Source organism: Peribacillus sp. NJ11, from assembly GCF_030348405.1.
In the GTDB taxonomy this organism is placed as follows: Bacteria; Bacillota; Bacilli; order Bacillales; family DSM-1321; genus Peribacillus.
The window spans coordinates 692,058-807,400 of sequence record NZ_JAUCFO010000001.1; the positions used below are offsets into that span (position 1 = coordinate 692,058).

Genomic DNA, 115,343 nt, shown 5'->3' on the forward strand with positions numbered 1-115,343 from the left:
AAGCAGTATAAGAATCATCCCCAAAATAGAGTGTTTCCTCATAGCTACACCTCTTATTTTTTTAGTTCCTCAATCAGTCTCTCTTCATCCCATACCATGACGCCCAGGCTTTCCGCTTTTTCCAGTTTGGAACCGGCATCTTCGCCAGCTACGACCAAATCGGTTTTCTTGCTGACACTTCCAGCAACGTTAGCTCCCAGCGCCTCTAATTTTTCTTTTGCTTCATTACGTGTTAGCTGATGCAATTTACCCGTTAAAACGACTGTTTTACCGGCAAAAACGGAATCGATTTCTTCAATGGAAACAGCCCTTGGCCCTTTAAAAGTAAGATTCACACCGGCTGCCTCCAACTCATTCAGTAACGCATGAACTTCTTCCAATTCAAAATAAGCTACGATGGAATCCGCCATCTTTTCCCCTATTTCATTAATGGACGTTAGTTCTTCACGGCTCGCCTCGCTTAAGGCTTCCATTGTCCCGAACTCCCGCGCAAGTGTTTTGGCGGCTTTCGAACCGACATGGCGAATGCCTAGCCCGAATAGTAATTTTTCCAATGAATTGGTTTTCGAAGCTTCGATTGCTTGAAGGAGTTTATTGACTGATTTATCCCCCATCCTTTCCAATGCAATCAGTTGATCGTATGTAAGCTTATAAATATCAGCCACATCTTGTATGAGTTCTTCTTTAAACAACAAGCTAATCACTTTTTCACCGAGACTGTCTATGTTCATTGCTGTCCGGGATACAAAATGAATCAAGCCTTCCCGTATTTGTGCAGGACACTTCGGGTTGATGCACCGTAAGGCAACCTCCCCGTCCAGCCGAACGAGTTCGCTGCTGCATTCCGGGCACTCAGTCGGCATCTGAAACTCGACTTCTTCCCCTGTACGGCGCTCTGCCAGTACATTGACCACCTCTGGAATGATATCGCCCGCTTTTTTCACGACCACTTGATCTCCGATCCTTATGTCTTTTTCACGGATTAAGTCTTCGTTATGAAGTGAAGCTCGCTGCACAGTCGTACCAGCTACACGAACGGGATCCAAAACGGCAGTTGGGGTCAATACACCCGTACGGCCAACATTCAGCTCGATATCCCGTAGGGTTGTAATGACTTCTTCAGCCGGGAATTTATAAGCAATTGCCCAACGCGGACTTTTTGCGGTAAAACCTAATTCATCCTGCTGTTCAAGGGAATCCACCTTTACTACAATCCCATCAATATCATAGGCTAAGTTCGGACGTTGTTCCGTCCATTCTACTATATAGGCTAGTACTTCCTCTATATTCGAGCATGTTTTTCTTTCCCGGTTCGTCTTAAAGCCAAGTCTATCCAACAAATCCAGACCCTCACTGTGGGAGCGGACCCCGGTTTCTCCTACATCGGCAATCGCATAAAGGAAAATATCCAAGTTCCGTTTAGCAGCAAGTTTCGGGTCAAGCTGCCTTAACGAGCCAGCAGCTGCATTCCGTGGGTTTGCAAATGGTTCCTCCCCACGTTCTTCCTTAGCCTCATTCAAAGATTCAAATGATTTTTTTGGCATGAATGCCTCACCGCGTACTTCTATCGCAACCGGCTCCCGCACCTTCAATGGAATCGACTTGATCGTTTTCAGGTTAGCTGTAATATCTTCACCGATCGTTCCATCTCCACGGGTTGCCCCTCGTACGAAATATCCATTCTCATATTGAAGTGTGACGGCTAGTCCATCAATTTTCAATTCACATACATAGGAGAAATCGTCACCAACAGATTGTCTGACCTTTCTGTCGAAATCCCGTAAGTCACTTTCATTGAAAGCATTGCCTAAACTAAGCATCGGCGTGGTATGCTCCACTTTTTCAAACATATCCAAAATGGCCCCACCGACCCGTTGTGTCGGAGAGTCAGCCGTTTGCAGCTCCGGGAATTTTTCCTCATACTCAATAAGTTCACGGAGTAGCCGATCATATTCAGCATCAGGTACTGATGGCTGGTCCATCACATAATATTCATAGCTGTATTGGTTCAATAAAGTTTGCAGTTCTAGAACTTTCTTCTCTGCAGCTTGTAAGTCCATACGTTCAATCCTTTCTAAAGAAGACTCCACCGCACTTCTTATAGAAGAGCGGTGTCTAAAGTCAGATATCCCTATTCTTTACCAGTAGAAGCATATTAATAGCTTAAGCTTTTTCAACCGGTGCAAATTTCGCCAGTAGGCGCTTGATGCCGATTGGACTTGGAAAAGCAATATCCAATTCCTTCCCTTCGCCTTCCCCTTTTACGCTCACCACGGTTCCTATCCCCCATTTTTTATGGGATGCACGGTCACCGACAGCCCAGCCAATCTCTTCACCGCCCGTTGCGGATGGTGCAGAAACAGCTCTTCCAAAGGCAGGAACTTTTCTTGTGGAAGCTGTTGAAGGAGATCCAGTTCTCGAAGAACTGAAAGGTGTTTGCCTAGCTCTAGGAGCCGGTTTCGGTTTTAGATCTTCAAGAAGCTCCTCTGGTATTTCACTGATGAACCGTGAAACTGGGTTCATACTCGTCCGTCCATACAATGTCCGCATTTGGGCATTGCTTATGAATAGCTCATTTTCAGCCCTTGTAATTCCCACATAAGCCAGACGGCGTTCTTCTTCCATCTCCTCTTCATCCATGAGCGAGCGGCTGTGAGGGAAAACCCCTTCTTCAAGGCCCAATAAAAAGACCACCGGATATTCCAGTCCCTTCGCGGAATGCAGCGTCATCAACGTTACCGTATTTGTAGCTTCTTCGGAATTCTCATCAAGTTGGTCTATATCGGCAACCAACGCCAGGTCAGTTAAAAAACCAACCAATGACTTGTCCTCGCTGTTACTTTCGAATGCCTTCGTTACAGATAAAAACTCATCTATATTTTCAAGCCTGCTTTGTGATTCAATCGTTTTTTCTGCCTGCAGCATCTCACGGTAACCGGTTTTCTTAATGACTTCCTCCACCAGTTCCGTCACGGATAGGTACTCCTGCTGATTTGTATAGTTAGTGATCAGCGTATGGAATTCCCTTGCCGCTTTGGTAGCCTTACCGCTTATCCCTACCATTTCCACGGATTCAAGTGCTTTATAAATGGAAACATCATATTGATCTGCATAATCTGCCACTTTGTCCATTGAAGTTGCGCCAATTCCGCGTTTTGGTACATTGATTACACGGCGAAGGCTGATGTCATCATCAGGATTCGCAATAAGGCGCAGATAGGCAAGTAAATCCTTAATCTCTTTACGGTCATAGAACTTAGTGCCCCCGACTATTGCGTAGTTTATATTGGATTTAAGCAGAACTTCCTCCATGACACGTGATTGTGCATTTGTTCTATACAGAATTGCTATATCGGAATATTTCCTGCTGCCGGCCTGGGCTAACTCATTTATCTTTCCGGCTACAAATTGCGCTTCCCCTTGTTCATTGTCTGCACGGTAATAGAATATCTTATTACCATCTGCATTCTCGGTCCAAAGATTTTTCGGCTTTCGGTTTTGATTGTTATCGATGACCTTATTCGCCGCTTCTAGAATCTTTTTCGTCGAGCGGTAATTCTGTTCAAGGAAAATCATGTTGGCATTCGGGTAATCTTTTTCAAATGAAAGGATATTCGCAATATCCGCACCGCGCCAGCGATAGATCGATTGATCGGAATCCCCGACAACACAAAGATTACGGAAGCGTGAAGCCAGTAGTTTAACAAGCATATATTGAGCCCTGTTCGTATCTTGGTACTCATCGACATGAATGTATTGAAATTTGCGCTGGTAGTATTCAAGCACTTCCGGTACCAGTTGGAACAATTGAATCGTCATCATGATCAAATCATCGAAATCGAGCGCTGAATTTTTCCGTAACCGCTTTTGGTATTCCGTATAAACATCGGCAGTTACTTTAGTGAAGTAATCAGACGCCGTCTTCAGGTACTCTTCCGGCCCGACCAATTCATTTTTAGCTGAACTGATGCTACCCAAAATGGCACGGTAATCATATTTCTTCGTATCCATATTGCGATCTTTCATAATTTGTTTAATGACCGATTGCTGATCAGTCGTATCCAATATCGAGAAGTTCCTATTAAAACCGATACGATCGATATCCCTTCGTAAAATGCGGACACACATCGAGTGGAAAGTCGAAATCCAGATATCTTCGGACGCACCGCCAAGTATGGCACGGATCCTCTCCTTCATTTCACGTGCAGCTTTGTTGGTGAACGTGATTGCAAGGATATTCCAAGGTGCTATTTCCTTCTCGACCATCAAGTAAGCTATTCGGTGAGTCAGCACACGCGTCTTTCCACTTCCTGCCCCAGCCATGATTAAAAGTGGACCATCAGTTGATTTAACTGCTTTTTGTTGCTGTTCATTCAAACCTATTAGTAATTTTTCCGCTAAATATTGCATTATCACACCACCTATACGAACATTCGTTTCTGTTTTAGTATACTATATTTATTCCAAGTTTTCATTTAACTGCCGTAACTGTTGCTAGTGCCACTTTCAAATCTTCATAAATTACATTTCCGACAACGATAACATCCGCAATCTTAGACATCTCTTTGGCCTGTTCAACCGATTTAATCCCACCGCCATAGAATAATACTGTATTCTCCAGACTCTCTTTGGCCGCTTCCACCATCTGAACATCGCCATAATCACCGCTGTATTCCAGATAAAAAATCGGCAGGTTGAACATCTTTTCCGCCATCATCGCGTATGCTCCCACATCATCCATATCCAAATCGGTATTGGCTTTCGTCAATTGGGCCGCCTTGCACTCAGGATTCAGGATACAGTACCCTTCAACGAAAATTTCATCCCAATTCAAAAGGTATCCGTATTCTTTGACTGCTTGCTGATGCAGTTTCATCATCCAATCCGGGTTGGTGCTATTCAGGACACTCGGAATGAAATATAAATCAAACCCTGGCGTCACCGTTTCAACTGAAGAAATCTCCATTACACATGGGACGGTATATCGTCTGACCCGTGCCATTAAATGAAGCACATTCTCAAGCGTGATTCCATCCGTTCCCCCGACCATGATTGCATCAGTACCCGATTCACAGACTTTTTCAAGGGCTTCATCACTTATTTCTTTATTTGGATCGAGTTTGAAAACATGTTTCCACTCGCGAAAATCGTACATATTAATCCTCCATTCACACTTCCCATTAACCATTATAGCATTAAGATTTTTCATTAAAAATGAGAAGTATTGATAAAATGTTTACCAAATGGAACCCCCTGAATCTAAAATCCAATATAACATGGATATGGCTGAAAGACCGCCGACAAAGAAAGCGCTAAACTCAAAATAAAAAGCCGGGAAATGAATTCCTCGGCTTTTTCTAATTCACCATATAAAAAATCTAAAGCATTAAGATTCAGTTGTTTCCTCAACGTTATCCTTAATCCGGTTAAGAGCCATTGAATAAGCGTCATTTCCGTAATTCAAGCAGCGTTTCACCCTGGAAATCGTAGCCGTACTTGCACCCGTTTCCGTTTCGATTTTATGATAGGTCTTACCTTCTTCAAGCATCCGGGCTACTTCAAGACGCTGTGCTAATGATGAAATTTCATTAACTGTGCATAAATCATCAAAAAATCGATAGCATTCGTCCAAATCACGCAAGGAAAGGATCGACTTAAACAGCTGATCCGTTTCTTTTCCCCTTAACTTATCAATTTGCATGTTACTCCCCCTCAATTTCATGGGTATCAAAATGTGACGTCTCCTACTAAACCAGGTTCATTCGGAATAATATTGACCCAAGTTTTCCCTGGAATCAACCCTACTTCTTTATCGTTTTTCACTGGTGTAATCCGACCATCCTTATTAACCCATTCTACTTCATTCGCTTTTCCTTTTTGAAGTAAATAACCTTTTCCACCACTTTTCAAGTCGATTGTACGACGTCCTTTTTCGTCAATCACTTGATGAGTGGCCTCAATGATCAATATATTATCCAGTAAAATCGGTTTATTCGATTTATGTTCGACTGTTTGCTCACCATTCGAATAACGTTTATATTTCTCTTCCGTGGCTTCGTATTCATACTTTACATCATACTCGTCTGATCCGTAGGATATCTCGGTTTTCACTGCCGGTTCCCCTTGAAGGCCAGCCGCCTCTTCCTTTGTAAGGAAAGCATAAGGCTCCGGTGCACCATTCATCTCAAAGCCCTTATCCTTCGCGCCTTTTTGGATATCCTCAAAAGAGATGTAGGAATTATGCGGTGCTTTTCGATCTGCCGAACGTTGAAACAAAGTACCATCATAATATAATCCGTTCAAGTTATCAATATACCCTTTGTCCAGCATGGTCTTTGCCTCGGGGCTATACCCATGACACACATAGATGCAATCCATGCCTTTAGCCAATTCGATATAATAGTCCCTTGCACTCCGAATCGGACCAATTTGGCTTGGCATTTCACTTTGGAAGATAGCTAAAAATCTGGTTATGTCACCTTCTGCGAGCATTTCATAGACAATATCGGCTTCTGAGAGGCCCGATTGCGGGCGTGCTTTTGGATGATTATTAATCATCACTGCTGCGGCCCTTTGCTCACTGACTTCTTCGGTGGCTATACCTGTAAGTGGAAACTCATTGGAAGGTTCATTTTTCACATCTGTATTTTTGATGACAGCCTGATCTTTCGGTTTACTGTCATCCAATGCAGGATCCTCTTTCGTCGAACAGCCTGCCAGCAGTAAAATAGAAATAACGATGAAAAGAATTCTCTTAAAATTCATCTTTCCACTCCTCTGATTTATTAGCCATTTCTTCTCTTATATTTTAACGCATTATAGTGGGAAAGAGTATAGTTTTATTCATAACATCATACACTCCCCGCTGGGTCAGCCTTATATATGGCAGATGGGTTGTCGAAAAGAATGAAAGGGTATACACAGGATCGGCGAAGCGATAACCTCTGTCACGCAGCAAATTTTTCAATTCATTTTCCTCTTCTATCAGTTCAGGAACCTCCTTGGTGGACATGACCCCCTTTAATTTCAGAGGAAGTTCATGGATCACCTTTCCGTGTTCCGTTAAAATGATTCCACCGCCAATCTCCTTCAGCCGGTTAAATGCCAAATGCATATCCTGTTTCCTTTTACCAATCAGTATGATATCACCGGTATTGGTATAAGAGCCGGCAAAGCCACACAACTTATCCGCAAACCCTTTTAATATCGTATTGATGCGCCATTTACCTTCCCGATCGATAAGCATGAAAAAGCATTCATCATCCTCAAAGTTCAGCTCTTCATGCCCAACATCATTGGAAAGGGAGTAAGGTTTAGTAATTACATTATTGACCAATTCAATTCCAAACGGCATGGAAAATTCAAAATCTTCCTTTAAACTAAGATCCCAGTCAAGATCAAGTGGTTTAAAATCGAAATCACTCCATTCGATTTCCTGTGAATCGGGTATGATTTCACCATCCCTTTTCACCCATTTCCCTTTTGCCATTACCGACACCGGTGAGGGTTCCTTTACATCGGTCAGGAAGTTAATGTTCGCTACCCTTCCAGTGGCAATATTGCCATGAAGGTATTCAATATTATAATAGCGTGCGATGTTTATAGTTGCCATATTGTAAGCATCGATGACCGGAACGCCATGCTCTATCGCTATTTTGATCAAGCAGTCTATGAAACCACCTTCATAAAAGGACGGCGGCGAACCATCTGTCGTATAAAAGAATTTGTCATAATGATCGATGCCCAGTTCATGGATTTCCTGTATCATCTTTGGAAGATCCGGCCGGATCGAAGAATGTCTTAGCGAGACATAATAGCCCTGTAACAAGCGCGACATGACTTCATCACCTGTCATTGCCTCATGATCACAATCGGCTCCGAACAGTGTCATCTTTGCTAAAGTCTTCTCTGAAGCACCTGGAAAGTGTCCTTCAATTTTCTTCCTCATTCGCTTTGCTTCCTGAATCCAGTGCAGCATCATGTCATCCCCATCGAGAAGCTTCGGCCATCCAGTTAGTTCCCCACCCTGTAATACGGCATCATGCTCCAGCCAGGATTTTACGGCCCCATGCGAAAATACCATATCTTCATCAATCAACTCCGTTTGTCCGTCAAAACGGCTCCACCAATACATTGTTACAGGAATGTTACGTAATTCTTTCAAAAGAGAAAACGCTTTCTTTTTATCTAACTGCAATAGAAACGGCAAGTTATCATTGATCAATGTCGTTGTGCCAAAATGAGATGCATAACGTGAAAAAGAAAGGGGATTATATAATTGAGAAGGATGTGAATGCGGCTCAATATAACCCGGGACTAAGTACTGGTTTGTGCAGTCAACCATTTCACAGCGGTCTATATTATCAGGAAGCTTTTCGCCAACATATACGATGCGATCATCATATATCCATATATTCGCTTTCACCCATTTTCGTAAAGCCTGATTTAAATATGTCGTATTTTTAAGCAGAATGTGTGGTGCCCTATTGCCATCCAGCACATCTATATGTTCTCTTAGATGTTTATTTTTCCATCTATAGCGCTGTTCAAGCATAAACATTCCCCCATAATTTTATAGAAACAGATGTATGAAAAAAACCATTTTCAATCCAATTTTATTTCATAGTAACATACTTGCCTCATTAGAACAGTAATGTTATCCAGAATATTGTTAAATTTTTGTGAAGGGATGGACTTAATATGAATTTTAAACAAAATATCAGTATAATAAATGCCTTAATGCGAATTACCTGTGGTTTTACCTTTCTAACATGGGCAATGGCTAAAATGGTAAAAAAACCCTGGAAAAACCAATCTTATATAATAGTGGTCATGCTTTCTGCCATGAAAATTGGCGAAGGCATTCTCCGCTATTGTCCTGTCGTCGATGCAATGGAAAACGGGCAAAGCTTTATGAAAAACGAATCAAAACAGGAAAATGAATCCAGACAATCTGATTCATATTAAGTTTTTTCTAAAGAAGAAGCTGACTCCGCTTAGAGTCAGCTTCTTTATATTATGATGAAAAATTGTATTTTATTGCACGGTATCCAATATCCGTTCGCCAGAATAATCCATCTTTCTCAATATGCCCTAACTCTTTATATACTTCAGCTTGGGCAGAGGCCAAATCTTTCCCTTTTGCAGCAACCAGAAGTACACGTCCGCCATTCGAGATGAAATTCCCCTCACTATTGAGAGCCGTTCCAGCGTGATAAACATGGGCATCCGGATCAATCTTTTCCAAGCCTTTAATGATGGAACCCTTTTTATAATCCCCTGGATATCCATCAGCTGCGACGACCACTCCAAGAACGGCTTCTTCATGCCACTCAAGTTGTAAATCCTCTCCAGAAAGAACCGCTTCAAGCGTATCTACGAAATCTGTTTTCAGGCGTGGTAAAACAACTTGCGTTTCCGGATCGCCAAAACGTGCATTGAACTCAATTACTTTCGTACCTTTTTCAGTAGCGATCAACCCGGCATATAATATCCCTGTAAAACGCCGATTTTCCGAAATCATCGCATTTACTGTAGGCTGAAGAATTGTTTCGACTGCGGTCTGAATCATTTCATCGGAAATTTGCGGTACCGGTGAATATGCACCCATTCCACCTGTGTTCGGGCCCTGATCTCCATCAAAAACCCGCTTGTGATCTTGAGCTATGACCATCGGATACACTTTTTCCCCATTCACGAATGCCATCAATGAAAATTCCTCGCCATCGAGAAATTCCTCAATAACGACTTTGGCAGAAGCTTCGCCGAACTTTGCTCCGACTAGCATGTCATGGATGGCATCTAACGCCTCTTCCATCGTCATCGCAACTACGACACCTTTTCCTGCAGCCAATCCATCCGCTTTTATGACGATGGGGGCACCCATTTTTTCAATATATGCCTTTGCTGAATCATAATCAGAAAAAGTTTCGTATTCCGCTGTCGGAATGCTGTAGTTCTTCATTAAATCTTTAGCAAAGGATTTACTTCCCTCAATGACTGCAGCACGGCCATTAGGGCCAAACACCTGTAAGCCTGCCTCCGTAAAGTCATCAGCAAGTCCATTCAACAATGGGGTTTCGGGCCCAATCACCGTTAATGAAACTGCATTCTTCTTGGCAAAGGCAACCAATTCCTCATGATTGTTTTCATCAATTGGAACAAGAGTCGCAACATCGATCATTCCTGGATTTCCCGGTGCTGCAAAAACTGTCCCCACCCGTTTACTTTCAAATAGTTTGCGGGCAATGGCATGCTCCCTGCCGCCCCGGCCAATTACTAGTACATTCATTATCGCACCTCATTTTGATTAATGTTTAAAGTGACGAATTCCTGTAAATACCATCGCAATTCCATATTCATCAGCTTTCTTGATTGAATCCTGATCTTTTACAGATCCACCAGGCTGAATGATTGCCGTGACGCCCGCTTTCGCTGCCGCTTCTACGGTATCATCCATTGGGAAGAAGGCATCTGATGCCAACGCACTTCCTGTCGCTCTTTCCCCAGCTTGTTCCAGAGCAATTTTTGCAGCTCCCACACGGTTCATCTGCCCCGCGCCAACACCTAATGTCATTTGACCGTTACTTACCACTATTGCATTCGACTTAACATGCTTCACGATTTTCCAGCCAAGTTCCAAGGCTTTCCACTCTTCAGGAGTAGGCTCACGTTTCGTTGCCACTTTTACCTCTGCATCCTTTAAGCTATGTGCATCCCGATCTTGAATAAGTAATCCGCCTTCAATGGAAGTCAATTTACGTTCAGGTTTTTTAACCGCGTCGAAATCGATCGTTAATAAACGAAGGTTTTTCTTGCTTGTTAATACTTCCACTGCCTCATCCGTAAACCCAGGAGCAATGATGATTTCAAGGAAAATTTCATGAAGCCTTTCCGCAGTCGCCTTATCAACTTCACGGTTCAAAGCAATGATTCCGCCAAAAATGGAAGTGGCATCTGCCTCATAAGCTTTTTCATATGCTTCTAAAATGGTCGCCCCGACACCGACGCCGCAAGGATTCATATGTTTGACAGCTACAGCAGCCGGCTCATTGAATTCTTTAACGATTTGAAGTGCTGCATCAGCGTCATTAATGTTGTTGTATGAAAGTTCTTTTCCATGTAATTGCTTCGCTTCAGCAATTGAGAAGACGGAACCAAGCGGTTTTTTATAGAATGCTGCTTTTTGATGTGGATTTTCCCCATAACGAAGCGACTGTTTCAATTCATAGGTAACAGTCAATGATTCAGGGTTTTCTTCATCGGCAAGCTCTGTCATATACTCCGAAATAACAGCATCATATGCTGCTGTATGGCGGAAGACTTTTGCAGCCAGGCGGCGATTCGTGGTTTTAGATACTCCGCCGTTTTGTTTCAGCTCAGCCAATACGGTAGGATAATCTTCGGAATCAACGATAACAGTTACATATGCGTGGTTTTTAGCAGAAGAACGAAGCATAGTCGGTCCACCGATATCGATGTTTTCAATAGCATCTTCCACAGTGACTTCCGGTTTGGAAATAGTGGCTTGGAAAGGATATAGGTTTACACAGACAAGTTGAATGGGTTCAATATTATGCTCTGCAAGCTGTGCTGCGTGATCCTTGTCATCATGTTTTGCCAACACTGCTCCATGGACATTTGGGTGAAGCGTTTTAACACGTCCATCCAATATTTCCGGGAAACCGGTGACATCACTGATTCCAATTACATCAACGCCATTATCCTGCAGCGTTTTTTTGGTACCGCCTGTAGAAATAATTTCAAAACCTGCCTCAATTAAACCTTGAGCAAATTCTACGATCCCTGTTTTATCCGATACACTGATTAAAGCACGTTTCTTCATGTTATGTTGGTCCCTCCATTAAGTAAGTTTCTTGTGGCATAGCTCCTGCAAAACTGGCGGATACATGTCATGCTCCATTTCCTGAATCCTTTTTTGAAGGATGTCTTTCGTATCCCCCTCAAGAATTGGCACTGCCTTTTGGGCAATGATCGGTCCTGTGTCCATTCCATCATCAACAAAATGAATCGTTACCCCCGTTACCTTCACTCCTGCATCAAAAGCCTGGCCAATTGCATCCTTGCCTGGAAAACTAGGCAAAAGTGAAGGGTGGATGTTCACAATCCTCTGTGAAAACTTTTGTAATAATGTCGGACCAATCAAACGCATATAACCAGCCAGAATGATAAATTCTATCTCGTGCTGGCGAAGTTTCTCCAGGATTTCCGATTCATACTCAGTCTTGTTAGAGTAATTCTTAGCTGAAAAGGAGAAAGACTCAATATTCTCAAGATTAGCTCTCTCAAGCACATATGCGTCTTCACGATCGCAAACGACAAGACAGATTTCCGCCTCCAACTTTCCACTTTTTATTGCGTCAGCAATCGATTGGAAATTACTACCGTTACCTGATGCAAAGACAGCAAGGCGCTTCATTATTTAAACGACACTCCATTTCCATCCACAATCGTTCCAATAACCGATGCTTCTTCACCGCAAGACCGTAGATGGGATAGTACATCGGATGCCACTTCTTTTTTCACGACAGCAGTCATTCCAATACCCATATTGAAAATATTGAACATTTCCTCTTTTACAAGGTTCCCTTTTTCTTCAAGGAATGAGAATATAGATGGAATTTCCCAGCTTCCAAGCTCGATCTCAACACCGCATCCTTCAGGTAGAATACGCGGTATATTTTCGATGAACCCGCCACCCGTGATATGTGCAAGACCATTAACATCAAATTTTTCCAATGTCGATAAAACGGACTTCACATAGATTTTTGTCGGTTTTAATAATTCCTCGCCCAACTTGCAATCCAATTCCGGTACGAAGTCATGAAGCCCCATACCTGAGTCTTCAAGAAGGATTTTACGAACAAGTGAATATCCATTACTGTGGATGCCGCTCGAAGCAAGTCCAATAACGACATCACCCGCCGAGATTGCCTCACCCGTAATTAGACGGGATTTTTCAACTGCACCAACAGTAAAACCTGCCACATCGTATTCTTCCGTTTCGTACATGCCTGGCATTTCAGCCGTTTCTCCACCGATTAAAGCGCAGCCCGCTTGCTCACAGCCATCTGCAATTCCTTTGACGATCATTTCAATTCGTTCTGGATCTGCTTTACCGCAGGCAATATAATCTAAAAAGTATAAAGGTGCAGCACCTTGAACGACAACATCATTGACGCACATAGCTACACAATCCACTCCAATTGTATCGTGCTTATCCATCATGATTGCCAACAATAGTTTCGTACCCACTCCATCCGTACCTGAAATGAGCACAGGTTCTTTAAGGTTCAAGGAAGATAAATCAAACATGCCCCCGAAACCGCCCAGACCATTCATTACTTCTGGACGAAATGTGCGTTTTACATGTTTTTTCATTCGATTTACCGCTTCATAACCAGCCTCAATATCAACACCAGCCTGCTTATATGCATTAGCCATTTGAAATCCTCCTCCGAAAATCAATCATCATTGCCGACTTGATTAACATTTTGTTTTTTCTCGTTCGTGCTCAAAAATTTCAGTCGGATAATTTCCGGTGAAACAAGCTAGACATGAACCGCGCGTTTCTCCAGGAAACGGTCGTCCAATTGCTTCGACCATACCTTCGACGCTTAAAAAAGTTAAGGAATCAGCTTCAATGATTTCTCTTATTTCCTCCACCGATTTAGAGCTAGCAATCAGTTCTTCCTTTTTAGACGTGTCTATGCCATAAAAACATGGATTCTTGATCGGTGGTGAGCTGATTACAACATGCACTTCTTTGGCTCCAGCATCTTTTAACATGCGGACAATCCTTCTGCTTGTTGTCCCACGGACGATTGAATCATCAACCATTATGACCCGCTTACCTTCCACGACCCCTCTTACAGGTGAAAGTTTCATCTTCACGCCTTGTTCACGCAGACTCTGTGATGGCTGAATGAACGTCCGTCCAACATACCTATTTTTTATCAAGCCCATTTCATAGGGAATGCCGGCCGCTTCAGCATAGCCTATCGCTGCCGAAATGCTGGAATCGGGTACACCTGTAACTACATCCGCTTCAATTTTGGTTTCCAGTGCCATTTGCTTGCCAAGGTTTTTTCTTGCCGTATGAACATTGATTCCATCAATGTTGCTATCCGGACGGGAGAAATACACATATTCCATCGTGCACATTGCCTGTTGACTGGAAAGCGAGAAGTACTCGGATGTGATTCCCTCATCATTAATGACAACGAGTTCACCCGGCTCAATATCGCGGATGAATTCTGCACCTACAATATCAAGGGCACATGTTTCTGATGCGGCGAAATATGCATCGCCTATTTTCCCCAAGGAAAGTGGACGGAAGCCATGCGGATCCCTTGCCATGATCATTTGGTTTTCTGTCATGATGACAAAGGCGTAAGCTCCCTTCAGCATGCTTAAACTGTTCTTCACGGAATCTCTGACATCCGAGTAGCCGGACCGTTTAATAAGATGGGCCAGAACTTCCGTATCCGATGTCGTTTGAAAAATGCTTCCCTGTCCTTCAAGCTGTGCTTTTAACTGATGGGCGTTGACTATATTCCCATTATGAGCAAGCGCCAGCCCTCCTGTATGTGAATTGAACAAGAAAGGCTGAACATTTTGATACCCGCCGCCGCCTGCCGTTGTATAACGGACATGGCCGATTGCAGCTTTTCCAGAACCGGAAAGTGACTGCATTTTTTCGGCCGTGAATATCTCTGTGACTAGACCTTCACCCTTGGAGATGGACATCTGCTCACCGTCAGTAACGACGATGCCAGCTCCCTCTTGACCACGATGTTGTAAGCTATGCAAACCGTAGTAAGCCAGCTGTGCTGCATCGGGATGTCCCCAGACTCCAACAACACCACACTCTTCGTTTAGGCTTCTTATTTCAGCAAGCATGGTATGGCTCCCTTCCAAGCTGTTTGTAAATCTTCAACGTCCGCTTCCAATACTTTGCTATCACTGTCTGTTGCCACGAATAATTTATTATCTCCCGTTACTGAGCCAATGCATTTCGCATCTTCAACTAGCGCTTCGAATGCCGTTTTGTTTTCAGGCTTGATGGATAGTAGGAATCGAGATTGCGTTTCACTGAATAATTCCGATACCGGTTCGCCGGCTATATTCACTTTTGCCCCAAGCTTGCTAGCCCCGAATAAAGATTCAGCTAAAGCCACTGCCAAACCGCCTTCCGAAAGGTCATGGGCTGATGCAACAAGTCCTTTTTGGATTGCAGTGAGGATTTGCTGCTGACGTTTTTGTTCAACGGCCAAATCAAGTTCCGGTGCGCGTCCGAAGATTTTACCTTCGAGCATTTTTTGTAATTCACTGCCTCCAAATTCAACTTTCGCTTCGCCTACCACATAAATCAAATCGGCTTCATTTTTAAACGTTTGTGTAGTGATGTGCTGAAGGTCATTGATAAGACCCACCATCCCAACCACCGGTGTCGGATAAATCGCTTCACCGTTCGTTTCATTGTATAGCGAGACATTTCCACCAATTACAGGAGTGCTTAAGCTTCTGCATGCTTCACTCATACCGTCTGCCGCTTTTTCCAATTGCCAAAATATTTCAGGTTTTTCCGGATTCCCAAAATTCAAGCAATCCGTAATCGCTAAAGGTTCCGCACCCGAGCAAATAATGTTACGGGCTGCTTCAGCGACTGCGATTTTACCTCCCGTTTCCGGATCTAAATAAATAAAGCGGGAGTTGCAATCCGTCGTCATGGCAAGGGCCTTATTTGTGCCCCGGACACGTACCACCGCCGCATCAGATCCAGGTGAGACGACTGTATTCGTACGGACCATGTAATCATATTGGTCGTAGACCCATTCCTTACTCGAAATCGTCGGTTGCTTCAATAGTGATACCAGTGTTTCTTTATAATCTTCAATGACTGGCACTTCAGCCGTCATGCTTTGGAAATCGCGGAAATATTGCGGTTCTGCAGATGGCTTATGATAAATCGGAGCTTCTTCAGCCAATGCATCAACCGGAACCTCTGCAACGATTTCACCTTGATGCGATAATGTTAGGTTTTTGTCATCCGTTACTACACCAACGGAAACAGCCTCTAAATCATATTTCGTAAACAAGTCAACGATTTCTTGTTCACGTCCTTTAGTGACAACGATCAGCATCCGTTCTTGTGATTCAGAAAGCATCATTTCATAAGCAGTCATTCCAGTTTCACGCTGCGGTACCAAATCAAGGTTCATTTTAATGCCTGAGCCCGCTTTACTTGCCATCTCGGCAGATGAGCTTGTAAGACCCGCTGCTCCCATATCCTGAATGCCAACAAGGGCATCATTTTGAATCAATTCAAGGCATGCTTCCAAAAGCAGTTTCTCCATGAATGGATCTCCCACTTGGACGGCAGGTCGTTTTTCTTCTGAAGACTCTGACAGCTCTTCAGATGCAAATGTTGCTCCATGAATACCATCGCGTCCTGTTTTGGCTCCCACATACATGACTGTGTTACCTACTCCATGAGCCTGGCCTTTTTTAATGTCTTTATGATCGATCAAGCCGACACACATCGCATTTACCAGAGGGTTCCCTTCATAAGAAGGGTCGAATTGAATTTCGCCTCCGACAGTCGGTATTCCGATACAATTGCCGTATCCAGCAATCCCAGCAACCACTTCTTTAAATAAATATTTAACGCGATCATTGTCTAACTCACCAAAACGAAGCGAATTCAGCATCGCAATCGGACGAGCACCCATGGAAAAGACATCACGGATAATTCCTCCGACACCAGTAGCGGCACCTTGGTAAGGTTCGATAGCAGATGGGTGGTTATGACTTTCTATTTTAAAAACGACAGCCTGATCGTCACCGATATCAACGATACCAGCTCCTTCACCAGGACCTTGAAGAACTTTCTCCCCAGTTATCGGGAATTTTTTTAAGATGGGTTTTGAATTTTTGTAGGAACAATGCTCTGACCACATTACAGAAAACAATCCAGTTTCCGTATAATTAGGCAGTCTGCCTAAGATTTTCTCAACCATTGCAAATTCTTCATCGGACAGTCCCATACTTGCGTACAATCGCTCCGATTTAATTTTTTCCGGACTTGGTTCAAGCTGTAATAACATGTGATTCCCTCCAGTTTTTTACGATGGATTGAAAAATCTTTAAGCCGTCTTTACTGCCAAGCAGTGAATCAACAGCACGTTCGGGATGAGGCATCATACCGAGGACATTTCCTTGTTCATTTGTAATTCCCGCTATTTGTTCCAAGCTTCCGTTTGGATTTTCACCATCATAAGTGAATAAGATGCGGTTATTTCGTTTTAATTCAGCCAATGTTTCATTATCACAGTAATAATTCCCTTCACCATGGGCAACCGGGATCGTAATCGTTTCATTTACTTCATAACCTGTCGTGAACATCGATTGATTATTTTCAACCTTTAATCCTACATTGCGGCAAATGAATTTCAAGCCTTCATTACGGCGCATCGCTCCAGGTAAAAGTCCTGCTTCAAGTAAAATCTGAAAACCATTGCATACACCCAAAACAGGCTTTCCTGCTTGTGCAGCTTTTACAACTTCGGCCATTACATTCGAAAATCGGGCAATCGCTCCAGAGCGTAAATAGTCTCCATAAGAGAAACCTCCAGGAAGGAGAATTCCATCATACTGATCTAGATTGTCTGTGGAATGCCAAACATACTCCACTTCTTCCCCTAGTGCATCCTTGATCGCATGGTACATATCGACATCACAATTGGAACCAGGGAAAACTATGACAGCAAATTTCATTTGGTGATAACCTCCTCAACATCATAACGGTAAGCTTCAATTACCGTATTGGCCAATAGTTTTTCACACATTTCCTTCACAAGTTGATCTAAATCACGATCCGTATCCTTAATTGTAAGTTCAATGTATTTCCCCACTCGAACATCACTAACTTCGTTATAAGTCAAACTATGAAGTGATTGTTGCACTGCTGCTCCCTGTGGATCTAGTACACTTTCGCGTAGTGTGATATATACTTTAACCTTATACATGTTGAGTGCCCTCCAACTTTGCTAGTATTTTTTCGTAAGCATCTGTTAAACTGCCTAAATCACGGCGGAATACATCTTTGTCTAACTTTTCGTTCGTGTTAATATCCCATAATCGGCAGGTATCAGGTGAAATTTCATCTGCCAGCAGAATGTCTCCATTCGGGGTCTTACCGAACTCTAATTTGAAATCAATCAATTTAATGTCCAATTCTTTAAAGAAGGAAGTTAAGACGATACTGATTTCTTGTGCCTTTTCTTTTAAAATGGCTACATCTTCCTTGCTTGCAAGTTCCAATTCTTCAATATGGTCTTCCGTTAACAGAGGATCGCCGAGCTCGTCGTCTTTATAGTAAAACTCAATCAGCGTTTTCTTGAGCGGCTGGCCTTCTTCAATGCCAGTTCTTTTAGAAAAACTGCCGGCAGCCGTATTTCTGACAACGACTTCAAGTGGGATGATAGATACCTTCTTGACTAACTGCTCCCGGTCGGAAAGCATTTCAATAAAATGGGAAGGGATATTTTCTTGGGCAAGCTTTGAAAATAGTAAGCTAGTAATTTGATTATTCAACTTACCTTTTCCGGCAATCTCTGATTTCTTCTCACCATTAAACGCTGTTGCCGAATCCTTGTATTCCACCCATACTATTTCACTGTTGTCCGTTGCAAAAATCTGTTTCGCTTTTCCTTCATACAACAATTCTCGTTTTTCCATCTGTCCAGACCCCCACATTGTGAATATTACGAATCTTCCTGCCATTGATCAGGCTTGGCAAACATATCACCTTTTAGAGGTGCCATGTTTGCCGCCTTCATTTTTATAAACCTAAACGATCAAAGATTACATCAACATTTTTCAGGTGATGTGTAGGATCGAAACAATCATCAAGTTCTTCTTTCGTAAGCAAGCTTGTGATTTTATCATCCTTTTCGATCAGGCTTCTGAATGGAACCTGAAGCTCCCATGCTTCCATCGCCTTCGGCTGAACCGTGTCATAAGCTTCTTCACGGACAAGTCCTTTATCGATAAGGGAAAGCAGCACACGTTGGGAGAAAATCAATCCCAGCGTACGGTCCATATTGCGTTTCATGTTTTCTGGATAAACGGTCAAGTTCTTAACTATGTTGCTGAAACGGTTCAGCATGTAGTTTAAAGCGATCGTTGCATCCGGTAAGATGATGCGCTCAGCAGAAGAATGCGAAATGTCACGTTCATGCCATAACGGCACATTCTCAAAAGCTGTCATCATGTAACCGCGGATTACACGAGCCATTCCCGTCATATTTTCAGAACCGATTGGATTCCGTTTATGAGGCATTGCCGAAGAGCCCTTTTGTCCTTTTGCAAAGAATTCTTCCACTTCACGTGTTTCACTTTTTTGCAAGCCGCGAATTTCCACTGCGAACTTTTCAATTGATGTCGCAATTAAAGCCAAAGTGCTCATATAATGTGCGTGACGATCGCGCTGCAATGTTTGTGTTGAAATTGGTGCTGCTTCAAGGCCAAGCTTTTCACAAACGAATTTTTCAACGAACGGGTCGATGTTTGCGTACGTTCCGACAGCTCCAGAGATTTTCCCAACCTCTATGTTCTTTCTGGCTTCATCAAAACGTTCGACATTGCGTTTCATTTCTTGATACCAAAGTGCCAGTTTCAACCCAAAAGTAGTCGGTTCCGCGTGAACTCCATGTGTACGTCCCATTTGTACCGTATATTTATGTTCTTTCGCTTTATTTTTCAGAATCTCAACGAAGTTATTTAAATCCTTGGAAAGGATATCATTCGCTTGCTTAATCACATATGAAAGAGCTGTATCGACAACATCAGTTGAGGTCAATCCGTAATGAACCCATTTCCGTTCTTCACCCAACGTTTCAGATACCGCACGTGTAAAAGCAACAACATCGTGTCGTGTATCTTTTTCGATTTCATTGATACGCTCCACATCGAACGTAGCATTTTCACGAAGAAGCTTCACATCTTCTTTTGGAATGACACCTAGTTCAGACCATGCTTCACAAGCTAAGATTTCAACTTCCAACCACGCATTAAAGCGGTTCTTTTCTGTCCAAATGTTTCCCATCTCTGGGCGGGTATAACGTTCAATCATTTTACTTCCTCCGTTTCAACCTGTTGATTCCATATTTTGCTTCGATCACTTTCCAAAAGAGCTTCCTCAATCGTTGGACGTAAAATATTCACATGACCCATTTTCCGCTTAACCTTGGCTTCTTTCTTACCGTAAAGGTGAACCTTCCAATCTGAAAGCGTCGGAATTTCATCCATTAAGGGTCCGATATGCTCACCAAGGATGTTTATCATTACCACAGGCTTCAATAACGCCGTATTTCCGAGCGGCCAATTGCAGACAGCCCTTATATGCTGTTCGAACTGTGAAGTCTCACATGCTTCCATTGTATAATGCCCTGAGTTATGAGGTCTTGGCGCTAATTCATTAATGATGATCTCATCCTGAGCGGTTAAAAACATCTCTACAGCCAATGTCCCCACTAAATCAAGTTTCTCTGCAAGCTGCAATGCTTCATTAATAGCCATCCGTTCAGCTTGTTGACTAATACGGGCGGGAACAATGCTTTTATGAAGAATGTTTTCGATATGAATGTTTTCCGCTATCGGAAAATGACTTGCCTCGCCATTTGCCTTACGCGTCACGATGATGGAGATTTCTTTTACGAAAGGAATCCAGGCTTCCAGCACACATATACCTGTTTTGAGCAGGGATTCAGCCTTTTTGATATCGGCTTCTTCCTTAATGACCAACTGCCCTTTTCCATCATAACCGCCCCGCGTCGTTTTTAACACACTAGGGTACCCTAATTTCTCTATATGAAGGTAAATTTCTGAAATATCCTGTATTTCCCGATATGGAGCAACAGAAGCTCCTGCATCAGATATCGCTTTTTTTTCAGTTAGTCTATCCTGTGTCAGCTTTAATAATTCTGAGCCCTGTGGTAGAAAAGCATGTTGCTTTAACCAATCCAGGGCTTCTGAACTGATATTTTCAAACTCATAGGTTATTACGTCACTGACCTTAGCTAACCTTTTCAATGCTTCGATGTCATCATAAGCACCAATGATTTCAATATCCGCCACTTGCGCACATGGACCTTCTGCAGTCGGCTCAAGGACCGCTATCTTAAAGCCCGATGCCTTAGCCGATAAGGCCATCATCCTTCCCAATTGCCCACCGCCGATAATTCCAATGGTCTGTCCCGGTAAAATGATTGTATTATTTAAGTTGTTCACTGCTCTGTAACACCTTTTCTCTGGTTTCGTCTCGTAAAGCCACTAACCTATCAGCAATGTCAGAATCGAAAGCTGCTAATATTTGGGCCGCAAACAAACCGGCATTGACTGCGCCCGCTTTTCCGATCGCAACCGTTGCAACCGGTACGCCACCAGGCATTTGAACAATCGATAATAACGAATCCATCCCATTTAATGCCTTCGATTGTATTGGTACGCCTATCACAGGGACAATGGTCTTGGCTGCTGTCATACCTGGAAGATGTGCCGCCCCGCCCGCTCCGGCAATAATCACTTTAATGTCTCTCTCTTTTGCACTCTCTGCATATTCAAATAGTAAATCCGGCGTCCTGTGGGCGGAAACGACTCTTTTTTCATAGGGAATCTCAAGCTGTTCCAATGATTCACAAGCGTATTTCATCGTTTCCCAATCCGAGACACTTCCCATAATAACCCCAACTTGCGGTTTCATATCATCTTTCCCTCCAACACTCATATTAAGGCGTCCCGAGTATGCAGATGGACGCTTATCATTATCTATAACATGTAAAATATAAAAAACCGGACAGGTTGCTTCCTCATCGAGAAAGCAACCTGTCCGGAAAAGAAAGCCCTTTTGAAAAATACCAAAAGACTTGGCTAGTTTCCGAATTAGTCAGATGCTTTTCTCATAGTCCGATGATTTACGGTCATCAGGTAGAAACTTTTGGGCCATATCCCCATGATTATATGAGATGTATTAATGTAACTTCATCTTACCTTCCGGACATTTTAATGTCAAGTTAAAATCGAATATTTTTACATGATATGAATAAATCGTTCGTGTTTTACTCAATTAATTTTGCTTCGAATACAATTTTTCGATCAACTGGCACATATTGGACTTTGCCATTCTCGATTCTCTCGGCAAAGATGGGTTCTTCCGTTCGCCTTACAGGAAAGTATCCTGCTGCTTTAATCCGATCTAAACATGCATCGATTGTCTCGCCCTCGATAACTTCAAACTTTTCCTTACTCTTTTTACTCACAATACCGATCCCTTCCATAATTCTATTTGGCTTCATTTCGCTTAGTATCCAACTTACATTATTATCATTAATAAATTCTTCCTAGTATAATGAAAAGAACCAATAAAGACAAGAAATTCATTTTTCAAAAAATCCATTCCAGTATAAAAATCCGTTCTATTGTAAAGGCACCTATCCTCATGAATTTACATACCTTCAATATCCTAACCTTTCTCCCTTTCGAATTACTATAGCCTGAATCAAGAAATTAACCTCTGCTCCTTGATTGGTACATAATCGTATCTTGCTCTCATGAATTATTTCAATTCACTTGGGCCGTATAAATAAACGGCAGTTTGAATTTGAGGGAATTGACGATAGGACGGATTAATTAGGTTTTGGTCGAATTAGATAGGCTGCGGCTCGAATTATTTCCTTCTAGGTCAAATTAGATAGGAAACAGGTCGAATTGAAGGCGAATTCTTCTCCAATTCGACCTTAAATATGGGGATTTCTTAAAAAACGATTTCCATTCAAATCATTGAGACGCAAAAAAGACCAGCCGGATGGCTGGTCTTTGAAATGGCTTGGCGGCGTCCTACTCTCACAGGGGGAAACCCCCAACTACCATCGGCGCTGAAGAGCTTAACTGCCGTGTTCGGAATGGGAACGGGTGTGACCTCTTCGCTATCGCCACCAAACAATAAAGGAACGTTGTTCCTTCAAAACTAGATAATAAGAAGGTATTTCATTTTTTTAAAGCGTTGGTTAAGTCCTCGATCTATTAGTATCAGTCAGCTCCACATGTCGCCACGCTTCCACCTCTGACCTATCAACCTGATCATCTTTCAGGGATCTTACTAGCTTGCGCCATGGGAAATCTCATCTTGAGGGGGGCTTCATGCTTAGATGCTTTCAGCACTTATCCCGTCCGCACGTAGCTACCCAGCTATGCCTTTGGCAAGACAACTGGTACACCAGCGGTGCGTCCATCCCGGTCCTCTCGTACTAAGGACAGCTCCTCTCAAATTTCCTGCGCCCGCGACGGATAGGGACCGAACTGTCTCACGACGTTCTGAACCCAGCTCGCGTACCGCTTTAATGGGCGAACAGCCCAACCCTTGGGACCGACTACAGCCCCAGGATGCGATGAGCCGACATCGAGGTGCCAAACCTCCCCGTCGATGTGGACTCTTGGGGGAGATAAGCCTGTTATCCCCGGGGTAGCTTTTATCCGTTGAGCGATGGCCCTTCCATGCGGAACCACCGGATCACTAAGCCCGACTTTCGTCCCTGCTCGACTTGTAGGTCTCGCAGTCAAGCTCCCTTGTGCCTTTACACTCTACGAATGATTTCCAACCATTCTGAGGGAACCTTTGGGCGCCTCCGTTACTCTTTAGGAGGCGACCGCCCCAGTCAAACTGCCCACCTGACACTGTCTCCCACCCCGATAAGGGGCGCGGGTTAGAATTTCAATACAGCCAGGGTAGTATCCCACCAACGCCTCCACCGAAGCTAGCGCTCCGGCTTCTCAGGCTCCTACCTATCCTGTACAAGCTGTACCAAAATTCAATATCAGGCTGCAGTAAAGCTCCACGGGGTCTTTCCGTCCTGTCGCGGGTAACCTGCATCTTCACAGGTACTATAATTTCACCGAGTCTCTCGTTGAGACAGTGCCCAGATCGTTACACCTTTCGTGCGGGTCGGAACTTACCCGACAAGGAATTTCGCTACCTTAGGACCGTTATAGTTACGGCCGCCGTTTACTGGGGCTTCGGTTCAAAGCTTCGCTTGCGCTAACCTCTCCCCTTAACCTTCCAGCACCGGGCAGGTGTCAGCCCCTATACTTCGCCTTGCGGCTTCGCAGAGACCTGTGTTTTTGCTAAACAGTCGCCTGGGCCTATTCACTGCGGCTTTTCCGGGCTATTCACCCTAAAAAGCACCCCTTCTCCCGAAGTTACGGGGTCATTTTGCCGAGTTCCTTAACGAGAGTTCTCTCGCACACCTTAGGATTCTCTCCTCGCCTACCTGTGTCGGTTTGCGGTACGGGCACCTTACATCTCACTAGAGGCTTTTCTTGGCAGCGTGGAATCAGGAACTTCGGTACTATATTTCCCTCGCCATCACAGCTCCGCCTTAATGGAAACGGGATTTGCCTCGTTTCCGGCCTAACTGCTTGGACGCGCATATCCAACAGCGCGCTTACCCTATCCTTCTGCGTCCCCCCATCGTTCAAACGATGTATAGGTGGTACAGGAATATCAACCTGTTGTCCATCGCCTACGCCTTTCGGCCTCGGCTTAGGTCCCGACTAACCCTGAGCGGACGAGCCTTCCTCAGGAAACCTTAGGCATTCGGTGGAAGGGATTCTCACCCTTCTTTCGCTACTCATACCGGCATTCTCACTTCTAAGCGCTCCACCAGTCCTTCCGGTCTGACTTCAACGCCCTTAGAACGCTCTCCTACCATCGACACCTAATGGTGTCAATCCACAGCTTCGGTGATACGTTTAGCCCCGGTACATTTTCGGCGCGGAGTCACTCGACCAGTGAGCTATTACGCACTCTTTAAATGGTGGCTGCTTCTGAGCCAACATCCTGGTTGTCTAAGCAACTCCACATCCTTTTCCACTTAACGTATACTTTGGGACCTTAGCTGGTGGTCTGGGCTGTTTCCCTTTCGACTACGGATCTTATCACTCGCAGTCTGACTCCCAAGAATAAGTATTTGGCATTCGGAGTTTGACTGAATTCGGTAACCCGTTGGGGGCCCCTAGTCCAATCAGTGCTCTACCTCCAATACTCTCATCTTGAGGCTAGCCCTAAAGCTATTTCGGAGAGAACCAGCTATCTCCAGGTTCGATTGGAATTTCTCCGCTACCCACACCTCATCCCCGCACTTTTCAACGTGCGTGGGTTCGGGCCTCCATTCAGTGTTACCTGAACTTCACCCTGGACATGGGTAGATCACCTGGTTTCGGGTCTACGACCTCATACTCATTCGCCCTATTCAGACTCGCTTTCGCTGCGGCTCCGTCTTATCAACTTAACCTCGCATGAAATCGTAACTCGCCGGTTCATTCTACAAAAGGCACGCCATTACCCATTAACGGGCTTTGACTACTTGTAGGCACACGGTTTCAGGATCTATTTCACTCCCCTTCCGGGGTGCTTTTCACCTTTCCCTCACGGTACTGGTTCACTATCGGTCACTAGGGAGTATTTAGCCTTGGGAGATGGTCCTCCCTGCTTCCGACGGGATTTCTCGTGTCCCGCCGTACTCAGGATCCACTCAGGAGGGAACGAAGTTTCAACTACAGGGTTTTTACCTTCTTTGACGGACCTTTCCAGATCACTTCATTTACCCCGTTCCTTTGTAACTCCATGTTGAGTGTCCTACAACCCCAAGAGGCAAGCCTCTTGGTTTGGGCTAATTCCGTTTCGCTCGCCGCTACTCAGGAAATCGCATTTGCTTTCTCTTCCTCCGGGTACTTAGATGTTTCAGTTCCCCGGGTCTGCCTTCAGTACCCTATGTATTCAGGTAAAGATACTGTTCCATTACGAACAGTGGGTTTCCCCATTCGGAAATCTCCGGATCAAAGCTTACTTACAGCTCCCCGAAGCATATCGGTGTTAGTCCCGTCCTTCATCGGCTCCTAGTGCCAAGGCATCCACCGTGCGCCCTTTCTAACTTAACCGTTAAAAAGATCTTACAGATGCTTTGAAAAAAATTAATTGCCTTCTATCTATTATCTAGTTTTCAAGGAACAAAGCAGAAAGAATCCATCACATCGTGATGTTTTTCTTCCCTATCTGAATGAATTACTCATTCAAAACTGAACAAAACAAAAGCGCGCTCGTAATTATCCTTAGAAAGGAGGTGATCCAGCCGCACCTTCCGATACGGCTACCTTGTTACGACTTCACCCCAATCATCTGTCCCACCTTAGGCGGCTGGCTCCATAAAGGTTACCTCACCGACTTCGGGTGTTACAAACTCTCGTGGTGTGACGGGCGGTGTGTACAAGGCCCGGGAACGTATTCACCGCGGCATGCTGATCCGCGATTACTAGCGATTCCGGCTTCATGTAGGCGAGTTGCAGCCTACAATCCGAACTGAGAATGGCTTTATGGGATTCGCTTACCTTCGCAGGTTTGCAGCCCTTTGTACCATCCATTGTAGCACGTGTGTAGCCCAGGTCATAAGGGGCATGATGATTTGACGTCATCCCCACCTTCCTCCGGTTTGTCACCGGCAGTCACCTTAGAGTGCCCAACTGAATGCTGGCAACTAAGATCAAGGGTTGCGCTCGTTGCGGGACTTAACCCAACATCTCACGACACGAGCTGACGACAACCATGCACCACCTGTCACTCTGTCCCCCGAAGGGGAAAGCCCTATCTCTAGGGTTGTCAGAGGATGTCAAGACCTGGTAAGGTTCTTCGCGTTGCTTCGAATTAAACCACATGCTCCACCGCTTGTGCGGGCCCCCGTCAATTCCTTTGAGTTTCAGCCTTGCGGCCGTACTCCCCAGGCGGAGTGCTTAATGCGTTAGCTGCAGCACTAAAGGGCGGAAACCCTCTAACACTTAGCACTCATCGTTTACGGCGTGGACTACCAGGGTATCTAATCCTGTTTGCTCCCCACGCTTTCGCGCCTCAGTGTCAGTTACAGACCAGAAAGTCGCCTTCGCCACTGGTGTTCCTCCAAATCTCTACGCATTTCACCGCTACACTTGGAATTCCACTTTCCTCTTCTGTACTCAAGTTCCCCAGTTTCCAATGACCCTCCACGGTTGAGCCGTGGGCTTTCACATCAGACTTAAGGAACCACCTGCGCGCGCTTTACGCCCAATAATTCCGGACAACGCTTGCCACCTACGTATTACCGCGGCTGCTGGCACGTAGTTAGCCGTGGCTTTCTGGTTAGGTACCGTCAAGGTACCAGCAGTTACTCTGGTACTTGTTCTTCCCTAACAACAGAACTTTACGACCCGAAGGCCTTCTTCGTTCACGCGGCGTTGCTCCGTCAGACTTTCGTCCATTGCGGAAGATTCCCTACTGCTGCCTCCCGTAGGAGTCTGGGCCGTGTCTCAGTCCCAGTGTGGCCGATCACCCTCTCAGGTCGGCTACGCATCGTCGCCTTGGTGAGCCATTACCTCACCAACTAGCTAATGCGCCGCGGGCCCATCTATAAGTGACAGCCGAAACCGTCTTTCCATCTTCTCTCATGCGAGAAAAGAACGTATCCGGTATTAGCTCCGGTTTCCCGAAGTTATCCCAGTCTTATAGGCAGGTTGCCCACGTGTTACTCACCCGTCCGCCGCTAATCTCAGGGAGCAAGCTCCCGTCGATTCGCTCGACTTGCATGTATTAGGCACGCCGCCAGCGTTCGTCCTGAGCCAGGATCAAACTCTCCGAAGAAATGTTTGACTTGCTCATTTTGCTTTTTTGATAGTGTGTGCTCACTTAAAAAATTTAACGTTGGCGCTTTGTTTTGTTCAGTTTTCAAAGAGCAATTTCACAATCGTTCTTTCGAACGGCTTGTTTATTCATCATAACATCTTATTGATTAGTTGTCAACTTCTGCGAAGTTTTAAACTTATTTTAAATCGCTGTGTTTTTCAGCGACCATTTCATCTTATCATTTTCATAGTAAGAAGTCAATAGTTATTATTTTTCTTTTGGAATCTACCAAAAGCGGATGAAGTTGTTCGTTTGTCTTAGTTGGTGCTTATTTATATTAATCCTTTCGTACCATAAAGTCAACACATTTTATGCAATTCTTTGTTAAGTGATTTATCCATTTATATTAGGAGCATTATATGTGCCTATTACAGCATGACTATAATCCACCAAAACCTTCTTGATCCTTGTTCATTAAATCTAAGGTCCCCTTCGATCAACATCCATTTTATTAAATCGAAGACCTTTTTGAAACACACTCCCCTTCCGATTAGTAACTCTTTTGACAAAATCCATAAAAACTATATTATCCAGATCAATTACTATCTTCATTCTCAATAGACCATTCACCCAAATAAATGAAAGGTGTAAATCGAATATAAAAAAATTGATTGTTCCTTTAAGAATGGGATAAGTGATTTTAGAAATAAACTGCTTATATTACGCATTTTCATTGTCCAAATATTAAAAAATTTTTTTACAATTTTACTTTCTTGTACTATAATAAAGTTATTTTAAAAATTTTAGGATAGACTTTTAATCATTATAAAAATAGTTGGGAGAGGGATTTATAAATGATTAATAAAAACACATCTTTGAGGATGCAAAGTATCGTTTTTATTGGCTTTATGGGAGTTGGAAAGACGACGATCGGACAGAAAGTAGCCAGAAAATTATATAGGGACTTTATTGATATAGACCAAGAAATTGAAAAGGAATTCAATATGCCCACTACAGAAATATTCAAGAAGTTTGGTGAAAAAGCATTTCGCGAAAAAGAAAAAAATGTGATTGAAAGCCTTAGTCAACAACAATTGAAAATCATTTCAGTTGGAGGTGGGGCATTCTTACAAGAGGATATACGCAATATCTGTTTATCTAATTGCATTGTCTTCTACCTTGATTTATCTTGGGAATATTGGAAAGAAAGAATTGGCTTACTTATTGATAGTAGACCTGTTTTACAAAGTCGGACCCTAGAGGAAATCGAAGAGCTCTTTTACACCAGACAGGAGATATACTCCTATCATCATTCGAAAGTGAATACCAACGATCTTGATGTTGATGAAGTGGCAGACTTTATAGTCGATTCATTGAAAGTGGCCTGGGATATTTATGAACCGCTTAAGTAAGCCCCATTCCTTTTATATTTAACCAATGCCCCCGATAAAAGAATAATAGAAAAGATGAAAAGGATACAGAGGTAAGGATACCAAGCCTCCTGTAAACTAATCACCTTTTTATTTTTCTTTATTAGGAAGACTCTCTAATTATCAGTTCTGGGTTTAATATGATTCGCTGTTGTTCACGTTCGATTTTCTCCATTTGCTGGTACAAGAGATTCGCTGCCTCTTTTCCGATACGTCTAGGAAATGAAGAAATGGTCGTTAACGGAGGATGATAGATTTCTGCAACTGGAACGTTATCGAACCCTACGATATCTATATCTTTTCCAGGAGTAAATCCTTTCATCCTTAATCCTTGCATAACACCGAAGGCAATTAAGTCGCTAAAGCAAAAGATTGCAGTTGGCGGATTGGGATTCTCAAGTACTTTCAATACAGCCTCTAGCCCGCCCTCCCGTGTCGGGGCACTATCTATCATTAACGATTCATCCACTTCCAAGCCCGCTCTTGAAAGGGCTTCCCGATACCCCTCCATTCTCTCGATCCAAGTAGAAGATTCCCTGATTCCACCAAGTAGCGCAATTCTTTTATGTCCCTTTTCAATAAGATGGTCAACAGCAATTCGGGCTCCTTCTGGATAATCGATGCCTACATAGTCACTATTCACTTCCGGTAGTTCTCTAACAGCAAGGACCATCGGCGTGTCAATTTCATTTAATCGCTCAATGGTTTCTTGTGTACTTTCAGAGACAGGACAAAGAATCAAGCCTCCAACCCTATGTTCCAACATGGTTGAAAGAAGATGGTCTTGCTTGGTAACCGAGTCGAATGTAGTCCCCAGTAACACCGTATAACCGACCTCATCCAATGCGTCGTGAACGCCTATCAGGAATTCAGAAAAAAAGGTATTTGATATATCAGTAATAATGATTCCTACAGTATCAGAACTCTGCGATCTTAGGTTTGCTGCAATTCTATCGTAAACATAACCCAATTCATGCATGGATTTTAATACCTTTTTTCGCGTCGCTTCCGAAATTCGCGGGTTATTACGAACTATTAGGGAAGCAGTGGAAGTAGATACCCCAGCATGTTTCGCTACCTCTTGCAGCGTAACTCGACCTTTTTTGGATTGTTTCATAGTTCAATCACCATCTTGAATGTATTTTTGATGTATTTTTTATTATCATGTTCTTACTATAATAATAATATAGTTACTGTCATTATTATACCCTTGCTTTTGGGACAAGGTTATTCCATCGGTCAATAATCTCTCCAATACATCTATATACCATATTCATTTGACCAAAAAAAAAAACGCCACCCTAGTTCTAGTAGATGGAGTTTTAACTAATCCGTCACCATTCCTTATCCTTGGTTAAATATAGTCTGGTGCTGTGTCAATTTTTTATACCGATAATTAACAAATGCTGCAGCTAGGATTCCTAATGTTGCAATAAAACAATCGAATAGAAAAATGTGAGATATATCCCCACTCTTGGCGATCAAACCCGTTGCAATTGGTAAAATGACGCTCGCCAAACTTGAGGCCGTCGCAACGATCCCTGTTACAGTTCCTTTTTTCCTCCAGAAAAGTTCAGTCATTATTGCAATGGTTAATTGAAATATCCCAGCTGTCGAGGCTCCAAGGAAAAAGGAGGCAATACTTAAGACCATAGGTGAATGAACCGTTAATATGATGATTACTGTCAGTAAAGTAATCATTGGATAAAGCAATATCACCGTCACGGGCTTAATCCATTTGTTTAATAAGACGGATAGTAGCAGGACGGAAATGAGTGATCCAACACCATAATAGCTCAGTAATTTAATCGAACCTGATGTGGACATCCCTGCAACTTCATGTCCGAAACTCGGTAACCAGATTTGCGAAACTGTAAATAACGCAGTTGATGTAAATCCAATTATGATTAGCGCCAGTCCTTCGCTCCAAAATTTAGGTTCAGTTATGAACCTGTTCAATTGCAAATCATCCTCATTACTGACAGGACCGGACTTGCTTTTTGGAAATGAAACCGACATCACAAAAAACATATTAACGAAATAGATGACAGACGGTAATATAAATGCAAATCCGTAGAATAATTGGTTCTTGGAAAGGAACAAGATGATGAATGGTAAGATGGTTGCACCAAGTGAACCAAAAGCCTTAACCATAACACTGGCTGAACCTGCAGAATTAGGAAACATTTCAGTTAGCGCTGGATATGTACCAGCATCCATGGCTGAGTTGGAAATACCCGCAAGTAAAGCAAATACAAAGGCCATTTCATATGTGGGAGAAAATGGAATCCCGATTAAAAAAACTCCCATTACAATTGAGGAGACAATAATTAAAGGCTTTCTTCCAAATTTATCTGATAATACTCCCGTGAGACCATACGTGAGTAATCTCCCTATTCCTATTGCGGCAATGAGATAACTGATGCCAGTAGAATCCGTATCCCATTGCTTTGTTAAGGAGGACATGTTTGAGGCGAGGATTATATTGACCATACCCAGCAGAAAATAGTTAATATACATGCCTGATGCCGCTTTAAAATACTGATTTTTCATTATTACACCCCTATAATAAGTCACGATGTGATGTTTCTCCCTTGACCTTATAATTCAAAAATACAGTAATAAAATATTTTTTATAAATACATTTTGAATTAAAGTCTCCCCTTTATGTTATCCATTTAAATGAAAACCACTTTTCAAAAAAAAACGCTAAGAAAAACAAGGGACTTCACTCCCTGCATTTCTTAGCTCCGAGGTTTTCTACACTCATTTGTAAGTACTTTTATCCTTTAACAATGATGCACTTCAAGTATGAAAAAACCTCTATTACGATAACATGGAGAATAATCTCGAGAGTGAATCATATTATTCTGCAAACATTTGCTCTTTGATGTAATCTACAGGCATCTGTTGACCTGTCCATAATTCAAAGGCCAATGCACCTTGCCATAGCATCATCCCAAGACCATTAATTGCTGTAGCACCCGCAGCCTCAGCTTGTTCCATTAGTTTCGATTTGCGGGGAATGTAAACAACGTCTGTTACGATTAAATCAGGACGTAGCATGGATTCATCTTGAATGACACTTAAGCCTTCAAGTGGTTTCATGCCAACGCCAGTTCCATTTGCCAAAATATCACTAGTTGCGATTTCAGCCCTTAATTGTTCAACATTTTCAAGAGGGTATACATTTGCTTTCACGTTTAAGTGCTTCATATCTTCATTGATGATTCGTACATTTTCTTCTGCTTGCGGGTAGAAAGCATCATCACGAGCAAAAATGCTAATTTCCGCCACACCTTCTAGAGCGGATTGAATAGCGATAGGAGTAGCAGCCCCACCAGAACCGATAAGAGTCATTTTCTTACCTTTAATATTTATACCATGCTCTTTTAGGTTCCGAGTATAACCCATTCCATCGGTACTGTGACCCACGAATTTCCCATCGACATTGACAACTGTATTAACGGCCCCAGAAAATTTAGCACTGTCTGCCAACTCGTCAAGATAAGGAAGTATTTTCATTTTATTAGGCATGGATACGTTAAATCCTTTTACATTTAATGCACGCATCCCTTTGACTGCATCTTCCAATTGTTCATTTCCGACTTCAAATGCTAAATAGGCGCAATTCAATCCTAATTTATCAAAAGCTAAATTATGCATGGCTGGTGACAAAGAATGTCCGATAGGTGTTGCCAGCAACCCTACCAATTCTGTTTTTCCATTGATACGTCCTAGATTTTCCATGTTCTATTCCCCCTGGTGGTTAATTTGAAAATTTTATATAAATTCCTTCTTAGAAGAAATTTCTAATTAAATATTTTGATCAATGATCTCCAATACACTTCTTAATTGATTAACAGGAATTTGTCCTGGGGCAGATGCTTCTTTTCCGGCACCGAATGTACAAGCAGATCCAAACACCGCGCCTGATAATCTACTTACCAGACCTGTACCCGACATTGACATCGTAATGAACGGACGATCGGCATACTTTGTTTTCATCGTATGGGTTGCATCTAATAAAATGAGTAAATCACCAACACTTTGGGGCATTACAGCGATTTTTGGAATATGAGCTCCTAATTCCTGCATTTTACGCAAACGGTATATGATTTCTTCTTTTTCTGGTGTCTTATCGAAATCATGGTTACACATCACTACGTATACGCCATTTTCCTCAGCTACTTTTACAGTCTCCTTCACTGACGACTCTTCAAAAAATAACTCTACATCGACAAGATCAATATTCTTCGTTCTAATTGCTGTATGAAGCAGTTGAAAATAATGTTCATCGGTGATTTTCTTGTTCCCGCCTTCTTTATGGCTCCTAAAAGTGAAAAGCAGCAATGTACTAGGTACAGCACGTCTAAGTTTTGAAATCATTTCCGAAACGGCTTCTAAGCTCTCAACTTTTTCAAAGACATCCACTCGCCATTCAATGATATCCGGCTCTAAAGCATTTACCGTTTCAACTTCTTTCAGTAGTTCTTTTTCAGTGGTCCCCATAAGCGGAACGATGATCTTTGGAACCCCTTCTCCGATCGTTACGTCTTTGATCGTGATTGTTTGCATGGATGTTTCCCCCTTTTATCATTATCATCAGTGGTGATTGATGTTCGCTTCTACCACTTAATTGGATGAAATCTTAATTACCTTTTTATATCGATAGGCAACGAAAACGGCCAATAAAATACTGACTATTGCAATTGCCACATCAAACAAGAAGACTGCAGTTAAACCGGCACTCTTAGAAATGATACCTGTAACGAAAGGTATGATGATAAAAGCTGAACTAGCTGCAATGTTTACATATGAAGTAATTGTCCCTTTATTGGCTGGGAAGAATTCGGTAATTATTGTCATGGCTAATTGGAACACTCCTGCAGTTGAAAGTCCAATGAAGAAAGCGCTCAAAACAGTCATAAATGGTTGCTGGATATATATGAGTGACAATAAAGATAGTGCTGCAATGATTGGATAGATGATCATGACGGTAATAGGCTTAATTACCTTATTCAATAGTACCGCCAGTAAAATGACAGAAACAAGTGAGCCAATGCTATAGTAACTAAGCAATTGAACAGCCTTAGCCTGGGTTAGCCCCAATACCTCTTGTCCAAAGTTCGGGAGCCAGACTTGAACCAGCATGAATAAAGCAGTTGATGTGAAGCCTAAAAGTATGACGGCTAATCCTTCCTGAGCAAACTTCGGTTTTGATAGGAATTGGTGTTGAACCGTTGCAGCTTGTTCGTCATCTTGGACATCACTAGGGGCTTTATGATTCGGGAATGAAACCTTGAGCAAGAAGAATCCGTTAACAAGGTAAACAGCAGCCATTAAGAAGAATGTATACCCGTAAAACATATCTCTAGCTATAAAGAACGCCATGATAAATGGGAGAAGTGCGGCACCGACTGAAACGAACGCTTTTATTAATACGGTAGCGGAACCTGCTTTCTTTTGAAAAGCCTCAATAAGCGCAGGATACGTACCAGCGTCCAAAAATGAGTTTGCAATACCAGCACAGACAGCAAATATAAATGCCAATGTATAGTTAGGAGCCAAAGGTATACCTATGAGGAAGATCAGGTAGATAAAAGATGCTGAAACGACAAATGGCTTCCTTCCTAATTTATCTGACAGTCTACCGGCGAAAAACAAAGAAACTAACTTACCGATTCCTATAGCGGAGACCAAGTAGCTTATCCCCGATGCACTTGTGTTAAATTGTTCGGATAAATTTTCCATATTCGATCCAATGATAATATTGATCATGCCTAAAATAAAATAGCTAATATATAAACCTGTTGCCATTTTTATAAATGGATTTTTCATGAAACACACCCCTATAGTTATTAATGATCGAAATTCAATTTGATTCTTTAGCCTTTCAGAAGTATCCCCCTTGCCCCATATCATAAAAGAAACAAATTACGTTCAAATAAAAAACAATAAACCTCTAAGTAACCGACTCCAGTTAGTAGAACGATATACTAGATTTTAATCTAGTATATCGTTCTACTAATTCTCCTTAATGGTTAGTATATCGTTCTACTAACACAATTCTTATCAATAAGTTTATAAATCCAATAGTATTGAATTTTAGCGCTTATGCTGAAGTAATTTAGTTAACTTTTTTAGTATATCGTTCTACTCGAATTATTATACTGCGCTAATTTCATTGTGTCAAACTCATGAAGCAGACCCGAAACACTGTTCCTTATTAACCATCTCTGAATTTTGAAGTGCTTACCAAATATCATCCTTATCTTAATAGTTCAGCCATAGCCTGTTTTTGGTACTGTTCATACATGATGATGAATGTTTTTATTTAATATGGCACAAGGCATATTATCTCTTAAAATTAGTTTCTTCTATTTCGATATTCCTTACTTTTTTAGTTACCAGTTTCTGAATAAATTTCTTTTTAGCTAAAATAAATGAAGTGCTTCTGATTTAAATCCAATGTTGCAACTTTTTGTAATTGAAGTTATAAAGTTGAATTTTTCACTCGAGTTAATCATCTGTCTTCTAAATTATTATAAGTTACTTTGTTCAATCTCTGGCTAAGTAATGCTGTAACACATTTGCCCTTATTTTCAACTTCCTTGATCTTCTTATTTCCTATAAGGATGATAAATGGAACTCATATTTTTTTCTTTTCATAAAGCCTAATGATCTTATCCGGTCTTCTATCCACAACACAAAAAAAGACCAGCCGGATGGCTGATCTTTGAAATGGCTTGGCGGCGTCCTACTCTCACAGGGGGAAACCCCCAACTACCATCGGCGCTGAAGAGCTTAACTGCCGTGTTCGGAATGGGAACGGGTGTGACCTCTTCGCTATCGCCACCAAACAATAAAGGAACGTTGTTCCTTCAAAACTAGATAATAAGAAGGTATTTCATTTTTTAAAAAGCGTTGGTTAAGTCCTCGATCTATTAGTATCAGTCAGCTCCACATGTCGCCACGCTTCCACCTCTGACCTATCAACCTGATCATCTTTCAGGGATCTTACTAGCTTGCGCCATGGGAAATCTCATCTTGAGGGGGGCTTCATGCTTAGATGCTTTCAGCACTTATCCCGTCCGCACGTAGCTACCCAGCTATGCCTTTGGCAAGACAACTGGTACACCAGCGGTGCGTCCATCCCGGTCCTCTCGTACTAAGGACAGCTCCTCTCAAATTTCCTGCGCCCGCGACGGATAGGGACCGAACTGTCTCACGACGTTCTGAACCCAGCTCGCGTACCGCTTTAATGGGCGAACAGCCCAACCCTTGGGACCGACTACAGCCCCAGGATGCGATGAGCCGACATCGAGGTGCCAAACCTCCCCGTCGATGTGGACTCTTGGGGGAGATAAGCCTGTTATCCCCGGGGTAGCTTTTATCCGTTGAGCGATGGCCCTTCCATGCGGAACCACCGGATCACTAAGCCCGACTTTCGTCCCTGCTCGACTTGTAGGTCTCGCAGTCAAGCTCCCTTGTGCCTTTACACTCTACGAATGATTTCCAACCATTCTGAGGGAACCTTTGGGCGCCTCCGTTACTCTTTAGGAGGCGACCGCCCCAGTCAAACTGCCCACCTGACACTGTCTCCCACCCCGATAAGGGGCGCGGGTTAGAATTTCAATACAGCCAGGGTAGTATCCCACCAACGCCTCCACCGAAGCTAGCGCTCCGGCTTCTCAGGCTCCTACCTATCCTGTACAAGCTGTACCAAAATTCAATATCAGGCTGCAGTAAAGCTCCACGGGGTCTTTCCGTCCTGTCGCGGGTAACCTGCATCTTCACAGGTACTATAATTTCACCGAGTCTCTCGTTGAGACAGTGCCCAGATCGTTACACCTTTCGTGCGGGTCGGAACTTACCCGACAAGGAATTTCGCTACCTTAGGACCGTTATAGTTACGGCCGCCGTTTACTGGGGCTTCGGTTCAAAGCTTCGCTTGCGCTAACCTCTCCCCTTAACCTTCCAGCACCGGGCAGGTGTCAGCCCCTATACTTCGCCTTGCGGCTTCGCAGAGACCTGTGTTTTTGCTAAACAGTCGCCTGGGCCTATTCACTGCGGCTTTTCCGGGCTATTCACCCTAAAAAGCACCCCTTCTCCCGAAGTTACGGGGTCATTTTGCCGAGTTCCTTAACGAGAGTTCTCTCGCACACCTTAGGATTCTCTCCTCGCCTACCTGTGTCGGTTTGCGGTACGGGCACCTTACATCTCACTAGAGGCTTTTCTTGGCAGCGTGGAATCAGGAACTTCGGTACTATATTTCCCTCGCCATCACAGCTCCGCCTTAATGGAAACGGGATTTGCCTCGTTTCCGGCCTAACTGCTTGGACGCGCATATCCAACAGCGCGCTTACCCTATCCTTCTGCGTCCCCCCATCGTTCAAACGATGTATAGGTGGTACAGGAATATCAACCTGTTGTCCATCGCCTACGCCTTTCGGCCTCGGCTTAGGTCCCGACTAACCCTGAGCGGACGAGCCTTCCTCAGGAAACCTTAGGCATTCGGTGGAAGGGATTCTCACCCTTCTTTCGCTACTCATACCGGCATTCTCACTTCTAAGCGCTCCACCAGTCCTTCCGGTCTGACTTCAACGCCCTTAGAACGCTCTCCTACCATCGACACCTAATGGTGTCAATCCACAGCTTCGGTGATACGTTTAGCCCCGGTACATTTTCGGCGCGGAGTCACTCGACCAGTGAGCTATTACGCACTCTTTAAATGGTGGCTGCTTCTGAGCCAACATCCTGGTTGTCTAAGCAACTCCACATCCTTTTCCACTTAACGTATACTTTGGGACCTTAGCTGGTGGTCTGGGCTGTTTCCCTTTCGACTACGGATCTTATCACTCGCAGTCTGACTCCCAAGAATAAGTATTTGGCATTCGGAGTTTGACTGAATTCGGTAACCCGTTGGGGGCCCCTAGTCCAATCAGTGCTCTACCTCCAATACTCTCATCTTGAGGCTAGCCCTAAAGCTATTTCGGAGAGAACCAGCTATCTCCAGGTTCGATTGGAATTTCTCCGCTACCCACACCTCATCCCCGCACTTTTCAACGTGCGTGGGTTCGGGCCTCCATTCAGTGTTACCTGAACTTCACCCTGGACATGGGTAGATCACCTGGTTTCGGGTCTACGACCTCATACTCATTCGCCCTATTCAGACTCGCTTTCGCTGCGGCTCCGTCTTATCAACTTAACCTCGCATGAAATCGTAACTCGCCGGTTCATTCTACAAAAGGCACGCCATTACCCATTAACGGGCTTTGACTACTTGTAGGCACACGGTTTCAGGATCTATTTCACTCCCCTTCCGGGGTGCTTTTCACCTTTCCCTCACGGTACTGGTTCACTATCGGTCACTAGGGAGTATTTAGCCTTGGGAGATGGTCCTCCCTGCTTCCGACGGGATTTCTCGTGTCCCGCCGTACTCAGGATCCACTCAGGAGGGAACGAAGTTTCAACTACAGGGTTTTTACCTTCTTTGACGGACCTTTCCAGATCACTTCATTTACCCCGTTCCTTTGTAACTCCATGTTGAGTGTCCTACAACCCCAAGAGGCAAGCCTCTTGGTTTGGGCTAATTCCGTTTCGCTCGCCGCTACTCAGGAAATCGCATTTGCTTTCTCTTCCTCCGGGTACTTAGATGTTTCAGTTCCCCGGGTCTGCCTTCAGTACCCTATGTATTCAGGTAAAGATACTGTTCCATTACGAACAGTGGGTTTCCCCATTCGGAAATCTCCGGATCAAAGCTTACTTACAGCTCCCCGAAGCATATCGGTGTTAGTCCCGTCCTTCATCGGCTCCTAGTGCCAAGGCATCCACCGTGCGCCCTTTCTAACTTAACCGTTAAAAAGATCTTACAGATGCTTTGAAAAAAATTAATTGCCTTCTATCTATTATCTAGTTTTCAAGGAACAAAGCAGAAAGAATCCATCACATCGTGATGTTTTTCTTCCCTATCTGAATGAATTACTCATTCAAAACTGAACAAAACAAAAGCGCTCTCGTAATTATCCTTAGAAAGGAGGTGATCCAGCCGCACCTTCCGATACGGCTACCTTGTTACGACTTCACCCCAATCATCTGTCCCACCTTAGGCGGCTGGCTCCATGAAGGTTACCTCACCGACTTCGGGTGTTACAAACTCTCGTGGTGTGACGGGCGGTGTGTACAAGGCCCGGGAACGTATTCACCGCGGCATGCTGATCCGCGATTACTAGCGATTCCGGCTTCATGTAGGCGAGTTGCAGCCTACAATCCGAACTGAGAATGGCTTTATGGGATTCGCTTACCTTCGCAGGTTTGCAGCCCTTTGTACCATCCATTGTAGCACGTGTGTAGCCCAGGTCATAAGGGGCATGATGATTTGACGTCATCCCCACCTTCCTCCGGTTTGTCACCGGCAGTCACCTTAGAGTGCCCAACTGAATGCTGGCAACTAAGATCAAGGGTTGCGCTCGTTGCGGGACTTAACCCAACATCTCACGACACGAGCTGACGACAACCATGCACCACCTGTCACTCTGTCCCCCGAAGGGGAAAGCCCTATCTCTAGGGTTGTCAGAGGATGTCAAGACCTGGTAAGGTTCTTCGCGTTGCTTCGAATTAAACCACATGCTCCACCGCTTGTGCGGGCCCCCGTCAATTCCTTTGAGTTTCAGCCTTGCGGCCGTACTCCCCAGGCGGAGTGCTTAATGCGTTAGCTGCAGCACTAAAGGGCGGAAACCCTCTAACACTTAGCACTCATCGTTTACGGCGTGGACTACCAGGGTATCTAATCCTGTTTGCTCCCCACGCTTTCGCGCCTCAGTGTCAGTTACAGACCAGAAAGTCGCCTTCGCCACTGGTGTTCCTCCAAATCTCTACGCATTTCACCGCTACACTTGGAATTCCACTTTCCTCTTCTGCACTCAAGTTCCCCAGTTTCCAATGACCCTCCACGGTTGAGCCGTGGGCTTTCACATCAGACTTAAGGAACCACCTGCGCGCGCTTTACGCCCAATAATTCCGGACAACGCTTGCCACCTACGTATTACCGCGGCTGCTGGCACGTAGTTAGCCGTGGCTTTCTGGTTAGGTACCGTCAAGGTACCAGCAGTTACTCTGGTACTTGTTCTTCCCTAACAACAGAACTTTACGACCCGAAGGCCTTCTTCGTTCACGCGGCGTTGCTCCGTCAGACTTTCGTCCATTGCGGAAGATTCCCTACTGCTGCCTCCCGTAGGAGTCTGGGCCGTGTCTCAGTCCCAGTGTGGCCGATCACCCTCTCAGGTCGGCTACGCATCGTCGCCTTGGTGAGCCATTACCTCACCAACTAGCTAATGCGCCGCGGGCCCATCTATAAGTGACAGCCGAAACCGTCTTTCCATCTTCTCTCATGCGAGAAAAGAACGTATCCGGTATTAGCTCCGGTTTCCCGAAGTTATCCCAGTCTTATAGGCAGGTTGCCCACGTGTTACTCACCCGTCCGCCGCTAATCTCAGGGAGCAAGCTCCCATCGATTCGCTCGACTTGCATGTATTAGGCACGCCGCCAGCGTTCGTCCTGAGCCAGGATCAAACTCTCCGAAGAAATGTTTGACTTGCTCATTTTGCTTTTTTGATAGTGTGTGCTCACTTAAAATTTAACGTTGGCGCTTTGTTTTGTTCAGTTTTCAAAGAGCAATTTCACAATCGTTCTTTCGAACGGCTTGTTTATTCATCATAACATCTTATTGATTAGTTGTCAACTTCTGCGAAGTTTTAAACTTATTTTAAATCGCTGTGTTTTTCAGCGACCATTTCATCTTATCATTTTCATAGTAAGAAGTCAATAGTTATTATTTTTCTTTTGGAATCTACCAAAAGCGGATGAAGTTGTTCGTTTGTCTTAGTTGGTGCTTATTTATATTAATCCAATTTCACTTTAAAGTCAACACATTTCAAAATAAATAATTCCTTTTCTGAATGAAGGGTCTATATCCATCTGATCCCCGTTGGCTTAAGGATATAAAAACACGACTTTAATAAATATAATTCAGACAGAACTCCAAGGTATCCTAAAAAAACCTTATAAGTCTTCATATATTGTACAAGTCCTTATAAATGCAAAAAAGACCAGCCGGATGGCTGATCTTTGAAATGGCTTGGCGGCGTCCTACTCTCACAGGGGGAAACCCCCAACTACCATCGGCGCTGAAGAGCTTAACTGCCGTGTTCGGAATGGGAACGGGTGTGACCTCTTCGCTATCGCCACCAAACAATAAAGGAACGTTGTTCCTTCAAAACTAGATAATAAGAAGGTATTTCATTTTTTTAAAGCGTTGGTTAAGTCCTCGATCTATTAGTATCAGTCAGCTCCACATGTCGCCACGCTTCCACCTCTGACCTATCAACCTGATCATCTTTCAGGGATCTTACTAGCTTGCGCCATGGGAAATCTCATCTTGAGGGGGGCTTCATGCTTAGATGCTTTCAGCACTTATCCCGTCCGCACGTAGCTACCCAGCTATGCCTTTGGCAAGACAACTGGTACACCAGCGGTGCGTCCATCCCGGTCCTCTCGTACTAAGGACAGCTCCTCTCAAATTTCCTGCGCCCGCGACGGATAGGGACCGAACTGTCTCACGACGTTCTGAACCCAGCTCGCGTACCGCTTTAATGGGCGAACAGCCCAACCCTTGGGACCGACTACAGCCCCAGGATGCGATGAGCCGACATCGAGGTGCCAAACCTCCCCGTCGATGTGGACTCTTGGGGGAGATAAGCCTGTTATCCCCGGGGTAGCTTTTATCCGTTGAGCGATGGCCCTTCCATGCGGAACCACCGGATCACTAAGCCCGACTTTCGTCCCTGCTCGACTTGTAGGTCTCGCAGTCAAGCTCCCTTGTGCCTTTACACTCTACGAATGATTTCCAACCATTCTGAGGGAACCTTTGGGCGCCTCCGTTACTCTTTAGGAGGCGACCGCCCCAGTCAAACTGCCCACCTGACACTGTCTCCCACCCCGATAAGGGGCGCGGGTTAGAATTTCAATACAGCCAGGGTAGTATCCCACCAACGCCTCCACCGAAGCTAGCGCTCCGGCTTCTCAGGCTCCTACCTATCCTGTACAAGCTGTACCAAAATTCAATATCAGGCTGCAGTAAAGCTCCACGGGGTCTTTCCGTCCTGTCGCGGGTAACCTGCATCTTCACAGGTACTATAATTTCACCGAGTCTCTCGTTGAGACAGTGCCCAGATCGTTACACCTTTCGTGCGGGTCGGAACTTACCCGACAAGGAATTTCGCTACCTTAGGACCGTTATAGTTACGGCCGCCGTTTACTGGGGCTTCGGTTCAAAGCTTCGCTTGCGCTAACCTCTCCCCTTAACCTTCCAGCACCGGGCAGGTGTCAGCCCCTATACTTCGCCTTGCGGCTTCGCAGAGACCTGTGTTTTTGCTAAACAGTCGCCTGGGCCTATTCACTGCGGCTTTTCCGGGCTATTCACCCTAAAAAGCACCCCTTCTCCCGAAGTTACGGGGTCATTTTGCCGAGTTCCTTAACGAGAGTTCTCTCGCACACCTTAGGATTCTCTCCTCGCCTACCTGTGTCGGTTTGCGGTACGGGCACCTTACATCTCACTAGAGGCTTTTCTTGGCAGCGTGGAATCAGGAACTTCGGTACTATATTTCCCTCGCCATCACAGCTCCGCCTTAATGGAAACGGGATTTGCCTCGTTTCCGGCCTAACTGCTTGGACGCGCATATCCAACAGCGCGCTTACCCTATCCTTCTGCGTCCCCCCATCGTTCAAACGATGTATAGGTGGTACAGGAATATCAACCTGTTGTCCATCGCCTACGCCTTTCGGCCTCGGCTTAGGTCCCGACTAACCCTGAGCGGACGAGCCTTCCTCAGGAAACCTTAGGCATTCGGTGGAAGGGATTCTCACCCTTCTTTCGCTACTCATACCGGCATTCTCACTTCTAAGCGCTCCACCAGTCCTTCCGGTCTGACTTCAACGCCCTTAGAACGCTCTCCTACCATCGACACCTAATGGTGTCAATCCACAGCTTCGGTGATACGTTTAGCCCCGGTACATTTTCGGCGCGGAGTCACTCGACCAGTGAGCTATTACGCACTCTTTAAATGGTGGCTGCTTCTGAGCCAACATCCTGGTTGTCTAAGCAACTCCACATCCTTTTCCACTTAACGTATACTTTGGGACCTTAGCTGGTGGTCTGGGCTGTTTCCCTTTCGACTACGGATCTTATCACTCGCAGTCTGACTCCCAAGAATAAGTATTTGGCATTCGGAGTTTGACTGAATTCGGTAACCCGTTGGGGGCCCCTAGTCCAATCAGTGCTCTACCTCCAATACTCTCATCTTGAGGCTAGCCCTAAAGCTATTTCGGAGAGAACCAGCTATCTCCAGGTTCGATTGGAATTTCTCCGCTACCCACACCTCATCCCCGCACTTTTCAACGTGCGTGGGTTCGGGCCTCCATTCAGTGTTACCTGAACTTCACCCTGGACATGGGTAGATCACCTGGTTTCGGGTCTACGACCTCATACTCATTCGCCCTATTCAGACTCGCTTTCGCTGCGGCTCCGTCTTATCAACTTAACCTCGCATGAAATCGTAACTCGCCGGTTCATTCTACAAAAGGCACGCCATTACCCATTAACGGGCTTTGACTACTTGTAGGCACACGGTTTCAGGATCTATTTCACTCCCCTTCCGGGGTGCTTTTCACCTTTCCCTCACGGTACTGGTTCACTATCGGTCACTAGGGAGTATTTAGCCTTGGGAGATGGTCCTCCCTGCTTCCGACGGGATTTCTCGTGTCCCGCCGTACTCAGGATCCACTCAGGAGGGAACGAAGTTTCAACTACAGGGTTTTTACCTTCTTTGACGGACCTTTCCAGATCACTTCATTTACCCCGTTCCTTTGTAACTCCATGTTGAGTGTCCTACAACCCCAAGAGGCAAGCCTCTTGGTTTGGGCTAATTCCGTTTCGCTCGCCGCTACTCAGGAAATCGCATTTGCTTTCTCTTCCTCCGGGTACTTAGATGTTTCAGTTCCCCGGGTCTGCCTTCAGTACCCTATGTATTCAGGTAAAGATACTGTTCCATTACGAACAGTGGGTTTCCCCATTCGGAAATCTCCGGATCAAAGCTTACTTACAGCTCCCCGAAGCATATCGGTGTTAGTCCCGTCCTTCATCGGCTCCTAGTGCCAAGGCATCCACCGTGCGCCCTTTCTAACTTAACCGTTAAAAAGATCTTACAGATGCTTTGAAAAAAATTAATTGCCTTCTATCTATTATCTAGTTTTCAAGGAACAAAGCAGAAAGAATCCATCACATCGTGATGTTTTTCTTCCCTATCTGAATGAATTACTCATTCAAAACTGAACAAAACAAAAGCGCGCTCGTAATTATCCTTAGAAAGGAGGTGATCCAGCCGCACCTTCCGATACGGCTACCTTGTTACGACTTCACCCCAATCATCTGTCCCACCTTAGGCGGCTGGCTCCATGAAGGTTACCTCACCGACTTCGGGTGTTACAAACTCTCGTGGTGTGACGGGCGGTGTGTACAAGGCCCGGGAACGTATTCACCGCGGCATGCTGATCCGCGATTACTAGCGATTCCGGCTTCATGTAGGCGAGTTGCAGCCTACAATCCGAACTGAGAATGGCTTTATGGGATTCGCTTACCTTCGCAGGTTTGCAGCCCTTTGTACCATCCATTGTAGCACGTGTGTAGCCCAGGTCATAAGGGGCATGATGATTTGACGTCATCCCCACCTTCCTCCGGTTTGTCACCGGCAGTCACCTTAGAGTGCCCAACTGAATGCTGGCAACTAAGATCAAGGGTTGCGCTCGTTGCGGGACTTAACCCAACATCTCACGACACGAGCTGACGACAACCATGCACCACCTGTCACTCTGTCCCCCGAAGGGGAAAGCCCTATCTCTAGGGTTGTCAGAGGATGTCAAGACCTGGTAAGGTTCTTCGCGTTGCTTCGAATTAAACCACATGCTCCACCGCTTGTGCGGGCCCCCGTCAATTCCTTTGAGTTTCAGCCTTGCGGCCGTACTCCCCAGGCGGAGTGCTTAATGCGTTAGCTGCAGCACTAAAGGGCGGAAACCCTCTAACACTTAGCACTCATCGTTTACGGCGTGGACTACCAGGGTATCTAATCCTGTTTGCTCCCCACGCTTTCGCGCCTCAGTGTCAGTTACAGACCAGAAAGTCGCCTTCGCCACTGGTGTTCCTCCAAATCTCTACGCATTTCACCGCTACACTTGGAATTCCACTTTCCTCTTCTGTACTCAAGTTCCCCAGTTTCCAATGACCCTCCACGGTTGAGCCGTGGGCTTTCACATCAGACTTAAGGAACCACCTGCGCGCGCTTTACGCCCAATAATTCCGGACAACGCTTGCCACCTACGTATTACCGCGGCTGCTGGCACGTAGTTAGCCGTGGCTTTCTGGTTAGGTACCGTCAAGGTACCAGCAGTTACTCTGGTACTTGTTCTTCCCTAACAACAGAACTTTACGACCCGAAGGCCTTCTTCGTTCACGCGGCGTTGCTCCGTCAGACTTTCGTCCATTGCGGAAGATTCCCTACTGCTGCCTCCCGTAGGAGTCTGGGCCGTGTCTCAGTCCCAGTGTGGCCGATCACCCTCTCAGGTCGGCTACGCATCGTCGCCTTGGTGAGCCATTACCTCACCAACTAGCTAATGCGCCGCGGGCCCATCTATAAGTGACAGCCGAAACCGTCTTTCCATCTTCTCTCATGCGAGAAAAGAACGTATCCGGTATTAGCTCCGGTTTCCCGAAGTTATCCCAGTCTTATAGGCAGGTTGCCCACGTGTTACTCACCCGTCCGCCGCTAATCTCAGGGAGCAAGCTCCCGTCGATTCGCTCGACTTGCATGTATTAGGCACGCCGCCAGCGTTCGTCCTGAGCCAGGATCAAACTCTCCGAAGAAATGTTTGACTTGCTCATTTTGCTTTTTTTGATAGTGTGTGCTCACTTAAAATTTAACGTTGGCGCTTTGTTTTGTTCAGTTTTCAAAGAGCAATATTTTGCATCGCTTCTTCAGCGACTTAATTAGTGTAACACCTTTCAAACACCATGTCAACAACAAGTTTTCATTTTCTCTTGCTGCATTTAATGTCTCAAGCGGTGTATTTAATATATTAGCACTTGCATACAGACAAGTCAATTTAATTCTCAAAAAAATTCCTTCTTTTTTTAAAACTACCACCTCCTTCTATATATATATACTCCTTCTTTCTATTAATGGTATTTCGAAGCATAGAGAATTTAATGTCCCTAATTCCCGACCTTGCTAATGAATAAACAAAAAACAGGAGTGCAGCTAATTATAGCTACCCTCCTGTTTTTGAAAGTTTATTTATTGATAGAAATTACGTCCGCTTCTTCTCTATCTACATTTCCGGCCTTCTCAATCTTCACACTTTCACCCTCGGAAAGATTGGTAAAGACGATTGGGGTAATGATAGAGGTGGCATTGTTTTTGACATACTCTAAATCGACTTTAAGCAACGGCTGTCCGCTTGTCACTTTATCTCCTTGAGCGACAAGAGCTTCGAAGCCTTTGCCTTCTAACTTCACTGTATCGATCCCGACATGTATTAAGATTTCACGTCCAGCATCGGAAACGATACCTATTGCATGTTTAGTCGGGAATAGGTTAACGATCGTACCATCTACAGGAGAAACGACCAAACCTTCCTCCGGTAAAATGGCAAACCCATCACCCATCATTTTTTCAGCAAAGACTGGATCAGGCACTTCCGTAATCGGTTTTAATTCCCCTTTAATAGGTGAAATAAAGCGTTCGGAAACTTCATCCGTCCTTAAAGGTTTCGGGACGATATCCTCGATTTGTTTTTCCACGCCTACTTCAGGAGACGCTTCTACTTTACGAGGCCTTTTTCCATCGATGATATCTTTCATTTGCCCTTTGATTGTTTCTGAACGAGGTCCGAAAATTGCCTGAATGTTATTGCCCACTTCCAGAACTCCAGCGGCACCAAGTTTCTTCAACCTATTCTTATCAACGTTACCGATATCATTCACTGATACACGAAGGCGAGTAATGCAAGCATCTAAGTGAGAAATATTTTCTTTCCCACCCATTGCTTCCAAGATATCCCCAGGTAGACTTCCGGCTGTACTTGCAGACCCTTCAGTTTCCTCGTCCTCTTCCACTTCACGGCCAGGAGTTTTAAGATTAAACTTCCTTATCGCAAATCGGAATCCAAAGTAATAGATAACCGCAAAGACTAAACCGACTGGGATAACGATCCAAGCATTGGTTTGAGGATTAATTAAACCAAACAGTACGTAATCGATCAAACCACCCGAAAACGTCATCCCGATTTTCACATCCAGTAAATGCATAGTCATGAAAGATAGACCTGCAAACAGACAGTGAATCCCGAAAAGTACCGGTGCAACAAATAAGAAGGCAAATTCAAGAGGCTCAGTAATCCCCGTCAAGAAAGATGTAAGCGCCGCCGAAGCCATCAAGCCACCGACAATTTTCTTTCGTTCCGGTCTTGCTTCATGATAAATGGCCAAAGCTGCAGCTGGCAATCCGAACATCATGAACGGATATTTACCAGTCATGAAGGTACCTGCCGTTAAATTCTGTACGCCATCTTTAATTTGCGCCATGAAGATGGCTTGGTCACCCCTGACTGGCGTTCCCCCACCTTGAGGGATATAGCTGCCAAATTCAAACCAGAATGGTGAATAGAAGATATGATGCAGTCCAAACGGAATTAACGCACGTTCTACAATCCCGAACACTAAAGCTCCCAGAGTCAGGTTAGCCCCCAACATATTTTCAGAAAATGAATTTAGCCCCGATTGAATCGTCGGCCAAACTAAAATCATCAACAACCCAAGAATAACTGCGCTTGCAGCCGTTACAATGGGTACAAAACGTTTACCTGCAAAGAATCCTAAATATGAAGGCAGTTCAATTTCATAAAATTTATTATACATAACAGCAGCCATGACACCGACAATAATACCGCCGAACACGCCTGTTCCCAACGTTGGGATTCCCAAAACATTGCTATACACCGCTCCATTTTTCGCAATGTCGGCAGCGTCAATTCCAAGAACAGTTCCCATTGTTACATTCATAATCAAGAACCCGATAATCGCAGCCAGCCCGGCAACACCATCTCCGCCAGCTAGACCAATCGCGACCCCCACAGCAAACAATAAGGGAAGATTCCCAAAAATAATATTCCCAGCATTCTCCATGACCGATGCGACCATTTCGACTCCGCCACTCGCAAGAAACGGGGCGATATCCAACAAAGTTTCGTTTTGCAATGCATTACCAAAAGCAAGTAAAATTCCCGCCGCTGGTAAAATGGCTACAGGAAGCATCAAAGCTTTTCCGATTTTTTGCAAAACACCAAACAACTTCTTAAACATAGGTTTTCCTCCTCTTTACTGTTTTTCCACGCTAATAAAACGGTTACATTTAACGATGGAATTCATCTTCCCACGCAACAGAATTCAATACAAAAAAGGCATAAGCAAAGATAGGATTGAAATGAAGTTCAGGTATATAATACCCTCTTTCATAACAATCATTCTCCTCACTTATGCCTGATCGAATCAGTAACACGTAAGTTAATGTATTTTTATTTGATTTTCTTTTGTAATCGTTGGATATGCATCGTTAGATAGACAGCTTCCGCATCACAAACCGGTCTGCCTAATTTCTGCTGCATAATTTTTATTAGCTTCCATGAGATATTGTAACACAAAGGATATTCTTCTTTCAATAGCAATGCAATTTTTTCAGGTTCATCGACCATTTCCCCAGCCAAAACCCTGTCTATCATGAATCTTAAATGACGGACCAAACGTGTATAATCAATGCTTTCCTTATTAATTTTTACGTTTAGCTGTTCTTCAACGACTTGGATAAGATGATAGATTAACTGCGAATGCTGATTGACTTCCGATAAGTCTTTATTTGCTATTGCACTATGAATATGAAGGGTAATGAAACCGATTTCCCCTTGGGGTAGGCCTATGCCTGTCTTATCTTGAATTAAATCGATTACATCAACAGCAATATCATGTTCAAAAGGATAAAGGGTTATCGTTTCTTTCAAGAATGGGTTTTTGATAGTCATTCCTTGTGAAACACGCTGAAGGGCGAACAGTAAATGATCTGTTAAACCGACATGTATATGTTCATTGAGTTTTCCGGTTACTCGATCGTTAATGAGATGAATGGATTCTATAATGGCAGCTTGAAGATTTTGATCGATCTGCGGCAAAAGTTTTTTGTAACTTTCCTGTTCCTTAACATTTTTCAGAACGAACGTTTTCTCCGCAAGTTCCGGACTTAACTCTTCACCTTTCTTTCGGTTGAAGCCTAAGCCCTTTCCAATAGAGACGACTTCACCATACGTCGGATGCGTGGCTATCACCACGTTATTGTTCAAAACCTTTTCAACGATAAAACCATTCATTTTTCTCCCTCATTTTTTCTCAAAGTCATCCCTATGCCCCATACAGGATAAAGTGCTTAGTACTTAGTACTTTTACTATACACGATATGAGCTTTCTCTTACAACATGAAAGAAGAGCCCCAAAAGTCAGGGCTCTTCTTACTTACTCGCATTATTACTTCAAGAAAATGAAATATAGAAGGAAGACGACTCCAAGACCCCACATGATCGGGTGAACTTCTTTAGCCCTTCCTTTCATCGACATCGTGATCGGATAGAAGATGAATCCACAAGCTATCCCTGTCGCAATTGAATATGTCATGGGCATCATAATAACGGTAAAGAAGGCTGGAACAGCAATTTCGAACTTCTGCCAGTCAATATTTTTAAGTGAAGATGCCATTAATACTCCGACTATAACCAATGCCGGCGCAGTCACCGCAGATGTCACCACTGAAAGAAGCGGGAAGAAGAAAAGGGATAGGACAAACAGCAAACCTGTTACTACAGCTGCAAAACCGCTTCGAGCACCAGCAGCAACACCCGATGTTGACTCTACATAAGATGTAGTGGTGGAAGTACCAAGAATTGCACCTGAAACGATGGATAATGAATCGGCAAGTAATCCTTTTCCCACTCTAGGAAGTACATTATCCTTCATCAGTCCAGCTTGTTGCGCAACAGCCACCAACGTACCGGCTGTATCAAAGAAAGCTACGAACAGAAAAGTCAATATCACGATTAACATTTGACCAGTGAAAAGATCACCTGGATTTCCGAAGGCATCGAATGCAACTCCGAAAGTAGGAGCAATGCTAGGAACGGCACCGATTATTTTCTCCGGCACCGGCACTTGCCCAAAGATCATTCCTGCAATGGCTGTAATGACCATTCCTATGAACACGCCGCTTTTAACGCCTCTCGTCATCAAAATGACGGTTACGACAATTCCAAAAACAGCCAATAAAGTATTTCCTGAGGTTAAGTCACCCAATCCGACAAGGACGCTGTCATCATTCGTGATGATTCCAGCATTTTGAAACCCTACAAAAGTAATGAATAAGCCGATACCAGCTCCAACTGCGTATTTAAGTTCGACTGGAATTGCATTAATGATTTTCTCCCGTATTCCCGATAGGGAAAGCAAAACGAAGATAATCCCTGAAATCAATACCCCTGTTAAAGCAGTCTGCCAAGGAATTCCAAAACCAAGTACAACGGTGAAAGCGAAGAAAGCATTCAATCCCATACCTGGCGCCAGCGATATTGGATACCTGGCTATGAGCCCCATCAATATCGAGCCAATCGCAGCTGCTAAGGCAGTCGCTGCAAAAACTGCTCCGTAGTCCATTCTCAATTCATCTGGATAGTCCTCGATGCTTTGTAAAGTCAGCATCACAGGGTTAACAACCAGGATATATGCCATCGAAAGGAACGTAGTTAGTCCGCCAAGTATTTCACGGCGATAATTAGTTCCCAGCTCATTAAACCGAAAATAATTTTTCATTATGAGTCTCCCCTATCATAAGATCGTAAGCCAACAGACAAATGCCCCATTCGCTTCCGAAGGGGGCTTGACTAGATCATGTAAAGAAGTGGCGGTTTATCCTTGCTCGCGCCAATCCATTCACATCGTAGTCAAGCCGTTCACGGCAGCTTGGTAGAAACTTTTGGGCCATATCCCCAATATTATACGACAATTATGTTTTTTTATTATTATAGGTATAGTGTACCAGTCACTAAAATAATCGTCAATACGCCAAACGAATATTTTTTATGTAATTTTAGGCATTGTTCGCGTTTCGCTATATTTTCCTTACTTATTATGGCTATATCTTCATCAACATACGTGAAATGTAAGTATTCAACATATTATCTATAATTTTTTTAACAAAAAAAATCAGTGAAGGTTAATTCCTTCACTGATTGGATGATTTAATCTTCTATTCCCACTCGATAGTTGCAGGTGGCTTGGAAGTAATGTCATACACGACGCGGTTAACATGATTAACTTCATTAACGATTCTCGTTGAGATGATTTCAAGTACATCCCATGGGATTCTCGCCCAATCGGAAGTCATTCCGTCAATGGATGTTACAGCACGGATCCCGATTGTGTAATCATACGTACGGGCGTCGCCCATTACCCCTACACTACGAATGTTAGGAAGCACCGTAAAGTACTGCCAAATTTCACGTTCCAAACCATTCTTTTTAATTTCTTCACGTAAGATATGGTCAGATTCACGAACGATTTCAAGTTTTTCATCTGAAATTTCACCTAATACACGAATGCCTAAACCTGGACCTGGGAATGGTTGACGCCAAACGATTTCATCTGGAATGCCCATTTCACTTCCAAGTGCACGCACTTCATCCTTAAATAGAGTATTCAATGGCTCGATCAATTTAAATTGCATATCTTCCGGCAGACCACCAACATTATGATGCGATTTAATTGTTTGTGCAGTAGCCGTACCACTTTCAATAATGTCTGTGTACAGTGTCCCTTGTGCAAGGAATTCAATACCTTCAAGCTTTGTTGCTTCGTCATCAAATACGTAGATAAACTCGTTACCGATGATTTTCCGTTTTTGTTCCGGATCTGAAACGCCAGCAAGTTTCGATAGGAAGCGTTCCGATGCATCGACCTTGATTACGTTCATATTGAAGCCTTCCCTGAATGTTTCCATTACACCTTCGGCTTCCCCTTTACGAAGTAATCCATGATCAACGAAAATACATGTTAGCTGATCGCCAATCGCTTTATGGATCAATACAGCCACAACGGATGAATCCACTCCGCCGCTCAATGCGCATAACACTTTTTTATCTCCGACCGTTTGACGGATTTTCTCCATCTCGATTTCAATGAAGTTCTCCATTGACCAGTCACCTTTGCAACCACAAACGCCGAATACGAAATTTTTCAAAATGTCATTTCCGTAAACTGAATGACGGACTTCAGGATGGAATTGTACGGCATACAATTTACGTGACTCGTCACTCATAGCCGAAATTGGGCAAGACGGGTTCGTTCCATCAATCGTGAAACCTTCAGGCGTTTCCACTACTAAATCACCATGGCTCATCCAAACGATTTGTTCTTTTGGCAAGTCACTGAATAACTTGGACTCATTTTGGATGGCAAGTGTCGCTTTTCCGTATTCACGGTTTTTAGCTGGTTCCACTTTTCCCCCAAAATGTTTGGTCATAAGCTGCATGCCATAACAAATACCGAAAATCGGTAGGCCCATTTCGAATATGCGTTCATCACAACCAAATGCAGTTGCATCATAAACACTGTTCGGACCACCTGAGAAAATAATTCCCGTTGGGTTCATTTTCTCGATTTCTTCTACAGTAATTGTATGAGGATGAAGCTCACTGTACACACCAAATTCACGGATACGACGAGTGATCAATTGGTTATATTGGCTTCCGAAATCAAGTACTACGATCATTTCCTGGTTTTTTTGCAATTCTGTTTTCCCCGGCACAAACGTCACCTCTATCAATGTAATTCACTCATAAAATCGAGTGATACTTTCTTATAAAAAATATTATCATAAAAAAAGAAAAACTAAAAATCCACCCTCAAAAATACACAAAAAGTATAGACGAAGGCAGATTTTCAGCTTTCCTGTTAAAATCCGCCTTCATAGTCAAATCATTTACGGTGATTCGGTAGAAACTTTCGATCCATATTATCGAGGATATATGAAGGATATATTAGTTTAAGTTAGTTTTTGTTATTGTATCAATATAATAAAAACCTGGTCAAGAGCTAGTTTTTTTCATTAAGCTTTCCCAACCGTTTTGAAAGTGCTCCCATTCGATATCTTCCACGTCTCCACGATATATCATTAACTCGTATCCAGCCGTCAATTCACTCATCTCATCTGTATCGTACACTGCATCCACATAGGCGGCGTACTCCCTTAAAGTTTGCCCCTCCGGACGAACTAAACCAGCTCGCTTTAATTGCTTCAATAATATTAAATAGGCTTTCGTGAAATGAGCACCGGTTTTATTTTTATAACGAAGAATCTGCAGATGTGGAATCCACTTCCTTCTGAAGAAATAACCAATTGAAGCGAGAATCATTACACCTAACAGCGTGATGGCAGTCCATTTAAAGAGACCTTCTGAGCCCCCTATACCAGTTTCCCCTGATGATTGGGTTTCCCTATCGGGTGTATCCTGGCGTTCCCTGGTCTCTTTTTTTGTTTGCTCTTCATTAGTTGGGCCAGGGTTCTTGATCTTTTCCTGTTTCAATTCCGAATCGTAAAATTCAACTTCCCCGTTGAATCCCTTTGTCGGCTCGAAGGGGACCCAACCTATCCCAGAAAAATAAACCTCGGCCCAAGAATGTGCATTATTATTGGTCACCTTATAAACGGATTCACCATCATGGATTGACTTTTCACCTTCCGTGTAGCCCTTTACCCACCTGGCAGGTATATTGGCGGCACGGAGTAAAACGACCATTGCACTTGAAAAATTATCACAATACCCTATCTGTGTCTCGAATAAAAATTGATCGACATAATCTTGATTTGTCCCCGGATACGGAATATCGTCTTTTGAATAAATGAATTCAGGACCGTCGAAGTAATCCTCAATGGCTTTTGCTTTATCGTACCAATTCGTTTCATTTCTTGTAAGTTGGGATCCCAATTCATAGATCCGGTTTGGCAATCCCTCAGGAAGCTGTGTGTTTTTTTCCATTAACAAATCCATCGTTTCGTCAGGTTCTGTGATCTTTCTTAACTCAGCTATATCAAAACTCGGCATATCATAGACCAGCTCATACTCTTCCATGACCAGTCTTTCTCCATTTTCCCGTTCAGAAATGATTTTGTCGATACCCTGATAATATTTAAAATCCATTCCGTTTTTGGCCTCAATCTTTTTTAAATATCCGGACTGCGGATGGAGTATATGCGAATATGTTTCCGTCATGGTTACTTTTGCCGTCATTTCTTCTGTTTTCTCTACTTCAGGAACCTTAATATCTAAAGATGTCATATCCTGCCCGTTGGAAAAAGAATGAAAGTCCGTTTCCGGTATGGAAACCCATCCTTTACCGGTATAAATATCTTTGTTCTCGACTTTCCAATAATGTCCTGCAGGTGCATTATTGTAAAAAACGATGGAACTATCTGGCTCTATCGAACCACCAAGATCCGAATCGTCTTCATCATATCCGACACTTTTACCCTTCGAACCACCGTCTTCTTTAACCGCTTTATCAGAATAAGAAGTAATATAAGGAACTGGGTCCGCCCACTGCGGAGAGAGCTTTGGGGCACCGAATCCAACAAGGACACTTACCAATATCATACCGGTTAGCATCAAAATCCACTTATTGATGGCAGTCATAGGAAACCGTATTCTCTCCTGTATCGTTAGACGCAGCAGGGATAGTAGACCGAGCATCAAGAACCCGATGATGATGATTCTTACCATTGCCTTATCCCCCACATAGGGAGTGAAAGTATCGAGTACAGAGATAAAAATCACCGTTAACATAAAAAAGAAAAAGATGCTTTGCCTCACCATCACCCAGTAATGGATCAAATATGTTACTAGCCAAAGAAGAACAAAAAATAGAAATGTTCGAAATGGATTGGTGATCGACTCCCAATTCCCATCGTACATATACCCAAGGTTGCCCGTAAAATCCACTAGAAATCCTTTCAACCATGATAATTGAAATAAAGCGCTTTTGGAATGAAGGAACTGTAATGAAATCATAATATAAGCAATAATGAGAATAATTCGGATTGACCAATGAATGCGGAAATAATGCAGTAGTAGGGAATAAATCAAAAATAGGACAAAAATGATGATATTACCTGTATCGGTGAGTTTATCGACAGGCCTTAACCATTCAGTAATCAACAACAGACCAAATATATATAAGAGGACATGCATGAACCTTTCCAACTTTTCGGTAGTGACATTCATTTTGCCATCACCCCTGATCTGTCAAACTTTAGTTGGCCATGTTCAAAAAAGCTAACCTTTATCCCCCTCGAGACAGCTGTAGAACTTGACATCTTTTCCTCATCAGTAAGATCGGCCTGTTTCTTTACACATAACATTAATCCCTGATTAGCGCGGAAAGCACTCAATATGTCCACCTTTTCTAAGGTTAAGTCTGAAACTATGAATATCACAGCAGCGTTTGCCGGAAGTCTGCCCTTACTTACATTTTCTTTCAATGCATTCACAACACTATGTTCTTCTTTAGCAAGTCGGTAAAAAATCTTTCGTCTCTGGTTATTTCCTGCTCCTGTCGGTATGATTAGTCTCGATCCCATACTTGCATACCCAATCTCCATGCCTTTTTTTAACATGGCGTGTGCAATGGAAGCCGTGATTACAACTGATTCTTCAAATAAATCCGATGGATTATTATCAAGCATGATGAATACATCCCTGTTTTTCTGCACTTCGAATTCTTTCGTCATGATTTCATTCGTTCTGGCCGTCGCCTTCCAATTAATCCATGACAACTGATCGCCTGGCTGATACTCTCTTACCCCGGAGACCACTGAATGTTCCCGTTTAGTTTTCTTTGTTGAACCCACTGCCCCCTGATTGAACACTCGATCAAGATCACTGTAGGCAAGTTCATGATATTGAGGGAAAACAGTTATCTTCAAAGGTGAACTATATATCGCCTCCCTTTCAGCGAGCCCGAAAAAGTCCCCTATCCTGAAGCGGATCGATTGAAACGAATGCTCTCCACGAGGCAAGTTTTCCAAGGTATATGACATGCTGAAGGTACGCTTGAATCCCGGAAAGATAAGTATTTTCCTTTGGAATCCCCTATCTTCCATCTCCTGAGGCAATTCCTCCTCTACCACCATAAATAATAGGGGCAGCCGGTTTTTACGGGTAAACGTCACGGCTATTTGAACGGATTCCCCGGCCTGGCATTCCCGTTTATTGACCTTTCTCTCAACGGTAAAGGCATGCATCGGATAAAACAGCAGAATCGCAGCGTACGCAGAAAATGGAAAAAACGAATAAAAAATAAACCAACTGACAAAACCGCCTTGAAACATTGCAAAGCAAAAGGAAATGGCCATGAGTAATACCAGTCCGATCACACTCATATTTCCCCTTAAAAAGTTGATGAATTTGCGCATCAGGTCACAGCCCGCTTCACAGGCACTTGAGTTGTCGCGACAATTTCATGTATCACCATTCCTGCATCGAATCCATCATAATTCGCTTCAGGTTTCAAAATGAGCCGGTGGGAGAATACGAATGGAACTAAATATTGAATATCGTCCGGTAGAACATAGTCCCTTCCCTGAATCAGTGCGTAAGCTTGAGCTGCTTTCATCAAGGCTATCGATCCACGCGGGCTTACCCCCAAATAGACCCCTTCATGAGTACGGGTTCGATTCGCCAACTCAACGATATAACGTTTTATTGTGTCATCCACTATCACCGCTTTTACCTCTGCCTGTAATGCTATCAATTCATCTATGGTGATGACGGATTCCAGCTCCTCAAGCGGTGCCATATGTTGAGCCCTATGAAGTACCTCCATCTCGTCTTCCACACTTGGATAGCCCATTTTCATTTTTAATAGGAATCTATCCAATTGAGCCTCTGGAAGCGGATATGTTCCCTCGTACTCGATCGGATTTTGTGTTGCCATTACGAAAAAGGGCTTCTCCAATCCTCTTGTGACACCATCTATCGTCACACTTGCCTCTTCCATGGCTTCAAGCAAGGCAGACTGCGTTTTCGGCGAGGTCCGGTTAATTTCATCGGCTAAAATAATATGTCCCATTATCGGTCCCGGTCTAAAAATGAATTCTTGTTCCTTAGGATTAAAGATCGAAACACCAGTTACATCAGAAGGCAGTAAATCAGGCGTGAATTGTATACGTTTAAAGCTTGCACCTATTGATTTTGCCAGTGCCCTTACCATGACTGTCTTTCCCACACCCGGAACATCCTCCAATAAGACATGCCCGCCGGAAAGAAGTGCCACGATGCTTAGTTCTGCTATATCCCGTTTTCCGATAATCACCTTTTCGATATTCCCTAGAATCATTTCCAGCTTTTGATTGATCTGCTTATAAATCATTCTCTACCTCCTGAGATCACCCTATCAATATTTCATATCTTTTCTATATCAAAACCCGACTTTTTTACATTAAGCTCCAATTAAACCTTACATTGTAAGTTTACTAGATATTCAGTAAACCATAAACGAATTTCTCTAAAAATATTAATGCTGCTTAATGTTATCATAACTTGTTCAAATAACACGAAGAAGGATGCACCAATATATTGGCGCATCCTTTCCATTTCCCGCTCGCTCATCAGGGCAATAGAGCTACGATCATCTGGAATGCATTCTTAAGGAATTAAAAATGAACCAACTTCCTTTCTTTCTTAATTATGCTAAAATGGATGCAATCCACTCAAAGATATAAGAGGTACTGATCATGTATAAAAGATTCTTCATTTTGATTTTCGCAGTTGCCCTTCTTTTAGGGCTTCTTAAAACGATTATGGATATGTAGCAAAAAAGCCCAATTCCTGACATATGCCAGAAATCGGGCTTTTTTCATTTTCGTTTAACCTCACCATTCAGCTTCCCCATTTTCGGAATAAGGATAAAAAACAAACAACCGACCAAAAGTGCCAAAACAATTCCGAGCAATATCGTCAGGTCAAAATTAAGGGTAGGCTCCGTTTCTTCTTCACTTCTCGTTCGAATGCTGACTTCCGAGAATAATCCAAGCTGTTCTGCTTTTGAAGCGATGGTATTATTTTGATTCTCCGTTATCGGAGACAGAAACAGTGAGTCCTTCACCGAGTCAATGACATCATATTTACCTCTTTCAAAAGTAAGGTCTTTTAGTTCTTCAGGCAGTTCTTGCTTCTGTTCCAACAATCCTTCCTCATGGAAATACTCCGTTTGAATATCAATATCCTTTTCTTGATACTCATTGGGCTCCACCATGGGTTCCTCTTCTGCCCCGGCATGCGCTGTATAGCTAAAGAACAGGATGAACAAGACTGGCATTACGAATTTACTCCACTTCATGGGCCATTTCTCTTCTTTCTGTCAGACGCTTCACTATATATGGAATGACCGTTCCGATAAGCGTCAGTACAATCAAGATGATGATAGCCGGAATGAATGCAGACTGATTACCGAATTGAATGGACATGTATACGTCTGCAACCGGGTGTTCAACATTGAAATTCGGCATGATTAAATCCAATAATGGAATGGTAAAGAAACTGATCAAACCAATCACAAGGATAGCACCGACAAACGGACCAATTGAGAAGGCAAGTCGTGTAAGCGCTGAACAGAAGAATAAAAGCAGGACAGTGAAAACAGTCCATTTAATCTCCTGCATATCTCCCAGTGGGTAAATCTTCAAACCATATATGCTGATTATTAAACCTACGATCAGATTCAATAAGGTAAACAAGGCCGCATGGACCATCATTGGAATGGTTTCATAATGATGCATGAAGAAACCGATCAATAACCCAGAAATGAGTATGATCACCAACATGACGATTGGCGGGATATTAACCTTTTCCTGATGAAGGACTTCACCGCTTATTTGAACGGGATTCGCTAAATATTCATACACATACCCGTTCTGCTGATCATCGACCAGAGTGTTATTCAAGACACTATATACGTCTGTCTTGATTTTTACGGTTGAGTCTACATTTTGGGACCAATTATCATTAAGCTGATCGGCCCTTTCCTGTACGGACCCCACTTTCGCTTGCAGGTCTGCTGTATCCTTCGTAACCGTGTCTTGTCGTTCCGCTACAGAGTTGACAAGGTCGGAAATGAGGCCGACAGTTGTTGCCGTATTGTCTTGAAGTGATACAAACATTTCGCCATCAAGGTTTACTGGCGGTTCCGTCTCTAATTCAGGAGCTTCCATATGATCTGACAAATTGGCAGACACTCCTTGAGCCCTTTCGGTAATTGCCGCTAATTCAGCTAAAGTTGCTTTCTGCCCTGATTCGACGTTTGCATCATATTCCTGCATATAACCCATAATGGAGTCGGAGAACATTCCAAAGTCTTCATTGACTCCCGCTAAACTCGCCTTGACGAGCTTTGCTTCTTCATCTACGTTTCCGGAAACCCCATTTTTCAAGTTTTCCAATTCTTTTATATTGGCTGCAAATACCTTATCTACATTTGCTTCCGTGACTCTTTCAGCCAATTCACCATAAGATGAGAGCGAACCGTAATAGGCAAGGAGGGTAGTTGAATCCCGGTTAGTGATAGGATTATCAAAGGCCTTCACCAACATTGCCCGCCTTTCTCCCCCCACTTTTTCAAGGAGTGACTGTTCGAGATTCTTGATCTCTGCGATGGCCTCGTCGATTGTCATACTCTGGATGTCCTGTAATTTTTGAATATCTTCCTGTGACTTTTTCCATTGGTCACCTAAATCCTTATAATTCGTGCCGAGTTCATTATAATCAGTCTGTAATTGCGTAAACTGAGCGAGCAGATCACTATATGAATCTACCAGTGTATTAAACTCCGTAATCACTTGATTATAATTTCCCGTTCTGCCGTTCACCGTGCCGCTAAGATTATTGATTTCTGCTTGGAGCTCTGCTGTAAGAATGTTGATTTGTTCGGCAGTTCCTTCACTTCCCTCTGCCGGCACCAAACTTTCAAGTGCCGTGTTGATGCCATTTATTTGATCCAGTAGTACCTGGAGTGATAGTTCATCAATCGGATCCTTCTTTGAAGGAGCAGCATCCGATTCACCTTTACCCGTTTCCGTTTCAATTTCTTCTATAGAGGTCGTTTCTTCATCGATAATTTCCCCATCACCAGAGCTGCTTGCAAGATTTCCCCTTTGCATTAGTAAAGTGGATTGAAGGTTATCAAGACCCCCCTCTTCAGATTGTTTCAATTGTTCAATCGAGCTTTGTTGATCTTGGGTGATTTTCGTGATTTGTTCTACTTGTTTGTCTTTCATGCTTGTTGAAAACTGTTCCAATTCATTATTACTAGAATCAAGTTTCTGCTGCATGATTCCAACATTCTCACTAATGCCTTTGTCATTAAGACTGAATTTCGTATTCATCCCTTGCTGAATCTCTGGTACAGATTGGTTCCCTTCATTCAACACCTTGTCATATGATTGAATACTCTCCTTGACAAGCTGCTGATTTTGGGTCGATGCCTTCTCAAAAAGGTTACTTTGAGCTTTTTGATACTCCTCAAAAGAAACAACATCCTTCACAAAGGAAGCCATTTGGGCCTTAGTGTCCCCAATTTCACCCATTGTTTCAGTACTCGTTTTCCCTGCATCCTTCGTCTGGGCAAAGACTCCTTCAAGCATGTCCTTATGCTGCTTGATTTCGCCAGCAAGGCTTTCCGAGCTTGGAGTATAAAACTCATACATCGTGTTTTGAAAAGCGATTTCTTTAGCTAGGACATTATCGAACTTCTTACGAATGTCCTCGACTGATTGGGAAACATAGCTCCAATACTGTGTGGAAATATGCTTATTCATTTTGCTCTTTGTCTTCTCTAATTCCTTTTGTACCTTTTCCATATTCTCTGCATTCAAACTAGGTTGTACCTTGTATTTCATCCCCGCCTTGACAGGCTGTTCATCATCGAACGTATAAATATTCTCTGAAAAATCGGATGGAAAATATATAACTGCATCATACTTTTCATTTGCAAGTCCACTTTCCGCCGTACTTCTATTAACCACAAACCACTCATATTCAGAATCCTTGTCCAATGTAGTAACAAGCTCTGAGCCCATGTAAATGGGTTTTTTGTTAAATTCAGTGCCATTATCTTCATTTACAATGGCGATTTCACGAGAAGCCGTTTCTGTCTTTTTCATTGGATTTTGGCCAATATAGGAAAAAAACAAGATTGGCAGCGCTAAGATCACCAGTATTTTACCGATTAATAGCATCGGTTTTATTTTTTCAGACACTCTCTTGCACTCTCCTTCTTTCTTCACTTAGTGGAATTTGGATTTTACTCTCCTGGCCATTCAGCACAAAGTATCCGTAACCCGGCTGTATTTCTTCTTCTTTTCTGGAATAGGAGAGGGTGTACAAGCTTTGGTCCGATTTTTTAAGAAGCAAAACAGCCTGTCTGACTTGTTTCAGTTCGGTTGTCAACGAATCATACCCCTTGGTGAAGTCGTTGGCATTTCCAGCGACAATCAAACTAAACCCGAGATGGCTGTACAGTTTCATCAAACCACTGATCCTATCCTGAATCCTGCCGTCGATCGTTTGTTGGATTCTTGAAATGCTATCTATGACAAACATGATCGTTGGGAATTCCAGTTGCTTCATCGGTTTCATTTCCAATGCCTCTAGATAACGTCGTTCACGTTCTTCAAATATTCCAGTGATATGATCAAGCCATTCGGTTATCTGATCTTTTGTTTCCACATAGCGTACCTTCTCCTCTAACGCATATGAAGATAGGCCACGATCAACTCCGTCAAATAAACCAATTTCCCCTATCGTCTGTGTAAGCAACGATTCCAAGAGCACTTTAAGGACATTCGTTTTCCCTTTACGTGACTGTCCTACGACAAGCAGGAATGGATTGGAATTCAACTCCACGAAAACAGGTGTAACGCTTTCCTCTGAAAGCCCAATTGGAATGGAATCCTTCTTAATGGCTTGTGAGCAGTAACTCTTGAAGCTGCTGGAATCAAGACGTGTCGGTAACATCGGAATCGCCGGCGGTTTGGCTATTTCCTTATATTTAACCTTATGTTCTGCCACCGCTTGTTTCATTTCTTCCAAAACGGCTATATCATCCGCTCCATCGGCTGGTAAATAAACCTGCGTGAGATAGGTCTGGTCCTTTTTCACCAACGCCCTACCCGGAACAGGTTCATTTTCATAAAGGGTCCTCCCCAAAACTGAATATTGCTCCGAACTGTCCATTAAGTAATGGACGACCTTTGTCTTAAGACTATTCATTAACGGCTGGCGAATCGCATTGATTCTCGTTGCCGTTAATATCATGAATATTCCAAGTGATTGTCCATCACGTGCAAACTGAACGAATTGCGCTTCCTGGTCTTGCATCTCATCCTTCACTAAGTCAAAATTGTCGACCACGATATAAATAATCGGCAATTTATCTTCCACTAATGCATTATAAAGCTTTATGTTACTAAGCTCCTTTTCTGAAAAAAGCTGCTTACGCCTTTCCATCTCCAACTTCATGAATAACATGAATTTTTCAATTTTCCTTAACTCATCGAACCTAAAGTATTCCCCAGTATGAGGCAACTGGCGTATTGGCAGTAAAGCGCTATTCCCGAAATCAAAAATATAATAATGCAGTTCTTCAGGACTGAATTGATCTGCAAAACTAAAGAGAAGTGTCAAAACGGTGGTTGACTTGCCGTATCCGGAAGAACCAAAAACCCCAACATTCCCATCTTCAATCCAGTTATAGACATAATTTGTCTGGCTCTGCAATTCGGGCTCATCCTTCATTCCTAGGTGGAATTGATTGCTCGCCAAGCTTCTTTCAGTGTTTCTCGATAAACGATCTGAAAGAGGCGGTAGCCATGGGCTTGCCAACTTCTTAATCTCCATTTCTTCCTGTGTCGCCACAATTCGATCCGCCACGGCTTCAATTTCACTAATCTTTTCTTTCCTCTTATTATTGATCTGTTCCGATACATTTGAGATTTGAACAAGACCGAGGTCTGTGACAAGTGCCACTTCATCCTCAGATCCAACCGTATCCTCTAAATAGGGTGCACCGCTCCATGCAGACTGGAACAATTCATAAACCTCGTTATTTCCCACCTGCAAATATCCCCGTCCGGTGACAGTAATATTTGCCGCATCGCTATTTTTAAGAATTTCCTTACTATCATTGGCATCCTGCACTTTTAAGGAAATTTTAAAACGGGCATTACTCCAAATCTGGTTATCGATAACACCGCCAGGCTTTTGTGTAGCAAGAATTAAATGAACACCCAGGCTCCGTCCAATTCTTGCCGTACTCACTAATTCCCTGATGAAATCGGGTTCTTCGTTTTTAAGTTCCGCAAACTCATCTGATATCAAAAATAAATGCGGTAACGGTTCATCCGCTTTGCCTTCTTTGTATAAATCCGTGTAATCGTTGATATGGTTGACTTCATATCGATCAAACATGCGCTGACGTTTCTTCAATTCACTATTAATGGAGGCCAGTGCCCTGGCACTGAAGTTCTTGCTTCCTTCGATATTCGTAATGACTCCCAGCAGATGCGGAATCTGTCTGAATGGCTGTGCCATTCCCCCACCTTTATAATCAATGAGCAAAAAGGCAACTTCATGCGGATGATAATGAACGGCTAATGATAGGATGTAAGTTTGCAGTAATTCACTTTTCCCCGATCCTGTCGTCCCAGCAACCAATCCATGGGGGCCATGCGCCTTTTCATGCAAGTTCAATTCAACCCTATCCGTTTTCCCCTTCAATCCAATGGGTACTGCCAGGGATTTGGAAGACTGATTGGTCTGCCAGTTTTGGCTGATAGGCAGATCTTCCACTTCACGAGCTTTCAATAACTCCAGAAATGAAACCGTTTCTGGTATTGAATTGTTCATCCCCTTTTGATGATCCAGTGAACGCAGCGTACGTGCATAACGCTCATTGCCTTCTTTTGTATGTGTATCAAGTGTAAAAGGAGTATGAACAGCCTTCGTTTGTTGGATGAGAATCTCACCATCGCGATCATTTATATACTTAACAAGCGTATGGACATTTTCCGTCAAACTCTCTTTTGCATCCGCAGCAAAAATCGTCGAGATACCTAAATCTTCTGTTTTACCCTCTAAATATTCCAATATGACATGCTCTGCAATTAAATTGCGATCCGTGACAATAAAGACAAAATGGGAAGTGAATCTTACTTTCCCTTTGTTCTCATCCAAATCTCTTTCCCTCAATAGCTGATAAATCGAAGTAAGTAGCTGGTCGCGTGATTGCTCATTGTATATAAGGCCTTTTGCATAGGCATGCGGCAATTGAAAATGAGGGAGCCATTTCATCCATTCCCATTCTTGGTAATCCTTTTCCGGAAAAATGGCCACAAATCGTACATCATGATAACTATGAAAAAAGGCCAGTTGCCCAATCAATTGTTGCAACTCACGTTTAACAATCGATTCCTTTCCGACCAGACCCATCGATCCGCTTGATAAATCAATGGATAACGGAAGATCATCCAGGTTTTTGTATACCTCCACAAGTTCCTGCGACTGCTCAAGTAAATCATCTATATCACGATTGGACATATCGTTACTATTTACCGACACCTCATAACTTGATGGTATGGCCGCCGTTCCTATCTTAAAGTGGAGAGCGTCTTCACTATCCAATGTTCGCTCCCAAATACGGTCGCTGATACTATCGGTCAGATGCTTCATCCTTTCAAAAGAAGGGTAATGATACAACAGCACATTCTTTTGCCTTTCAGACAGCTCTTGCAGTTCTTCCCTCTTCTGCTCTAGATACCTGGTATACACACGTTGACGTTTTTCTTCTCTGAATTTTTGCTTCTTTTTGTCTTTAAAGTATTGTACCGTCGAGGTAACTAAAGTCGTTGTGAACATCACGATCGATATGATGATGAAAATGCCCCGAGGTTGAATGATCGTGATGACCCCCATGACAATAAGCATCATTAACGGTGGCATAAGGATTAGCCATAAACCTCTATTATTATCTTCCGATTCTTGGCTCGGAAATGATATCGTCACTTTCTCATCCGGTAATTCATAGATCATCCTTGGTGTACGGCGATATTGTGGATAGCTTTTCTTCATTTCAGAGATCGGCTTCTTCATTTTAGATAAAGATGTTTCATAACTCTCGGCACTATGAATCATCAATAAGTCGCCTTCAATCAACCTCAGCACCATATTTGGCCAGCAAATCAGATCGCCATTTTGAACGGGAACAGCCTTCGTTACCTTTTCACCATTCAGGAAAATCCTGCTATTTTCCTTTGGCACGAGAAGCCATTGCCCTTTATGAAGCACAAAGGAAAAGCCATTGCCGGAAACGGATCCTTCTTTACGGAAAGTCGCTCCCAGCTTGGCTGATATAGTGATTTCTTTCAAATTGCCAATATAATAGAGGCTTTCTTCCAATTCCCCTGCCGTATAAAAAATCTCGATCGTTTCTTCTCCTTCATGAAAGGTGAAGCTTTGAAACGGCTTTACATCACCAAGCTTCTTTTCCTCTCTAAACACCTCAAACCCATCAAGCCCATCTTGCTTTCTCAGCTTGATAGGTCCGTGTTCAAAGGGAATGGAATAGACGGTGATCGTATCCTGCTTTGATGGGCCAATCGTGATCGGACCTATATGATCATCCTTGATCGTGAAGGACTGATAGGTCTCCTTAGAATAAATCCATAATAAACTCATTAAATCTCACCTCCGCAAAAGGCCAAATGCTCACTCTTTGCTTTTCTCTTTTTCTTCAGATGATTTTTTCGAGGAATCCTTACTTTCTTCTTTTTCTCCAGAAGCAGGCTCCTTTTCCTCTACTTCTTTTACAGCAGGTTTTGCTTCCGCTTCACCTTGATCATTGGACTCTGTTGAAGGCTGGTTTTGATCTTGCTGTTCCTCCATTTGCTTTTGCAATTCCTTTATTTCCTTTTCATATTGGGACAACTCTGTATCGATTTCTTTAATTTGCGTTTCCTTTTCTTCCCCTGAAAGGTTATCGTCTAGCTTAATCTGTTCTTTCTGATTTAACAGACCATATGTAATCAATTCGCGATCCTCCATGATTCTCGCCAAATCGATCGCGTCCTCGTTCATGCCCCTGCCTATATAAATCCAATATAGAAGATACTGACTATCCGTTTGCAAAGTGATTGCATTTTCTACATTCTTCTTCCTGACATCATCTAACGGCTCATAAGTGACATAGGCCATAGCCAGTTCATATTGAACGACATACGGCATATTTTTTGGATCGTAGTTTTCCAAACGGTCAATGACTTCACTGTATTTTTGTTTTAAGAAGCTTTCACCGCTTTCTACATATGCCTCCTGCCTAGGTTGGGAGAAGAATAGTGTGTAAATCGTAAACAACAGCAGTGGCACTAGAACGATCATCGTACCCCAAAGTGTATAACGGCCCGTTTTCCATTTCTTTTCAGGTATATGTACAAATGCTTTTTCTTCCTTCTCTAAAGCTTCTATCCGGTTTTGAATGACCATGGAAAGTTCATCCCAAGTCCCCGATGCCAATATACTTTGTGATTCGTTCGATAGTTTTAGTGTTTTATGGTAAAGCAAATACTCTTCGAATGTATACTGCCCATCCACAAGTGCAGAAATCGTTGCCTTCGTTTCTTTAAATAGCTCATCTTGATTATGTTCATAAGGAGGCAAACTGTCTTTTACACCATAATGCAGGAAATATGGGGCCAAGCTTGAATCAAAAACGATATTTTCTGGACAGACGACTAGTTGCAGCCGAGTCAATTCATGATTTCTGATTTTCTTCACGATTTGATAGGACGATACCCATCGACCTATCAGATTTTTATCTTTAGCTTTGGAAAAAACAAAAAAAGAGGCTGGTGGATTTACTCTGATCTGCACCTCGTCCTCTGTCACTTCTATATGTTTCTGGAGAGCATCATCGGCTTCATGAATAAGCTGTAATTCCAATGGATCTTGCATCGACAGTTTTGCCCGTTGGAAAACGAACGAATCCCCATTATCACCCTTCACAATTGCAGCTTCTGTTTTTTTCTCCAGATATGAAGATTTTTTCTCATCCATTCTATGTACTCCTTTACCCCTGCTAAAAGGGCTTTAGACTTTATTCCTATAACGAGCCCACACTTAATCCATTAGAGGATCTCAAGGCGGTCCCCCGTCGTAATTCCGCTATCAAGCAGGGTATCATAACCTGAACATACAAACTCCTTATTCTGGACCCGCACCCAATAGCCATCTTTAGGTGCACTGGCAATATCCTTTACCTGCCATACAATTTCCACAACCTTCTTGATGGATCGGTAATTCGACACTTGCAAGTCAAATACTTCCCCTGTGTACCTGTTTAAATCGATCGTAAGTTGAATATATATGGAAACCACCTCTTTAAAAGCAAAAAAGCACCACGATCTTCATTAAGAGTCGCGGCGCTTTTTCCTAGAAAATTCTTTATCTCTTTGACTATTGATTATCCGCGAATTTGACTAGCAATCTGATTATCTGTGTCTTCAAGGATTTGAGCTGATTTATTCAATTGTTGAGAAACTTCATTCAACAAACGAGCCATATCCATGAATGAAGGCTTCAATTCTTCGTACTGCCCGACGAAAGCCTCACTGGAAGAACCTTCCCAAATACCAGTTAAATGATCTCTCATTCTATCTAAACGACCAATCATATCCGTTACCTGTTGGCTTTCATTATCATATTGCCTAGCTACATCTTTCAGTTCTGAAGGTGTTACGCGAATTTGTGACATAGAAAAACTCCTCCTTATATCTTATATAGTACATTTTAATGGAACCATACATTTTCTGCCATATAAATAAGTGCAAAGTCGAAAAATGGTAAATTATGATTATGTAAAAAAACCTATATATGGCATTATGAAAGTCTATGTACCTGTTTTCCCAAGTAATTAAACCTTTTTTTGAATTAATTTTAAATATTTTACTTTTCATGGCAAAAAAAGTTCTTTATACCCAATTTTCCTGATCCATTACTCAAATATATGATTTTCATCGGTGACTTTAGACTCTTTTCCATTAAACATTAATCAAACGTTTGATTAATGTTCGAAATATCCAGCGTTTCCATACAGTTTGTCTTATAATTGAACGATTTTCCAAACCATTCAAAAAGGACATCCGAATGGACAGAGGTCCTTTTTACAAAGCAAATACAATATTTTTTGGCCTGCCCCGGTTTTTTCGGCCTACCTCCAACCTATCAGCGTATCTCCGCTTTTTCCGTATCTCCAACTTTTTTCGCCTATCTCCAATTATTTCGAACTCCTACTTACTGCAGCTATGCTTTCGCAGCAGGAGTACGTCAAATAGCGTGAATCGAATTCAACAGAAACAGGCCATCTCTTCCCAAAGGTTTTTGGAAAAGTGATAGCCTTTATACCTTATACCTAATTTCAATTACGTTGCTTAGGCAATGAAAGTCTCATCAAATGATCAAGCCCTCATATAACCCGTTCCAAAAAGTGTTTCACAAACCGATCACTTTCCACTTTCGTACAGACACGGATTCCAGGTTCGCTATCCTGTTGACCGATTGTCCTGCCTGTTTCTTCACCCCCGGTCACCACCTTGACGTTCATCCATTCTGTACTCACAAAACTTGAATCAATCGCAACCCCGACAGCAAGCGGATCGTGAAGGGCACAACCGCCTAAACCTGGATGGGAGTTTTCATATGCTTTCATATAATAATCGGTCATTTCCGCTAAAAATTTTGCGCTTTCCTTCCCAGTGGCACGCCACTCATCGAGCTCCGATTTCAGTAGGTATGTTTGCAGTGTCACATCAAGCCCCACTAGGGTGATAGGCAGCCCTGAAGCAAATACCTGATCAGCTGCCTCAGGATCTGATATTATGTTCGCTTCAGCATAGGGCGTTACATTTCCTGGTACGTTTACGGCACCGCCCATAATAACGACCTCTTTTACCAAGGACATGATCGTTGGGGCTTTTTTAATTGCCAATGCGATGTTAGTCAGTGGTCCAACTGCAATAATCGTAATTTCATGCGGTCGGCTTTTCACTTGATCGATAATGAAGTCTACTGCATTTCCTTGTGATGCCTTGATAGTTGGTTCAAACTGAAGGGTATTTCCTAACCCGTCTTCCCCATGAACATGCTTGGGATATTTCTTCTTCTCTCCGCGGATCAATGTTTGGGCTGCTCCTTCAAAGACCGGAATGCGCTTATTTAATTTCTCCAAAACGGCAAGTGTATTGCGGGTCGATTCAACAACGGGCACGTTACCAAAGCAAGTGGTGAATCCGAGCACTTCCAATTCTGGGGAATTTAAAGCATATGCCATCGCCATGGCATCATCAATTCCAGTATCAACATCGAATATGATTGGTTTCAATATTTCCACACCTTCCAAAATCACTTTTCGAGAGCTCTTTCAATGCCTCTCTTTTCTTTTTCTTATGTATCATGAAACACTGTTTTCCAACTGAATTTTAACATTCAATTATAGGCACTTCCACAGAAAGTTAGGAATACTCATAATTTGCAAACAAATTACAATGCCCGCTGGTTCTTGTATCTACCAGTAAAAATAGTTGACCGCTCATAAATATCAATGATATAAAAAGTGAAAAGAAGAAGTTGTATCTTAGTAGCGCCCTAATTCCTTTTCAACTTGTTCAATGCTATTGCGTCTACTCCAAAGGTAGTTATGAATGCATGCGTTACGAATTTATGATATCCAAGGTGGAAAAAGGATGAAAATGTTTAAGTTGATTGTAGATGATCCTTCTGCGTATAAAAAGGGAACAAAATTCTTTTTAATATCACATTCAGAATTCATAGGTGTGAAAAGTTATGTATTACTGGCTGAAGATTTGAAAGGAAAGATCGAAGTAACGGAAGAGGAATTAAGGAGTAAGTTCGTTTCCATACATTGAACTTCAGTTTTAAAACCCCAGCTGTCCATTAAAACTGAAAAAACGCGGGAATTTCAGTTTGACTGAATAAACTAATATGGGTCTTCGCCTAAGGGATTGGCTCTTACGCACCTGTTAAGGCAGGGAAGCTATGAATACTTATTTTTAATAGCTGAATATGGAAAATCTTCAAACGGACAGAATGGTCAAAAGAATTTTTAAATCGCCATAAGATAAACCCATATCATCGCTTCTCATATTATTTATCCATAGGTTCAAAAGAATAAATCTATTGCTGTAGGGTCTAGCGGTCCACTGTTATGAGATGAACTTGTAAATGATTACAATTAGATGTTGATGACGGTTAATGGCCATTATTTTGGAATAGAACAGCAAGTTAAATAAAAAGCAACAGGGAACGATGTCATTCTAATGCTTGTCATTTATCAATTACTGGATGAGACTTTTAGAATTTGATGAAAAGAAAATAACAACTGTTTTTCCGTATGTGATCTCCATTTGTTGATAAAATGCCAAACAAGGAAAAAACGTATATCGATTATATATTTTTAACAGCTGAATATAATTTTAAAAAAAGGATATCTCACATATACTTTAAAAAGCCCCATTGGTTAAGCTGTAAGCCGCTTAGCAAAATGGAGCTTTTCTTTTGGAAGACGATGGGATTGAACCAGCGACTTAAAACTGAATATATGGAAGGAAAGGACATGTACATTATGGTGAATGTTTTCTTAAAAACCATGATTCTAATGAGCCGGAAATTTTCGTCCAGCTCATTTTTGACGAATGCAAAAAAACAAACCTCATTTAATAGTCTAATTACAGGATAATTTTCATCATATTCTATCCCACAGCAGGAGAAAGCATTTTTCAAGTCTATTCCAAATCAGATGAAGTTCATTCATCAACTATTTGGTATGGCTGCATGAGACTGATTCTAAATACCTCTTTCAAATAAAGGCATCTTAGAACCAGAACCGGATATTTACTGGGCCTTCTATTTTATTTTTTTTGATTCACACTATCGCCATATAATAATCAGATTTCAATAAAAGAGAGAAGTATTCGCGTATAGCGATGAAGCACCACCAGAGTGAACAAATAGGATGTTATCCTCCGGCTTAAAGGTGCCTTTTTGGATTAAATCAATGAGTCCCGCTGCCGCTTTACCCGTATAAACCGGATCCAACAAAATCCCTTCTGTTCTTGCCATTAGCTTGACTGCTTCCACCATTTCAGATGTAGGCAGAGCATAACCCGGTCCGACATACTCATCAAAACATGTAACAGCCTCACGAGGGATTGAATTTGGAATGCCGACGTGTGCTGAAGTTTCTTTAACAAGTTGAAAAACTTTCTCTTCTTGTTCAACTTTTCCTCTACTTACATTTATTCCAATTACCGAGATTCCACTTTGATTTCCATGAAATCCGGTCACCAAACCAGCATGCATTCCCCCACTGCCACTTACACAAATGACTGCTTTCATATCGATTCCTTGATTAAATGACTGTGCCAAAATCTCCTGAGCGCAAGCAACATATCCTGTTGCGCCAATCACATTGGATCCCCCGACTGGTATTACGTAAGGTCGATTTCCTTTCTCCGTTACCTCATTAGCTACTTTCTGCATTTCTTGCATTAAGTCCGCTCCATTAGGCACAACTTTGATATTTTCAGCGCCCAATAAATGATAGAGAAAATAGTTACCGTTAAAATCCGGCTCTGAATTTTTTGAAAGTCCCTCTTCCAACACCAGGATGCACTTCATTTTCTCTTTAACCGCAGCAGCTAGTGTCAAGCGGCAATGATTTGATTGAATGCCTCCACATGTAATCAACGTATCCGCGCCTTTTTCCAACGCATCGGCAACAAGGAATTCCAGTTTTCTTGTTTTATTTCCCCCAGCCGTCAGACCAAGCATATCATCTCGTTTAACATAAATGGATGGGCCCCCAAGAACTTCAGAAAAATGATCTAATTTCTCAATAGGTGTATATGTTGGTGTATATCGTTGTCTGGGGAATTGTGCTAAATTCATATTAAATCTCCTCCATATTTCTCTGTTTAAGACTAACCATATGTACATAAAAGAAAAGAGAATATCATTCTAACATTCTCTTTTCTTTTATTATTAAATCATAGCAATGGCTTCGATTTCAATAAAGGCATCTTTAGGTAAACGAGCAACTTCAATCGCACTTCTTGCCGGATAATTATCAGAGAAAAACTCTTCATATACATGATTCATCACGGCAAAGTGATTCATATCGCTTAAAAAAACCGTTGTTTTTATTACCTGCTGTAAGCTTGCTCCCGCCGCTTCTATAACATTCTTAAGATTCTCCAATGACATCCTTGTTTGCTCCTCAATATTATCAGGCATTTCTCCAGTTTCAGGATCAATTGGGAGCTGCCCTGAAGTGTACACTATATTTCCTGCCTTAATACCTTGTGAATAAGGACCGATAGCCTTGGGGGCTGCTTTTGTCATGATTGCTTCTTTTATCATATAAACCACCTCTTGTTTTTTGTAATCCCGTTAAAACGGAATTCAATTTAAAATCCCTCTGAATACAACGCTTACATTCCACAACCTTCCCACTTATTCTTTGCGCTCAAAATCACACTCCATTAGCGGCACCATTTTTGTTTTCTTAATGATTTTATAACCCAACCAGAGAAGCAAGAAAATAGGAAGACCAATGTACGTAGCCAGTATTTCCGCCCAGCCAATCTGATGTCCGAAAAAAAGAGTCTGTCCAAAAATGAAAACCACAAAAAATAACAGTGTGATAACCGGGCCCAGAGGGTACCATTTGGCCTTAAACGGCAATTCATTTAGATCTCGACCTTGGGCTACATATGCTTTACGGAAGCGGTAATGACTAGCGGCAATCCCGAACCATTTGATAAATCCGGTAAGGGCTGAAGCGTTTATCAGCCAAATAAAAACGGCACCATTTCCAAAAAGGGAAGCTAAAAAAGAGACTAGTCCTATAATTGCTGTTGTACAGAGGGCCAACATGGGAATTCCCTTCCGGTTAAGGCGTGCAAAGATTCGTGGTGCCTTTCCTTCTTTTGCTAGAGCCCATAGCATGCGTGAAGAAGCATACATTGCTGAATTTGCTGCTGATAATACAGATGTAAGAAGCACGGCATTCATTACAGAAGCGGCAAATGCCAACCCGGCTTTCTCAAGAACAAGCGTAAAGGGGCTGATAGATACGTTTTCAACGCCGGATTTAAGCAGGTTTGGATCCGTATAAGGGATAATCAAACCGATAACAAAAATCGTCATTACGTAGAAAATAAGGATTCGCCAGAAGATTGACCTAATCGCTTTGGGTACGTTTTTCGATGGATTTTCGGTTTCACCGGCAGCCGTCGCAATCACCTCAGTTCCCTGGAACGAAAAGCCGGCGATGAGCACTACACTAAAGATAGATATAAGCCCGCCATGGAAAGGAGCATCCCCTTGGGTAAAGTTACTGAATCCGACCTCATGTCCTCCCATAATTCCAAAAATCATGGCAACCCCTATAACGAGAAACACGATGATCGAGATGACCTTAATACCAGCAAACCAGTATTCACTTTCCCCATAAGCCTTGACTGATAAAATATTTAAGAGTATCAACAAACCCAGAAATAATGCGCTCCACAAGATAGAAGGTGCGTCTGGAAACCAATACTTCATAATAAGAGTAGAGGCCACCAAATCTGCAGGAACCGTTATCGCGGTCGTATACCAATAGTTCCAACCTAACGCAAAGCCTAACGCAGGATCAATATACTTTGAGGCATAGATGTCAAAGGCCCCCGGAACCGGTAAGAAGGCCGATAGCTCTCCTAAACTATTCATTACAAAATAGACCATGATACCGACCAGAATGAATGCAGCAAGCGCTCCTCCCGGCCCCGCAGTGCTAATCGTCGATCCGCTGGATACAAACAATCCAGTTCCAATAGCGCCACCAATAGCCATCATCGTTAAATGTCTGGATTTAAGCTTCCTTTGTAATGATGCTTTTGGATTTCGCTCTTCTAGGGTGTTGCTTATCTCTGCTTCTAATTTCCCCATAGTGTCCCCCTGTTTACTCATAGTTCCAATACAATTGGCATGCAGGCTCATCTTGTTGTTCTTTTGAAAAATCTCTTTATTGAGATATTTTTATAATTTTCGGTCAACTCATAAAATACCTCTACCTTCAGTTTTTGTCTTCACTCCTATCAAATTCAGTCGAGAAAATGCTATAAGCACTCTCCCGCATTCTTGAGTGAAATAGATGAAGTTAACATAATTTATACTTTTCCAACTTGCGATAAAGAGTAGACAGGCTAATCTTTAGTTCCCGGGCAATTTGTTCTTTATCATCTCGATATTTTTCAGCCAGGAAAAAGCTCTGGATTATGTCTTTTTCATATTCTGAAATCATTTGTTCTAAACTTAATCCACTACACTCAAAAGAGAGAGGATCCTGTTGAAAGAGATAGTCAGGTAAATCATGGAAGCCCGCAATATCTGATTCGGCCATATTGACCATATATTCTACAGCGTTTTCCAACTGCCGTATATTCCCCGGCCAATCATAGCGTATGAGCCATCGCTCCAGCATGGGGTCAAGTCTCAATGGGTACCTTTGCATGATCTTACAATGTTTATGCATGAAATGTTCAAGATACAAAGCGATATCATCACGTCGCTCTCGCAAGGGTTTGGTATGGAGAGGGATGACATTGAGACGATAATATAAATCCTCGCGAAAAGTGCCGTTTCGCACCATTTCCTCCAAGTTTTGATGAGTGGCTGCAATCACCCGTACATTAATCTCAATTGCTTTTTTTCCTCCGATTCTTTCAATCTCTCTTTCTTGTAAAACCCGTAATAACTTTGGCTGCAAGAAAAGCGGCATATCTCCAATTTCATCAAGAAAGATGGTTCCGTTGTGCGCTAATTCGAATTTTCCCATTTTCCCATTCCGACTTGAGCCGGTAAATGATCCGCCCTCATAACCAAACAACTCACTTTCCAACAAGCTCTCAGGTATGGCAGCGCAATTAACTGCTACAAATGAATGCATCCGGCGCTTGCTTTCAAAATGAATCGCTTTGGCTAATAATTCCTTCCCCGTACCGCTATCTCCCCTAATCAGGACAGTGGATGGGCTGTTTATAATCCGTCTTGCTTTTTTAATAACATCTTGAAGCCCGGAATCTTTACCAAGAATATTTTCAAAAGTAATAGATTTCGGGGGGATCGGGATATCTTCTTGAATTTTGCAACCCGGTTCTTTACCAGGTTCCAGCATTGCTAATTTATTGACTAACAATGTACTAACATTGCGTAAAAACTGTATCAGATTCTCTGATTCTAAAATCATTTTCTCCTTTTGTTCATGGGAAAAACCAATCATGCCGATGACGCCAACCGGTTTGTCTTGCTTTACAATAGGAAACCCGATGGTAGCTAGTTCTTTGCATTGATTTACGAATTTACAACTCCTACACTGCGACTCATCTCTTTTCACATCGTAAACCACTCCAGGCTCCCCTGTTTCCAATATCATTCTGAAAAAGGAGCCTTCCGGAGCAGTTTTGCCAATGAGATCTTTATAGTAGCCGGTTCCGCTAATGCGAACGCCCTTTTCATCAAGCACGGTTATATCCAGACCAAGGATTCCTGCTGTGTTCTCAGCGTAATCTTGAATAAACTGCTGTATGCCGATAAAGCCTGCCATATTATCCTCCTCTGCTATAGCGCTATATGAAATAATAAAATAATTTTATTATAGAATAAATTTCTACGCTTTGCACAAAGAGGAAACAGCTTTTTCTATGCCACCCAAGGCGTTTTTCAACATCGAACGCGGGCAAGCGATATTAAGTCGCATAAACCCTTCTCCTTCCATACCGAAAATGTGCCCTTCATTCATTGCAACCCTTGCTCGGCGCAACATAAATTGATCCATTTCTTCAACTCCCAATTCCCGGCAATCAAGCCATACAAGGTATGAGCCTTCAGGCTGAATGACTTTGATTTGCGGGATGTTTTTGCTGAAGTAACTCAGAGTGAACTCCAAATTCCCCTGCAAATATTCAAGGAGCTGATCCAGCCATTCTTCTCCGTAGCGGTATGCAGCCTCTAACGCAACAACACCAAATATGTTCGGCGAACCAATGGATAATGCATTAAGTTCTCGATCATACCTTTCACGCAGCTGCTGGTTTGGAATAATGATACTTGACGTCTGTACACCCATCAGGTTAAAAGTTTTGCTTGGCGCAATGCAGGTAAGAGAATGATTCGCAAACTCTTCTGAAATAGAGGCAAAAGGAATGTGTGTATGTGTCTTATAAACAAAGTCAAAATGAATTTCATCTGCCACAACGAGAATGTTATGCTTCATACAAATCTGTCCCAATCTCGTCAATTCTTCTCTGCTCCATACCCTTCCGATTGGGTTATGAGGACTACACAGAATCAACATTTTTACCGTTGAATCTATCTTTGCCTCTAGATCATCGAAATCTATGGAATAACTCCCATTTTCAAGCTTAAGCGGGTTGTTTACGATTTCACGGCCGTTCGCTTGGATCACACGGGCAAAATGATGGTATACAGGCGGTTGGATAATAATTTTGTCCCCTGTCTGCGTGAAGGACTGAATCGCCAACGATAGGGCTGGAATCACACCTGGGCTGTGGGTAATCCATTCTTTCTCAACGGACCATCGATGTCTTCTTTTTAGCCAACCAACAATGGATTCCATATACGAGTCAGGCCTAAGCATATAGCCATATACACCGTGCTCCACACGTTGTTTTAATGCTTCGATGACAGGTTGTGGAGACTGAAAATCCATATCGGCCACCCACATCGGAATAACATCCTTTACTCCAAAATGATTTTCAAGATCATCCCACTTTTCGCAGGCTGTACCCTGTCGACGGATTTCTTGGTCAAAATTATATTTCATCGAGTATCTCTCCTTCTCATGTTTGCTTGTGTATCCTGACTTTTATATAAGCAATTGTCATGCCAACTCATTTCTCTTTAAAAATCTCCTTATTTTCATAGAATATCTTGTTTGAAGTCCCTAATAACACGGTCATTTTTTAAAAAACGTTTCATCCTAAGCATTAGCACTTTTGCAATCTTAGGAAATTTTTTCGCATGGATGATAAAATTAAGAGATTTTCATTAAGATCTGCGGTGGGTCACAACTTCTTCTGTTTTCTCCATTCCTCATAACCGCCTACAAGGCTTTGTACTTCTTTAAAACCATGAACTTGTAGAAGGCTTGCAGCGATGGCTGATCTTCCTCCTGTTTTGCAATAAACCAAAATTGGTTTATCATGTGGAAGTTTATGTGCTTGTTCTTGTAAATGACCCAGCATGACATGATTAGCTTTTGGAATATGGCCTTCCTTCCATTCAGCCATGCTTCGGACATCAAGCACATATATGCTTTCTGTTTGAATTGCGTCACCTATCTTACCCATAGTCAATTCTTCATATTTCATAACGCGTGAATCAGATTCGCCAGCGTGCTCAATGATATATGGATCCATTGTTGCAATGACGCGATCCAATCCAATGGACTGGAGATCTTTTACAATATCTGCAACATCTGCATTGCTTGCTAGAAGATATATAGGCAAGTCATAATCCAAGAGCCATCCCGCCCACGTTACAAATGATTTGTTATATGGGATATTAATTACGCCTCGTATATGCTTGGTGGCAAATTCACAGGCTGGACGCGTATCTAAGACAATTCCCTGTTCCGTCCATTCCTGCACAATATCTATTGAATCCTCCATTGTAAGTGGTGCTGCTATCCCTCGAATTTGTTGCGCTCCCTCTTTATTCAACCGCTTCATCTTTGAAAAATAAGGGGGTGCCTCAGGCTGTCCAGCCAATAGCGCTTCCATAAAGCGATCCTCATTATCATATTGCAGTGCCCAATTTGTCCGTTTTTCATAGCCGATGGTTGACGACGGGATTGCACCTAGCGCTTTTCCACAAGCACTGCCCGCTCCATGCCCCGGCCATACTTGCAGATAGTCAGGAAGGTTTTTAAACTGCTGTAAAGACCGATACATCATGCCTGCCATTTTTTCCGAAGACCCGTGCACCCCTGCTGTTTTTTCTAATAAGTCGGGCCGTCCAACATCACCGACAAATACAAAATCCCCGGTAAATATACCGAGTGGATCCTTGGTAGATGCACCCCCATCTGTTACGAGCAGCGATATATGTTCAGGTGTGTGTCCTGGTGTATGTACCACCTCAAAATTGATATTTCCAATGGCAAATACATCTCCATTTTTCAGAAAGCGGTGTTCATACCCAGTTGCGTACTCATATTTCCAGTCCGGCCCTCCTTCATCAGACAAATACAATGTGGTATCAAGCCTTGAAGCCAGCTCCTGTGAACCAGACAAAAAATCGGCATGGATGTGTGTTTCCGTTACTCCCACGATCCTCACACCATGTGCTCTTGCAGTTTTTATGTAAGGTTCTATATTACGTGAGGGATCAACAATGATTGCTTCGCCGGTAGCCTGACATCCCACAAGGTATGAAGCTTGAGCCAGTTTCTCATCATAAAAATACTTTAATAGCATAAATCCTTCTCCTTTCAAGCACCTCGGATACTTTGTTTTGTTATGGCTATCAATGTTATTACATCATTCCTTTAAGCATCCCGTTCCAATACATAACGGGAAGCAAGTTCTTCTTCAATAAATACATACTGAACCTCTCACGGGATTGATCGATTGGAAAGGTTTCTTGCGGCTGTAAATCATAATTGAATTCAGCCAGTATAAGCCGCCCATATCCAGTAACAAGCGGACATGATGTATAGCCGTCATATTTATGAACCATAAGTTTGTCACGCATCCGATGAAGCAAATTTTGCACAAGCACGGGCGCTTGTTTGCGAATCGCAGCCCCCGTTTTTGACGTAGGCAGGTTTGTGCAATCCCCTATGCCAAATACATTGTCATAGTGTTGATGCTGAAGCGTATATTTGTCCACATTCAGCCACCCATTACTTGCCGCGAGCGAACTATTCTTGATAATATCAGGGGCGCTCATCGGTGGTACCACATGTATCATGTCATAATTCATATTCACGCGCTCTTCTGTGTTCAGGTTTTCAAATGTCGCTCGCTTCTTGTCACCATCAATTTCAACAAGATGATGCATAAAATATGTCTCTATTTCTTTTCGTTCAATTATCTTATTTAGTGCTTGTTCATATTTTTTCACATTGAATATGGATGGGCTACCAGAAACAAAAATAACCGAAGATTGCTGGCGAACTCCTGATTTTCTGAAATAGTCTTCTGCTATATACATAATTTTTTGAGGAGCCCCACCGCATTTTACCGGCGTGTTGGGATTGGTGAAAATGGAAGTCCCCCCCTTGAAGTTTCTGATCGCCTCCCAGGTGCTATCAACATAATCATAAGAGTAATTACTACATACCCCATTCTTTCCTATACTCTCTTTTAAACCTTTGATTTTATGCCAGTCAATTTGAATCCCGGCTGCGACAACTAGATATTCGTAGTGCAGTTTCTTTCCGGATGCTGTTACAACAACATTTTCATCGGGCTCAAATGTGGAAACCGCATCCTGTACCCACACGGCTCCGTTCGGAATAACGGATGCTTCCTCCCTTTGTGTCACAGTTTTGTCAGCTTCGCCAGCTCCTACAAGTGTCCATAATGGCTGATAATAATGTTTCGTGGCAGGGTCAATGATGGCAATGTTTCCGCTCAGAGTACGTGATTCACGCAAGAGACGAGCTGCGACCGTAATTCCGGCACTGCCACCTCCTACAATCAAAATTTTGTAATGTGTATCATTCTTCAGCTTTGCCATTCTAAGCACCTCATTTCCATTTTATAAAGTAGCTCACCAATCTAACGCTTCAGCATTAATGATTAGGATGTAAATGGCTACCAACTTTTACTCACTATTTTATACAGCAAAAACCATGCCAACTTATTTCTCCTGTAAAACGGCTTGGTTTACATACCCCACACTTTATAAATTCTCAATTTTGCTACCATTCCTATTAAAAAGACTTTCTCATCAAGCTTGAAGCCTTCTTAGGAATAGGAATTATTTTTGCACCTGTAATAAAATCAACTTGTATAAAATGGTTCTTTAACAGATCGGTTAACAAGAATTTTTATTTCCGGCTCGTTTAACTGAAATAGGATCATAAACAATGGTAATGTGTTACTTCTGATGAAAGAAAAAAATCGCCCTCAATTTATTTAGGCGATTTAACGTTACTGGTATTATAGAATTTAAAACTGGATGTATACTGTCGTCCTTTAAACCAAATCGCTCACGAAACTGACGATACGACTAACCCTCATCCAACATCAAACGATTGACTTCTCATATTAATTCTTTGCCCCTTTTTTGCCATAGAAAAATCCCCTCCCAGGTTAAACTGTTAAGAACATTTTTATCATGCTCTCTTTTTCCTCAGTCTACCTGTAGGGGATAATACAAAATTGCCTCGTTTTTCTTATTTTAAGTCTTCAATCGAATCAATATCGACGTAATCCGGTACGACCAGACCAAGCTTTGTTCCTTTTAAGTTTGGTCCAAGGTCAACCATATCATCTTTATACTTATTATAGTATTCAAGATGTGTTCCCGGGAGCCATGCAGCCACCATTGCGTCCGCACTTCCGTTTGCTACGCCGGCAAACATTGGCCCCACTTCAACCTGACTTAATGTTACATCATAGCCATTCTGCTCAAGTACCTTGCCAATCACATTTGTACTGGCAATTTCAGTGTCCCAAGCAACATAAACCAGTTTGATTTTTTCACCATTTCCTGATTTAGCACCTTTGGTCCATTCTGTTACTTTGTCCTGATTTTCGCTTATCCATTTTTCTGCTGCTTCTGAAGGAGACATACCTTCAGTAACTTTGACCATTACATCTTCCATATCTTTAGTATCCCAGAAGAATTGATCAAGAATTTTATAAGCGCCAGGGGCATCTTGCTCGAGGCCTTTTCTGGCAATCGAATTAATATTTTCAGCCTTGCCGAAGGATTCGTTCGGATCTTCGAGATATTTCAAGTCATATGTCGAGAACATCCAATGCGGTGACCATCCAGTAACGACGATCGGTTCTTTTTTATCAATTGCTTTTTTCAATTCTGCAACCATCGCTGCCGATGACCCTTCAACCACGTTCCAATCATCCAGCTTATAATCATCTATAGCCGTTTTAGTCAACTTCATTATTCCTGCTCCAGGTTCAATTCCGATGATTTCATAATCGGCTTTGGCAGCTAGACTGTTTTCATCCCCGTTCCCAGCCGTATCTTTTGTAAAAGCACTGAATAGTGCAGTACATACAACGAGTATCGCCAATATTGTAAAAATGATTTTTCTGCTAATGATATGCTCGTAAGCTGGCTTACGTAGGTTTTGCGTGATACGATCGAGAATGATTGCAATGATTACGATGGATAAACCTGCTTCAAATCCTTGCCCAACATTTATTTGGCTGACAGCCCGGTAGACATCCGCCCCAAGTCCGGGTGCTCCAACCAATGAAGCTGTAACTACCATGGATAGTGCCAGCATGATACTTTGGTTAACTCCTGCCATTATCGTTGGAGTAGCCAATGGTATTTGTACCTTGAATAACTTTTGGCTGCTGGTTGAACCAAAAGCATCCGATGCTTCGATCAGATCATTAGGCACTTCTTGAATCCCAAGATTGGTCATACGGATTGTCGGTGCGATTGCGAAAATGAATGACGCAATGATCCCCGGCACTACCCCTATTCCAAAGAATAAGATCGAAGGAATCAAATAAACGAATGCAGGCATTGTTTGCATGAAGTCCAAGATCGGGGTAACAATCTTACGCACAGTGTTATTTTGGGCACACCATATTCCGATCGGTATCCCGATCACTATCGTTAAGACTCCTGACAATATAACGATTGCCAGTGTTTGGATGCTTGATTCCCAATAACCAAGATTATCGATCAATAGTAAGCTAATGAATGTAAATATCCCTAAGGGCCATCTGCTTGTATAGGTAACCAGAAGGGTTAGGACTATAATTAACACGATGGAAGGTCCAGCACTCATTACATCGACCAGGATATCCAGTAGTCCCTCGATCACATTCGTAATAAGTGTAAATAATCCAGCAAATACAATAGTTATCCAATCCACTAAAGAATCGACCCAAGCTCCTAGTGGGATTTTCGGCATATTCATTGAATTATTCACTCTCCATTTCATTCAAGGAATCTTTATTTCCGGCCAAAGCACCGATAACGGCACCGCGAAGCAGAATTCCTTTAATTCTATTCTGATCATCGATGACTGAGATTGGCAAACTTGAAGTCGCCATCACATCCATGAGGTTTCCAAGTAATTCATCCTCTTTTACAGTGGGGATATCGGTTGACATCACTTCAGATATTGATTGGTTATTGCTCATTGCCTGACGAGCCTGTTCAGCAGTCACGGCCCCCAATAACTTCTGCTTTCTATCCACAACAAAAATGCTGGAATACCCTTGTTTGCGCATGATTTCCAAGGCAACCCTCGGACCTCTGTCCACCGCGATCTTCTCTGGTCGTATCATCACATGAGATGCTGTCAATACTTTTGATAGATCAACATCTTCCACAAACTTCTCGACGAATTCATTGGCTGGATTCATCATGATTTGTTCAGGGGTTCCCAATTGAATGACACTGCCATCTTTCATAAGGGCAATTCTATCCCCGATTCTTAATGCTTCATCAAGATCATGGGTAATGAAAATGATCGTTTTTTTGTACTGATCTTGGATTTGAATCAGTTCATCCTGCATATCCTTACGAATCAATGGATCAAGGGCACTGAAGGCTTCATCCATCAATAGGATATCCGTATCACTTGCGAGTGCCCGGGCTAACCCAACCCTTTGCTGCATACCACCACTAAGCTGTGATGGCAGCTGATTTTCGTAGCCTTTCAATCCAACGGCCTCAAGAGCCTTCATCGCATTTTCATGACGTTTTGCTGGATCAACTTTTTGTATTTCGAGCCCAAATTCAGCGTTTTCCAATATCGTTTTATGCGGAAATAAAGCAAAGTTCTGAAAGACCATGCTTATTTTCTTTTGTCTGACTTCCCTTAATCTGGCAGCGTTCATCTTCACGATATCTTCATCATCAATTAAGATTTCACCCAAAGTGGGATCGATCAAACGATTGAACATGCGGATCAAAGTGGATTTCCCGCTTCCTGATAGGCCCATGATGACAAAAATCTCTCCGGGATAAATCTCGAAATTAACATTATTCACTCCGACCGTTTGTCCCGTTTCTTTCAAGATTTCTTTTTTCGTCTTGCCTTGCTTCAATAAGTCTGTTGCTGCTTTTGGAGATTTGCCAAAAATTTTCGAGACATTTCTGACTTCTACATACGGCTTCATCAAGTCACCTCATTCTAATAGTTGCCCATATGATATTCAGTTTTGCTGAATTCCCCCGTTTTATGCGAGTGATGATTATTAATCCACAAGTATCTTGAAATAACCGACATTAACATATTCTACCCCATTACTTTTTCTTCAAAAAAGCGGAAGTGACACTTATTCAGTGGCACAGGGCATAACGTGCATAGAAAAATAATCTATATTTTTATTATTCCCAAGAAGTACTTCTTTACTTGGATTATATTATGTGTGATAAATTGAGCATTTCAAGTAGGAAAAAAGAGGTACAATCACAACTGAGGAAACTAGCAGGCACAACATATACCAACTGTAATATAAACGATTTCCACTTAGAGTTTTGTCCAGATGGTGGACTTACGACTACCCTCTAAAGTACTTCATTTCCTTAACCAGGTGGAATGATACTTGCAGTGCAGTATAACACCAAAACGCATAGAAATATGATTATGGGATTCCCAATGTGTCTAATTGAGCTTTGCAGGGAAAAGAGGTGCAATACAACTGAGGAAAATAACAGGCACAGCATATACCAACTGAAATATAATGGTTTTTTATTTTAGAGTTTTGTTCAGTCTCAACACACGGACTGAACCTGTATCCCTAAAGTACTTCATTACCTTAACAAAGAATGAATATAAGTTCAAATGATGTGGGACGGAATTCTTACCTAAAAAGCCCATTTACGCCATCGATTCTTAAGGTTCCTGAAGACTCTAAAAACCTTGATATACCAACACTTTGGCTTCCTTTAATCATAAACGCCCATCATCAGCAACAAATTTTTTTCAGTTTTTTTATAATCCAAAACGATCCAAAAAAAGGAAAAAGTGAATTTCAGTCATAAATAACGGGTAAATTTAAGCGGTTCCGGATCTGGCAAGATTGGAATTTTATACTTTTTTTATAGGTTATGTTTTATGCAGACATACATGGAAATGTGTCATATATACAGAAAAAAACCTTGAAACAACTATTTCATTTCAAGGTTAATGCATATTATCGATACATACTAATTGGCATTCCTATGTTCATCAAAATCAATTTGGCATTCCTCTAGCGGAGTTACTTTTGTTTTCTTAATGAACTTATATCCAAGCCACATTACCAGAAAGAATGGGATGCCAAGATAGGCAGCGAACACACTAGCCCAGTTAATGTCATCGCCAATAAAGGCCTGATAGTTTTGCGCCAATAAAACGAAAAAACAAAGGGCAAAGGAAAATATCGGTCCGAAAGGAAACCATTTTGACTTATAGGGAAGATCGTCCAGTGAATACCCTTGAGCAATATAGGCTTTTCTAAACCGGTAATGGCTTGCCGCTATTCCCAACCAAAATATAAATCCAGTGACTCCGACTGCATTCATCAGCCAAATATAAATGACCCCATCACCGAAAACGGAAGCAAAAAATGCCAACATCCCTACAAGTGATGTCACAACAAGTCCCCAAATGGGAACGCCGCGCTTGTTGAGCTTGCCAAAAATACGCGGTGCCAATCCTTCGTGTGCCATTGAGTACAACATTCGGCTTGTCACGTAAAGGCTCGAATTACCAGCGGATAATACGGCCGTTAAAATGATGGCATTCATCACGGAAGCAGCAAATGCCAGTCCCACTTTTTCAAACACCATCGTAAATGGGCTGACCATGATCGTGTGTCCCTGCAGACTGCCATTCGTATAAGGAACGATCAATCCAATAACAAGTATCGCCAGGATGTAAAAAAGGAAAATTCTCCAAAAGATGCTGCGAACTGCACGAGGTACATTTTTTGCCGGGTCTTCACTTTCACCTGCTGCCACCCCTACTATTTCCGTACCTTGAAAAGAAAAACCAGCAGCAATGAAAATACCCAATGTTGCCAAAAATCCACCGGCAAAAGGAGCTTCACCAACTGTGAAATTTTTAAAACCAATCGCCTCTCCGTTCATAATCCCGAATATCATCAAAATACCGACGACGATAAAAATGATGATGGTCGCCACTTTAATGAGTGAAAACCAATATTCCCCTTCTCCATACCCTTTAACAGATACGTAATTCAATAAGAATATCAAAACTAAAAACAAAGAACTCCATAAAAATGACGGACTGTTAGGAAACCAAAACTTCATTACCATCGTTGCGGCGGATAGTTCCGCGGCAAGAGTCATCGCCCACGTGAACCAATAGTTCCAACCAAGTGCAAACCCTAGAGCTGGATCGATGAAACGCGTAGCATAGGTACTGAAAGCTCCGCTGACTGGCATGAATGATGCAAGTTCTCCGAGACTTGTCATAATAAAATAAACCATTATACCAATTACAGCGTAAGCGACCAAAGCCCCGCCAGGTCCTGCAGAGTGAATGGCTGGCCCGCTTCCGAGGAAAAGCCCTGTTCCAATTGCACCGCCCAACGAAATCATCGTAAGGTGGCGCGCCTTTAGCTTTCTTTGTAAAGTATTTGACGGCTGGTTCTGTTCATTTTTAACAGGCAGTTGCAATTGCCGATTTTCCAAATTAGATTCCCCTCCAAAAATTCATATTTAATCTAGCACGAATAAGTAAAGTCGATCATTCCATCAATAGTTATTTCCTGCACTTATTACTATTTTAAAGGTCATTTTCTCTATGCTGAGACCTTTTTTGGATTTCAGGGATCTATGTAGCATTTACGCAACTATGTTAGGCTTAAAAACCCAAGTGAAAGGGCTATAAGCCTAACATTTGTTGAAAAAGAATCACCGGGATTTATGTCGTAGGTAAACTCCTGTGAATAAATGAATTCCAATCAATTTGATGTAACCAGCTTGCCGTTGCTTCAATATCTTTTGAGAATATACGATCTTGGGTGATGCTTGGAATGAGTTTTCTTGCTTCCGTATAAAACTCTTTTGTAAATGGAGCCATTTTTTCAGTACCACGGTATTCCACCGCCTGTAAGGCACAAATGAGCTCAATCGCCAAAACGCGGCGAACGTTTTGAATGATTTGATGGGCGTGTCGGGACCCGATCGTTCCCATGCTTACATGATCTTCCTGGTTCGCTGAAGATGGAATGGAATCAACACTTGCAGGATGTGCGAGTGTTTTATTCTCAGAAACGAGTGAAGCTGCACAATACTGCATGATCATCGCTCCCGACTGCAAGCCAGGTGACGGACTTAAGAATGGCGGTAAATCATTCAGCTGTGGATTGACGAGTCGCTCAATCCGGCGTTCTGAAATGTTCGCAAGCTCGGCAACAGCGATTTTCATGAAATCCATTGCAAAAGCAATCGGCTGGCCATGGAAGTTCCCCCCTGAAATAACCTTTTCCCCATCATCAAAGATAAGCGGATTATCCGTCGCTGCATTCATTTCGATTTCCAATTTTTCTTTAACATAATCAAGAGTTTGCCATGATGCACCATGCACTTGCGGGATGCAGCGGAGCGAATAAGCATCCTGTACCCGCAGTTCTCCTTGCTTGGTGATTAGCTGGCTGCCATTGATCATTCGACGGATCCGTTCCGCGACCTCTGTTTGCTGGCGGTATCCGCGTGCCAGATGAACATCCGCATCAAAGGCATCTTCAATGCCGCGTAACCCCTCCAACGTCAGGGAAGCAATCGCTTCAGTTTGATGGGCCAGCTGTTCAGCTTCAATGTAATTTACGAGGCCCATCCCCGTCATGGCCTGTGTACCGTTAATTAATGCAAGACCTTCTTTTGCTTTAAGTGTCACTGGAAGAATGCCTTCCTTCGATAAAGCTACGATGGCCTCCATTCGCTCTCCTTTATAAAACACTTCCCCTTCTCCCATCAATACTAGCGCCAAATGGGAAAGCGGCGCCAAGTCCCCACTTGCCCCAAGAGAACCTTGCTGAGGAATGACCGGATGGATATGGGCATTCAAAAGATCGATCAAACGTTCAATGACAACAGGACGGACGCCGGAAAACCCTTTTAATAGAGCATTGGCACGGAGAAGGACCATAGCTCTTGAAACCACCTCAGGAAACGGTTCCCCCACCCCGCATGCATGGGAATGAATCAAATTCCACTGTAGCTGCTCTGCGTCCTCTGCATCAATCAAAACATCGCTGAACTTTCCAAAACCTGTTGTAATGCCATAAACGACCTTCTTTTGTTTCACGATATTTTCAACCGCTTCCCGGCTTTTTTCCACTTTCTTAACACTCTCGGCTGAAGCCGTGACAAATGCTTCCCCATACAATACTTTTTTCGCTTCATCAATCGTTAAAGTTTGGCCCGTTAACATAATCATTTCCTGCACCCCTATTCTTTTTTTAACAAACAAAAGGAGGCCATATTGACAGACTTATCCAGTCTTCCAATACAGCCCCCTATTTCACTAAATAACTATAGGCTTTTAATTATTTAAATGTGGTTAATTCCCAATCCAACCGCTTCATGTTCAAATCCCCGAACCGGTGCTCCAATCGTTCCATACACGGCGACAGCAATCCATTCACCTTCGTCCCCGTTTTTAAACGGCCTGCCCCGAACGATTGCAAACCGAAGGCCTGCCGTCCTCAAAAGACCGCCAAGCTCGACTTGGCCGCGTGTCACTCCTTGGAGTGCTTCGATGATTGCATGATACAGCGCATGCATTTCACGATAAATGTCGGGATTGACCAATCCCAGTCTTTTCGCTGATGTCTCAATGGCCGCAACTATTTTCTGCAGCTCCATTGAACCGACTTTACCTTTTCCATAAAGCCAATTCATCCGCTTTAGATCAGTTGTTAATATGACTTCTTCCTCTTCTTCCGCAAACGCGTACATGATTGCATGGCGCCCGATTCTTCTGTCGAATTCCTTTGTCATGCAGGTACCTCTTTTACAATTTTCTAAATACACTAATAACTAAGTATCATTGTAAGCGGATACAAGCCATTCGGTCAACATATTTTTTTAAATAATTCTTTTAGAGGATGACTTTTCACCCCCATTGCCAGCCTATCCATCGTACATGGTCATGAATATCCTTTGAAAATCATCAAAGGTTCTCAAAAAGGCATATTCCCCTGATTGCAAAAACAGCCCATCCTCCGTCAAGCTGGAAAATGTGCTTTTTCTACTTTTCTTTATCTCTCCTGAACTTCTTCACATATATTAAATGTTTTTCACGAGTAAGTAGATAAAATACGGCGCTCCTAAAATCGAAACGATAATCCCCACTGGCAATTCCATTGGGGCCATGATCACTCGTCCTAATGTATCGGCGGATAACAGCAATAATGAACCTAAGATTGTAGTCAGTGGTAATAGTTTTGCATGTCTCGCCCCCACTAATCTCCTGGCTATATGCGGTGCAATCAGGCCTAAAAACGTAATACCTCCGCCCACCGAAACCCCTGCCAATGCCACTGAAATCAGTAATAAAAGCCTGCGTTCCTTTTCCACCTGTACACCTACTCCATCAAGACGGAGCATATAAAAATCTAATCCTTGCTCAAACAGTTTAATTCCCTTTGTATAAAAGAAATCCTACAACGGTCAAGGCACTCTACCATAACCGACAACAAGAAGAACGGCCTCCCAAAATAAACGATGGGAGGCCTTCAGCTTTAAAGAGATATAAATAAATCACTTGGAATTCATAAGGTTATCCCCTATCAGTAATTAACCATTCTCCCTCAGCAGAACTTTATTCACAGACTTTTTTTGATTTAGCACGTCGGCTTCATCCGCTGTTAATCATTTTATTCTTTTATTCTTTTCCTCTTATTCATTCGTTTCCAATGCTTCATAAATCGCAGTTACAACACTTCCATAGCTCCCTGTTTTGAAGAGATCGCCAAAAAACTGATTCGAATTGGCTACAGGGTTAACTAGCGGAGAATGCTTTTTATTTGTAAGTAAAACAATCCCTAAGTCTATTTCAGGATCAATGATCGTGACCGTCCCAGTCCATCCAGTATGTCCGTATGCACTGTCGCTCGCATAAGGACTGAACATCCACTCCATGCTGGCATCGCCATTTCGTCTCCATCCGAGTCCATAGGTAGGGTTCATCTCGGAGGGGGCAACGAATTCATCGATTGTGTCTTTATCAAACAACATATGCTTACCGTATCCCCCGCCATTCAGCATCACCTGCAGAAGGACAGCGAGATCGCTGGTAGTCGAGAAAAGACCTGCATGACCTGAAACGCCTCCCATCGAATAAAAGGCTTTTTCATCATGAACTTCACCTTGAAGCGTGTATTTGCGAATGTTAGGGAAATCTATCACGCCATCCCGAGTGTTCCCAAGCAGTTCAGTTGCCGCAATATCCTTTGGCTTAAAGCCCTTTTGCAGAGGATTGAACTTTGTATCTTTCAAATTAAGCGGCTTGTACAATTTATTTTCAACATAGGCGTCAAGCTGCTGACCCGTGATTTTTTCAACAATGGCACCGAGCAGCATATAGTCGACATCACTGTATACATTCTGTGTTCCAGGTACATATGTCAGCGGTGTTTTGGATATGAACTCAATGGTCTTATCCCGTTCCTGTGAATAAAGATCTTTCGAAACCTTTGGATTATGGTATTGCGGATCTGGTTTAAACCCTGCTGTATGATGAAGAACATCGATTATCCTCAGGTTATCCTTTCCTTTGATCACATCCGACTCCGTGTCTTTGAATTCAGGAATATATTGCTGAACTCTTGCATGGATATCCAACTTGCCTTCACTGACTAATTTTTGAATGGCAAAATTAGTTGCATACATCTTCGTATTTGAAGCAAGGTCAAATAAAGTGTCTTTTTCCATTTTACGAAACTTCTTAAGAGGTATATGTTCATTAAATTTCTGTTTGTACCCGTAGCTTTCACTTTTAACAATCTTTCCGTCCTTTATGACAATCAGGGCAGCACCAGGAAAACCGGCAGCCACTTCCATTTCAATAAGCTGATCTACCTTTTCCAGTTTTTCAGATGAGAAGCCCGCTTCTTCCGGTTTTTTGGCCTTCGTTAACACGGGGTACTGGCTAGTCTCCTTACTCACAGTAACTTCCTGATTTGCATTTGCTTTAGCGTAAGATACAGGAGAAACAAGTAATGAGAGAGTCAGAATTGAACTTAGTGTGCAGCTTGTCCATATATTCATCATATTCCCCCTATGAAATCGTACTTTAGAAAACAAGAAACGAACAACTTTACCTTTTGACCAATTGTCGAAACAAAAGAAAACTCTCATTCATTCGGACGAAATTCTTTCCTTTCACTCTTATCTACACCAGGCTTCACAATCCTATAAAGCGAGAACCGTTTATCCGTTCCAGGGAGAAAAGTAGTAGCGATTGGGATAACTTTTGAAGAGCTAATTTATCAATTCTTTTTTCACTAAGTCCATCGTTGATAAAAGTAGATATTTTTCCAAAAATGGATAATGATTACTAATTATTCTCAATTTTCAGTATATATCACTTCAAACATAATTTCAATTTGATATTTATATTTTCAAAATTATATTTCAATCATTAGCATAAACCCTCTCAACTTTAATGTATGAGGAAAAGTCAATTATTGAAAAATAAAATCATTCGATCCTCACTTTAATATATGGGAATTCCGCCTTCATTCATCGTTAATTAAGTTCCAGATGATATTGATTTTCCCTCGTTCTCTCCTCAACTAAATCAAAGTACTTCTGTTCCTTTTGCTTCTCTTAGTATTATTCTACTTACATATTTTCACTATCGAAGACTTTTATGACCGCTCTTTTCCCAATGACCATTAGCTATTAGCTTGGGATCATCCTGTTATGTAAGATTGTTGGATGACATTTATTGTGCCGTATAGCTAATACATATATATAGTGATGGACAATTGCTTTTAACTTCACTGTATAAGAAACGTAGAAGATAATAATACTATTTGAGAAATAAAGGAATTTTGCAGAAGATTTCACAGATTTTAGCTGCTGATATTAGGCAAGTATAGGGTGATGAAAATGTGGAAAACGATTGTTTCCTACCTTCCAGAATGGCAGGTTTTTATACAAGCTTTTATAGTGTTTTTTATTCCGTTTTTGATTGCCAAATTATTTTATAGGCTTCGTAACTCAAAGGATGAGTGATGAAAATGAAAGAGTGGATATCAAAGATTAGTAAAAAAGGAAAAGTTACCGATAAAGACAAACAAGAAGCGTATACCTCCCAAGATTCAACTGGTCAGTTTACAGATAATTTTAATTTTAATCTAGAAATGGTTAGGCAAGAAATTGGCCATAATTGGGATGTGCATTTTCGGGAATTTAATATAGGGCGAACCGATATTCGGTCAATTATCATTTTTGTGGATGGACTATCGGATAAAGACCTCATTGATAAACATATTATGCCATCATTGATGGTTGATTTTTCAGCAGAATATAAACAGAACCTTCCTTATACCAAAGGAAGCATTTCAAAAGAATTCATAAAAAATGAAGTGTTATCTATTAGTGGCATAGAAGAGGTTGGTTCCATTAAAGATTTAGCATCAAAAGTATTAACAGGGTCTACCGCTCTTTTAATTGAGGGATCAGTGGATGCACTAATCCTCGGAACGACAAAACTTAAAACAAGGTCGATTGAAGAACCGGTATCAGAGGCATTAGTCAGAGGTCCACGGGTCGGTTTCACTGAATCATTGAGTGATAATACATCCTTTTTAAGGGGTAGTGGTGAAATTGAAAATTTATCGTTAGTAAAATTTCAAGTAGGAAAGCGTTCAAAAAAGGACTTAGTTGTCGCTTACATAAAAGATATTGTTGATCCCGAATTAGTTCAAGAGGTAGAAAACCGAATTAAGAAAATTGATATTGATAGTGTGCCGGAATCAGGTTATGTAGAGCAACTTATCGAGGATAATTACCTTAGTCCTTTTCCGCAGGTACAGAATACAGAGCGTCCTGATCGAGTAGCCGCTGCTTTGATGGAAGGTCGAGTTGCCATCTTATTGGATGGGACGCCATTCGCTTTGATCGTTCCGGTTACCTTAAGCATGATGTTGCAGTCACCGGAAGATTATTATGAAAGATGGATTCCTGGCACATTCATCCGTATGCTTCGTTACCTCGCATCTATTCTGGCTCTTTTTACACCGTCTTTGTATATAGCTTTCATCTCATTTCATTCAGGGTTGATTCCGACCAAACTGGCCATCTCCATTATAGGAACAAGGGCCGGGGTTCCGTTTCCGGCACTTATCGAAGCATTATTCATGGAAATATCCATCGAAATTTTGAGGGAAGCAGGACTCCGCTTACCTAAGCCAATCGGTCCCGCAATGGGAATTGTCGGCGGTTTAATCATTGGGGAAGCTGCTGTACAGGCAGGGATCGTTAGCCCTGTTTTGGTCATTGTAGTAGCCTTAACCGCTATTTCATCATTTTCCATTCCGCACTATAGTATTGGGATTACATTACGGATGCTTCGTTTTCCCGCAATGCTATGTGCTGCCACATTTGGATTATACGGGGTCATTCTCTTTTTTCTTTTAATGGCCAGCCATTTAGTTAAATTAAAAAGCTTTGGTGTGCCCTATTTGAGTCCAGCCGTTCCTTATCGCTTAAGTGAGTGGAAAGACCTGATGGTTCGCATGCCACTTATGATGATGAAACGCCGTCCAAAGATGATGCATACAAAAAATCCCACACGCAAAGGATAACCTATCGGTGAAAGGGTGGTTAAAGAATGATTCTCAGTCCGAAAGACCAAATTACAACTCCTCAAACAGCTGTCATTATCATCAACTTTATACTCGGCACAGGATTACTCACCCTACCCAGATCAGCTACCGAGAAGGTGCATACACCGGATGTATGGATAAGCGTTATTTTAGGCGGAATTATCGCGATAATCGCGGGGGTGATCATGGTCAAATTAAGCCAACGGTTTCCCGAAAAAACCGTTTATCAATACATCAATGAAATTGTAGGAAAATGGTTGGGGAGTTTACTTAGTTTAGTTATAATACTTTATTTTATTATGACTTCCGGATTTCAGCTCCGAGCAATGGCTGAGGTAGTAAGGTATTTACTTCTTGAAGGTACGCCTACATGGGCAATTACCATGATTTTCATGTGGGTAAGTCTTTATATCATCATCGGCGGAGTTAACCCCATCGCCCGTCTTTTTGAGATTATATTACCTTTGGCAGTTATCCTTTTTTTGGTTGTTATCTTTATGAGCTTCAAAATATTTGAGATCGATAATCTGCGTCCTGTATTAGGAGACGGAGTCATCCCTGTACTAAAAGGAGTAAAAACAACGGCTCTCGCTTTTTCAGGGCCTGAAATCATGTTACTGCTTGTTCCGTTTATGAATCAGCCAAAAAAAGCAATAAAAGCCCTGCTTGTTGGAGTTTCCATTCCATTGTTTTTTTATGTGATAACGGTCGTAATGGTTATCGGGGCATTATCTGTTGATGGAGTGGTCCTGAGAACATGGCCGACACTGGATCTTATACGGAGTTTTGAAATCTCCGGTTTAATCTTTGAACGGTTTGAATCTTTATTGCTCGGGGTTTGGATCATGCAAATATTTGCTACATTTACCATCTCATACTTTGCAGCTGCTGTAGGGCTTGCTCAACTTACGAAAAAGAGCATTCACCCATTTATGTATGGCTTGCTTCCGATTCTATACATCATTGCCATGATTCCGAAAAATATGAATGACCTATTTAAACAAGGGGATTTCGTCGGCCATATGGCATTGTTTTTATTTGGTTTACTCCCGCTTCTCCTGCTTATCATCTCAAGAATAAAGGGAGGAAAATATGAAACAATCACATAACAATATACGCCCCCTCTTCATTTCCCTCTCCGTTCTTTTGTTCTTATCCCTTACAGGATGTTGGAGCAGTCATGAAATTGAAGAGCAAAGTCTAGGTATAGGTTTGGCATTCGATAAAGCCAAGCAGTCCTCCATCGAGAAAAAGTTAAACGAACAAGGGGATGGTTATTCAAAAAAGGACCTGATTACTGCAACCTATCAATTTATCACTCCACAAGTAGCAAGTTCAACAACGAAACAATCAGGACCACAACAAAAATCTTATATTAACGTTTCTGAAACTGGAGATTCCCTCCATCAAATGGTTCGTGAATTATCATTGAGAAGTGAACAACCCGTGACCGCTCACCATATGAAAGTGGTTGTTATCGGCGAAGATCTTGCAAGATCGTATAGATTGGAACAATTACTTGATCAAAACTTTCGAGAAAGTGAGGTTAGACCAAGCTGTCTTGTGCTCATCAGTAAAGGGAGAGCAAGCAAGACACTGGAAACAAAGAAAGCAGGAGAAATTCCTGCGTTTCGTCTGGCCGGCATTGTAGAAAATGCATATCGAACAACGAGGATTTTACCTCCCATGTCGCATAGTAAAATAGAAAGCAAGATCAAATCAGGATCTAGTTTTCTAATACAAAAAGTTATATCAGTGGATGGGCAAGTCAAATTTGCGGGAGCTGCCGTGATCGATGGAAAGACACACAAAATGTCTGGTTTTTTGAATGAGGAAGAACTGGAGGGCGTGACATGGATAACAGGTAAGGGCAAAGGCGGTGTAGTGAAAAGCTTAGATAAAGAAACCGGTCAGCAGATTGTATATGAAATAGAGTCCATGAAAAGCAGTATCGTACCTCGAGTTAAAGGAGACAACATCTCTTTTGATGTAAACATTGAATCAGTGGGTAGACTGTCTGAAACTTGGGTGGTTTCGGGAGATTCTTTTAAAAATGAATTTCTCAAAAAAGCAGAAAAATCATCTGAAAAAGAAGTGAAACGCTTGGTGGGGAATGTATTAGAAAAAATGCAAAAAGAATACCAAGTGGACGTTGCTGGCTTCGGAAATCGATTGAGAATTGAGCACCCCAAAGTATGGAAGAAAGTCAAAAAGGATTGGGATCAAAGATTTAGTGAAACTACTATAAACTATGATGTGAAATTAACTATTAATGATTATGGTGCATCAGGAGGATCAAAGGAGTGAACATTCAGATTGACCTTCTAGCCTCCATCAAATGTGATACATGTAAACATTATGATATATCCCGACTATTTCTCCATTTTAATTTTTAGAGAGTTTTTCGGTTAACTTGCTTTTCAAATGACCCGGCATTTCAACGTAAAAATGTAATTCTTTGCGCTAATAGGGCTATCATGAATTTCAAACTAGCCTCTGTCATCAATTGTTCCATACCGCGTATTTCAGGGAAATATATCGAATAGTATCTTTTTCACATAATTAAGTTTTCCTATGTACAAACACGCAATGAATTCTTTTTTTAGAACTAGGACTGTATTATGGTCAAGCAATCGGCCGACCTTTTTGGCGGTACCCCTATAAGACGATTTATTGGATACCCAAAATATATTGATATACGTAGTGCAAAAAAAAAGCCTACTTCCTTGAATTGCAAGGAGATAGACTTTTTCGTTAATTGGAGTATTTTTGTCTTTATTGATAAGTGTAATATTAAGCTCGGTGAACCGTATCATAAGTAAATTAGGTTTTTATGATGTAAAGAAAAGCAGAAATATACAAAGTCATTGAATTGGCTATGTATATTTCTGCTTAAATTAATTAAGAAATTATTATACTTTTTCACTGATCAAATTTCTTCATCTCAACTTGAACGGTTATTGAAAAATGACTGTTACTTTGTCACTTTCTATCACTGCCAGTTTGTGTGAAAGGATCCTGCTATATCACGTCGTTCATAGGTATGTGCACCAAAATAATCACGTTGTGCTTGCAAAAGGTTTGCATTTGAGATGCCTGTTCGATAACTATCGTAATAAGTGAGTGAAGCGCCTAAACATGGAAACGAGATACCAGAATTTATTCCCTCACAGACTACCTTTCGCAATCCTACCTGGTAACCTGTAACCTTTTCAGCAAAATATGGTGAGATTAATAAATTGGCCAGATTCGGCTGCTCTTGATAGGCTTCGCTAATGACGTTTAAAAATTCTGCACGAATGATGCAACCACCGCGGAAAATCAGCGCAATATCCTTTAAAGGCAAATTCCAGCCGTAAAGTTCAGAAGTCATTTTATATTGAGTGAAACCTTGCGCGTACGCACAAACTTTTCCCATATATAATGCTTCTCTAATATAGTCAATCCACTCATTTTTATCTAACTTTTGCTGATCGTTCTCAGGGCCTGTAAGAATATTTTCTGCATTGACCCGTTCATCTTTTAAAGCGGAAATGTAACGAGCAAACAAAGACTCTGTAATAATCGATGCCGGGATTCCGTTATCAATAGCTTGCATGCTGGTCCATTTACCTGTGCCTTTTTGTCCTGCTTTATCAAGAATCACATCGATCAAGGGTAAGCCCGTTACTTCATCTTTTTTCCTTAAAATTTCGGCTGTGATTTCGATTAAATAACTTTTCAGTTCACCTTGATTCCATGTTTCAAAGATGTCAGCTATTTCATTAACTTTCAAATGCAACTTTTCTCTTAAAAACGTATAGGCTTCGGCGATTAATTGCATATCTGCATATTCAATCCCATTATGGACCATTTTCACAAAATGACCCGCTCCTTTTGGGCCGATATAGGTACAGCAAGGGTCATCATTTACTTTGGCTGCGATTTTTGTCAAAATCGGAGCTACCTTTTCATAGGCGTCTTTATCTCCACCTGGCATGATTGAAGGTCCTTTTAACGCCCCGACTTCTCCACCAGAGATACCAATTCCTAAATAACAGATTCCTTTAGATTTCAATTCATCATATCTGCGTTCAGTATCTTCGTAATGGGAGTTACCGCCGTCCATGATAATATCGCCTGATTCAAGATGAGGAAGTAATGAATTGATCACTGAGTCAATCGCCTTACCTGCCGTCACCATTAGAAAAATCTTTCTTGGAGTTTCCAGTGACTGCACAAAGTCTTGGATTTCATAATACGGATGGAGCGACTGACTGTCCAAGTTAGCAACAAGCTGATCCGTTAAATCTCTTGTGTAGTTATAGACAGCTACTTGTTCCCCTTTACTAGCCATATTTAAAGCGATATTACTGCCCATTACCCCTAAACCAATGACACCAATTGTATTGAACATTTATTTCTGCTCCTTTTATGTAAGAATAATAAGCAGTAAACCCCTCTCATAAGTGGGGGATTTACTGCCGGGAAAGCCTTATACAAATAAGCTTAGTAATAGAATAAATCCTAATCCAGCTACTGAAATAATCGTCTCAAGCAAGGTCCATGTTGCAAATGTTTCTTTCATGCTTAAACCAAAATACTCTTTAAACATCCAGAAGCCAGCATCGTTAACGTGTGAAGCGATTAAACTTCCCGCTCCTGTAGCAAGTACAACTAGAGCAAGGTTAACGTCCGTCTGACCTAACATCGGAATAACTAAACCAGCTGTCGTTAAGGCAGCGACGGTAGCAGATCCTAAGGAAATACGCAGGATTGCCGCGATGATCCAGGCAAGCAAGATTGGTGATAATGATGTTCCTTTGAATAATTCAGCTACATAGTCACCTACACCGCCGTCGATCAATACTTGCTTGAAGGCTCCGCCGCCCCCTATGATTAAGAGCATCATTCCGATATGCAAGATTGCTGATGTACAAGATTCCATAATATCCTTCATTGGAATCTTTCTTGCTAACCCCATTGAATAGACCGCAAATAATAAGGAAAGCAACATGGAAGTACCGGCTTCCCCAATAAAACGGATAGCTGCTAGTAAACCATTATCTTCAAATCCGATTGTTTTTTGCATCAAAGTGATAATCGTAGCAATTGACATTAATATAACCGGAAGTAAAGCGGTAAATACACTGATTCCAAATCCAGGTGTATCTTCAAGTTTAAATGATTTTTGTTCTCCTAAAGAGGCAATGCTGCCTGTTTTCGTAAATGATGCAGGTACTAATCTTTTAGCTATCTTGGTAAATACTGGTCCAGCTAAAATAACTGTTGGAACCGCAATAATGAAGCCGTAAAGTAAAACCTGACCAAGGTCTGCACCATATTCACCAGCGATAACGGTTGGTCCTGGATGCGGCGGTAAGAAACCGTGAGTTACGGATAATGATGCTACCATTGGAATACCAAGATATAATATAGAAACTTTTAATTCTCTTGAAATGGCAAATACGATTGGAATTAATAATACTAATCCCACTTCAAAAAATAATGCGACACCGATAATAAATGATGCTGCTACGACTGCCCATTGAATATTCTTTTCACCGAATTTTTTAACAAGGGTCATGGCAATGCGCTGCGCGCCGCCTGAATCCGCGATTAACTTACCCAACATCGCTCCAAGTCCAAAGATTAACGCTAAGTGACCAAGTGTTCCGCCTAATCCAGCCTCAATGGTTTTGACAATTCCATCAAGTGGCATCCCAAGTGCTAAAGCCACTCCAAACGAAACAATGATCAAGGAAATAAAGGTGTTTAATTTTAAGCCCATTATTAAAATTAATAAAGCGACAATTCCTAAAGCGACAATAACTAATGGCATTGTAATTCCTCCATGTCTTTATTTTGTAGCGCTTATTAAGTTTCTTTGATAATTCGCAATCTGTGTATATTCGTTTTCCAATACCCTTGAAAGGTTAATGAAAATCGGCAGTAGTTGCCTATATTCTTTTACAGAATCATCTATCGGTGTGTGCTTGTGGGTATTGCCTATCATTTCTGAAACTACTTCGAAGGACTCAATTTCCCCAGTGGCATATAATCCCAATATACAAGCACCCAGGCACGAACTTTCGTAGCTTTCTGGAACCACGACTTCCGATTCGAAGATATCGGACATCATTTGCCGCCAAACAGCCGACCTTGCGAAGCCTCCCGTAGCTTGAATTCGGGTCACGGGACCGTCCATACATTCGGTTAAGGCTAAAAATACTGTATATAAATTGTAAATGACTCCCTCTAGAGCCGCTCGAATCATATGTTCTTTCTTATGAGACAGTGTTAATCCGAAAAATGAACCCCGTACGTCCGGATTCCATAATGGTGCACGTTCACCTGCAAGATATGGATGGAATAACAATCCATCAGCGCCCGGTCTTACACGTTCGGCAATCTTGGTTAAGACTTCATAAGCGTCGATTCCGAGCCTTTTAGCTGTTTCTACCTCGGAAGAAGCAAATTCATCGCGAATCCAGCGAAGGACCATCCCGCCATTGTTTACCGGCCCGCCAATCACCCAATGCTTTTCCGTTAAGGCATAGCAAAAGATTCTTCCCTTTTCGTCTGTTTTCGGCTCATCAATAATCGTCCGAATCGCACCGCTTGTCCCAATCGTGACAGCGATTTCGCCTTTCCGGATAGCGTTTACACCTAGATTTGAAAGGACACCATCACTTGCCCCAATGACAAAAGAGGTTTGTGGATCAATCCCAATCTGTTTGGCTAAATCCGGGTCACAGTTGTTAAAGATCTTTGTTGTTGGTACGAGTTCAGATAATTGACCACGCGTTATTCCCGCAATTCTTAGGGCTTCCTCATCCCAATCCAAGTTTTTGAGATTCAACATGCCCATGGATGAAGCAAGGGAATAATCGACAACATATTGATCAAAGAACTTTTTAAAGATATATTCTTTAATCCCAATATACTTTTTAACATTGGTTGCGATCTCTGGGTGATCATTCACAATCCAGGTGATTTTGGATAATGGAGACATCGGGTGTATCGGTGTTCCGGTTCGTTTGTAAACTTCATGCCCATCTAATTCATCTTTAATTTTATGGGCCCAAGCTTCACTGCGATTATCTGCCCATGTGATACAACGGGTTAGCGGCTGGTCATTTTCATCCATAGCTATAACACTATGCATCGCACTGCTAAATGAAATAAATGATATCTTTTTATCTGGATGCTGTTTCGTTATATTTGAAAAGGCTTTCAGAACAGCCTGGAAAATCTCCTCAGGGTCTTGTTCCGCTGTTGTCATATCCGGTGTGTAAAGAGGATAACCAACATTCTCTTGCTGAATGACATCGCCTTTTTTCGTAAATAATACAGCTTTTGTACTAGTTGTACCGATGTCTACACCTAACATATAGCTAGTCATTTTCTTGTTCGACTCCTTTTGAAAGCATCTGTTGGGCCATCCATAAGTCTTCAACTTCCCCTTGAACATCATCAAAGTTTACATGTAACGACTTAATCATGAGGTCTCGATCCTTTGTTCTGATCGCATCAATATAAAGTTGATGATTATTAATGATCCGTGTAAAGTCTTCATACTTTTCTTTAAAACGACAACGCATGGATAGAAGAATCAAACTTTCCATCACAGGTTTTAAATTATCCCAGATCATCAGGATATAGGAATGATTGATGGACCGAATAATTGTTTCGTGGAACAGGACATCCTGATAGGAAAACTCATCAGCATCTCGGTATTTTATGGAAATTTTCATCATTTCCAATATTTTACTAAGCTCCCTTACTAATTCATTCGTGTCAACCCTTACTAGACGTTCAAATACAAACGTCTCGATGAGTATTCGTACATCATAAATTTCTGCATATTTTTTTTCTGTTAAACCAATGACAACCGCACCCATTCTTTCTAATCGGATGATATTTTCAGATGCCAGTATTTTTAACGCTTCACGAACTGGTGAGCGGCTAACACCAAAATCAGCAGCTAATTTATTTTCAGAAAGGATGGTACCGCTTTCAATCATCCCCGAAATAATACGCATTCTAAGCTCGGATGTAACACGATCACCAGCTGAGGCTTTTGAAAGCCATTTTACAGGATAAAGAAATTCCTTTGATTCAACCATAAATTCACCTTCTAATAGAGTTCAAGTACACTTGTATACAAGTATTATAATAAAAATAATTAATAATGCAAGTTTTTTGAATTCACTGGGTTCTTGCTAATATAGTCAAAGTTTATAGGGAGTTTAGAAGGTTCTGGGGCAGAAATAAAGAAGAAACACAGGATGGTAATATCAGTTAACTAAGGGATAGAGCAGCTACTCCGAACAACTTATGAATGAATCCAACGTCATTTTGGGCAGACTTTGCCCGTTGAAGAGGTTAGTACCCTATTAGAAAATTGCACGTTACTGGTCGGCTAGTATAGGTTGCTACTCGCGGGGATCTAGCTGCCTTCCTAAATTTACTTAGATAGCCCTCATTCACCTATAAAAAAAGCTATCATTGATGAACCCGCTTGGGTTTGGCTTCGCCACGAGACATGTATCCCTGGGCTTGAGACCTCCTTTTGTCTTCGGCCTTAGCCTTGTTCTCTTTGACTTGCTTCTAGGTCTTGTTGTGATATTCGAGCGAGCACAGGTCGCTACTCGCGGCGATTTAGCTGCCTTCAGTACTATCGTAGATTGTCACTCATTCACCCCTTTATATTTCTTTAGTCCTGAAAGGTGTGTTCTTCTCAAACACATACGCTTTCATTATCGCCTTTTTTTGGAAACGGTTTCACTTCAATCACCTGGGTGTTTGTTTCATTGCTTGCCCCAAAACGGCTGATTGGAATTGCTGGAGGTACATTCAATTTCATTGGTGGTACAGCATCAATTATTATACCGATTGCGATTGGCTTCCTGGCCAAGGGCGGTGATTTTGCTCCTGCACTTACCCTTATTGCTTGTATAACCTTCGCAGGAGCACTGTCCTACATTTTCTTGGTTGGAAAAATCGAAAGGGTTCAGGATTTTGCTGATTTTGATTTACGGAGTGGTAAGAAGTTATCGAGCTAATTATGAATGCGTAGAATATCTACAAACAACAAAGCAGTGCATCCCGAAAATTGGGATCACTGCTTTGTTGTTTGTAATTCAAAGGAGCAGGAAAGAAAACTTCTTATACTCTAGAGGCCTGTCTCTTGGTAAGGCTAAATAATATAGAAGCTAAATGCAGTAATTATTGCATATAATATCAATTTTACCCAATGAGTGTGCCTGGCTAAGAATTTCGTCATATTTAATTTTTTCACTGTACTTATGTTTTACTACATCTTTTAGAAGCTTTTAATTTTGTCGATATCTACTCAGAATTTGTAGATATTTCTCGGGAAATTGTTGAAATTTGAAAATAGTGATTCCGAATAGTTGGAACAAAGGAATTTCTACTTTTGATTTGATTGCCTTAGGTTTAAATAGTTATTAACGGAAATTAACACCTGAATATCGTAAAGGAGACTAAAATAAAGGTAATGAAACCTTTTTCTTATTGAAGTAATGTTTCGTAATGGGGTTTTTGTTGTGCAGTTTTAAGCTGTGACATATCGTTTGTCAATTAGATGTTCATTTCACGTGTAGCTGTGAGTTCATTGGTTAAAAAATTAAGCTCTCTTTTAATTGAATGAGAACATGGGTTAAATTTTCATATGTATCGGGTATCGCTATCTCTGTTTCATTGGTGCCTTCTAATCTTTCTTTTTCTTGATACAAGGGTCTTTAGCTCTATCGTTTAGGGGGCTGCCTGTATCGCGTAACACTTTAAGCGTTTCGATGTCGGATTGAACGAAGGTGTGTACATTTACATATTTTAACAATAATTATCCATTTCGCTCTAAGTTTTAAACATACTTTCGAACATTGATTTTGCATCTCTACTTCTTTGCCACTTCCTTGGAAAAGGATGCTCATTCATTCGGATGTATATCCTGTCGCATATCGGACCTTCCTTTCGATTAAAGATGAAGGTTCTGTGGATTTATTTTCATGTTATATCGCCCAGCGATACGATACACAAAAAAGAACCGATAAGGCCCTTTCTTGAGGAACACTATTGAGTACATAGATCTTGCTGGAGCTGGGAAACCGTTGGTTTAAGCTGAGACATATCATTTGTCAGTGGACGTTCATTTCAAGCATAGCTGCGAGTTCATTGGTTAAAACAATTAAAATCTCATTTATTTGTTTGGAATTATAGGTTAAGTTGTCATATATATCGGGTATCGCTATCTCTGTTTCATTGGTTCCTTCTAATCTATCTTTTTGTAGATACACAAGGTCTTTAGCTGTACCCTTTAGGGACTTGTCCGTATCGCGTAACGCTATGTGCGCTTCGATGTCAGATTGAATAAAGATAGGCAACCACCATCTTAAAAACTCATATCCGTTTCGTTCTAAGTTTTGACCATACTTTTGAACAGTGGGTGTGCATCCCCACTTCTTCTTCCACTTCCTTAGAAAAGAATACTCGTTCATTCGGATGTATATCATGTTTGCATTTTAAACGCCGCTTTTCTATTAAACCTAAAGGTTCGAATTTATTTGCAAGTTATATCGCTCAGCGATACCCCCCTGTCTGGAGCAACTCTAGTAAGGATGACTCTTGTTTTAGATGCATATCGCTTAAACAAATCTCCAATGAATTTCAATTGAGCCTTAGTTTGCCTTTGGTAGAACGTCCGATACATTGGTATCGCCGAGCTCCTACATAACAGGTGCCAAATCCTGTAAAGTTGAAATATTCTTTCTTAATTCTGTTTTTTCAGCTACGCGAATCATATATGGCACTATGAATTTTTTGAAGTTTTGTGGATTCGCATCTCAATGCTTTTATCCATCATTATTTATTTAAAAAATATTTATCAAATGATTCTTCATCAATAATTTGCTTCCACAAATCAATACACAGATAGGCAAAAAACCTTAACAGTCACCTTATTTTCTGAATATGGAGAATAGCCCCCGCCATTTTTCGGAACGTTTTTGTATAGCCTCTTCTAAACGTTTATTAAATTCATTTTGTGAACTCCATTCTTTTTTCTGTTCGTCCCGCATATTTTGTATTTCTTTTTGTAAGAGTTCACTTTTTTGTTTTTCTTGTTCCAGCAATGTTTCGTAATGGGTATTTTGTTGTTCAGTTAATTGTTCAATTTTAGAATTAGTTCTTTGCGCAGAATTTCCAATACTAGAACTTATAACATGATGATCTTGCTGGAGCCGGGAAACCTTTGTTTTAAGCTGTGACATATCGTTTGTCAGTTGGACATTCATTTCACGTGTGGCTGCGAGTTCATTGACTAAAAACATTAAGACCTCGTTTAATTGATTGGGGTCGTGGGGTAAATTCTCATATGTATCGGGTATCGCTATCTGTGTTTCATTGGTTCCTTCTAATCTTTCTTTTTGTTGATATACAAGGTCTTTAGCTGTATCGTCTAGGGGCTTGTCCGTATCGCGTAGCGCTATAAGCGCTCCGATGTCAGATTTAACAAAGATACGTCGATCTCCATCTTTCAAAAACTCATATCCATTCCGCTCTAAGATTTGACCATACTTTCGAACAGTGGGAGTTGCAATCCCCACTTCTTCTGCCACTTCCTTGGAAGAGAAAGCTCGTTCATTCAATTGTATATCACGTCGCATATCGGACCTCTTTTCTATAACTAGTTGTATCTGTAGTCTACCTGACCTTAAATTTTCTGTCTAGATAAGTATAGCCTATCCAGAAGTCGTTAGGGATAGCGATAAGATTTCCTTTTCCTTTCTTCTGTTTCCATATAGGATTAGATCATCTATTCGCTTACCTTCCTTCTCTTGCATAGCCTCTATCTACCCTTATCCATTGTGGATGTTACATCTGGTTGGGCCTGGCGCTTGGTCCCGTGCCTTTAGAAAACTGGCCGGCCTTATCCTCAAGATTCCCCCTTTTTTGTTGCAAGTTATACACTCGCACAAATTTCGTATAATCACTTAAGTTAGATTGAACCCTCTTATAATTGTCATTCTTGATAAGATTGTAACTTATAGGTGTATACTCTAGCTCTAATATAGTCTGCAGCCACTAATTTAGCCCGTAACGTTCGATGATTTCCATCACTAGATACATGATATTCTATCATCGCAGGCTTTCTTGAAAAACTTTGTGCATATTTTCTTTCGAAGTGCTCAATAAAGAGTAGAATTCCATCCTAAATTCATAGGCTCTTTTACATAACCAGCTCTGAGTCCTTTTCTACTAAAAGCGGCTGGCCGATTATTGAAACTAAGTCTATTAATCCACCTAAGTGTTTATTATTGTTTCTTATCTAATATAGCTTTAACTTGTTCTATAAGAACTTCCCATTGATTTGTTTTTTGTTTACTTATATTAGCATTCCGTATCATTCAAATTGATGAAAGACTCGTGAAAATGCTGAAACACAATAAGATTAAGCAAAAAGAAATAAAACTTCAGAGAAATCGTTCCTTTCTGGTTTGGGCCGTTGTGGAGACTCCTCTTACACCAGTTTGGACCGATTCTATTATTTTTTTACACTAAAAAAAGCTCGACCCAAATGGCACATTATATGCCTTTTGGGTCAGCTCCTTTTCTCATTATTTCATCAGCTTTGCTACTGGCTTCGAAAGAAGCAATAAAACAATACCTAAACCAATTGTTACAAAACCAATTACACTGAAGATTTCCAGGTAACCTAAAGACTGCGTATATGCAGCTAATTGGCCGGCTACCATATTAGCTACCGCGGAACTTGCCAGCCATACTCCCATTAGAAGAGAGGCAAGCTTGATTGGAGCAATTTTACTTACCATTGATAAACCAACTGGTGAAATCATTAATTCAGCTAATGTATGAAGGAAATACGTTACAATCATGAACAGGATGTTTACTTTCAGCGCAGTATCGTTTCCTGTATACATAACAGCAGGAAGCAGTACTAAGAAACCTAAACCAACAGTGACTAAACCAAGAGCCATCTTCGTTGGAGTTTTTAAGTCACCGCGTTTTGAGCTGCCAAGCTTGTACCATAAAGCAGACATAATTGGCGCTAAAATCACGATGAATAACGGGTTCAATGATTGGAACCAGGCAGTTGGAACCTCAAAACCAAATACATTCCGATCAATTTGGTCATTAGCATACAATGTCAATGAACTTCCAGCCTGCTCGAAAGCGGCCCAGAACGCAATAACGAAGACTGCCAAAATAACGATAGCCGCTGTACGTTTTTGTTCTCTTTTCGTTAACGGTGCAGCTGATTTTTGACCAGCTGTAACTTCCGGTTTGCCAGTAGGTTCTTTACCGATATCACCTAAATAGCGATTGCCTAATAAGTTGAAAACTAACTGCCCTACAATCATGCCAATTGCTGCTGTCAAGAACCCATATTTATAGCTCATAAGGCCAACTACTAATGGTGCGAAGAAAGCCCCAACGTTAATCCCCATATAGAAGATGGTGAAAGCTCCATCACGACGCGGATCGTTGTCTTCATAAAGATCACCAACAATTGTCGAGATGTTTGGCTTGAAGAAACCATTACCGATAATCAATAAACCAAGACCAATGTAAAGCGCTGTCAAACTCTGACTTGAGAATAGCGAAAAGTTACCAAGCGCCATTAAAATACCGCCAATCGTGATCGCCAATCTTCTGCCTATGAAACGGTCAGTCAAGTATCCGCCAATCATCGGCGTAATATAAACGGCACCAGTAAAGAATCCGTATATGCCCATAGCCGTAGATTTGTCGACTCCAAGCCCGCCATTTACAACAGTTGCTGTTAAATAAAGAACAAGAATTGCTCTCATTCCGTAATAGCTAAAGCGCTCCCATGCCTCAGTAGCGAACAGCATATACAGTCCTGGAGGATGCTTTTTCCTGGACTGATTTGGCTGCTGAACATCTTCTTTTAATAGTGCTTGCATAATAAAGTCCTCCTCAATATGGTTAACCACCAATCGTTACATTCAAAAAATAATTGCATCGTCTTTATTTTAATAGACAATTGATTGGTACGATGATGGCCACGCATGCCATCCAACTCACCATCAGTAAGCGTTTACATTTTTAATCTTCGCTCTGGTGCAAAAAGAATATGATAGCAAAATCTAAATGAGCATTAACTTATAAAGACATTCAATGAAGGCATTTAAATCTTAAAGAATATTTAGTGTTGTAAAATAATTTTATATTATCAGAAAATATAAAAACACAGAAAAAAAAGAAAAAAAGTCCTGCTGCATTAGCGGTCTGTGCAGCAAAGGAGACCCCCATTATAATAAAAAACTGCCTTGTATTAAGGCAGTTTCTTAGTCAACAATCCATTGATATAAATTTTTCGGTCTTCCTATTTTTTGATAACTAACAATAATCTCCACTTTTCCTTCATCAAGTAAATGCATAATATAGCGATAGACGGTCGGATAAGCCAAACCAACTTCTTTAGAAATTGTATCAACAGAAAAAGGTTCACGATTAGAATGTAGAAAATCACTAACGTGACAAAGTGTTCTCTTACTAATTCCCTTTGTTACAAATACATCCTTTACTTCACTGGGTATTTGCTGCGGAGCTGATTGAGTTAATTTTGCAAGGCGAGCATGCAGTTGAATTCTTGAAATCAAATCAGGCGCTTTTACAGGCTTTAATGCAAAATCCGTTGCGCCTGCTTCAAGAAAGCGATCAGCAATTTCCTGTCGTTCATCGACTGTTAATACAAGAATCGGAACATCAGCATTAAGTTTACGAAGCTCACCCACTGTTTTTATTCCGTCCATTTCCGGCATATGATAATCAACTAAAACAACATCTGCTCCTTTTTCTGCAAACACATTCAACCCTTCTTTTCCGTTGTTAGCCGTATCTACATTCCAGCCGGCAAATTCACAAATTTCACTTAGCATATATTGAATTGATGCATCATCATCAATGACTAAAATGTTCACCTTGACACACTCCTCTCAGCTAGTTTAATCCAAATTATTGTCCCGTGCCCAAGCTTGCTGTCAATTTCTAAAGATGCACCATGTCCTTCAGCAACTTGTCGTACGAATGCTAATCCCATCCCTGGATGCGATTTTGTACTGAACCCAGCTTTCCATATTTTCAGCTGCTCTTTAGGTGAAATCCCTTTCCCATTATCTGATACGCCCAACCAAAGTTCATTTTCATAGGTTTTTACCTTAAGCAAAATCTTGCCATCCTCTATTCCATTCACTGCATCGTAAGCATTGTCAATTAAATTCACTAATGCCCTTGTCATTCGGATTTTATTAATTAAAATTTTAATTTCAGGATTTGTTTGAAAGTCTACCATCAGATTAATATTTGTCCCGCTCAGTCTGCTTGCTTCGACGTATTCAACTAAATCCTTTATACGGCACCAATCTTTTTTATCATTATATAAAATCTCGGAAATCATGTCGCTAACGGAATGAATCGATGATGAAATCCTTTGACAATATTCTTTAATCTTAGAATCGTCCACTTTCAAACTAATTAAAGAATTTAGCCCCTCAATTGCTGTGAGAGGTGTTTTTAAATCATGGACCAGATATAGTGCTTCTCGTCCTGTTCTTGACTGCATTGCTTCTAACTGCGCATAATGAAGCTCTTGCTTTATCCGCCACTTTTGTTCAGCTAAAGAAAAATACACAGCTAAAATAACAGCATTAATAACAAAAATTAAACACAAAGTTAAACTGTACAATGTTAAAGATTGCTCAAATCCAATTTGAACCGCTATATCTTTTAATTCCTTTGAAATCGATCCTTGGCCAAATCCATATTTAGATAAAGAAGGAATCTCATTCAGCCATTCAATCCCAAAGATTAATTGAGAACAAATAATCGTTTTAATAATCGGCTTTAGCCTATCCTTTTCAAAGGCTTGCAATAATAAGATGGCTAACAACAATAACAACGCATATGCGCTAAATGAGTATGTTAAAGAATAATAAGCATTTATCACGATATAATCGAGAGGAATAACAATAAGAGGAATGACGATTTTTAACCATGGACGATTTAAACGAGCACCGATTTCGTCTCCCAACAGCAGTGCACCAATATAATGAAACAAAGCTAAAACTGTATTTAAAGAAATTAACAAAAAAACGGCAAGCATTAGCTTATTTCCTGTTTCTTCACCTTCTCTTAATGAAATAAGCAAATCAGTAAGACCAATTTCGTCAGGACCCAACCACGACAGTAAGAATACCCCGAATAAAATCACTCCAATTTTCATCCATATTGTCCAAGACTTCATAAGACTAGCTATCATAATCATTTCACCTTTAATAGATTAATTGCTTATAGAATAGAATGATAACCATTCTTTCATTCGTATTTATTTAAAATTATGTATACCCTTGCATAATCTCATTATACGCAATTCATCATAATTATGAAAATTATAAAAAAATGGGTTCTGGCGCGAAAATCCGAACATCTTGCAAGTAATCTCTAAATCTTGAACAAAGCATTCTGTACTTGAACTGTTATCTAACGTCATTTTTAACTGAGGTTTTATTTCATTCACGGATGGCTAATATTCAATAGGTATGTCCCCGTTTCAACGACCTAAGTTTTTCAAGAAAAGGGCGCGTTTCTTTGGCAAGAAATACGCTCTAAGAGCCAGTGCCTTTGCATAAGGAAGATTATCGAAGGTAAACAAGAAATAATAAAATAAATATCCTTATCCCAAGCCTTCTCGATCAGTAGAGGAGGGCTTTTTCGATGCCGCTAGGAAAACAAATATATAGTAAATTTTATTTGTCAAATGGTAGAGAATGCTGCTGCTGATTGGCATGATCCCATTTTTTAAAATGAAAGAGATTTGCGTTGTGTACAATCTCTGTTATATAGTTCATGGTGATTTTTGCAGCCGTTTGAATATCGTAGCTTTTGCGATTATTTAAAATATTTGTAAACATTCCCTGCCATACTAAAATGGTCAATTCATTAATCGCATCAACGTTTTCCTCTTTAATGTAGCCCTCTCTTAGTGCAATTTCTAAAAAGGATCGCCCTCTTTTTGACACATTACGTTCGAATAGGATAATCTTTAATTCTTCAGGAATGTTAATCAAATCAGACGGATAGATTTTATAATATTCTTCAAGCAGCTTTTCAGGTTGGTCAGCTAGGTCCATAATAAAAACCGCATGGAAAATTTGTGGTTGCTGAAAAGAGTGATTACAAAAACATTCCCATGCTAATAAGTACTTTTCAATTGGATCTTTTCCTTTTTCAATATAAACAGCTACCTCATCTGTGTAGCATTTCAAGAATTTCATTGAAGCGAAAAAAATCAAATGGGAGACCTCAGAAAAATAGTTATAAATGGTTGCACTATTATAGCCCGCTTTATCCGCAACTTTCCTTATTGTTACATTCTCTAAACCTTCTTCTTCGATAATTTCAGCTGTTGCGTCCACAAAGTATTTCCACATGCGGCCCATTTGTATTTCTTTTTTTTTCATATCTATTCCCCTCACATTTTTAAAAAGATATAGGTCCATTTCAATCACTGAACCCTATATAACAAAGCTTTCTATATTCTTATCTTTATTTTATAGGAGCGTGCTAATCAATAAAGTGCTGATGGATAAATTATACCAAACTATGGCATGGAAGCCGAAAGAACATTAGCCCACTATAGAAACGTATAAAAATAAAAAGCTGGCAAAAAACAAAACGTTTATCGCCAGCCTCTTTACATTTTTGGGGATCTTTAAGAAAACCTCATTATTCTATCACCTGGCAACCTTTTAATCCTCTTGTTTTTCCTAACTTGCTTTCATTTCTCTCTTCAGAAGCGCAATCTCTTTTCGTTTTTCTTTTGTTACTCTTTGCCAAATTATAGCCGTAATCAACCCAACAATCGTCAAGCCTAATAAAATCGTAAATAATACCTTATAACCGTCTGTACCACTCCAGTGGTCCAAACAAGCACCTGCAACAATTGGCATAAAGATTTCTCCGCTATACCCAATAATCATCAAGGGCATGGCAACTGTTCCTGTTGTTTCGACAGGATAGTCTCCTTCCACCAAAATAGCGAAGTGCGTTGCCTGTAATGCATACATTGATATATAAATAATCGCTATAAAAACTAACAGTAATAAGATGAAAGAAGGCTTTCCGGGTAATACGATGAGAGCAGCTAAACCGATTGCCAGAACACAATAGCCAATTATGACCATATTCGAAATACCAATTCGATCCCCGATAATGCCAGAGCCAAAACTTCCGATTGGGCGACAATATTGTGAAAAGTAACCCAAAGCAGCGGCAATTATTGTTGAAGCACCAAAGGCGGCCGTTGCATAAGGCGTAATATAATAGAAACTATTAATCATCGCATAAGATGTTAAAATAAGAATGGCTGCCAACCAGGTTGTTGGCATTTTGAGAATCCTCAAAAGTATTGCCCAATCAAATTTTTTATCTGCCTTTTCTTTTATTTCATCACTACTGTTGTTACCATCAGGTTCCTTATAAAGTAACATAATCATGATCCCTAAAAGAATACACATCACGGAATAGAAAATAATCACAGAGGACAATGCCAGCTTGTCACTCAGTTGCTTTGCTAAAAAGGCGAAGAGTCCTAATACCAAAGCAGATTCGATAACTTTGGCAGCACCGCGTCCCCCTTCAAAAAAGCCGAATGCTTTTCCTTGTTCATTTTCAGATGCTAACGAACGGACGGCTTTTATTAACGCTACCCAAAAGGTCATGATGGATGTTATACCCCAAGCTGCATAGATTAGCAGCAACACAGGGTAAGGGGGATACAATAGTAAAGCAAAGCCTAGAATCCCTGTCGCTAATAAGGATATGGACAACAAGTGCTTCGTTCTCCATCGATCTGCCACATACCCTCCAAAGATATAGGAAATCAAACAGCAAACTCCATATGCACTGCCAAGCGTACCCATTTGTGTATTAGTTAAGTGAAAGGCATTTAAGAATACATCATAATAATAGTTTCGAAAATAAGGCAATGTATAAATCATTTCACCTGCAATGATTAATATGACTAGAGTAGGTATATTTTTCCTTAGTTTACCTTTCATCTCTTTTCTCTCCAATCGCTGGCTTTTTAAAGTCCTGAACGCTCAATCTTTTGATCCCAATTCTTATGAAATGCCGGTAGGCCGTTTTCTTTAACATCCATTTCCCCAACAATCATAAAGCTTTCTGCATCAGAAGTTTGGGTAACGGTAATGTCAGCGTCAATCCACCAACCCTCACGGCCAATCCTCATTTTTTGATAAATTGTATATTTCGCGGAAAGAGGATTAGCATTACTTAATGTCAACTCTCGTCTCAAATTGTGTTCAACGGTAACATCGATGTCATCAAAGCGATAGACCCCTTCACCAAATACCCCTCCAACACCATCGGTTATGCAAGTCCATGTATCCGTTAAAATATCGTATGAAATGGAACGATCGACTCTTCCCTCTGAAAGTATAGTTGTCGGAGTTAATGGCGCGCTTTGAGGACTCATATTCGGTCCAGATACCCGGCTTCCTTTAAAGATTGGTAATGAAAACTTTGCGGTTTCAAGATTCAGAGTAAGTGTTGCATCCTCAGGCATTGTCCAAAACATTGGCCAAAAAGTTGTTGCTATTGACAAACGTATCCGGTGCCCGGCTTTAAATTTATGCCCGCAACAGTCTAAATTAACAAATGCATTTACCTTTTCACCAGGGGTTAACAAGTCTACTTGATCATGTCCATTTAAATGGGTTAAATTCATTACTCCATAAGAAACACGGGTAACGGCTCCATCTGGTGCCACATCTGATAGTTGTGCGAAGAGCATTGCCTTTGGTTTGTCACTTGTCATTTGTACTTCAAATCTTGGATAACCAACTATTTCTAATGGGCTTTCTAAGACATCCCCTTCAAATACCATCGCCATACCATCATCCAATCGTTGGTCTGACGGACTTTCCCCCGGTACTCCAGCACCCATCCATTCACCTGATAAAAGGCCGTGATTTAAAGGTGTTTTTAATAACACTCGCTCTTCTGTTTCATCTCTTTCTTCTAGCAATTTACCATGAGTCAATTGATAAGTTTGCGTTAGAACTTCATTTGATGGCCAGGAATCGAGTCCAACCCACTCTCCTTTACTTACTGGTTTAATGGAAGAAGGAGGCATACTTTCCTCAAGCCATACATTCACCATTGGTCCATCCATCGCATCGTTCTCTTTTCCTTTTAGCCAATGGTCCCACCATTTAACAGCTTCTTGCAAAAAGCCCATTGCTGGTCCTGGAACTCCATCATGAGGGTATACGTGTGCCCAAGGACCAATAATCCCCTTTCCGGGAACTGAAAGCCCTTTCATTAAACTTAATACGGTATTCGTATAAGAATCTTCCCAACCATCGATGGCTAGAACCGGCACTTCAATGTCATCGTAATTTTCACAAACAGAACCATGCTTCCAATAAGCATCTCTCGTTTGGTGCTCCATCCATTGCGCCATCCATAAAGGCATTTCCTCTAATCTTTCCAGCCATTTTTCACGCCAGCTATCCCCAACAATATGAGGGTCAAGCGGACGCACCTGATAGGCTAGCATAATGGCCCCCCACCAGAAATTATCATTTAAGAGGCAGCCGCCTTTATAGTGGATATCATTGTTATACCGGTCATCGGTAAACCCGAGTGTAATAATTGCTTTTAAATTTTTGGGTTTTCTGGCTGCAACTTGAAGGGAATTAAAGCCCCCCCATGATTTACCCATCATACCGATATTTCCATCACACCAAATTTGCTTTGAGATCCAATCAATAACTTCAAGAGCATCATCTTGTTCTTGCTGTAAGTATTCATCCCTTAGCAGACCATCTGATTCTCCCGAACCTCTCATATCCACTCTGACAACTGCATAACCGTGCCCAGCGAAATAACCATGCATCGGTTCATCTCTTGCCCTTGTACCGTCTGTTTTTCTGTAAGGAATATACTCTAAAATGGCAGGTGCTTTTTGACCTTCCCTAACCTCAGGCAACCAGATACGACTCGAAAGTCTAGTTCCATCTTTTAAAACAATCCAAGTGTTTTCAATGGTTTGAAACGCATAAGGAAAATTAGTGATAATTTCTTTTTCTTTATATTCTGTTGACACTTTTCATCCTCCTCTTAGTCATTTTTCATCCGCCGTAAAGTAGTCATTATCATTATTTTTAACTCACTATTAGCGCTTTCTATAAATTTTTAATCGTAATTACAAAACAATCAAAGTAATTTTATAATCATGATTATATTTGTAAAATTAGTATATCATCCGGATATATGTTAAACAACTTAAAATTTTCAGAATTTTTTATACTAAATTTTTCTTTACATAAAAAGAAAAGATGGTTCTTCACCTCTTCTTATCCTTGTAGCCGAATACAAGGCAGATTGAATTTGTTTTGTATTTACCCTTAAACTCTCTTTAATGTAAGCAGGGGTTAAATACAATTCCCCATTGTGATATAAAAGTACGCACACTTTGTTACTGAGCGAAGCAGGAGTGGATAAAAGAAATCCAACAACGATTAGGACATTCAAAATACAAATATCTAATAAAATGCCTCCCACAGTAAACTGCAGGAGGCCTTCAACCTTAAAGATATTCACATGTTTGATGAGCATTCATGACTGAATCTCTCGTTAAACCCCTATATTTTAAGGGATTTAAGCGATGATTACATCATGCCGCCCAAATAAGAAGTGTTTTTTCCCCTTATA

Annotated in this window: 71 protein-coding genes, 9 rRNA genes, 1 pseudogene and 3 riboswitches (1 of these 84 only partly in view); of the genes and pseudogenes, 7 read left to right on the top strand and 74 right to left on the bottom strand. The window is 41.8% G+C overall.

From position 1 onward, the window contains the following. From QUF86_RS03445 to QUF86_RS03475, 7 genes are all read right to left on the bottom strand, one after another. Positions 1–42: the beginning of a CamS family sex pheromone protein gene (locus QUF86_RS03445; RefSeq protein WP_289318227.1), read on the bottom strand. Its footprint begins 1,128 nt before the window's first position; 42 of the gene's 1,170 nt are visible here — the first part of the coding sequence; its start codon is at positions 40–42; its stop codon lies beyond the left edge, outside the window. 11 nt (positions 43–53) lie between these two features. Beyond that, the gene (gene ligA / locus QUF86_RS03450) at positions 54–2,060 is read right to left on the bottom strand and encodes an NAD-dependent DNA ligase LigA (protein ID WP_289333629.1); all 2,007 of its coding nucleotides are present in this window, start codon (positions 2,058–2,060) and stop codon (positions 54–56) included. A 103-nt stretch (positions 2,061–2,163) separates the two neighbouring features. Continuing rightward, a complete protein-coding gene (gene pcrA / locus QUF86_RS03455) occupies positions 2,164–4,410 on the bottom strand; it encodes a DNA helicase PcrA (protein ID WP_289318229.1) in 2,247 nt (748 codons plus the stop codon). A 61-nt stretch (positions 4,411–4,471) separates the two neighbouring features. Further along, on the bottom strand, positions 4,472–5,155 hold the full coding sequence (gene pcrB / locus QUF86_RS03460) for a heptaprenylglyceryl phosphate synthase (RefSeq protein WP_289318230.1): 684 nt from the start codon (positions 5,153–5,155) through the stop codon (positions 4,472–4,474). A 231-nt stretch (positions 5,156–5,386) separates the two neighbouring features. Beyond that, positions 5,387–5,701: a YerC/YecD family TrpR-related protein gene (locus QUF86_RS03465; RefSeq protein WP_034306094.1), complete on the bottom strand. Its 315-nt coding sequence runs from the start codon at positions 5,699–5,701 to the stop codon at positions 5,387–5,389. 26 nt (positions 5,702–5,727) lie between these two features. Next, positions 5,728–6,765, bottom strand: a complete 1,038-nt coding sequence (locus QUF86_RS03470) for a DUF3048 domain-containing protein (RefSeq protein ID WP_289333630.1) — start codon at positions 6,763–6,765, stop codon at positions 5,728–5,730. Between the two features lie 43 nt (positions 6,766–6,808). Then, positions 6,809–8,554 (bottom strand): adenine deaminase C-terminal domain-containing protein, encoded by a 1,746-nt coding sequence (locus tag QUF86_RS03475; RefSeq protein ID WP_289333631.1) that lies wholly within the window; start codon positions 8,552–8,554, stop codon positions 6,809–6,811. A 146-nt stretch (positions 8,555–8,700) separates the two neighbouring features. On the opposite strand from QUF86_RS03475, the gene QUF86_RS03480 reads away from it, so the two are divergent. Then, positions 8,701–8,967, top strand: coding sequence for a YgaP-like transmembrane domain (locus QUF86_RS03480; protein WP_289333632.1), 267 nt, complete (start codon positions 8,701–8,703; stop codon positions 8,965–8,967). A 49-nt stretch (positions 8,968–9,016) separates the two neighbouring features. Here the strand turns inward: QUF86_RS03480 and purD are convergent, their stop codons facing one another. The 16 genes from purD to QUF86_RS03560 form a co-directional block, all read right to left on the bottom strand. Further along, positions 9,017–10,291, bottom strand: coding sequence for a phosphoribosylamine--glycine ligase (gene purD / locus QUF86_RS03485; protein ID WP_289318234.1), 1,275 nt, complete (start codon positions 10,289–10,291; stop codon positions 9,017–9,019). 18 nt (positions 10,292–10,309) lie between these two features. Beyond that, positions 10,310–11,845 carry a bifunctional phosphoribosylaminoimidazolecarboxamide formyltransferase/IMP cyclohydrolase gene (gene purH, locus QUF86_RS03490; protein WP_289333633.1) on the bottom strand — a complete coding sequence of 512 codons (1,536 nt, stop codon included), beginning with the start codon at positions 11,843–11,845 and terminating at the stop codon, positions 10,310–10,312. 18 nt (positions 11,846–11,863) lie between these two features. Beyond that, positions 11,864–12,439, bottom strand: a complete 576-nt coding sequence (purN, locus tag QUF86_RS03495; RefSeq protein WP_289323480.1) for a phosphoribosylglycinamide formyltransferase — start codon at positions 12,437–12,439, stop codon at positions 11,864–11,866. Beyond that, positions 12,439–13,464, bottom strand: a complete 1,026-nt coding sequence (gene purM, locus QUF86_RS03500) for a phosphoribosylformylglycinamidine cyclo-ligase (RefSeq protein ID WP_289318237.1) — start codon at positions 13,462–13,464, stop codon at positions 12,439–12,441. The genes purN and purM overlap by 1 nt, the downstream gene beginning before the upstream one ends. Positions 13,465–13,506: 42 nt before the next feature. After that, complete coding sequence (gene purF, locus QUF86_RS03505) at positions 13,507–14,922, bottom strand: amidophosphoribosyltransferase (RefSeq protein ID WP_289318238.1); 1,416 nt, start codon at positions 14,920–14,922, stop codon at positions 13,507–13,509. Continuing rightward, a complete protein-coding gene (gene purL, locus QUF86_RS03510) occupies positions 14,907–17,129 on the bottom strand; it encodes a phosphoribosylformylglycinamidine synthase subunit PurL (protein WP_289333634.1) in 2,223 nt (740 codons plus the stop codon). Before purL ends, purF begins: the two co-directional genes overlap by 16 nt. Beyond that, positions 17,113–17,799 (bottom strand): phosphoribosylformylglycinamidine synthase subunit PurQ, encoded by a 687-nt coding sequence (gene purQ / locus QUF86_RS03515; protein ID WP_289323477.1) that lies wholly within the window; start codon positions 17,797–17,799, stop codon positions 17,113–17,115. Before purQ ends, purL begins: the two co-directional genes overlap by 17 nt. Next, positions 17,796–18,050, bottom strand: a complete 255-nt coding sequence (purS, locus tag QUF86_RS03520) for a phosphoribosylformylglycinamidine synthase subunit PurS (RefSeq protein WP_289318241.1) — start codon at positions 18,048–18,050, stop codon at positions 17,796–17,798. Before purS ends, purQ begins: the two co-directional genes overlap by 4 nt. Beyond that, entirely contained in the window at positions 18,043–18,762 is a 720-nt protein-coding gene (purC, locus tag QUF86_RS03525; protein ID WP_289318242.1) for a phosphoribosylaminoimidazolesuccinocarboxamide synthase, read from the bottom strand. The genes purS and purC overlap by 8 nt, the downstream gene beginning before the upstream one ends. 103 nt (positions 18,763–18,865) lie before the next feature. Then, complete coding sequence (gene purB, locus QUF86_RS03530; RefSeq protein WP_289318243.1) at positions 18,866–20,158, bottom strand: adenylosuccinate lyase; 1,293 nt, start codon at positions 20,156–20,158, stop codon at positions 18,866–18,868. Next, positions 20,155–21,315 carry a 5-(carboxyamino)imidazole ribonucleotide synthase gene (gene purK, locus QUF86_RS03535; RefSeq protein WP_289333635.1) on the bottom strand — a complete coding sequence of 387 codons (1,161 nt, stop codon included), beginning with the start codon at positions 21,313–21,315 and terminating at the stop codon, positions 20,155–20,157. The genes purB and purK overlap by 4 nt, the downstream gene beginning before the upstream one ends. Then, on the bottom strand, positions 21,299–21,787 hold the full coding sequence (gene purE / locus QUF86_RS03540; protein WP_289318245.1) for a 5-(carboxyamino)imidazole ribonucleotide mutase: 489 nt from the start codon (positions 21,785–21,787) through the stop codon (positions 21,299–21,301). Before purE ends, purK begins: the two co-directional genes overlap by 17 nt. A gap of 179 nt (positions 21,788–21,966) precedes the next feature. Further along, a riboswitch (purine riboswitch) is annotated at positions 21,967–22,068 on the bottom strand. A 74-nt stretch (positions 22,069–22,142) separates the two neighbouring features. Continuing rightward, the gene (locus QUF86_RS03545) at positions 22,143–22,379 is read right to left on the bottom strand and encodes an NETI motif-containing protein (RefSeq protein WP_421154376.1); all 237 of its coding nucleotides are present in this window, start codon (positions 22,377–22,379) and stop codon (positions 22,143–22,145) included. A 528-nt stretch (positions 22,380–22,907) separates the two neighbouring features. Then, a 5S ribosomal RNA gene (gene rrf, locus QUF86_RS03550) occupies positions 22,908–23,023 on the bottom strand. 63 nt (positions 23,024–23,086) lie between these two features. After that, a 23S ribosomal RNA gene (locus QUF86_RS03555) occupies positions 23,087–26,019 on the bottom strand. A gap of 175 nt (positions 26,020–26,194) precedes the next feature. Continuing rightward, a 16S ribosomal RNA gene (locus QUF86_RS03560) occupies positions 26,195–27,745 on the bottom strand. The 16S, 23S and 5S rRNA genes sit together here, the layout of an rRNA operon. 836 nt (positions 27,746–28,581) lie before the next feature. Here QUF86_RS03560 and QUF86_RS03565 point away from each other — a divergent pair. Beyond that, positions 28,582–29,139 (top strand): shikimate kinase, encoded by a 558-nt coding sequence (locus QUF86_RS03565; protein WP_289318828.1) that lies wholly within the window; start codon positions 28,582–28,584, stop codon positions 29,137–29,139. Between the two features lie 121 nt (positions 29,140–29,260). Here the strand turns inward: QUF86_RS03565 and QUF86_RS03570 are convergent, their stop codons facing one another. The 25 genes from QUF86_RS03570 to QUF86_RS03690 form a co-directional block, all read right to left on the bottom strand. Further along, the gene (locus QUF86_RS03570) at positions 29,261–30,274 is read right to left on the bottom strand and encodes a LacI family DNA-binding transcriptional regulator (RefSeq protein WP_289318827.1); all 1,014 of its coding nucleotides are present in this window, start codon (positions 30,272–30,274) and stop codon (positions 29,261–29,263) included. Between the two features lie 227 nt (positions 30,275–30,501). Beyond that, entirely contained in the window at positions 30,502–31,710 is a 1,209-nt protein-coding gene (locus tag QUF86_RS03575; RefSeq protein WP_289333636.1) for an MFS transporter, read from the bottom strand. A gap of 312 nt (positions 31,711–32,022) precedes the next feature. Beyond that, complete coding sequence (aroE, locus tag QUF86_RS03580) at positions 32,023–32,907, bottom strand: shikimate dehydrogenase (protein ID WP_289318825.1); 885 nt, start codon at positions 32,905–32,907, stop codon at positions 32,023–32,025. A 66-nt stretch (positions 32,908–32,973) separates the two neighbouring features. Then, positions 32,974–33,735, bottom strand: coding sequence for a type I 3-dehydroquinate dehydratase (aroD, locus tag QUF86_RS03585; protein ID WP_289318824.1), 762 nt, complete (start codon positions 33,733–33,735; stop codon positions 32,974–32,976). A 57-nt stretch (positions 33,736–33,792) separates the two neighbouring features. Continuing rightward, positions 33,793–34,998, bottom strand: a complete 1,206-nt coding sequence (locus QUF86_RS03590) for an MFS transporter (RefSeq protein WP_289333637.1) — start codon at positions 34,996–34,998, stop codon at positions 33,793–33,795. A 906-nt stretch (positions 34,999–35,904) separates the two neighbouring features. Further along, a 5S ribosomal RNA gene (gene rrf, locus QUF86_RS03595) occupies positions 35,905–36,020 on the bottom strand. Positions 36,021–36,084: 64 nt separating this feature from the next. Continuing rightward, a 23S ribosomal RNA gene (locus QUF86_RS03600) occupies positions 36,085–39,017 on the bottom strand. Between the two features lie 175 nt (positions 39,018–39,192). After that, positions 39,193–40,743 (bottom strand): 16S ribosomal RNA (locus tag QUF86_RS03605). Positions 40,744–41,294: 551 nt separating this feature from the next. After that, positions 41,295–41,410, bottom strand: a 5S ribosomal RNA gene (gene rrf, locus QUF86_RS03610). Between the two features lie 63 nt (positions 41,411–41,473). Beyond that, positions 41,474–44,406 (bottom strand): 23S ribosomal RNA (locus tag QUF86_RS03615). A gap of 175 nt (positions 44,407–44,581) precedes the next feature. Beyond that, positions 44,582–46,132, bottom strand: a 16S ribosomal RNA gene (locus tag QUF86_RS03620). Positions 46,133–46,558: 426 nt separating this feature from the next. Beyond that, positions 46,559–48,628: a glucose-specific PTS transporter subunit IIBC gene (ptsG, locus tag QUF86_RS03625; RefSeq protein WP_289333638.1), complete on the bottom strand. Its 2,070-nt coding sequence runs from the start codon at positions 48,626–48,628 to the stop codon at positions 46,559–46,561. Between the two features lie 212 nt (positions 48,629–48,840). Next, entirely contained in the window at positions 48,841–49,683 is an 843-nt protein-coding gene (glcT, locus tag QUF86_RS03630; RefSeq protein ID WP_289318821.1) for a glucose PTS transporter transcription antiterminator GlcT, read from the bottom strand. A gap of 154 nt (positions 49,684–49,837) precedes the next feature. Next, on the bottom strand, positions 49,838–51,169 hold the full coding sequence (locus tag QUF86_RS03635) for an NCS2 family permease (RefSeq protein ID WP_289318820.1): 1,332 nt from the start codon (positions 51,167–51,169) through the stop codon (positions 49,838–49,840). A 108-nt stretch (positions 51,170–51,277) separates the two neighbouring features. Then, positions 51,278–51,379, bottom strand: a riboswitch (purine riboswitch). A 226-nt stretch (positions 51,380–51,605) separates the two neighbouring features. Beyond that, positions 51,606–53,162, bottom strand: coding sequence for a glutamine-hydrolyzing GMP synthase (guaA, locus tag QUF86_RS03640; protein WP_289333639.1), 1,557 nt, complete (start codon positions 53,160–53,162; stop codon positions 51,606–51,608). Positions 53,163–53,304: 142 nt separating this feature from the next. Further along, positions 53,305–53,406, bottom strand: a riboswitch (purine riboswitch). Positions 53,407–53,442: 36 nt separating this feature from the next. Further along, on the bottom strand, positions 53,443–55,635 hold the full coding sequence (locus QUF86_RS03645; protein ID WP_289333640.1) for a DUF4129 domain-containing transglutaminase family protein: 2,193 nt from the start codon (positions 55,633–55,635) through the stop codon (positions 53,443–53,445). Then, entirely contained in the window at positions 55,632–56,786 is a 1,155-nt protein-coding gene (locus QUF86_RS03650; RefSeq protein ID WP_289333641.1) for a DUF58 domain-containing protein, read from the bottom strand. The genes QUF86_RS03645 and QUF86_RS03650 overlap by 4 nt, the downstream gene beginning before the upstream one ends. Positions 56,787–56,824: 38 nt before the next feature. Continuing rightward, positions 56,825–57,781, bottom strand: a complete 957-nt coding sequence (locus QUF86_RS03655) for an AAA family ATPase (protein WP_289318817.1) — start codon at positions 57,779–57,781, stop codon at positions 56,825–56,827. 486 nt (positions 57,782–58,267) lie between these two features. After that, positions 58,268–58,750: a type VII secretion protein EssA gene (essA, locus tag QUF86_RS03660; RefSeq protein WP_289333642.1), complete on the bottom strand. Its 483-nt coding sequence runs from the start codon at positions 58,748–58,750 to the stop codon at positions 58,268–58,270. Further along, entirely contained in the window at positions 58,737–61,664 is a 2,928-nt protein-coding gene (esaA, locus tag QUF86_RS03665; RefSeq protein WP_289333643.1) for a type VII secretion protein EsaA, read from the bottom strand. Before esaA ends, essA begins: the two co-directional genes overlap by 14 nt. After that, entirely contained in the window at positions 61,657–66,138 is a 4,482-nt protein-coding gene (essC, locus tag QUF86_RS03670) for a type VII secretion protein EssC (protein WP_289333644.1), read from the bottom strand. Before essC ends, esaA begins: the two co-directional genes overlap by 8 nt. A 30-nt stretch (positions 66,139–66,168) precedes the next feature. Further along, the gene (essB, locus tag QUF86_RS03675; protein WP_289333645.1) at positions 66,169–67,512 is read right to left on the bottom strand and encodes a type VII secretion protein EssB; all 1,344 of its coding nucleotides are present in this window, start codon (positions 67,510–67,512) and stop codon (positions 66,169–66,171) included. Positions 67,513–67,583: 71 nt separating this feature from the next. Next, on the bottom strand, positions 67,584–67,823 hold the full coding sequence (gene yukD, locus QUF86_RS03680) for an ESX secretion system protein YukD (protein ID WP_289318832.1): 240 nt from the start codon (positions 67,821–67,823) through the stop codon (positions 67,584–67,586). Between the two features lie 95 nt (positions 67,824–67,918). Next, on the bottom strand, positions 67,919–68,209 hold the full coding sequence (locus tag QUF86_RS03685) for a WXG100 family type VII secretion target (RefSeq protein WP_034306171.1): 291 nt from the start codon (positions 68,207–68,209) through the stop codon (positions 67,919–67,921). Positions 68,210–68,920: 711 nt separating this feature from the next. Then, entirely contained in the window at positions 68,921–69,835 is a 915-nt protein-coding gene (locus QUF86_RS03690) for a nucleoside hydrolase (RefSeq protein WP_289333646.1), read from the bottom strand. A 361-nt stretch (positions 69,836–70,196) separates the two neighbouring features. Between QUF86_RS03690 and QUF86_RS03695 the strand changes: the two genes are divergently transcribed. Then, the gene (locus tag QUF86_RS03695; protein ID WP_289318811.1) at positions 70,197–70,379 is read left to right on the top strand and encodes a hypothetical protein; all 183 of its coding nucleotides are present in this window, start codon (positions 70,197–70,199) and stop codon (positions 70,377–70,379) included. A 1,045-nt stretch (positions 70,380–71,424) separates the two neighbouring features. On the opposite strand, the gene cuyA is transcribed toward QUF86_RS03695, so the two are convergent. The 14 genes and pseudogenes from cuyA to pbp4b form a co-directional block, all read right to left on the bottom strand. Beyond that, complete coding sequence (gene cuyA / locus QUF86_RS03700; protein ID WP_289333647.1) at positions 71,425–72,420, bottom strand: D-cysteate sulfo-lyase; 996 nt, start codon at positions 72,418–72,420, stop codon at positions 71,425–71,427. Positions 72,421–72,513: 93 nt separating this feature from the next. Next, entirely contained in the window at positions 72,514–72,891 is a 378-nt protein-coding gene (locus tag QUF86_RS03705) for a RidA family protein (RefSeq protein WP_289318809.1), read from the bottom strand. A gap of 93 nt (positions 72,892–72,984) precedes the next feature. After that, positions 72,985–74,463, bottom strand: coding sequence for an amino acid permease (locus QUF86_RS03710; protein ID WP_289333648.1), 1,479 nt, complete (start codon positions 74,461–74,463; stop codon positions 72,985–72,987). Between the two features lie 211 nt (positions 74,464–74,674). Further along, complete coding sequence (locus QUF86_RS03715) at positions 74,675–76,120, bottom strand: sigma-54 interaction domain-containing protein (RefSeq protein ID WP_289333649.1); 1,446 nt, start codon at positions 76,118–76,120, stop codon at positions 74,675–74,677. Between the two features lie 63 nt (positions 76,121–76,183). After that, positions 76,184–77,359 (bottom strand): MalY/PatB family protein, encoded by a 1,176-nt coding sequence (locus QUF86_RS03720; protein ID WP_289333650.1) that lies wholly within the window; start codon positions 77,357–77,359, stop codon positions 76,184–76,186. Between the two features lie 241 nt (positions 77,360–77,600). Continuing rightward, a complete protein-coding gene (locus QUF86_RS03725) occupies positions 77,601–79,013 on the bottom strand; it encodes an MBL fold metallo-hydrolase (protein ID WP_289333651.1) in 1,413 nt (470 codons plus the stop codon). A 58-nt stretch (positions 79,014–79,071) separates the two neighbouring features. Continuing rightward, positions 79,072–80,280 carry an FAD/NAD(P)-binding oxidoreductase gene (locus QUF86_RS03730; protein WP_289333652.1) on the bottom strand — a complete coding sequence of 403 codons (1,209 nt, stop codon included), beginning with the start codon at positions 80,278–80,280 and terminating at the stop codon, positions 79,072–79,074. A gap of 661 nt (positions 80,281–80,941) precedes the next feature. Further along, on the bottom strand, positions 80,942–82,669 hold the full coding sequence (locus tag QUF86_RS03735) for a glycine betaine ABC transporter substrate-binding protein (RefSeq protein ID WP_289318803.1): 1,728 nt from the start codon (positions 82,667–82,669) through the stop codon (positions 80,942–80,944). Positions 82,670–82,673: 4 nt separating this feature from the next. Next, positions 82,674–83,879 (bottom strand): quaternary amine ABC transporter ATP-binding protein, encoded by a 1,206-nt coding sequence (locus QUF86_RS03740; protein WP_192207592.1) that lies wholly within the window; start codon positions 83,877–83,879, stop codon positions 82,674–82,676. 1,033 nt (positions 83,880–84,912) lie between these two features. Beyond that, positions 84,913–86,310 carry an amino acid permease gene (locus QUF86_RS03745; protein WP_289318831.1) on the bottom strand — a complete coding sequence of 466 codons (1,398 nt, stop codon included), beginning with the start codon at positions 86,308–86,310 and terminating at the stop codon, positions 84,913–84,915. A 325-nt stretch (positions 86,311–86,635) separates the two neighbouring features. Next, positions 86,636–88,153: a histidine ammonia-lyase gene (hutH, locus tag QUF86_RS03750; protein ID WP_289318802.1), complete on the bottom strand. Its 1,518-nt coding sequence runs from the start codon at positions 88,151–88,153 to the stop codon at positions 86,636–86,638. 113 nt (positions 88,154–88,266) lie between these two features. After that, on the bottom strand, positions 88,267–88,716 hold the full coding sequence (gene hutP / locus QUF86_RS03755) for a histidine utilization transcription antiterminator HutP (protein ID WP_289318801.1): 450 nt from the start codon (positions 88,714–88,716) through the stop codon (positions 88,267–88,269). 288 nt (positions 88,717–89,004) lie between these two features. After that, positions 89,005–89,310: pseudogene (locus QUF86_RS03760) on the bottom strand (iron chelate uptake ABC transporter family permease subunit); the annotation flags it as partial. Positions 89,311–89,616: 306 nt separating this feature from the next. Further along, positions 89,617–90,987, bottom strand: coding sequence for a penicillin binding protein PBP4B (gene pbp4b, locus QUF86_RS03765; protein WP_289333653.1), 1,371 nt, complete (start codon positions 90,985–90,987; stop codon positions 89,617–89,619). A gap of 977 nt (positions 90,988–91,964) precedes the next feature. Between pbp4b and QUF86_RS03770 the strand changes: the two genes are divergently transcribed. From QUF86_RS03770 to QUF86_RS03780, 3 genes are read left to right on the top strand one after another with little or no spacing between them, the layout of a single operon-like run. Then, positions 91,965–93,533, top strand: coding sequence for a spore germination protein (locus QUF86_RS03770; protein WP_483313906.1), 1,569 nt, complete (start codon positions 91,965–91,967; stop codon positions 93,531–93,533). A 26-nt stretch (positions 93,534–93,559) separates the two neighbouring features. Next, a complete protein-coding gene (locus QUF86_RS03775) occupies positions 93,560–94,663 on the top strand; it encodes a spore germination protein (protein WP_289333655.1) in 1,104 nt (367 codons plus the stop codon). Further along, on the top strand, positions 94,647–95,861 hold the full coding sequence (locus QUF86_RS03780; protein WP_289333656.1) for a Ger(x)C family spore germination protein: 1,215 nt from the start codon (positions 94,647–94,649) through the stop codon (positions 95,859–95,861). Before QUF86_RS03775 ends, QUF86_RS03780 begins: the two co-directional genes overlap by 17 nt. A gap of 685 nt (positions 95,862–96,546) precedes the next feature. Here the strand turns inward: QUF86_RS03780 and gnd are convergent. The 4 genes from gnd to QUF86_RS03800 form a co-directional block, all read right to left on the bottom strand. Beyond that, a complete protein-coding gene (gene gnd, locus QUF86_RS03785) occupies positions 96,547–97,950 on the bottom strand; it encodes a decarboxylating NADP(+)-dependent phosphogluconate dehydrogenase (RefSeq protein ID WP_289333657.1) in 1,404 nt (467 codons plus the stop codon). A 78-nt stretch (positions 97,951–98,028) separates the two neighbouring features. Beyond that, positions 98,029–99,375 (bottom strand): GntP family permease, encoded by a 1,347-nt coding sequence (locus QUF86_RS03790; RefSeq protein ID WP_289333658.1) that lies wholly within the window; start codon positions 99,373–99,375, stop codon positions 98,029–98,031. A gap of 18 nt (positions 99,376–99,393) precedes the next feature. Then, entirely contained in the window at positions 99,394–100,938 is a 1,545-nt protein-coding gene (gene gntK, locus QUF86_RS03795) for a gluconokinase (RefSeq protein WP_289333659.1), read from the bottom strand. Next, complete coding sequence (locus tag QUF86_RS03800; protein ID WP_289333660.1) at positions 100,931–101,662, bottom strand: GntR family transcriptional regulator; 732 nt, start codon at positions 101,660–101,662, stop codon at positions 100,931–100,933. The genes gntK and QUF86_RS03800 overlap by 8 nt, the downstream gene beginning before the upstream one ends. Positions 101,663–102,349: 687 nt before the next feature. Here QUF86_RS03800 and QUF86_RS03805 point away from each other — a divergent pair. Next, on the top strand, positions 102,350–102,601 hold the full coding sequence (locus QUF86_RS03805; protein WP_289333661.1) for a hypothetical protein: 252 nt from the start codon (positions 102,350–102,352) through the stop codon (positions 102,599–102,601). A gap of 1,095 nt (positions 102,602–103,696) precedes the next feature. On the opposite strand, the gene QUF86_RS03810 is transcribed toward QUF86_RS03805, so the two are convergent. From QUF86_RS03810 to QUF86_RS03845, 8 genes are all read right to left on the bottom strand, one after another. After that, the gene (locus QUF86_RS03810; protein ID WP_289333662.1) at positions 103,697–104,056 is read right to left on the bottom strand and encodes a hypothetical protein; all 360 of its coding nucleotides are present in this window, start codon (positions 104,054–104,056) and stop codon (positions 103,697–103,699) included. A gap of 459 nt (positions 104,057–104,515) precedes the next feature. Beyond that, the gene (locus QUF86_RS03815; protein WP_289318789.1) at positions 104,516–105,223 is read right to left on the bottom strand and encodes an SH3 domain-containing protein; all 708 of its coding nucleotides are present in this window, start codon (positions 105,221–105,223) and stop codon (positions 104,516–104,518) included. Positions 105,224–106,174: 951 nt separating this feature from the next. Beyond that, on the bottom strand, positions 106,175–107,506 hold the full coding sequence (locus tag QUF86_RS03820; RefSeq protein WP_289333663.1) for a peptide MFS transporter: 1,332 nt from the start codon (positions 107,504–107,506) through the stop codon (positions 106,175–106,177). Between the two features lie 384 nt (positions 107,507–107,890). Next, a complete protein-coding gene (locus QUF86_RS03825) occupies positions 107,891–108,526 on the bottom strand; it encodes a response regulator (RefSeq protein WP_289318787.1) in 636 nt (211 codons plus the stop codon). Continuing rightward, positions 108,523–109,863, bottom strand: a complete 1,341-nt coding sequence (locus QUF86_RS03830) for a sensor histidine kinase (protein WP_289333664.1) — start codon at positions 109,861–109,863, stop codon at positions 108,523–108,525. The genes QUF86_RS03825 and QUF86_RS03830 overlap by 4 nt, the downstream gene beginning before the upstream one ends. 487 nt (positions 109,864–110,350) lie before the next feature. After that, positions 110,351–111,064, bottom strand: a complete 714-nt coding sequence (locus QUF86_RS03835; RefSeq protein ID WP_289333665.1) for a TetR/AcrR family transcriptional regulator — start codon at positions 111,062–111,064, stop codon at positions 110,351–110,353. 306 nt (positions 111,065–111,370) lie between these two features. Further along, positions 111,371–112,663 (bottom strand): MFS transporter, encoded by a 1,293-nt coding sequence (locus tag QUF86_RS03840; protein ID WP_289333666.1) that lies wholly within the window; start codon positions 112,661–112,663, stop codon positions 111,371–111,373. A 26-nt stretch (positions 112,664–112,689) separates the two neighbouring features. Beyond that, on the bottom strand, positions 112,690–114,735 hold the full coding sequence (locus QUF86_RS03845) for a CocE/NonD family hydrolase (RefSeq protein ID WP_289333667.1): 2,046 nt from the start codon (positions 114,733–114,735) through the stop codon (positions 112,690–112,692). Positions 114,736–115,343 lie beyond the last annotated feature (608 nt).

Bases quoted from the DNA above. Each gene is read 5' to 3' on its own strand.
- purD (WP_289318234.1), bottom strand. From the start codon at position 10,291: ATGAATGTACTAGTAATTGGCCGGGGCGGCAGGGAGCATGCCATTGCC.
- QUF86_RS03570 (WP_289318827.1), bottom strand. From the start codon at position 30,274: ATGAAACAATCCAAAAAAGGTCGAGTTACGCTGCAAGAGGTAGCGAAA.
- QUF86_RS03685 (WP_034306171.1), bottom strand. From the start codon at position 68,209: ATGTCACAAATTCGCGTAACACCTTCAGAACTGAAAGATGTAGCTAGG.
- QUF86_RS03710 (WP_289333648.1), bottom strand. From the start codon at position 74,463: ATGGGGAAATTAGAAGCAGAGATAAGCAACACCCTAGAAGAGCGAAAT.
- glcT (WP_289318821.1), bottom strand. From the start codon at position 49,683: ATGAATGGTTTTATCGTTGAAAAGGTTTTGAACAATAACGTGGTGATA.
- QUF86_RS03810 (WP_289333662.1), bottom strand. From the start codon at position 104,056: ATGAACGAGTATTCTTTTCTAAGGAAGTGGAAGAAGAAGTGGGGATGC.
- hutP (WP_289318801.1), bottom strand. From the start codon at position 88,716: ATGACAAAGGAATTCGACAGAAGAATCGGGCGCCATGCAATCATGTAC.
- purF (WP_289318238.1), bottom strand. From the start codon at position 14,922: ATGCTTGCTGAAATAAGAAGCCTAAACGAAGAGTGTGGTGTTGTTGGA.
- QUF86_RS03470 (WP_289333630.1), bottom strand. From the start codon at position 6,765: ATGAATTTTAAGAGAATTCTTTTCATCGTTATTTCTATTTTACTGCTG.
- QUF86_RS03590 (WP_289333637.1), bottom strand. From the start codon at position 34,998: ATGAAAAATCCATTTATAAAAATGGCAACAGGTTTATATATTAGCTAT.
- QUF86_RS03565 (WP_289318828.1), top strand. From the start codon at position 28,582: ATGATTAATAAAAACACATCTTTGAGGATGCAAAGTATCGTTTTTATT.
- QUF86_RS03645 (WP_289333640.1), bottom strand. From the start codon at position 55,635: ATGAATGTCACTACCGAAAAGTTGGAAAGGTTCATGCATGTCCTCTTA.
- QUF86_RS03735 (WP_289318803.1), bottom strand. From the start codon at position 82,669: ATGAATATGCCGAAAATCCCACTAGGAGCTTGGGTCGATTCTTTAGTG.
- QUF86_RS03800 (WP_289333660.1), bottom strand. From the start codon at position 101,662: ATGGTTGAATCAAAGGAATTTCTTTATCCTGTAAAATGGCTTTCAAAA.
- QUF86_RS03635 (WP_289318820.1), bottom strand. From the start codon at position 51,169: ATGAAAAATTATTTTCGGTTTAATGAGCTGGGAACTAATTATCGCCGT.
- ptsG (WP_289333638.1), bottom strand. From the start codon at position 48,628: ATGTTTAAGAAGTTGTTTGGTGTTTTGCAAAAAATCGGAAAAGCTTTG.
- QUF86_RS03545 (WP_421154376.1), bottom strand. From the start codon at position 22,379: ATGAAGCCAAATAGAATTATGGAAGGGATCGGTATTGTGAGTAAAAAG.
- QUF86_RS03780 (WP_289333656.1), top strand. From the start codon at position 94,647: ATGAAACAATCACATAACAATATACGCCCCCTCTTCATTTCCCTCTCC.
- QUF86_RS03480 (WP_289333632.1), top strand. From the start codon at position 8,701: ATGAATTTTAAACAAAATATCAGTATAATAAATGCCTTAATGCGAATT.
- QUF86_RS03465 (WP_034306094.1), bottom strand. From the start codon at position 5,701: ATGCAAATTGATAAGTTAAGGGGAAAAGAAACGGATCAGCTGTTTAAG.
- gnd (WP_289333657.1), bottom strand. From the start codon at position 97,950: ATGTTCAATACAATTGGTGTCATTGGTTTAGGGGTAATGGGCAGTAAT.
- QUF86_RS03745 (WP_289318831.1), bottom strand. From the start codon at position 86,310: ATGATTTCGTTGGGCGGTGCAATTGGAACAGGGCTTTTCCTCGGAAGC.
- purN (WP_289323480.1), bottom strand. From the start codon at position 12,439: ATGAAGCGCCTTGCTGTCTTTGCATCAGGTAACGGTAGTAATTTCCAA.
- purE (WP_289318245.1), bottom strand. From the start codon at position 21,787: ATGAAACCGCAAGTTGGGGTTATTATGGGAAGTGTCTCGGATTGGGAA.
- QUF86_RS03835 (WP_289333665.1), bottom strand. From the start codon at position 111,064: ATGAAAAAAAAAGAAATACAAATGGGCCGCATGTGGAAATACTTTGTG.
- QUF86_RS03695 (WP_289318811.1), top strand. From the start codon at position 70,197: ATGAAAATGTTTAAGTTGATTGTAGATGATCCTTCTGCGTATAAAAAG.
- QUF86_RS03720 (WP_289333650.1), bottom strand. From the start codon at position 77,359: ATGAAATATAATTTTGACCAAGAAATCCGTCGACAGGGTACAGCCTGC.
- QUF86_RS03840 (WP_289333666.1), bottom strand. From the start codon at position 112,663: ATGAAAGGTAAACTAAGGAAAAATATACCTACTCTAGTCATATTAATC.
- QUF86_RS03575 (WP_289333636.1), bottom strand. From the start codon at position 31,710: ATGAAAAATCAGTATTTTAAAGCGGCATCAGGCATGTATATTAACTAT.
- pcrB (WP_289318230.1), bottom strand. From the start codon at position 5,155: ATGTACGATTTTCGCGAGTGGAAACATGTTTTCAAACTCGATCCAAAT.
- essA (WP_289333642.1), bottom strand. From the start codon at position 58,750: ATGAAGTGGAGTAAATTCGTAATGCCAGTCTTGTTCATCCTGTTCTTT.
- QUF86_RS03770 (WP_483313906.1), top strand. From the start codon at position 91,965: ATGAAAGAGTGGATATCAAAGATTAGTAAAAAAGGAAAAGTTACCGAT.
- ligA (WP_289333629.1), bottom strand. From the start codon at position 2,060: ATGGACTTACAAGCTGCAGAGAAGAAAGTTCTAGAACTGCAAACTTTA.
- pcrA (WP_289318229.1), bottom strand. From the start codon at position 4,410: ATGCAATATTTAGCGGAAAAATTACTAATAGGTTTGAATGAACAGCAA.
- cuyA (WP_289333647.1), bottom strand. From the start codon at position 72,420: ATGAATTTAGCACAATTCCCCAGACAACGATATACACCAACATATACA.
- essC (WP_289333644.1), bottom strand. From the start codon at position 66,138: ATGAGTTTATTATGGATTTATTCTAAGGAGACCTATCAGTCCTTCACG.
- purM (WP_289318237.1), bottom strand. From the start codon at position 13,464: ATGGCTAATGCATATAAGCAGGCTGGTGTTGATATTGAGGCTGGTTAT.
- gntK (WP_289333659.1), bottom strand. From the start codon at position 100,938: ATGACTAGCTATATGTTAGGTGTAGACATCGGTACAACTAGTACAAAA.
- purQ (WP_289323477.1), bottom strand. From the start codon at position 17,799: ATGAAATTTGCTGTCATAGTTTTCCCTGGTTCCAATTGTGATGTCGAT.
- QUF86_RS03715 (WP_289333649.1), bottom strand. From the start codon at position 76,120: ATGGCAGGCTTTATCGGCATACAGCAGTTTATTCAAGATTACGCTGAG.
- purB (WP_289318243.1), bottom strand. From the start codon at position 20,158: ATGATTGAACGTTATACCCGCCCAGAGATGGGAAACATTTGGACAGAA.
- essB (WP_289333645.1), bottom strand. From the start codon at position 67,512: ATGGATGAGAAAAAATCTTCATATCTGGAGAAAAAAACAGAAGCTGCA.
- hutH (WP_289318802.1), bottom strand. From the start codon at position 88,153: ATGATTATGTTAACGGGCCAAACTTTAACGATTGATGAAGCGAAAAAA.
- QUF86_RS03655 (WP_289318817.1), bottom strand. From the start codon at position 57,781: ATGATTTATAAGCAGATCAATCAAAAGCTGGAAATGATTCTAGGGAAT.
- purH (WP_289333633.1), bottom strand. From the start codon at position 11,845: ATGAAGAAACGTGCTTTAATCAGTGTATCGGATAAAACAGGGATCGTA.
- QUF86_RS03705 (WP_289318809.1), bottom strand. From the start codon at position 72,891: ATGATAAAAGAAGCAATCATGACAAAAGCAGCCCCCAAGGCTATCGGT.
- QUF86_RS03815 (WP_289318789.1), bottom strand. From the start codon at position 105,223: ATGCGACGTGATATACAATTGAATGAACGAGCTTTCTCTTCCAAGGAA.
- purC (WP_289318242.1), bottom strand. From the start codon at position 18,762: ATGGAAAAACGAGAATTGTTGTATGAAGGAAAAGCGAAACAGATTTTT.
- pbp4b (WP_289333653.1), bottom strand. From the start codon at position 90,987: ATGAATATATGGACAAGCTGCACACTAAGTTCAATTCTGACTCTCTCA.
- QUF86_RS03820 (WP_289333663.1), bottom strand. From the start codon at position 107,506: ATGCAAGCACTATTAAAAGAAGATGTTCAGCAGCCAAATCAGTCCAGG.
- QUF86_RS03730 (WP_289333652.1), bottom strand. From the start codon at position 80,280: ATGGCAAAGCTGAAGAATGATACACATTACAAAATTTTGATTGTAGGA.
- QUF86_RS03775 (WP_289333655.1), top strand. From the start codon at position 93,560: ATGATTCTCAGTCCGAAAGACCAAATTACAACTCCTCAAACAGCTGTC.
- QUF86_RS03725 (WP_289333651.1), bottom strand. From the start codon at position 79,013: ATGCTATTAAAGTATTTTTATGATGAGAAACTGGCTCAAGCTTCATAC.
- QUF86_RS03475 (WP_289333631.1), bottom strand. From the start codon at position 8,554: ATGCTTGAACAGCGCTATAGATGGAAAAATAAACATCTAAGAGAACAT.
- purS (WP_289318241.1), bottom strand. From the start codon at position 18,050: ATGTATAAGGTTAAAGTATATATCACACTACGCGAAAGTGTACTAGAT.
- QUF86_RS03740 (WP_192207592.1), bottom strand. From the start codon at position 83,879: ATGAAGCCGTATGTAGAAGTCAGAAATGTCTCGAAAATTTTTGGCAAA.
- aroD (WP_289318824.1), bottom strand. From the start codon at position 33,735: ATGCAAACAATCACGATCAAAGACGTAACGATCGGAGAAGGGGTTCCA.
- purL (WP_289333634.1), bottom strand. From the start codon at position 17,129: ATGTTATTACAGCTTGAACCAAGTCCGGAAAAAATTAAATCGGAGCGA.
- aroE (WP_289318825.1), bottom strand. From the start codon at position 32,907: ATGGAAAATCTAGGACGTATCAATGGAAAAACAGAATTGGTAGGGTTG.
- QUF86_RS03790 (WP_289333658.1), bottom strand. From the start codon at position 99,375: ATGCCATTAGTTATTGTCGCTTTAGGAATTGTCGCTTTATTAATTTTA.
- QUF86_RS03830 (WP_289333664.1), bottom strand. From the start codon at position 109,863: ATGATAGCTAGTCTTATGAAGTCTTGGACAATATGGATGAAAATTGGA.